The sequence below is a fragment of the Pseudomonas sp. SORT22 genome (genome assembly GCF_018417635.1).
In the GTDB taxonomy this organism is placed as follows: domain Bacteria; phylum Pseudomonadota; class Gammaproteobacteria; order Pseudomonadales; family Pseudomonadaceae; genus Aquipseudomonas.
In genome coordinates this window covers 1,390,681-1,505,046 of the sequence record NZ_CP071007.1, presented here as the reverse complement: position 1 = coordinate 1,505,046, position 114,366 = coordinate 1,390,681, and the positions used below count along the sequence as shown (strand labels likewise).

104 protein-coding genes and 1 pseudogene (2 of these 105 cut by a window edge) are annotated in these 114,366 nt (G+C 62.4%); 62 read left to right on the top strand and 43 right to left on the bottom strand.

What is annotated here, in order from left to right; all coding sequences use genetic code 11:
- Positions 1-659, bottom strand: the 5' portion of a protein-coding gene (locus JYG36_RS07060) for an MBL fold metallo-hydrolase (protein WP_093380238.1). Its footprint begins 442 nt before the window's first position; only the first 659 of its 1,101 coding nucleotides appear in the window; its start codon is at positions 657-659; its stop codon lies off the left edge, out of view.
- 129 nt (positions 660-788) lie between these two features.
- On the opposite strand from JYG36_RS07060, the gene JYG36_RS07055 reads away from it, so the two are divergent.
- Both JYG36_RS07055 and JYG36_RS07050 read left to right on the top strand, forming a co-directional pair.
- Positions 789-1,862, top strand: coding sequence for a diguanylate cyclase (locus JYG36_RS07055; protein ID WP_213604362.1), 1,074 nt, complete (start codon positions 789-791; stop codon positions 1,860-1,862).
- Between the two features lie 58 nt (positions 1,863-1,920).
- Complete coding sequence (locus JYG36_RS07050; protein ID WP_045197863.1) at positions 1,921-4,503, top strand: bifunctional diguanylate cyclase/phosphodiesterase; 2,583 nt, start codon at positions 1,921-1,923, stop codon at positions 4,501-4,503.
- On the opposite strand, the gene JYG36_RS07045 is transcribed toward JYG36_RS07050, so the two are convergent.
- Entirely contained in the window at positions 4,500-5,081 is a 582-nt protein-coding gene (locus JYG36_RS07045; RefSeq protein ID WP_213603465.1) for a TetR/AcrR family transcriptional regulator, read from the bottom strand. The two genes, JYG36_RS07050 and JYG36_RS07045, sit on opposite strands and share 4 nt — an antisense overlap.
- Before the next feature lie 105 nt (positions 5,082-5,186).
- Here JYG36_RS07045 and JYG36_RS07040 point away from each other — a divergent pair, with 105 nt between their 5' ends.
- On the top strand, positions 5,187-6,629 hold the full coding sequence (locus JYG36_RS07040) for an amidase (protein WP_213603463.1): 1,443 nt from the start codon (positions 5,187-5,189) through the stop codon (positions 6,627-6,629).
- Between the two features lie 34 nt (positions 6,630-6,663).
- Here the strand turns inward: JYG36_RS07040 and JYG36_RS07035 are convergent, their stop codons facing one another.
- On the bottom strand, positions 6,664-6,987 hold the full coding sequence (locus JYG36_RS07035; RefSeq protein WP_213603461.1) for a DUF2025 family protein: 324 nt from the start codon (positions 6,985-6,987) through the stop codon (positions 6,664-6,666).
- A 189-nt stretch (positions 6,988-7,176) separates the two neighbouring features.
- On the opposite strand from JYG36_RS07035, the gene JYG36_RS07030 reads away from it, so the two are divergent.
- Positions 7,177-8,391, top strand: coding sequence for a GAF domain-containing sensor histidine kinase (locus JYG36_RS07030; RefSeq protein WP_045197854.1), 1,215 nt, complete (start codon positions 7,177-7,179; stop codon positions 8,389-8,391).
- Here JYG36_RS07030 and JYG36_RS07025 read toward each other — a convergent pair.
- Positions 8,330-9,247: a LysR family transcriptional regulator gene (locus JYG36_RS07025; RefSeq protein WP_093380227.1), complete on the bottom strand. Its 918-nt coding sequence runs from the start codon at positions 9,245-9,247 to the stop codon at positions 8,330-8,332. The two genes, JYG36_RS07030 and JYG36_RS07025, sit on opposite strands and share 62 nt — an antisense overlap.
- A 125-nt stretch (positions 9,248-9,372) precedes the next feature.
- Between JYG36_RS07025 and JYG36_RS07020 the strand changes: the two genes are divergently transcribed.
- On the top strand, positions 9,373-10,131 hold the full coding sequence (locus JYG36_RS07020) for an SDR family NAD(P)-dependent oxidoreductase (RefSeq protein WP_213603459.1): 759 nt from the start codon (positions 9,373-9,375) through the stop codon (positions 10,129-10,131).
- A gap of 4 nt (positions 10,132-10,135) precedes the next feature.
- On the opposite strand, the gene JYG36_RS07015 is transcribed toward JYG36_RS07020, so the two are convergent.
- The 7 genes from JYG36_RS07015 to JYG36_RS06990 form a co-directional block, all read right to left on the bottom strand.
- Positions 10,136-11,005 carry an efflux RND transporter periplasmic adaptor subunit gene (locus JYG36_RS07015; protein ID WP_045197850.1) on the bottom strand — a complete coding sequence of 290 codons (870 nt, stop codon included), beginning with the start codon at positions 11,003-11,005 and terminating at the stop codon, positions 10,136-10,138.
- Positions 11,006-11,016: 11 nt separating this feature from the next.
- Entirely contained in the window at positions 11,017-11,223 is a 207-nt protein-coding gene (locus tag JYG36_RS07010; RefSeq protein WP_045197848.1) for a DUF1656 domain-containing protein, read from the bottom strand.
- Positions 11,210-13,198, bottom strand: a complete 1,989-nt coding sequence (locus JYG36_RS07005) for an FUSC family protein (RefSeq protein WP_093380218.1) — start codon at positions 13,196-13,198, stop codon at positions 11,210-11,212. The genes JYG36_RS07010 and JYG36_RS07005 overlap by 14 nt, the downstream gene beginning before the upstream one ends.
- A gap of 180 nt (positions 13,199-13,378) precedes the next feature.
- Positions 13,379-13,495 (bottom strand): cytochrome c oxidase subunit CcoM, encoded by a 117-nt coding sequence (gene ccoM / locus JYG36_RS26670; protein WP_010221102.1) that lies wholly within the window; start codon positions 13,493-13,495, stop codon positions 13,379-13,381.
- Positions 13,496-13,629: 134 nt separating this feature from the next.
- Complete coding sequence (locus JYG36_RS07000; RefSeq protein ID WP_213603457.1) at positions 13,630-13,794, bottom strand: hypothetical protein; 165 nt, start codon at positions 13,792-13,794, stop codon at positions 13,630-13,632.
- Positions 13,795-13,870: 76 nt separating this feature from the next.
- Positions 13,871-14,200, bottom strand: a complete 330-nt coding sequence (locus JYG36_RS06995) for a hypothetical protein (protein ID WP_045197844.1) — start codon at positions 14,198-14,200, stop codon at positions 13,871-13,873.
- A gap of 91 nt (positions 14,201-14,291) precedes the next feature.
- Positions 14,292-14,978 carry a M949_RS01915 family surface polysaccharide biosynthesis protein gene (locus JYG36_RS06990; protein WP_195884853.1) on the bottom strand — a complete coding sequence of 229 codons (687 nt, stop codon included), beginning with the start codon at positions 14,976-14,978 and terminating at the stop codon, positions 14,292-14,294.
- A 119-nt stretch (positions 14,979-15,097) separates the two neighbouring features.
- Here JYG36_RS06990 and rapA point away from each other — a divergent pair, with 119 nt between their 5' ends.
- The gene (gene rapA / locus JYG36_RS06985; RefSeq protein ID WP_213603455.1) at positions 15,098-17,944 is read left to right on the top strand and encodes an RNA polymerase-associated protein RapA; all 2,847 of its coding nucleotides are present in this window, start codon (positions 15,098-15,100) and stop codon (positions 17,942-17,944) included.
- A gap of 97 nt (positions 17,945-18,041) precedes the next feature.
- Here rapA and JYG36_RS06980 read toward each other — a convergent pair whose 3' ends face one another.
- Positions 18,042-19,394 carry a spinster family MFS transporter gene (locus tag JYG36_RS06980; RefSeq protein ID WP_045197838.1) on the bottom strand — a complete coding sequence of 451 codons (1,353 nt, stop codon included), beginning with the start codon at positions 19,392-19,394 and terminating at the stop codon, positions 18,042-18,044.
- Between the two features lie 278 nt (positions 19,395-19,672).
- Here JYG36_RS06980 and JYG36_RS06975 point away from each other — a divergent pair, with 278 nt between their 5' ends.
- On the top strand, positions 19,673-21,949 hold the full coding sequence (locus tag JYG36_RS06975; RefSeq protein ID WP_045197836.1) for a putative bifunctional diguanylate cyclase/phosphodiesterase: 2,277 nt from the start codon (positions 19,673-19,675) through the stop codon (positions 21,947-21,949).
- On the opposite strand, the gene JYG36_RS06970 is transcribed toward JYG36_RS06975, so the two are convergent.
- On the bottom strand, positions 21,849-22,736 hold the full coding sequence (locus JYG36_RS06970; RefSeq protein ID WP_045197833.1) for an NAD(P)-dependent oxidoreductase: 888 nt from the start codon (positions 22,734-22,736) through the stop codon (positions 21,849-21,851). The genes JYG36_RS06975 and JYG36_RS06970 overlap by 101 nt on opposite strands.
- A gap of 201 nt (positions 22,737-22,937) precedes the next feature.
- On the opposite strand from JYG36_RS06970, the gene JYG36_RS06965 reads away from it, so the two are divergent.
- Entirely contained in the window at positions 22,938-25,118 is a 2,181-nt protein-coding gene (locus JYG36_RS06965) for a hypothetical protein (protein ID WP_045197831.1), read from the top strand.
- A gap of 179 nt (positions 25,119-25,297) precedes the next feature.
- Here the strand turns inward: JYG36_RS06965 and JYG36_RS06960 are convergent, their stop codons facing one another.
- Positions 25,298-25,603 (bottom strand): DUF2288 domain-containing protein, encoded by a 306-nt coding sequence (locus tag JYG36_RS06960; protein WP_045197829.1) that lies wholly within the window; start codon positions 25,601-25,603, stop codon positions 25,298-25,300.
- 362 nt (positions 25,604-25,965) lie between these two features.
- Here JYG36_RS06960 and JYG36_RS06955 point away from each other — a divergent pair, with 362 nt between their 5' ends.
- The 6 genes from JYG36_RS06955 (at position 25,966) to JYG36_RS06930 (ending at position 31,345) form a co-directional block, all read left to right on the top strand.
- Positions 25,966-27,093, top strand: a complete 1,128-nt coding sequence (locus JYG36_RS06955; protein ID WP_045197827.1) for a branched-chain amino acid ABC transporter substrate-binding protein — start codon at positions 25,966-25,968, stop codon at positions 27,091-27,093.
- A gap of 227 nt (positions 27,094-27,320) precedes the next feature.
- On the top strand, positions 27,321-28,244 hold the full coding sequence (gene livH / locus JYG36_RS06950; protein ID WP_028943524.1) for a high-affinity branched-chain amino acid ABC transporter permease LivH: 924 nt from the start codon (positions 27,321-27,323) through the stop codon (positions 28,242-28,244).
- Complete coding sequence (locus tag JYG36_RS06945; protein ID WP_045197825.1) at positions 28,241-29,497, top strand: high-affinity branched-chain amino acid ABC transporter permease LivM; 1,257 nt, start codon at positions 28,241-28,243, stop codon at positions 29,495-29,497. Before livH ends, JYG36_RS06945 begins: the two co-directional genes overlap by 4 nt.
- The gene (gene livG / locus JYG36_RS06940) at positions 29,494-30,261 is read left to right on the top strand and encodes a high-affinity branched-chain amino acid ABC transporter ATP-binding protein LivG (protein WP_045197823.1); all 768 of its coding nucleotides are present in this window, start codon (positions 29,494-29,496) and stop codon (positions 30,259-30,261) included. Before JYG36_RS06945 ends, livG begins: the two co-directional genes overlap by 4 nt.
- The gene (locus JYG36_RS06935) at positions 30,262-30,963 is read left to right on the top strand and encodes an ABC transporter ATP-binding protein (RefSeq protein ID WP_045197821.1); all 702 of its coding nucleotides are present in this window, start codon (positions 30,262-30,264) and stop codon (positions 30,961-30,963) included.
- 145 nt (positions 30,964-31,108) lie between these two features.
- A complete protein-coding gene (locus JYG36_RS06930) occupies positions 31,109-31,345 on the top strand; it encodes a hypothetical protein (RefSeq protein ID WP_213603453.1) in 237 nt (78 codons plus the stop codon).
- 3 nt (positions 31,346-31,348) lie between these two features.
- On the opposite strand, the gene JYG36_RS06925 is transcribed toward JYG36_RS06930, so the two are convergent.
- Complete coding sequence (locus JYG36_RS06925) at positions 31,349-32,257, bottom strand: LysR family transcriptional regulator (RefSeq protein WP_093380195.1); 909 nt, start codon at positions 32,255-32,257, stop codon at positions 31,349-31,351.
- A 107-nt stretch (positions 32,258-32,364) separates the two neighbouring features.
- Here JYG36_RS06925 and JYG36_RS06920 point away from each other — a divergent pair, with 107 nt between their 5' ends.
- The 3 genes from JYG36_RS06920 (at position 32,365) to JYG36_RS06910 (ending at position 35,429) form a co-directional block, all read left to right on the top strand.
- Complete coding sequence (locus JYG36_RS06920) at positions 32,365-32,964, top strand: short chain dehydrogenase (protein ID WP_045197815.1); 600 nt, start codon at positions 32,365-32,367, stop codon at positions 32,962-32,964.
- A 70-nt stretch (positions 32,965-33,034) separates the two neighbouring features.
- A complete protein-coding gene (locus JYG36_RS06915; protein WP_045197813.1) occupies positions 33,035-33,709 on the top strand; it encodes a COG3650 family protein in 675 nt (224 codons plus the stop codon).
- A gap of 106 nt (positions 33,710-33,815) precedes the next feature.
- A complete protein-coding gene (locus tag JYG36_RS06910) occupies positions 33,816-35,429 on the top strand; it encodes an NAD(P)/FAD-dependent oxidoreductase (protein ID WP_045197811.1) in 1,614 nt (537 codons plus the stop codon).
- Positions 35,430-35,491: 62 nt separating this feature from the next.
- On the opposite strand, the gene JYG36_RS06905 is transcribed toward JYG36_RS06910, so the two are convergent.
- Positions 35,492-36,586 (bottom strand): PLP-dependent cysteine synthase family protein, encoded by a 1,095-nt coding sequence (locus JYG36_RS06905; RefSeq protein WP_045197810.1) that lies wholly within the window; start codon positions 36,584-36,586, stop codon positions 35,492-35,494.
- A gap of 223 nt (positions 36,587-36,809) precedes the next feature.
- Between JYG36_RS06905 and nhaA the strand changes: the two genes are divergently transcribed.
- A complete protein-coding gene (gene nhaA / locus JYG36_RS06900; RefSeq protein WP_093380192.1) occupies positions 36,810-37,991 on the top strand; it encodes a Na+/H+ antiporter NhaA in 1,182 nt (393 codons plus the stop codon).
- 67 nt (positions 37,992-38,058) lie between these two features.
- Here nhaA and JYG36_RS06895 read toward each other — a convergent pair whose 3' ends face one another.
- Positions 38,059-38,523, bottom strand: coding sequence for an outer membrane lipoprotein (locus JYG36_RS06895; RefSeq protein WP_010221079.1), 465 nt, complete (start codon positions 38,521-38,523; stop codon positions 38,059-38,061).
- Positions 38,524-38,671: 148 nt separating this feature from the next.
- Between JYG36_RS06895 and JYG36_RS06890 the strand changes: the two genes are divergently transcribed.
- Positions 38,672-38,908, top strand: a complete 237-nt coding sequence (locus tag JYG36_RS06890) for a hypothetical protein (RefSeq protein WP_038999159.1) — start codon at positions 38,672-38,674, stop codon at positions 38,906-38,908.
- Here the strand turns inward: JYG36_RS06890 and pdxH are convergent.
- The 5 genes from pdxH to dinG form a co-directional block, all read right to left on the bottom strand.
- Entirely contained in the window at positions 38,905-39,552 is a 648-nt protein-coding gene (gene pdxH / locus JYG36_RS06885) for a pyridoxamine 5'-phosphate oxidase (protein ID WP_045197804.1), read from the bottom strand. The two genes, JYG36_RS06890 and pdxH, sit on opposite strands and share 4 nt — an antisense overlap.
- Positions 39,553-39,570: 18 nt before the next feature.
- Complete coding sequence (locus JYG36_RS06880) at positions 39,571-40,551, bottom strand: OmpA family protein (RefSeq protein WP_045197802.1); 981 nt, start codon at positions 40,549-40,551, stop codon at positions 39,571-39,573.
- 99 nt (positions 40,552-40,650) lie between these two features.
- The gene (locus tag JYG36_RS06875) at positions 40,651-41,796 is read right to left on the bottom strand and encodes a serine hydrolase domain-containing protein (protein ID WP_213603451.1); all 1,146 of its coding nucleotides are present in this window, start codon (positions 41,794-41,796) and stop codon (positions 40,651-40,653) included.
- 107 nt (positions 41,797-41,903) lie between these two features.
- On the bottom strand, positions 41,904-44,162 hold the full coding sequence (locus JYG36_RS06870) for a beta-galactosidase (protein ID WP_093380183.1): 2,259 nt from the start codon (positions 44,160-44,162) through the stop codon (positions 41,904-41,906).
- Between the two features lie 80 nt (positions 44,163-44,242).
- On the bottom strand, positions 44,243-46,387 hold the full coding sequence (gene dinG / locus JYG36_RS06865; protein ID WP_045197794.1) for an ATP-dependent DNA helicase DinG: 2,145 nt from the start codon (positions 46,385-46,387) through the stop codon (positions 44,243-44,245).
- A gap of 96 nt (positions 46,388-46,483) precedes the next feature.
- Between dinG and JYG36_RS06860 the strand changes: the two genes are divergently transcribed.
- Positions 46,484-46,942, top strand: coding sequence for a CopD family protein (locus JYG36_RS06860; protein WP_213603449.1), 459 nt, complete (start codon positions 46,484-46,486; stop codon positions 46,940-46,942).
- 70 nt (positions 46,943-47,012) lie between these two features.
- Here JYG36_RS06860 and JYG36_RS06855 read toward each other — a convergent pair whose 3' ends face one another.
- The 4 genes from JYG36_RS06855 to JYG36_RS06840 form a co-directional block, all read right to left on the bottom strand.
- Entirely contained in the window at positions 47,013-47,771 is a 759-nt protein-coding gene (locus JYG36_RS06855) for a collagen-like protein (RefSeq protein ID WP_213603447.1), read from the bottom strand.
- Positions 47,764-48,039, bottom strand: coding sequence for a DUF1145 domain-containing protein (locus JYG36_RS06850; protein ID WP_045197789.1), 276 nt, complete (start codon positions 48,037-48,039; stop codon positions 47,764-47,766). Before JYG36_RS06850 ends, JYG36_RS06855 begins: the two co-directional genes overlap by 8 nt.
- A gap of 109 nt (positions 48,040-48,148) precedes the next feature.
- Positions 48,149-48,868, bottom strand: a complete 720-nt coding sequence (locus JYG36_RS06845; RefSeq protein WP_093380174.1) for a PA1041 family peptidoglycan-binding anchor lipoprotein — start codon at positions 48,866-48,868, stop codon at positions 48,149-48,151.
- A gap of 90 nt (positions 48,869-48,958) precedes the next feature.
- Positions 48,959-49,651, bottom strand: a complete 693-nt coding sequence (locus tag JYG36_RS06840; RefSeq protein ID WP_045197785.1) for a PA1041 family peptidoglycan-binding anchor lipoprotein — start codon at positions 49,649-49,651, stop codon at positions 48,959-48,961.
- A gap of 160 nt (positions 49,652-49,811) precedes the next feature.
- On the opposite strand from JYG36_RS06840, the gene JYG36_RS06835 reads away from it, so the two are divergent.
- The 11 genes from JYG36_RS06835 to JYG36_RS06785 all read left to right on the top strand — a co-directional run bounded on the left by JYG36_RS06835 (position 49,812) and on the right by JYG36_RS06785 (position 60,679).
- Positions 49,812-50,306, top strand: a complete 495-nt coding sequence (locus JYG36_RS06835) for a DUF6231 family protein (protein WP_093380171.1) — start codon at positions 49,812-49,814, stop codon at positions 50,304-50,306.
- A gap of 4 nt (positions 50,307-50,310) precedes the next feature.
- Positions 50,311-50,787, top strand: coding sequence for a YchJ family protein (locus JYG36_RS06830; protein ID WP_093380168.1), 477 nt, complete (start codon positions 50,311-50,313; stop codon positions 50,785-50,787).
- Between the two features lie 4 nt (positions 50,788-50,791).
- The gene (locus tag JYG36_RS06825) at positions 50,792-51,262 is read left to right on the top strand and encodes an LEA/WHy family protein (protein WP_093380165.1); all 471 of its coding nucleotides are present in this window, start codon (positions 50,792-50,794) and stop codon (positions 51,260-51,262) included.
- 6 nt (positions 51,263-51,268) lie between these two features.
- Positions 51,269-51,469 carry an SEC-C metal-binding domain-containing protein gene (locus tag JYG36_RS06820; RefSeq protein WP_010221064.1) on the top strand — a complete coding sequence of 67 codons (201 nt, stop codon included), beginning with the start codon at positions 51,269-51,271 and terminating at the stop codon, positions 51,467-51,469.
- 176 nt (positions 51,470-51,645) lie between these two features.
- Positions 51,646-54,087 carry a penicillin acylase family protein gene (locus tag JYG36_RS06815; protein WP_213603446.1) on the top strand — a complete coding sequence of 814 codons (2,442 nt, stop codon included), beginning with the start codon at positions 51,646-51,648 and terminating at the stop codon, positions 54,085-54,087.
- Between the two features lie 194 nt (positions 54,088-54,281).
- Positions 54,282-56,321, top strand: a complete 2,040-nt coding sequence (locus JYG36_RS06810; RefSeq protein ID WP_213603445.1) for a c-type cytochrome — start codon at positions 54,282-54,284, stop codon at positions 56,319-56,321.
- Positions 56,322-56,485: 164 nt separating this feature from the next.
- A complete protein-coding gene (locus tag JYG36_RS06805) occupies positions 56,486-57,268 on the top strand; it encodes a transporter substrate-binding domain-containing protein (RefSeq protein ID WP_093380157.1) in 783 nt (260 codons plus the stop codon).
- A gap of 64 nt (positions 57,269-57,332) precedes the next feature.
- Positions 57,333-58,061 (top strand): ABC transporter permease, encoded by a 729-nt coding sequence (locus JYG36_RS06800; RefSeq protein ID WP_093380154.1) that lies wholly within the window; start codon positions 57,333-57,335, stop codon positions 58,059-58,061.
- Positions 58,058-58,768 (top strand): ABC transporter permease, encoded by a 711-nt coding sequence (locus JYG36_RS06795; RefSeq protein WP_038999132.1) that lies wholly within the window; start codon positions 58,058-58,060, stop codon positions 58,766-58,768. The genes JYG36_RS06800 and JYG36_RS06795 overlap by 4 nt, the downstream gene beginning before the upstream one ends.
- 7 nt (positions 58,769-58,775) lie before the next feature.
- Entirely contained in the window at positions 58,776-59,891 is a 1,116-nt protein-coding gene (locus JYG36_RS06790) for a succinylglutamate desuccinylase/aspartoacylase family protein (protein WP_093380152.1), read from the top strand.
- Between the two features lie 23 nt (positions 59,892-59,914).
- Positions 59,915-60,679 (top strand): ABC transporter ATP-binding protein, encoded by a 765-nt coding sequence (locus tag JYG36_RS06785; RefSeq protein WP_045197766.1) that lies wholly within the window; start codon positions 59,915-59,917, stop codon positions 60,677-60,679.
- A gap of 3 nt (positions 60,680-60,682) precedes the next feature.
- On the opposite strand, the gene JYG36_RS06780 is transcribed toward JYG36_RS06785, so the two are convergent.
- Together JYG36_RS06780 and dcd are read right to left on the bottom strand one after the other, a co-directional pair.
- Positions 60,683-60,916 carry a hypothetical protein gene (locus JYG36_RS06780; RefSeq protein ID WP_213604360.1) on the bottom strand — a complete coding sequence of 78 codons (234 nt, stop codon included), beginning with the start codon at positions 60,914-60,916 and terminating at the stop codon, positions 60,683-60,685.
- Between the two features lie 99 nt (positions 60,917-61,015).
- Positions 61,016-61,582 (bottom strand): dCTP deaminase, encoded by a 567-nt coding sequence (gene dcd / locus JYG36_RS06775; protein WP_028943496.1) that lies wholly within the window; start codon positions 61,580-61,582, stop codon positions 61,016-61,018.
- 351 nt (positions 61,583-61,933) lie between these two features.
- On the opposite strand from dcd, the gene JYG36_RS06770 reads away from it, so the two are divergent.
- Positions 61,934-62,143 (top strand): cold-shock protein, encoded by a 210-nt coding sequence (locus JYG36_RS06770; RefSeq protein ID WP_010221054.1) that lies wholly within the window; start codon positions 61,934-61,936, stop codon positions 62,141-62,143.
- A 130-nt stretch (positions 62,144-62,273) separates the two neighbouring features.
- On the opposite strand, the gene apbC is transcribed toward JYG36_RS06770, so the two are convergent.
- Positions 62,274-63,368 carry an iron-sulfur cluster carrier protein ApbC gene (gene apbC, locus JYG36_RS06765; protein ID WP_045197762.1) on the bottom strand — a complete coding sequence of 365 codons (1,095 nt, stop codon included), beginning with the start codon at positions 63,366-63,368 and terminating at the stop codon, positions 62,274-62,276.
- 156 nt (positions 63,369-63,524) lie between these two features.
- Here apbC and metG point away from each other — a divergent pair, with 156 nt between their 5' ends.
- From metG to JYG36_RS06725, 8 genes and pseudogenes are all read left to right on the top strand, one after another.
- Positions 63,525-65,564, top strand: coding sequence for a methionine--tRNA ligase (gene metG, locus JYG36_RS06760; protein WP_045197760.1), 2,040 nt, complete (start codon positions 63,525-63,527; stop codon positions 65,562-65,564).
- Positions 65,565-65,654: 90 nt separating this feature from the next.
- The gene (locus tag JYG36_RS06755; protein ID WP_045197758.1) at positions 65,655-66,236 is read left to right on the top strand and encodes an Rnf-Nqr domain containing protein; all 582 of its coding nucleotides are present in this window, start codon (positions 65,655-65,657) and stop codon (positions 66,234-66,236) included.
- A pseudogene (rsxB, locus tag JYG36_RS06750) lies at positions 66,233-67,069 on the top strand (electron transport complex subunit RsxB); the annotation flags it as partial. The gene JYG36_RS06755 and the pseudogene rsxB, both read left to right, overlap by 4 nt.
- 4 nt (positions 67,070-67,073) lie before the next feature.
- Complete coding sequence (locus JYG36_RS06745) at positions 67,074-68,054, top strand: RnfABCDGE type electron transport complex subunit D (RefSeq protein WP_093380146.1); 981 nt, start codon at positions 67,074-67,076, stop codon at positions 68,052-68,054.
- A complete protein-coding gene (locus JYG36_RS06740) occupies positions 68,051-68,668 on the top strand; it encodes an RnfABCDGE type electron transport complex subunit G (RefSeq protein ID WP_093380143.1) in 618 nt (205 codons plus the stop codon). The genes JYG36_RS06745 and JYG36_RS06740 overlap by 4 nt, the downstream gene beginning before the upstream one ends.
- A complete protein-coding gene (locus JYG36_RS06735; RefSeq protein WP_213603443.1) occupies positions 68,661-69,185 on the top strand; it encodes an Rnf-Nqr domain containing protein in 525 nt (174 codons plus the stop codon). The genes JYG36_RS06740 and JYG36_RS06735 overlap by 8 nt, the downstream gene beginning before the upstream one ends.
- Positions 69,186-69,189: 4 nt before the next feature.
- Positions 69,190-69,828 (top strand): endonuclease III, encoded by a 639-nt coding sequence (nth, locus tag JYG36_RS06730; RefSeq protein ID WP_093380141.1) that lies wholly within the window; start codon positions 69,190-69,192, stop codon positions 69,826-69,828.
- Between the two features lie 105 nt (positions 69,829-69,933).
- Positions 69,934-70,110, top strand: a complete 177-nt coding sequence (locus JYG36_RS06725) for a PA3496 family putative envelope integrity protein (RefSeq protein WP_045197746.1) — start codon at positions 69,934-69,936, stop codon at positions 70,108-70,110.
- Between the two features lie 62 nt (positions 70,111-70,172).
- Here JYG36_RS06725 and JYG36_RS06720 read toward each other — a convergent pair whose 3' ends face one another.
- Positions 70,173-70,799, bottom strand: a complete 627-nt coding sequence (locus JYG36_RS06720) for a response regulator transcription factor (RefSeq protein WP_045197743.1) — start codon at positions 70,797-70,799, stop codon at positions 70,173-70,175.
- A 455-nt stretch (positions 70,800-71,254) separates the two neighbouring features.
- Here JYG36_RS06720 and JYG36_RS26585 point away from each other — a divergent pair, with 455 nt between their 5' ends.
- The gene (locus JYG36_RS26585) at positions 71,255-71,815 is read left to right on the top strand and encodes a hypothetical protein (protein ID WP_249744404.1); all 561 of its coding nucleotides are present in this window, start codon (positions 71,255-71,257) and stop codon (positions 71,813-71,815) included.
- A gap of 54 nt (positions 71,816-71,869) precedes the next feature.
- Here the strand turns inward: JYG36_RS26585 and JYG36_RS06710 are convergent, their stop codons facing one another.
- Both JYG36_RS06710 and JYG36_RS06705 read right to left on the bottom strand, forming a co-directional pair.
- On the bottom strand, positions 71,870-73,087 hold the full coding sequence (locus tag JYG36_RS06710; protein ID WP_038999115.1) for an argininosuccinate synthase: 1,218 nt from the start codon (positions 73,085-73,087) through the stop codon (positions 71,870-71,872).
- 129 nt (positions 73,088-73,216) lie between these two features.
- Positions 73,217-74,170: a flagellar protein MotY gene (locus tag JYG36_RS06705; protein ID WP_045197739.1), complete on the bottom strand. Its 954-nt coding sequence runs from the start codon at positions 74,168-74,170 to the stop codon at positions 73,217-73,219.
- A gap of 130 nt (positions 74,171-74,300) precedes the next feature.
- On the opposite strand from JYG36_RS06705, the gene pyrC reads away from it, so the two are divergent.
- Both pyrC and rnt read left to right on the top strand, forming a co-directional pair.
- On the top strand, positions 74,301-75,347 hold the full coding sequence (gene pyrC / locus JYG36_RS06700; RefSeq protein WP_093380133.1) for a dihydroorotase: 1,047 nt from the start codon (positions 74,301-74,303) through the stop codon (positions 75,345-75,347).
- Positions 75,348-75,403: 56 nt separating this feature from the next.
- The gene (rnt, locus tag JYG36_RS06695; RefSeq protein ID WP_267954172.1) at positions 75,404-76,015 is read left to right on the top strand and encodes a ribonuclease T; all 612 of its coding nucleotides are present in this window, start codon (positions 75,404-75,406) and stop codon (positions 76,013-76,015) included.
- 61 nt (positions 76,016-76,076) lie between these two features.
- Here the strand turns inward: rnt and JYG36_RS06690 are convergent, their stop codons facing one another.
- On the bottom strand, positions 76,077-76,679 hold the full coding sequence (locus tag JYG36_RS06690) for a peroxiredoxin (RefSeq protein WP_010221038.1): 603 nt from the start codon (positions 76,677-76,679) through the stop codon (positions 76,077-76,079).
- A gap of 234 nt (positions 76,680-76,913) precedes the next feature.
- On the opposite strand from JYG36_RS06690, the gene JYG36_RS06685 reads away from it, so the two are divergent.
- Positions 76,914-77,132 (top strand): bacterioferritin-associated ferredoxin, encoded by a 219-nt coding sequence (locus JYG36_RS06685; RefSeq protein ID WP_010221037.1) that lies wholly within the window; start codon positions 76,914-76,916, stop codon positions 77,130-77,132.
- Between the two features lie 198 nt (positions 77,133-77,330).
- Positions 77,331-77,801 (top strand): bacterioferritin, encoded by a 471-nt coding sequence (gene bfr / locus JYG36_RS06680; protein WP_045197734.1) that lies wholly within the window; start codon positions 77,331-77,333, stop codon positions 77,799-77,801.
- A 69-nt stretch (positions 77,802-77,870) separates the two neighbouring features.
- On the opposite strand, the gene grxD is transcribed toward bfr, so the two are convergent.
- Positions 77,871-78,206 carry a Grx4 family monothiol glutaredoxin gene (grxD, locus tag JYG36_RS06675; protein ID WP_045197731.1) on the bottom strand — a complete coding sequence of 112 codons (336 nt, stop codon included), beginning with the start codon at positions 78,204-78,206 and terminating at the stop codon, positions 77,871-77,873.
- A 92-nt stretch (positions 78,207-78,298) separates the two neighbouring features.
- Complete coding sequence (locus JYG36_RS06670) at positions 78,299-80,407, bottom strand: molybdopterin oxidoreductase family protein (protein WP_213603441.1); 2,109 nt, start codon at positions 80,405-80,407, stop codon at positions 78,299-78,301.
- Positions 80,408-80,784: 377 nt separating this feature from the next.
- Here JYG36_RS06670 and argF point away from each other — a divergent pair, with 377 nt between their 5' ends.
- The gene (gene argF / locus JYG36_RS06665; protein WP_045197728.1) at positions 80,785-81,705 is read left to right on the top strand and encodes an ornithine carbamoyltransferase; all 921 of its coding nucleotides are present in this window, start codon (positions 80,785-80,787) and stop codon (positions 81,703-81,705) included.
- Positions 81,702-82,811, top strand: coding sequence for an ABC transporter ATP-binding protein (locus tag JYG36_RS06660; protein WP_213603439.1), 1,110 nt, complete (start codon positions 81,702-81,704; stop codon positions 82,809-82,811). Before argF ends, JYG36_RS06660 begins: the two co-directional genes overlap by 4 nt.
- Positions 82,812-82,892: 81 nt before the next feature.
- On the opposite strand, the gene JYG36_RS06655 is transcribed toward JYG36_RS06660, so the two are convergent.
- Entirely contained in the window at positions 82,893-83,675 is a 783-nt protein-coding gene (locus JYG36_RS06655; RefSeq protein WP_195884872.1) for a PhzF family phenazine biosynthesis protein, read from the bottom strand.
- 93 nt (positions 83,676-83,768) lie between these two features.
- Entirely contained in the window at positions 83,769-84,239 is a 471-nt protein-coding gene (gene ybaK / locus JYG36_RS06650; protein WP_093380125.1) for a Cys-tRNA(Pro) deacylase, read from the bottom strand.
- A 283-nt stretch (positions 84,240-84,522) separates the two neighbouring features.
- Between ybaK and JYG36_RS06645 the strand changes: the two genes are divergently transcribed.
- The 11 genes from JYG36_RS06645 to JYG36_RS06595 all read left to right on the top strand — a co-directional run bounded on the left by JYG36_RS06645 (position 84,523) and on the right by JYG36_RS06595 (position 96,663).
- A complete protein-coding gene (locus JYG36_RS06645; protein ID WP_045197720.1) occupies positions 84,523-85,374 on the top strand; it encodes an MIP/aquaporin family protein in 852 nt (283 codons plus the stop codon).
- Positions 85,375-85,441: 67 nt separating this feature from the next.
- The gene (glpK, locus tag JYG36_RS06640; protein ID WP_093380122.1) at positions 85,442-86,941 is read left to right on the top strand and encodes a glycerol kinase GlpK; all 1,500 of its coding nucleotides are present in this window, start codon (positions 85,442-85,444) and stop codon (positions 86,939-86,941) included.
- A 126-nt stretch (positions 86,942-87,067) separates the two neighbouring features.
- Complete coding sequence (locus tag JYG36_RS06635) at positions 87,068-87,823, top strand: DeoR/GlpR family transcriptional regulator (protein ID WP_045197716.1); 756 nt, start codon at positions 87,068-87,070, stop codon at positions 87,821-87,823.
- A gap of 183 nt (positions 87,824-88,006) precedes the next feature.
- Positions 88,007-89,545 carry a glycerol-3-phosphate dehydrogenase gene (gene glpD / locus JYG36_RS06630; RefSeq protein ID WP_093380119.1) on the top strand — a complete coding sequence of 513 codons (1,539 nt, stop codon included), beginning with the start codon at positions 88,007-88,009 and terminating at the stop codon, positions 89,543-89,545.
- Between the two features lie 287 nt (positions 89,546-89,832).
- The gene (locus tag JYG36_RS06625; RefSeq protein WP_045197712.1) at positions 89,833-90,765 is read left to right on the top strand and encodes a glutamate/aspartate ABC transporter substrate-binding protein; all 933 of its coding nucleotides are present in this window, start codon (positions 89,833-89,835) and stop codon (positions 90,763-90,765) included.
- A 100-nt stretch (positions 90,766-90,865) separates the two neighbouring features.
- Positions 90,866-91,612, top strand: coding sequence for an amino acid ABC transporter permease (locus tag JYG36_RS06620; RefSeq protein WP_045197710.1), 747 nt, complete (start codon positions 90,866-90,868; stop codon positions 91,610-91,612).
- Positions 91,609-92,277 carry an amino acid ABC transporter permease gene (locus tag JYG36_RS06615; protein ID WP_176794325.1) on the top strand — a complete coding sequence of 223 codons (669 nt, stop codon included), beginning with the start codon at positions 91,609-91,611 and terminating at the stop codon, positions 92,275-92,277. The genes JYG36_RS06620 and JYG36_RS06615 overlap by 4 nt, the downstream gene beginning before the upstream one ends.
- The gene (locus JYG36_RS06610) at positions 92,274-93,008 is read left to right on the top strand and encodes an amino acid ABC transporter ATP-binding protein (RefSeq protein WP_213603437.1); all 735 of its coding nucleotides are present in this window, start codon (positions 92,274-92,276) and stop codon (positions 93,006-93,008) included. The genes JYG36_RS06615 and JYG36_RS06610 overlap by 4 nt, the downstream gene beginning before the upstream one ends.
- A gap of 65 nt (positions 93,009-93,073) precedes the next feature.
- Positions 93,074-94,981 (top strand): two-component sensor histidine kinase AauS, encoded by a 1,908-nt coding sequence (gene aauS / locus JYG36_RS06605; RefSeq protein ID WP_093380110.1) that lies wholly within the window; start codon positions 93,074-93,076, stop codon positions 94,979-94,981.
- A 47-nt stretch (positions 94,982-95,028) separates the two neighbouring features.
- Positions 95,029-96,303: a two-component response regulator AauR gene (gene aauR, locus JYG36_RS06600; RefSeq protein WP_230090931.1), complete on the top strand. Its 1,275-nt coding sequence runs from the start codon at positions 95,029-95,031 to the stop codon at positions 96,301-96,303.
- Between the two features lie 33 nt (positions 96,304-96,336).
- Entirely contained in the window at positions 96,337-96,663 is a 327-nt protein-coding gene (locus JYG36_RS06595; RefSeq protein ID WP_176794324.1) for a GlpM family protein, read from the top strand.
- Between the two features lie 22 nt (positions 96,664-96,685).
- Here the strand turns inward: JYG36_RS06595 and JYG36_RS06590 are convergent, their stop codons facing one another.
- On the bottom strand, positions 96,686-97,678 hold the full coding sequence (locus tag JYG36_RS06590; protein ID WP_093380104.1) for an alpha/beta fold hydrolase: 993 nt from the start codon (positions 97,676-97,678) through the stop codon (positions 96,686-96,688).
- A 201-nt stretch (positions 97,679-97,879) separates the two neighbouring features.
- On the opposite strand from JYG36_RS06590, the gene JYG36_RS06585 reads away from it, so the two are divergent.
- On the top strand, positions 97,880-103,291 hold the full coding sequence (locus JYG36_RS06585; protein ID WP_213603435.1) for a dermonecrotic toxin domain-containing protein: 5,412 nt from the start codon (positions 97,880-97,882) through the stop codon (positions 103,289-103,291).
- A gap of 42 nt (positions 103,292-103,333) precedes the next feature.
- Here the strand turns inward: JYG36_RS06585 and metE are convergent, their stop codons facing one another.
- Positions 103,334-105,643, bottom strand: coding sequence for a 5-methyltetrahydropteroyltriglutamate--homocysteine S-methyltransferase (gene metE / locus JYG36_RS06580; protein WP_213603433.1), 2,310 nt, complete (start codon positions 105,641-105,643; stop codon positions 103,334-103,336).
- 110 nt (positions 105,644-105,753) lie between these two features.
- On the opposite strand from metE, the gene metR reads away from it, so the two are divergent.
- Entirely contained in the window at positions 105,754-106,671 is a 918-nt protein-coding gene (metR, locus tag JYG36_RS06575; RefSeq protein WP_213603431.1) for a transcriptional regulator MetR, read from the top strand.
- A gap of 3 nt (positions 106,672-106,674) precedes the next feature.
- Here metR and JYG36_RS06570 read toward each other — a convergent pair whose 3' ends face one another.
- On the bottom strand, positions 106,675-107,313 hold the full coding sequence (locus tag JYG36_RS06570; protein WP_045197690.1) for a LysE family translocator: 639 nt from the start codon (positions 107,311-107,313) through the stop codon (positions 106,675-106,677).
- Positions 107,314-107,335: 22 nt separating this feature from the next.
- Complete coding sequence (locus JYG36_RS06565; protein WP_045197688.1) at positions 107,336-107,749, bottom strand: NUDIX hydrolase; 414 nt, start codon at positions 107,747-107,749, stop codon at positions 107,336-107,338.
- 118 nt (positions 107,750-107,867) lie between these two features.
- Between JYG36_RS06565 and JYG36_RS06560 the strand changes: the two genes are divergently transcribed.
- The gene (locus tag JYG36_RS06560) at positions 107,868-112,196 is read left to right on the top strand and encodes a DEAD/DEAH box helicase (RefSeq protein WP_213603429.1); all 4,329 of its coding nucleotides are present in this window, start codon (positions 107,868-107,870) and stop codon (positions 112,194-112,196) included.
- On the opposite strand, the gene JYG36_RS06555 is transcribed toward JYG36_RS06560, so the two are convergent.
- Positions 112,189-112,452, bottom strand: coding sequence for a type B 50S ribosomal protein L31 (locus JYG36_RS06555; protein WP_045197685.1), 264 nt, complete (start codon positions 112,450-112,452; stop codon positions 112,189-112,191). The two genes, JYG36_RS06560 and JYG36_RS06555, sit on opposite strands and share 8 nt — an antisense overlap.
- A 201-nt stretch (positions 112,453-112,653) precedes the next feature.
- On the opposite strand from JYG36_RS06555, the gene JYG36_RS06550 reads away from it, so the two are divergent.
- On the top strand, positions 112,654-114,273 hold the full coding sequence (locus tag JYG36_RS06550) for an FMN-binding glutamate synthase family protein (RefSeq protein ID WP_093380093.1): 1,620 nt from the start codon (positions 112,654-112,656) through the stop codon (positions 114,271-114,273).
- Positions 114,274-114,285: 12 nt separating this feature from the next.
- On the opposite strand, the gene JYG36_RS06545 is transcribed toward JYG36_RS06550, so the two are convergent.
- On the bottom strand, positions 114,286-114,366 hold the 3' portion of the coding sequence (locus JYG36_RS06545) for a glucosyltransferase domain-containing protein (protein WP_249744403.1). 1,446 nt of this gene lie beyond the right edge of the window; the window shows 81 of its 1,527 coding nt (coding positions 1,447-1,527); its start codon lies off the right edge, out of view — the gene reads right to left on this strand; its stop codon occupies positions 114,286-114,288.

The window sequence follows — 114,366 nt, the reverse complement described above, 5'->3', positions numbered from 1 at the left end:
AGGGTGCTGTTGCTGTCGAACAGGCCGCGGCCAGAAAAATGCTGCGCCGGGGTGGCGACAAATCGCACACCTTCGACGCTGGTTTCCTGCCACCAATCCAGCTGCCTGACCTTGGCCGCCGGTACGCCCCAGCCGATCAGAATATCGCCCACCCCCAAAGGCGCAATAAAGTGCTCGGCGCTAACGGCCAGTTGGCGTATGGCCTGCTCGTCGAGGTGGTCAAAGTGGTCATGGGAGAGGATCACCGCGGTCAACGGCGGCAACTCCTCGAGTTTCAGCGGTGGCGGGTGAAAGCGCAGGGGCCCGGCCCATTGCACCGGCGAGGCGCGCTCGGCGAACACCGGGTCGGTAATGAAGAAGCGCTCGCGCAGTTTCAGCAATACCGTGGAATGCCCCAGGCGCCAGACGCTGTGGTCCGGGGCCTCGAGCAACTGCTGGCGGCTCAGTGGCTGCACGGCGATGCTGACACTGGGGCGGGTATCGGCGGGCTTTTTCAGGAACAGGTACTTGAGGCCGATACGCAGTTTTTTCATCACCCCGTCCTGGGGCAACTGCGCCTGGTTGCGATAACGCCCATCCTGGCGTTGCGCCGGTTCACCGGCCTGGGGAGTCAGCGGGGCCATGAGCAGAAACACTCCAAGGATGAAGGTAAGTTTCATGGTACCCCACAGTGATTGCATCAACCGTGAAATGGCTTGTAAGGCCATTTTTCAACAGCCTGCGATTGTTCAACAATATTGACAGCATTTATGCGATAAACGGCGCCCCGGAACAGACCAGCATCCATGATGGAAAAGAAAAACGGCAAGGGACTTTCATTTGTAAAGCGGATCTACCTGCCGCGCATCATCGGCCTGGGGATCGGCATGCTCAGCGTTATGGCCGGGATTTCCAGCCTGCCGGTGCCCGCCTGGGTATGGGGCCTGCTGCTGTTCAACGGCCTGGTGTGGCCGCACCTGGCTTATCAGATTGCCTTGCGCGCCAAGGTTCCGTATCACGCCGAGTACCGCAACCTGCAACTGGACTCGCTGATGGGCGGGTTCTGGACCGCCACCCTGCAGTTCAATCCCCTGCCCAGCGTGACCATCCTGGCGATGATGGCCATGAACAACTTCGCTGCCGGCGGCCAGCGCCTGTTCATCAAGGGCCTGCTGATCCAGGGCCTGGGCATGCTGCTGTCGATGGCCCTGTTCGGCCCCGGGCTGCAATTGCATGCCAGCACCCTGCAGGTCTATGCCTGCCTGCCGATGCTGACCCTGTATCCCATGGCCGTTGGCTGGGTCTGCTACCGCCTGGCGATGAAGCTGTCTGAGCACAAGCGCCGGCTAAGCGCCCTGAGCCGCACCGACAGCCTCACCGGCCTGCTCAATCACGGCTCATGGAAGGACCTGCTGCAGCTCAAGTTCCAGATCTGCCAGCAGCAAGGCCGCGAGGCGGTGATCGCGATCATCGATATTGACCATTTCAAGGCCATCAACGACACCTACGGCCATGTGGTCGGCGATTGCGTCCTGCACCAGTTGAGCAACGAGCTCAAACGCACCCTACGCGAAGATGACCTGGCCGGACGCTACGGCGGTGACGAGTTCTGCGTGATTCTGCCAGATACCCGCATGGAACACGCCAGTCAGGCCATGGAACGCCTGCGCGAGCGGGTTGGCAGCTACCGCAACCCGCAACTGCCGGAGCTGCGCATCAGCCTCAGTATCGGCCTGGCCAGTTGCAGCGCGGCCCTGCCCGACCCGGAAGCCTGGCTCAACGAGGCCGACAAGGCCCTGTACTGCGCGAAGAAAGCCGGGCGTAACCAGGTCAATTTCGCCCATTCGGACCTCAGCGCGCTGAAGCTGGCCTATCCTGACTGAACGTTCGTCCTTGCGGTACGGCCGCAGGGATGCTGCTTCATTAAGGAACAGCTCGCGTATGGACAGGATTGCCGATGTTCCGCCAGCCAGCCAGCGCCCCAGCCTGCAGACGCGCAAGCTTATTGCCGCGATTGCCGCGTTGTTCGCCCTGGCCTGCCTGATCGCCCTGGGGGCATTGTTCAACATCGCCACCACGCTCAATGCCAACGAGCGGGAGAAAAGCAGTTTCTACGCCCATAAAGCCCTGGACCAGCGCCTGGAGTCGTCGCGCCAGTTTCTCTCCAGCTATGCGGTATGGAACGCCGCTTACGAGCACCTCAATGCCAGCCCCGACCTGCATTGGGCCTATGACGAGAAGAACGTCGGCGATTCGCTGTACACCGCCAGCGGCTACGAAGGGGTGTTCGTCGTCGATGACCAAACCACCAAATACGCCCTGTTCAAAGGCCAGTTGAGCAAGGCGCCAGCGAGCACCTATATAGAGAACCCGCTGGGCCCGATTATCGCCAAGGCGCGCAAAGTTGCAGCCGAGCGCCAGCAGATCACCGAGCATGTGTTGTTCAACGGCTGGCCCGCCGTGCTGGTTGCCGCCGCCATTCGCCCGGACGACGAGGTGCTGAGCATCGACCCGCAAACCACCTCGGTCATGCTCTTCGTCGATCAGCTGACCCCGGAAAAACTCACCCGCCTGGGCACCGGTGTCGGCCTTGCCGGCATGCACATCGAAAAAGCCGACGCGCCGCTGGCGGACCAGCCCAGCCTGATGCTCGGCGACACCGGCTACCGGCTCGACTGGATCACCCCGCGCCCTGGCGACCAACTGCTCTGGGCCGTGTTGCCGCCGCTGCTTGGCGCCATGCTGGTGCTGGGCCTGCTGATGGTGTACTTCTTCCGCTATGCCCTGCGCACTTCACGGCAAATCGATGCCAACCTGCGCCGCCTGCAAGCCAGCAACCTGGCGTTGGAAGCCAGCGAGCAACGCTTTCGCGCCGTGGCCGAGGCGGCCTCGGACTGGATCTGGGAAACCGACCGCCATCACCGCCTCAGCTACCTGTCCCAGCGCTTCGTCGCCGTGACCGGTTTTCAGAGTGAAGACTGGCTGGGCCAGCCGCTCAATCAATTGCTCAGTTGCGAGACCACGCCGCTGATCCAGTGGCTCGACAACCAGGCCGATTCCGACTCGCAGCAGGTCGCCAACCTGCGCTGCGCCTACCGCGACCATACCGGCCAGGTGCGCTTCTGCCGGGTCTCGGCGCGCTCGATCGTGTTCGATGGCAAGCTGGTCGGCTATCGCGGCACCGCCAGCGACATTACCGATGAGGTGGCGGCCCATGCGCGCATCCAGCACCTGTCGATGCACGACGCGCTGACGGGCCTGGCCAACCGCAACAAGCTCTCACGCTTTCTTGATCAGGCATTGCTCAAGGGCCAGGACGCCACTCCATTGACCTTGCTGTTGCTTGACCTGGACAGCTTCAAGCCGATCAACGATTCCCTCGGCCACGCTGCCGGCGACGCCGTGTTGCTTGAGGTAGCCGCGCGCCTGCGCGAATCGACCCGTGACGGCGACCTGGTGGCGCGGCTGGGTGGCGACGAGTTCGTGCTGGTGATGAACGGCATGGACAGCCGCAACGAAATCGACCGCTTTTGCGCGCGCTTGATCGACAGCCTGCACCAGCCGATCTACTTCGAAGAACAGGCCCTGCACATCGGCGCCAGCCTCGGTGTGGCGCAAACGCGCCTGCAGGGCTTCGATGCCGGCGAGCTGATCCGCTGCGCCGACATCGCCCTGTACCAGGCCAAGGCCGAGGGCAAGAACACCTGGCGTTACTTCTCGCCAGAGATGAACGAGCAGATCCAGTACCGCCGTCAATTGGAAAACGACTTGCGCAAGGCGCTGAAAAACAACGAGTTCATCCTTCACTACCAGCCCCGCTACCGCCTCGAGACCCTCGAGATCGTCTCGGTCGAGGCCTTGGTGCGCTGGCAGCATCCAGTCGAGGGTCTATTAGGCCCGGACACCTTCATCCCCTTGGCCGAGCAGACCGACCTGATCGTGCCTCTGGGCCGCTGGGTGCTACGCGAAGCCTGTGAAACCGCGCGCAACTGGCCGGCCGGCCTGCTGGTTTCGGTCAACCTTTCGCCTGCGCAGTTCTCGCGCAGCGACGTGGTCAGGGATGTTCACCAGATTCTGGTCGAGACCGGCTTCCCAGCCCAGCGCCTGGAACTGGAGATCACCGAGAACGTGATGCTCAACGATATCGAAGGTGCGCTGGGCACCATGAACGCGCTCAAGGAACTGGGCGTGCGCCTGAACATGGATGACTTCGGCACCGGTTACTCGTCGCTGGGCTACCTGCGTACCTACCCGTTCGACAGCATCAAGATCGACAAGCGCTTCATCGCCGGGCTCAGCAGCGATGGCAACGACCGCGCCGTGGTGCAGGCGATCATCAACCTGGGCAAGGCCATGGGCCTGACCGTGACCGCCGAAGGGGTGGAGACCGAGCAGCAACTCAAGGCCCTGGGCAAGGAGCAATGCCACGAGGTGCAGGGCTACTACCTGAGCAAACCGATCGACAAACTGGCTTTCGAGGCGCTGCTGCAATCTGCCGACAACAACCGCGCCAGCGTCTCCTAGGCCGCAGGTAACCCCAACCGCGCCCGCACCAGCTTGAGCAGGTTCGGCCCGACCTGGTCGAAGCCCTTGTTCTGCGCAACGATCTGTACCCCCTCAAGCAGCAGCGTCAGTTCGAACGCTGCCTGCTGCGGTTCTACCATCCCTGCCTCTTTGCACAAGCGCACCAGGCGCGCCGCCTGACGACGCTTGTGCGCCTCGATCAACTCGCGTGCCGGGCTGCCACACACCGGCAACTCCGCCAGGGTGTTGGTATAGGCGCAGCCACGGTGCGAAGACAGCAGCGGTTCCTGGACCAGGAATTCGGCAAATCCGAGGATCTGTCGCGTCGGCTGGCCGTTGAACTGTTCGGCCAGGCGCGCCCATAGCTCATCGTATTCGGCCATCAACAGACGCAACCACTCCACTACCAGCACGTCCTTGGATTCGAAATGCCGGTACACGGTCATCTTGGTGGTTTCTGCCTTGGCAGCAATGGCATCGACGGTGACGCGGCTGATGCCCTCGTTGAAAAACAGCTCGTGGGCGGCATCCAGGACCCGCTCGCGCGGGGGCAAGCGGGCGATTCGTTGCGAACGCATGGGCAGACTCCGGTTGACGACGATACTAATCAGTATCACTCTATACTCTTGAGTATCGCTCGATACCCATCGGTATTTTATCGTCAATTGCCCCGGGAGTGCGCAATGAAGGTGAGTGAATATGTGCAATTCGATGCCATCGGCCTGGCCGAGCTGATTGCTCGAAGGCAAGTCAGTGCCGTTGAAGTGCAGGCTGCGGCGCAGCAAGCCATCGCCAACGTCGAACCCCGGCTCAATGCGCTGGCTGAACATTGGCACGACGAACCTCTGCCAAGCGCTGCTGAAGGTCCGTTGTATGGCGTGCCGTTTCTGATCAAGGACCTGGCGATCAGCATGCAGGGCCGTGCTCATGAGTTCGGCAGCCGCCTGGCCCAGGGCACCGGAAGCAGTGCCGACTCGTTCCTGATGCAGCGGTTTCGCCGCGCAGGATTGCTCACCCTGGGGCGCACTACCGTCCCGGAACTGGCGATCAGCACCACCACCGAATCGCGCCTGTGCGGCCCGACCCGCAACCCCTGGGACCTGAACCGCAGCGCCGGTGGCTCCAGCGGCGGTTCGGCAGCAGCGGTAGCCAGCGCCATGGTGCCGGTGGCCCATGCCACCGATGGCGGCGGTTCGATCCGGGTGCCGGCTGCAGCCTGCGGCTTGTTTGGCTTGAAGCCCAGCCGCGGGTTGATTTCCATGGGGCCGTTCCTGGACGAGGCCTGGAACGGCCTGGCGGTACAGGGGGTGCTCAGCCGTTCGGTGCGTGACAGCGCCCTGCTGCTCGATTGCATGGCCGGGGCAGAACCCGGTGACCCGTTCCAGGTGGCGCCAGCACAGGGCAGTTACCTGAGTGCGCTCAAGCAAGCGCCTGGGCCGTTGAAAATTGCCGTGCAGTTGCATCCGCTCAATGGCCAGCGCAGCGATCCGCTGATGCTCGAGGCGCTACAGGGCCTGGTCCGCACCCTTGAAGGTCTTGGCCACCAGTGCGATCAGGTAGACCTGGACATCGGCCTGTCGTGGGATGCTTTTGTCGAGATGAACGCGCGCTTCTGGGCCAGCAATACCGCAGCCTGGCTCGACGCATTGAGTGCCCAGACGGGTCGCCCGCTCGATGCTGACTGGCTTGAACCGGCAACCTTGGCGCTTCACAGTTACGGCCAGGCGCTGCCGGCTACCGACCTGCTGGCGGCGATGGACCAGCGCAATCAGGTCACCCGGCAACTGGGCGGGTTCTTCAAGCGTTTTGACCTGTTGCTGAGCCCGACCCTGAGCCAGTTGCCGCCGGTGATCGGCGCCTACAACGCCGGCCAGGAACAGCTCGACGGGTTGGGCTGGATGCACCGGGTGTTCAACCACTCGCCTTTCACCGCCCTGGCCAACATCGGCGGTACGCCGTCGATGTCGCTGCCGCTGTATCAGGATGCAGCCAGCGGCTTGCCGGTGGGTATGCAGTTTACCGCCGGGGCTGCGGGGGAGCGCCTGCTGCTGAGCCTGGCCGGGCAACTGGAGCAGGCGTTGCCCTGGCGCGGGCGCACCCCGCCGGTCTGGGCGGCGCATAGTTGAAAAGCACCGCCGGCAACGCCGGCGATGTGGCCGCTCAGGCCCGCAGCCGTCGCTGCGCGGCGATCTCTGGCAAATCCTTGCGGCGCAGGTAAACCCGCAACGGCTCGGTCACATTCAACCGTTCATCGACGTTCTGCGCCAGAAGAATCTCGATCAAGGTTCGGCTCAAGGTCATGACCTCGGCCTCGGCGGCCTGCCAGACGAATTCGTTGCTCGGGGTGATGCTGTCGTCAGCCACGTCCATGCCGAACGAGTCTTCGCTGAAACGCACGATGTGCTTGCCAAGCTTGCGATGAAAGCCGACAAAGCCCTTGAGCTGGTCAGCAGCGGCGCAGATATCCTGGGATGTGATGTGCATGTCAAACCTCACTTGAAAAAGGGGATTGGCACGCTGGGCGATAGGGGTTGCGCTCTGGCGGGCAACTCGGGGATCAAGGTTAATGGAAATTCATCGCATTCGGTAAAGGATTTTTTTACCCAAGCGGCAGTTGCTCGCTAGACTTATCTTTCTCAACGCCTTCCAGTAGTCAGCGAACGTGGATGATTCATGAGCACCGCCGTCACTTCCGATATCGCCACGATCAGCCGAATCAACGCAGTACCGGCCATCCTGCAGGTGATCTGCGAGACCACCGGCTTGCGTTTCGCCGCCGTCGCCCGGGTCACCGACAGCAGCTGGACGGCCTGCGCGGTGCTCGACTCGCTGGGCTTTGGCCTGGAGGTCGGCGGCGAACTCGACCTGATCACCACCCTGTGTCACGAGATCCGCGCCAGCCACCAGACCATCGTGATCGACAAGGCCAGCGAAGACGAGCTGTACTGCAACCACCACACCCCGCGTATCTACAAGTTCGAAAGCTATATTTCGGTGCCGGTGTTTCGCACCGACGGCAGCTTCTTCGGCACCATCTGCGCCCTCGACCCATTGCCGGCCAATCTCAAGGGCAGCGCCATCCAGCCGATGATGGAGTCCTTCGCCCGCCTGCTGTCGATCCAGATCGAAAGCGAAGAGAACGCCCAGCAAACCGAACAGGCCCTGGAAGAAGAACGCGCCATCGCCGACTTGCGTGAACAGTTCATCGCCGTGCTCGGCCACGACCTGCGCAATCCGCTGTTCGCCATCACCGCCGGTGCCGAACTGCTCAGCCAGCGCCTGCAAGACGAAAAAAGCCGCGCCATCGCCCAGCACATCCTGACCTGTGGCCGGCGCGCCAACCAGCTGGTCCGCGATGTCCTGGATTTTGCCCGTGGCCGCCTGGGCAACGGCATCATGATCAACGTCCAACCCTGCCCGGATCTGGCCGACGCCCTCAGCCACGTGGCTTCGGAGCTGCAACGGGTGCATCCGCAGCGCTTGATTCGGCTGAACATCGGCGATCTCGGCGACATCCAATGCGACCGTGAACGGGTCACCCAACTGCTGTCCAACCTGATTGCCAACGCCCTCACCCACGGCGCCGCCGACAGCCCGGTAAATGTCATGGCCGATATCCGCGAGCGGGTGTTCGTCCTCGGTGTGCACAACCTCGGTGAACCGATTGCACCCCAGGTGATGGCGCAGTTGTTCCAGCCCTTTTCACGGCCACGCGATGATGCGCCGCAACCCGGTCTGGGCCTGGGCCTGTATATCGCCAACCAGATTGCCCTGGCCCACGGCGGGCGCATGGAGGTGGTGTCGAGCGCCGAAGCCGGTACGCTGTTTACCTTTCGCTTGCCGCTTGATCGAGTGGTGCCTGAAGCAACTGCGCCAGCCAGTCCATGAATGCCCGCACCCGTTGCGGCAGGTGCAGTTGCCCGGCGTAAAGCAATGACACCGGCATCGGCGGCGCATTGAAGGCCTGCAGCACCGGTACCAGCTCGCCGCGCTCGATGTACTCGCGCAAACCTGCGGCCGGTGCCTGAATCAGCCCCAGCCCGGCCAGGCAGGCGCTTTCGTAGGCTTCGCTGCTGTTGACGGTGATGACCCCGGGCATGGCCTGGTAACGCGTGGCGCCATCCTGTTGATATTCGAAGCCCGGGCTGCGGGCGCCCAGTTGCCTCACATAGTGAATCAACTGGTGGTTGGCCAAGTCCGACAGGCGGGTGGGTGTACCAAAGCGCTGCAGGTAGGCGGGGCTCGCGCAATTGATCATGGGCAAGCTACCCAGGGGCCGGGCGACCAGGTTCAGGTCGCTCAACATGCCGATGCGCAGCACGCAGTCAAAACCCTCACGCAGCAGGTCGACCTGGCGATCAGTGCAACTGATTTCCAGGGTCAGGCCCGGGTGGCGGTCAACGAACTGCGGCAAGTTCGGCAAGATGATGCGCCGTGCCACCAAGGTCGGCAGATCGATGCGCAAGCGTCCGCTGAGGGCGGCGGCATCCGTGCGAAACAGCCCCTCCAGCTCATCCATGCGCCCCAGCAGGTCTTTGCTACGCTCGTACAGTTGCAGGCCATCCTGGGTCGCCTGCACCCGCCGCGTGGTGCGATTGAACAGGCGCGCGCCAAGCAGCGTTTCCAGGGCCTGAACCTGTTCGGAGACACTCGAGCGCGGCAACCCCAGGCTCTCGGCGGCCAAGGTAAAACTTGCCAGCTCGCTGACCCGGACAAAGGTGCGCAGCAGTTCCAGCTTGTTCATGAAGGGGCATCCAACTGTTCGGATTATCCGACCAGTATTTCCGATTTCGGTGGATTTATCAGCCCATGTGCGACCAATAAACTCCTCCCGACTTCAGCCACCGGTTCGACCACGAGGACCACACCATGACCCGCAAAATCGCATTGATCACCGGCGCCAGCCGCGGCCTGGGCAAGAACACCGCCCAGCACCTGGCTGCCCAGGGCATCGATATCATCGGCACCTACCACAGCAAGGCCGACGAAGCCCAGGCGCTGGTCAAAACCCTTGAGGCCAGCGGCGTTCGAGCGGCCATGCTGCAACTGGACGTGAGCAATAGCGCCAGCTTCGAGGCCTTTGCCCACCGGCTGAGCGCCACCCTGCAACAGGTGTTTGGCCGTCAGCAGCTGGACTTTCTGGTCAACAATGCCGGCATCGGTATCAATGCACCGTTCAGCGAAACCAGCGAAGCGCAGTTCGAGCAGCTGTTCAATATCCAGCTCAAAGGCCCGTTCTTCCTGACCCAACGCTTGCTGCCGCTGATTGCCGAGCAGGGCCGGATCGTCAATATTTCTACCGGCCTGACCCGCTTTGCCCTGCCCGGCTATGCCGCCTATGCGGCCATGAAAGGCGCCATGGAGGTGCTGACCCGCTATCAGGCCAAAGAGCTAGGGGCGCGTGGCATTCGCGTCAACATCCTCGCCCCGGGGGCGATCGAAACCGATTTCGGCGGCGGCGTGGTGCGTGACAACACCGAGGTCAATGACTTTATCGCCGGCAACACCGCCCTGGGCCGGGTCGGCCTGCCAGACGACATCGGCGCCGCGGTTGCCCTGTTGCTTGGCGATGGCGGCGGCTGGATTACCGGCCAGCGTCTGGAAGTCTCCGGCGGCATGTTTCTTTAAGCGCTCAGCGCTGCACTTGGTCCTCGCGCACCTGCACACTGGCGGTCATGCCGGCGCTGAGGTTGACCCCTTCAGGTACCTGATCAAGCTTGATCCGCACCGGAATGCGCTGGGCCAGGCGCACCCAGTTGAAGGTCGGTTCTACTTCGGCGAGCAACTGGCTGTCGGGGTTGGCGTTGCGGTCGGTGATGCCGCGGCTGATGCTCTCGACATGCCCCTGCATAGGCTCGCCAGCGCTCATCAGCCAGACCTTGACCGGGTCACCGACGCGGATGCGTGGCAGCTTGGTCTCTTCGAAGTAGGCCTGGACGTAGAAGGTCGAGTCGTCCACCAGGGCCATCACCGCCTGCCCGGCATTGACGTAGTTGCCTTCGGCCAGGCGCAGGTTGGTGATATGCCCGCTGCGCGGCGCCTTGACCTGGCTGCGCGCCAGGTTGATGGCCGCGACCTTGACCTCAGCCAACGCTTCGCGCAATTCGCCACGGGCAACGGCGGCGTTGATCTGGGCATTTTCGCGCAGTTCCGCGCTGATCGCCTGAGGGCCGAGGGCGGCACGGCGCGAGGCTTCGTGTTCGCGCAGGCGCAGTTGTTGCTGGCGGGTTTCGGCCACGGCGTTGGCTTTGTCCAGGGCGGCCTCGAAGCGGTCACGGTCGATCGACATGAGCAACTCGCCGGCCTTGACCTGCTGGTTGTCACGCACCTTCAGCTCACGTACCCAGCCAGATACGTCCGGGGCAATGATCACCACGTCGGCGCGAATCTTCGCATCACGGGTCCAGGGCGTGAGCATGTAGTACTGCCAGAGCTTCCAGCCGGCAAAAATCGCCACCGCCACCAGGCACAGGGTTACTGCGATACGTACAGCAGCACGCATGGTCACACTCCTTATAACGGCCCCAGCACGTGGGTCACCAGGGTCAGAATACAAACGAACAGCGCGCAGTCGAACAACGCCTCATGCCAGACCCAGCGCCCCAACGGCGTGTAGCGCAACAACAGGCGCAACACCCCGGTCAGCAGCAAGGCCAACAACACATACAGCAGAAACGGACTGAGCAACACACCGCCCAGCGCCCATTCACGCAAGCCCATGGATTTCCTCCTGTCGACGGCACCACTTGCCCCAGCTCTTCTGCAATTGCAGCACAGCACCGATGGCCAGGCGCAGCGGGTCACTCGAAGGCACGCTCTGCAGTGCGTCGATAAACTGCTCGCTGGCCGCATCCAGGCGCTGGCCACGCCCCGGGGCCGGGCCGCTGGCCAATACTGATTCAAGTTGTTGCAGGTACTGGCGCTCGGCGGCGGCCACCGGCGCCTGGGCGACTGCCAGGCACATGCGCAGGTGCAGTAGCTCGTCGCCGATATCCAGGCCGTGCAGGCCATCGTCCCAACGCCCGCGCTCCTGTTCGGGCAAGGCGCCGTAGTGCCGGGCCAGTTGCAACAGGCGATCGGCCATGCGTCCACCAAACCAGCTGTCGGCGCCGCGCAGGTCGCGGCGGGTCAGGCGCACCAGATCGCTTTGGGTGGCAGCGCGCAGGCGCTTGCCATGCCAGGCCGGGTTGCGCAGCACCAGCAACTTGAACGCCAGCACTGCGGCGCCGACCCCCATGAGCATGGCCTGGGCGCTGTTGAAGAAGTTGGCGACATCGAAACTCATGACATTGAGCGGCGCCACCAGCACGATAAAGTGCAGGCAATAAGAAGTAGCGGTGGCGCCAATACGCGGATTGGCCATGCCCAGGGCGCCAAAGAACAGCGGCACGCCCATGGCCAGGCAGAGCATGGCAAAACCGCTGAGCTCCGGCAGGAGGATCTGCCCGACCACGAATGCCACCGGTATCGCCAACAGTATCCCGCGCAAAAAACTCATGCCGATCTGCGCGCCATTCTCGCGGCTGGCGAACAAGCTGCAGACCACGCAGGTCAGCACCAGGCCACCGGGGGCAGCCTGCCAGGCAGTGGCCAACCAGAAGCTGGCCATGGCCAGGAACGCCAGGGCGCTGCGCGAGCCGAACAGCAGCGCCAGCGATACATCGCGGTGAACCGCCAGGCTGTCGGGTACATCGACGGCCGGCTTGCCCTCCTCTACCCCACGCAGGGCTAGGGTCGCAGCCATGGCGTTGTCCAGCAGCAAGGTCAGGCGCGCCAGGCAGTAATGCTCGGCGGAGCTGATTTGCTCATCGTGGGCTGCATCCCAGACACGCTGGCGCAACAGCAACAGGCTGGCCTGGTCGGGGCTGGCCAGCAGCGCCTGAACCTCTTCCAGCCACGGCGCCAGGTGCTGCGCCTGCTGTTCATCCAGTTGCCGCCATTGCCGGCGCACCGAACGGGAAATGCGCAGCAGCACCAGCAGTTTCTGGCTCAGCCCGCGAATCGCCCGGGCGCGCTGACGGCCGAGGCTGCCTTCGAACCAGGCATGTTCACGCTGGGAATCCACCGCCACGATGCGCCCGAGAATCTCCAGCAGGCCCTTGCGCCCCTGTTCTTCACCACTCAAGGCAGCGCTGGCGGCCTGCAGCCCGCTTTGCCAGGCCTGGCGCGCCTGCCCGCTCAGCTGTTGCTCGACGCGCATCGGCCAGAGCAAGGCGCTGGTGGCCGTGGCGCAGACAATCCCCAGGCAGATTTCGGTACAGCGCGCCACCGCCTGGTCGAACACCAGCAGCGGATGGTTGATGGCCGGCAAAGCGATGATTGCCACGGTGTAACCGGCCAGCACGAACGAATAAGCCCAGGCACTGCGCAGCAAGGTCGAGCAGGCGGTGCACAGCGCCAGCCACAAGGCCAGGGCGAACAGGAACAGCCACGGGGTCTGGGCGAAGGCGCCAATGAACAGCACCGACATGACCGTGCCGACCAGGGTGCCGAGCAGACGCGCCAGGCCCTTCTGCACCACCATCCCCGACAGCGGCTGGGCAACGATAAACGCGGTCATCAGCGCCCAGGCCGGCTGCTCAAGCCCCCAGCGCAGCGCCAGCCACAGGGCCAGGCCGCCACCAAGCAGGGTTTTGAGGGCAAATTGCACAGCGGTTTTGTTTGGCGCCAGCAGGGCCTGCAACGTGATGGGCACGGGACGCACCTTGAACGACGGTGTAGTAAAGATAGTCAGGATGAAGCGAGAAGTTCATGGCTTAATTATTAGCTAGCTAACTATTAATAGTCCAGAGGAGCTGAAAGGTTTTTTCACCAGACAAAAAAATGGGCGACCGAAGTCGCCCTAAATGCCTTGCGTGCTCGTGACTGGAAAGGATCAGCGCTCTTTGCGCTTGTTCGAGTCTTTCCAGATGAATATTCCGAATCCGACGAAGAACATCAGCATCAGACCGACCGTAATCACTCCAGCGATAACCACATTATCGAAGAACATGTCGGCCTCCATTCGCCTGAACCTGTCCGATGGGCTTAAGGTAGCGAATGGCTCGGGGGAGGAAATTGACCGAGGTCAATAGCGCCCGGAACCGGGCGCGCAAGGCGGGTGCAGGCTTGACCTGCATCAAGTTTTCAACGCTTCTTGGGTTTGCCCTTGGGCTTTTTCTTCTTGGCCTTGGCCAGCGGCATGGCCTGCTCGAACGCCTGACGAACTTCGTTCAGACGCTTTTCATTGAGGTCGTGGACCCGGCGTGCACGTTCGGCACCGAGGTCGATCAGGTTGTTTTCTTGGCTCATGGCGGGCTCGGAAAGCTGACTGCAGTGCTGCAATCATGAAGGCTGCAGCCGGCGCTGACCAGTGGCGCTTGTATCTTCAGACTTCGATGTCCACCAGCAGCCCCTGGCGCGGCTGCTCACCCATCAAGGGTGCCACCGGCACGGTGTTGTCGGCGTTGACTTCATCGCCGGGCAACGCCTGGTACAGCTCTTCGTCCTGGCTCGACGGGCGTCGGCGCTGCTGGCGGCGCTGCTCTTCGCGCAAGAGGATCGCGGCCTGCTCCGGGTCACGCTGCTTGAGGTCAATGGTACTGTCGCTGGAGCTCGGTTGCGCCGGGACCACGGGCTTGATGTCTGGCGTCGGCTTTACCGGGTCCAGTTGTTGTGTCACGGGTGCAGCACTGAGCGGGATGAGGGGCGGCAGCATGGGATGATCTCCTGTCGCCAGTGTGTCGGCTGATGGCCACGGGCCTTGAGCCAGTGCCGGCAAAATGTGCGGGGCGCTTCACAGTTGCCGGCTACTGTTCTTCGTCCTCGTCCGTCGGGGCGGGCTGGGCTTCGCTCCACGGCCGTTTGAGCACTTTGTTCCAGACGTCGTTCACGTGATCGCGCAACACTTGTGGTGCATCCTTGAGCGACGGGCTGTCTTCGCGCTCACCGCCATATGGCTGCTCGCCCTCGATAGCGATCAGCGACTGGCCATTGATAGCATAGCTGGCCTGGCCCTCACGCAACTCGACACGCAGTTCATGGGGGTCGACGCCGCCGCCACAAAAGGCGTGGCTGGCGACCGTCAGCTCGGCCAGGCCGTTGTTGTCGAGGTCACTGACGCCGCTGACGTCGGTATAAAAGCCGACATCCAGGTCGAGCCCGGAGCAGGTGGTCTCGTTCTCGATCTTCCAGCGCGGCTTGAAGCTGTCATCGCCCTGGCGCTCATACAGCGTTGCCGTGAGCACCACGCGATCGACGTCCTGATCGGTCTCTTCATCGCTGACCTGGTCGTCATTGCGGCTGAGCACCAGCAAACCTTCGCCCTCGCGGTCGTGGTAATGCACGCTCTGCAGCGGCGATTGCACGCCCAGGGCCTCGAGTTGCGCAGCGGGAATCGGCGCCAGAATTTCGAAACCTTTGTTGTCACAGGCAGCCAGCAGAAGCACGCCCGCCACGGCCAGCGTTCGGATGAACCACGGGTTGGAGATCGGCATGGCTGTATCGGGCCCTCAATGGCGACAGCGGTTTTCGTCGATGAAGTTGCTAGACTCTTTGGTCTGCACAGAGCTATCCGTTAAGATAGTCGGCTTTTTCATGGCGGGAGTCAGGCAGTATGGCGCAGCAGTATCAACCGGGGCAACGCTGGATCAGCGACAGCGAAGCCGAGCTAGGTCTGGGGACCGTTCTGGCACAGGACGGCCGCTTGTTGACCGTGCTCTACCCGGCCACTGGCGACACCCGCCAGTACTCCCTGCGCAATGCGCCCCTGACCCGGGTGCGCTTCTCGCCTGGCGACCAGATCACCCATTTCGAAGGGTGGAAGCTGACCGTGCGCGAGGTCGAGGATGTCGACGGCCTGCTGGTCTATCACGGCCTCGACGCGCAGAACCAGGCGCGTACCCTGCCGGAAACCCAGCTGTCGAACTTCATCCAGTTCCGCCTGGCCAGTGACCGCCTGTTCGCCGGGCAGATCGACCCGCTGCCGTGGTTCTCGTTGCGCTACAACACCCTCGAGCACACCAGCCGTCAGTTGCAGTCGTCGCTCTGGGGCCTGGGCGGCACCCGCGCGCAACCGATTGCCCACCAGTTGCATATCGCCCGTGAAGTGGCCGACCGTATCGCCCCGCGGGTTCTGCTGGCCGACGAAGTAGGCCTGGGCAAGACCATCGAAGCCGGCCTGGTGATCCATCGCCAGTTGCTCTCGGGCCGCGCCAGCCGTGTGCTGATCCTGGTCCCGGAGAACCTGCAGCACCAGTGGCTGGTGGAAATGCGCCGGCGCTTCAACCTGCAGGTCGCGCTGTTCGATGCCGAGCGCTTTATCGAAAGCGACGCCAGCAACCCCTTCGAGGATGCCCAACTGGCGCTGGTTGCCCTGGAATGGCTGACTGAAGACGAAAAGGCCCAGGACGCGCTGTTTGCCGCCGGCTGGGACCTGCTGGTGGTCGACGAGGCGCACCACCTGGTCTGGCATGAAGACCAGGTCAGCCCCGAGTACGCCCTGGTCGAGCAACTGGCCGAGGTCATCCCCGGCGTGCTGCTGCTCACCGCGACCCCGGAGCAACTGGGCCAGGACAGCCACTTCGCGCGCCTGCGCCTGCTCGACCCGAACCGATTCCACGACCTGGCCGCGTTCCGCGCCGAAAGCGAGCACTATCGCCCGGTAGCCGAAGCGGTCCAGGAGCTGCTCGACGAAGGCCGCCTGTCGCCCAAGGCCCACGCCACCATCGAGGGTTTCCTCGGTGCCGAAGGCGAAGCCCTGCTGGCTGCGGTCAACGATGGCGATACCCAGGCCAGCGCCCGCCTGATTCGCGAGTTGCTCGACCGCCACGGCACCGGCCGCGTGCTGTTCCGTAACACCCGCGCGGCGGTCCAGGGTTTCCCTGAGCGCAACCTGCACCCCTACCCGCTGCCCAACCCCGACCAGTACATGGAGCTGCCGCTGGGCGAGCACGCCGAGCTGTACCCTGAGGTTGCTTTCCAGTCCCAGAGCGAAGGCAGCGAAGAAGAGCGCTGGTGGCGCTTCGACCCTCGGGTCGACTGGCTGATCGACACCCTGAAGATGCTCAAGCGGGTCAAGGTCCTGGTGATCTGCGCCCACGCCGAAACCGCCATGGACCTGGAAGACGCCCTGCGCGTGCGTTCCGGTATCCCCGCGACGGTGTTCCATGAAGGCATGAGCATTCTTGAGCGCGACCGCGCTGCGGCCTACTTCGCCGACGAAGAATTCGGCGCCCAGGTGCTGATCTGCTCGGAAATCGGCAGTGAAGGCCGCAACTTCCAGTTCGCCCACCACCTGGTGCTGTTCGACCTGCCAGCCCACCCGGACTTGCTCGAGCAGCGTATCGGCCGCCTGGACCGCATCGGCCAGAAGCACACCATCGAGCTGCACGTGCCGCACCTGCAGAACAGCCCGCAAGAGCGCCTGTTCCAGTGGTACAACCAGGCCCTGAACGCCTTCCTCAACACCTGCCCGACCGGCAACGCCCTGCAGCACCAGTTTGGCCCGCGCCTGCTGCCGCTGCTCGAAAGCGGCGATGACGATGAGTGGCAAGCGCTGGTCGACGAGGCCCATGCCGAACGCGAGCGCCTCGAAGCCGAGCTGCATAGCGGTCGCGACCGTTTGCTGGAGCTCAACTCCGGTGGCGCCGGTGAAGGCCAGGAGCTGGTCGAGGCGATCCTTGAGCAGGATGACCAGTTCGCCCTGCCGATCTACATGGAAACCCTGTTCGACGCGTTTGGCATCGACAGTGAAGACCACTCGGAAAACGCCCTGATCCTCAAGCCGAGCGAAAAAATGCTCGACGCCAGCTTCCCGCTGGGCGACGACGAAGGCGTGACCATCACCTACGACCGCAACCAGGCGCTGTCGCGTGAAGACATGCAGTTCATCACCTGGGAGCACCCGATGGTCCAGGGCGGCATGGACCTGGTGCTGTCCGGTTCGATGGGCAACACTTCGGTGGCGCTGATCAAGAACAAGGCGCTCAAGCCCGGCACCGTGCTGCTGGAGCTGCTGTACGTCAGTGAAGTGGTGGCTCCGCGCGCCCTGCAGCTGGGCCGGTACTTGCCGCCGGCCGCGCTGCGCTGCCTGCTCGACACCAACGGCAACGACCTGGCTTCGCGGGTGTCCTTCGAGACCCTCAACGACCAGCTCGAGAGCGTGCCCAAGGCCAGCGCCAACAAGTTCATCCAGGCCCAGCGCGACGTGCTGGCGCCGCGGATCAACGACGGCGAAGCCAAGATCATGCCGCGCCATGCCGAACGTGTCGCCGAAGCCCAACGCCGGCTGGCGGCGCAAACCGATGAAGAGCTGGCGCGCCTGATCGCCCTGCAAGCGGTCAACCCGACCGTTCGCGACAGCGAAATCGACGCCCTGCGCAAGCAGCGCGAACAAGGCCTGGCGATGCTTGATAAAGCGGCGCTGCGCCTGGAAGCGATTCGGGTGCTGGTGGCCGGATAAACCGCGTCGTATTCATCGCTGGCAAAGCCAGCTCCCACAGGATCTGTTGGCAAAGATCGAACCCTGTGGGAGCCAGCCTTGCTGGCGATGAGGTCCCTCAGGCTTGTGCAAGCTTGCCCGCTGCCTCCTCACTATCAGCCACCATCCCCTCGCGCATCCTCTGCGCATCCCGGCTGAAGCACCGCGAGGCCAGCAGCAGGAACACCAGCGTCAACATCAACGCCACCGGTATCAGGTACATCGCCCCGTGCAGGCCTTCAGCCTTGAATGCCTCGCTCATCTGCACCGCCCCCGCTGCCTGCATGGCCGCCACGGCAAAATGGTCCGAAAGCGCCCCCACCACCACCGGCCCCAGGCCGCCACCGAGCAGATAAAGCCCGGCAAAGAACAGCGCCATGGCCGTGGCCCGCAGACGCGGCTGCACCACATCCTGAATCGCGGTGTAGACACAGGTATAGAAGTTGTAGGCAAACAACCAGCCGACACCGAACACCGCCACGAACACGCCGATCTCGATCCGCCCGGCATGCAGTGCCCAGGCGGTGGCCAGGGTGGCGATCAGCATGCTCAGGGCACCGAACAACAAGCGCCCGTTGGCAAAGCGCTGGTGTACCTTGTCGGCAATCCAGCCGCCAAGGGTCAGGCCAACCAGCCCGGTCAGGCCGACAATGACCCCGGTGGCCACCGCGGCCTGCTGCAGCGAGAGCAAAAAGTAACGCTGCAGCATCGGCACCATGAACGAGTTGCAGGCGTAGGTGGCGAAGTTGAAGGTAAGGCCCGCAAGCACCAGCCAGCAGAAGGTCGGCACACTCAGAACCCGGCGCAACGGCCGGTCCACGGGCGCCTGGGAGATCGCCACCGACTCCGCCGCGCCGCGCGCCGGCTCGCGGATCATGAACATGAACAGCGCCAGCAACAACCCGGGCACTGCGGCGATAAAGAACGGCGCCCGCCAGCTGTCAAAGGCCTGCACCATCGCGCCGATGGTGAAGAACGCCAGCAACAGGCCCAACGGCAGGCCGAGCATGAAGATGCCCATGGCCCGCGCGCGCTTCTCGGCGGGGAACAGGTCGCCGATCAGTGAGTTGGCGGCTGGCGCATAGCTGGCCTCACCGATGCCTACGCCCATGCGCACCAGCAAAAAGCTCCAGAAGCTGCCGACCATGCCATTGACCGCTGTCAACCCGCTCCAGGCCATCAGCCCCCACCCCATCAGTTTGCTGCGTGAACCGTTATCGGCCAGGCGCCCCAGCGGCAGGCCGGCAATGGCATAGACCAGGGTGAAGGCGGTACCGATCAAGCCGATCTGAAAGTCGCTCAGGTGCCATTCCAGGCGGATCGGCTCGATGATGATGGCGGGAATGGTGCGGTCGAAGAAGTTGAACAGGTTGGCCAGAAACAGCAGGAACAGGATTCGCCAGGCGTTGGCCGCTTGAGTGGAGCTCTGCATCGATCAGTCCCTCGTTATTATTGTTCGGGGCTTTCCAGCACGCCGAACTGAATCTAGAGGGCACTTGCCGATCTGTCTGCCACCATTGACCGGACTGATACCGGGTAATTGTAACCATTTGCAGTTTTAGAACCTGGCGCTATTGGTTCAATGACCAAATCGTAGGAATCAATATGCCATTATTCAGGATGGACTAATGCTGAGTTCCTATACTCCTGCACAACGGTCTCCAAGCGGGCTATAGGGGGACGAGTGCCAACTCGAAAAAGAGGCATGCTATGGAGTGGCTGGGGCTGCAAATGCTCGCCGAACTTCCGGCAACCGGACAGATCCTTCTCGATTGCAGGCACAACCCCTACCTGGTGCTGCTTGCCTTTCTGATCGCCTGTGCCGGTAGCTTCGCCACCCTCGACATGGCCGAGCGCCTGAGCCACGTCGAGCAACCCGCGGCCCAGCGGCAATGGCGCTTGCTCGGCGCCTGCTGTCTGGCTGGCGGCATCTGGGCCATGCACTTCATCAGCATGCTGGCCCTGCAAACGCCGCTGGAGGTTCACTACGACGTGGCCCTGACCGGGGTCTCGCTGCTGATCATGCTGCTGGCCGGCTGGATGGCCATGAATACCCTGAGCCGCCAGCAACTGCTGCCGCGCCACTACCTGCAAGCGGCGGTGTGCTTCGGCCTGGGGATCATTGCCATGCACTACACCGGCATGGCCGCCATGCGCTCCAGCGCCCAGCAGTTCTATCGCCCCGACCTGTTCGCCGCCTCGGTCGCTGCCGCCATCGCCACCAGCCTCGCGGCGCTGCTGTTCGCCCGTTATTTGCGCAATGGCAGCGGCACCCTCTTTCAACTGATGAAATACGGCGCCAGCCTGCTGATGGCCGGCGGCATTGTCGCGACCCATCTGCTGGGCATGGCCGCCTTGACCCTGGTACTACCCGCGGACACCGCGCTGTCGCTGCCGGTCAGCGACAACAGCCTGCAACTGAGCCTGACCATCGCCTTCATTACCCTGTTGATCAGCGCCAGCAGCATCAGCGCCGCGCTCTCGGACAAGAAGCTGCAAAGCAAGGAGCACGACCTGCGCCGGGTCAACGTGCTGCTCAGCCAGCTCGACCAGGCCCGGGTGTCCTTGCAGCAGGCCGCCCACTACGACGCCCTGACCAACCTGGTCAACCGCCGCGGCTTCAACCAGGTGTTCGCCGAGCGCCTGGCCGAGCAAACCGCCAATGACGGCATGCTGGCGGTGATGTTCCTCGACATCGATCACTTCAAGCGCATCAACGACAGCCTCGGCCATGATGCAGGCGACGAGTTGCTCAAGGTGATTGCCGCGCACATCAAGACCGCCACCCGCAGCCAGGACGTGGTCGCCCGTTTCGGTGGCGACGAGTTCTGCATCCTCACCGCCCTGCACAGCCGCGATGAGGCCCGGCACCTGGCCCAGCGCATCATGCAGAAGATGAAGGAGCCGATCGACCTGGCCGGTCGGCGCATGGTCATGACCACCAGCATTGGTATCAGCGTGTTCCCCGATGATGGCCGCAGTTGTGACGAGCTGTTGAAAAACGCCGACCTGGCCCTGTATCAATCCAAGGGTTGCGGGCGCAACAACCTGAACTTCTTCAACAGCAACCTGAAAACCCGCGCCACCCTCGAGCTGCAACTGGAAGAAGAACTGCGCATCGCCCTGCTCGAAGAACGTGGCCTGCGCATCCACTACCAACCGATTTTCGACCTTCACAGCGGCCAGGTGGCCAAGCTCGAGGCCCTGGTGCGCTGGCAACATCCACAGCACGGGCTGCTCAGCCCGGACCGCTTCATCGGCATTGCCGAAGCCAACGGCCTGATCGCCGAACTCGACCTATGGGTGTTGCGCCATGCCTGCGAAGACCTGGCCCAGCTCAACCGCCACGGTTACGACGGGCTCAAGGTGACCGTCAACTGCTCGGCGTTGACCCTGGCCCGCGAAGAACTGGCCCAGGAAGTCGAAGATGCCCTGCGTCAGGCCGGCATTCCGGCGCGCCAGCTGGAGCTGGAAGTCACCGAAAACGCGCTGATGGGCAACATTCACAACACCATCGCCCTGCTCAAGCGCATCCGCGCCCAGGGCGTGTCGCTGTCGATCGATGACTTTGGCACCGGCTACTCGTCACTGGCCTACCTCAAGCGCTTGCCGCTGGACACCCTGAAGATCGATCGCTCGTTCATTCAGGATGTACCGCGTTGCCGCCAGGACATGGAAATCGTCCAGGCCATCATCGTCATGGCCCACACCCTGCACCTGCAGGTGATCACCGAAGGCGTTGAAACCACCGAACAGTACCAGTTCCTCGCCCAGCAAGGCTGCGATTACCTCCAGGGCTACCTGCTCAGCCGGCCCGTGCCACTGGGTGAACTGCGGCCGATCCTGGGCGAACTCAACCAGCGCCATGAACAGGCGCTGAGCAGCATCAATCCTTACGCCGGTACAGATCAATCAGTGTCGCCGGATCTTTTTGCAGATAGCCCTGGCTACCATGCAAGCGCATCAGTTGGGCGGCCAGGCCGCTGATCGGGGTCGACGAACCCTGTTCGCGGGAAAATTTCACCGCGCTATCCAGATCCTTGAGCAAGGTGCGCACGTGCCACTTCACCGGCTCGAAGCGACTGGCGGCCATTTGCGGGGCCAGGATCTGCAGCGGCCTTGAATCGGCGAAACCACCCGCCAGGGCCTCGGCGATCAGGCTGGCGTCGACGCCTGATTGCTCGGCCAGCGCCACCACCTCGGCAATCACCAGCGCATTGCAGGCAACGATCATCTGGTTGCAGGCCTTGGTTACCTGCCCTGCCCCGACCGGCCCCATGTGGGTCACGCGTTGACCAAGGGTCAACAACAGCGGGCGCACGCGCTCAAGGTCGGCCGCCTCACCACCGGCCATGATCGCCAAAGTGCCGGCTTCGGCGCCTGGCGTGCCGCCGGAGACCGGGGTGTCGAGCCAGTGCATGCCGGTTTTCGCCGCCAGTTCGCTGGCCATCTCACGGGTAGCGGTCGGCTCGAGGCTGGAAAAATCCACCAGCAACTGGCCGGCCTTGCCTGCGCCAGCAATGCCCTGCTCACCAAACACCACCTCGCGCACCACCGCCGTGTCGGCCAGGCACAGCATCAGCACCTCGGCGTGCTGGCACAGCTCGGCCGGAGTCGCCACCTGGCGGGCACCGGCCTTGACCAATTCGGCGCATTTGTCCGCCGAGCGGTTCCACACCGTCAGCGGATAACCTGCGGCCAGCAACCGCCGACACATGGGCAAGCCCATCAGCCCGATACCGGCAAACCCCAACGAAGGACGTGCAGTGCTCATGTACAGCTCCAGACAGATTAAAGAAGTTGACTGATCGGACGATTCAGTTTGCAGGCGTGGCAAGGAAAACTCCTACACAGGCATCGGGTTAACCCCTATCGCCCACGCCAAATGCGCACTGATACAGTCGCGAACCTCATCCAGTGATGGCTCTATGCTACCTACTAGAACAGCCACCCACCCCCAGGCAAATGGCGCAAAATGACCTCCAAGACTACTTCTGCCAACGCGGTTTCCGAGCTGACATCCCCCACTCCCGCGTACAGCGCTCCCGGCTCGAGCTACTACAGCCCGCGGGCGCTCAACCCGCAGCAGTACCTGTACTTCACCGAAACCGATATCCAGCGCATCCTCGACAACCTCGATGGCCTGCGTGACCTGGTGTTCCCGCCCAGCGTGCATGTCGAAGACGACACCCAGCTGCGCCTGGACCAGCAGTTCCCCTCGGTGTGCCTGATTGGCCTGGGCCGTTGTGGCTCGAACATCGCCCTGGATGTCGCAGAACTTGTATACAACGCCAGGACCTTCTACCTCAACGAATTCAACAACGAAGACCGCGCCGGCAGCGAACCGAACTACAGCCCGGCGCGCTGGATTCGCAACAACCTGCGCCTGGTGCAGAACAAGGGCACCAAGCCGGTGTTCCTGGTAGAGCCGCTGGTGATGCTCGGCGACCTCGACAAGGACATCGCCGGACGCATCCGTTTTTCGCGCAAGGGTGAGAAGAGCGGTTTTATCCGCGACTACAGCAAGATGAAAATCATGGACCTGTCGGAAGTCCATGCCGGTGGCGCCGGTAACGCGCCGATCCTCGGCCAGTACCTGGCCAAGATCATCCTCAACAAGGAAACCCACCGCTTCTCCAGCGCCGACTGGAAGCTGATCCACTCGTACCTGATCGACTCCTGCGGGATCAAGGCCAACCAGTCACGCCTGTATTTCTACATCTTCAGCGCCGGTGGCGGTACCGGCTCGGGCATGGCTTCGGAGTTCGGCCTGGCCCAGCAATATTCGTACATGAACAAGACTTTCGACACCAAGCCGGCCGACGAAAACGATGGCAAGAGCGGTCATTCGTTCGTCTTCGAGCCGATCTTCACCAGCGGTATCTGCGTGCTGCCGAACATCTCCGATCATCGCAGCGAAATGTCCGAAGCCCTGCACATCAACGCCGGCCGGTTGTTGTGCAAGTACCTGTCCGAGGAATGGGATTTCTCGTACAACTTCGACAATGAAGACAGCAGCGAGGCCAGCGTCATGGGCCGCATCCGCCCCTGGAACGCCATGATGCTGATCTCCAACGACATCATGCGCTACGCCGAAGAGAACGATGACGGCAACATCCAGAACATCGACGTCAACGCCATGGAGAAGCACGCCAACCAGTACATCTCCCAGCAGATCTTCAACATCCTCACCGCCCAGGCAGTGACCACCGACTACGACCAGAACTACTTCCGTCGTGCCGGCATCGACATCGGCGAAACCATCCGCCTGGATGCCAACGACCTGTTCATGAGCCTGGCAGGCCCCGTGGCCATCGCCTACGCCGAATCGGTAGTGCCGGAACAGCCCTCGCCCAGCTCGGACAAATTCAAGGTGTTCGAGAAAGAGCAGCCGCGGCTGAACATCGACGACCTGTTCTTCCGCTCCATCGACCTGCCGCACTTCAACAAGGTGACCCAGGCGATCGAAGGCATCAGCCTGCTGCCGATTGAATCCCGCCGCTACCGCGCCGCCCTTGAGCAATACCAGGCCTCCGGCTACGACGCGGCGGCGCTGCACGACCTGCATTTTTTCAAGAACTGCTCGTCGGTGGTGTCGATCGTGTCGCTGCCCAAGGACTACAAGCTGTCGTACATGGACCTGAACCGGCTCAAGACTCACCTCAACAGCCTGTTCCCCAACACCACGCTCAAGCGCTATGCGCTGGTGATCGGTGCCTCGGCGAACCTGTCGCTGACCACCCTGATCGCCAAGAGCCCGTGCCTGTCGGACGACTTCCTGACCCTGATCGTGGCCTTTATCAAGCGCTGTTTTGCGCGTAACCCGTACCGCTTCGACGATACCCTGGACAATGCCATCCTTGAGTTCATCACCAGCGATGCCTTCGATGAAGACCGCATCGATGACCTGCTCAACGAGTTCGAGAACCCGGCGAAGATCCTCGATACCAACTGGTACGCGATCAAACCGATGTACGAAAAGAAATACCGCGAGCTGATCAACGACAAGAGCAAGTTCGTCTCGATCAATGACATCCGGCTGTCACGCGAATGCGTGAAGAAAGCGGTGAAATACCTGCGTGAAATCTACCGTCACCGCATCGGCAAGACCCGGGTGATCTCGTTGAACAGCCATACCGGCAAAGTGGATTACTGATTGAAAGCATCGCGGGGCAAGCCCGCTCCTACATCGGTAGGAGCAGGCTTGCCCCGCGATCAGACTGTTACCGCACTGCCTTGGCACACCCAACTGTTACCAACAGCCACCCCGGCTGAACAGTCCCGCGCACCAAAACCATCCCGCTGTGCATTTTCACGCACCATTTTGGCGCGTGATCAGCCGTTGGTCTTTTCCTGAATCACAATAAACGGCGAGACCACCACGGCCCAGATCTCTGGATCGCGGCTCTGAAGGTCTAGTGCCTGCTCTGCAGTGACCGCTCCGACAGTGCCAGCATTACGCCATGCAGCGACGCTTTCGCTACGGTTTTCGGCCATTGCCTGTGCAACATCGATCAGGTCCAGGGTCGGCTCGACCCAAATCAGGTCACCCTTGGCCCAAAAACGCTCCAGCGCTTTCCACTCGATTATTGCTGTCTCGCCGAGCAATTTGGCATAGAGGGTGCTTGGTTGATCTGTCATGGGTTCCTACCAGAAATAATTCGACCGCGATAAAGGTCGGTATTTTTGCAGAAAAACCCAGTTTCAAAATAAGTAATTGATCGACAAGGTGGTAAATGCCCGGGTTTGACCAGAGAAACTGGCAAAACAACGGCGTTTTTCTATAACTTTCTGTCGATTAGGCGACACCCCTGGTTTTTGCCCCGGCGGGCCTGCTTTTCAAGCGACAAAGCAGCGCTCTACACTGTACCGGTACAGTTGCCAGGGCCGTTCCGGGGGTTATCCGGGTCCGTGACGAGGCGTGGCCTCTCATGGAACCTGATCCGGTCCTCAAGCTCTGGCCGCCAGGACTATAAAAATTACAACAGAATGAGTGGAGCACTATGAGTAAGGCTACTAAGCAGATTTCCAAACTGTTTGCCGCAATGGTTCTGGCCGGGGTTGCCAGCCATTCGTTTGCAGCCGATACCATCAAGATCGGCATCGCCGGCCCGAAAACCGGCCCGGTCACTCAGTACGGCGACATGCAGTTCATCGGTGCAAAACAGGCCATCAAGGACATCAACGCCAAGGGCGGCGTCGACGGCAAGATGCTTGAAGCCAAGGAATACGATGACGCCTGCGACCCTAAACAGGCCGTGGCAGTCGCCAACAAAGTGGTCAACGACGGCGTCAAGTACGTAGTCGGCCACCTGTGCTCCAGCTCCACCCAGCCTGCGTCCGACATCTACGAAGACGAAGGCGTGATCATGATCACCCCGGCTGCCACCAGCCCGGAAATCACCTCCCGCGGCTACAAGCTGATCTTCCGCACCATCGGCCTGGACAGCGCCCAGGGCCCTGCGGCTGGCAACTACATTGCCGACCATGTGAAACCGAAAGTGGTTGCGGTACTGCACGACAAACAGCAGTACGGTGAAGGCATCGCCAGCGCGGTCAAAACCACCCTCGAAGGTAAAGGTGTCAAGGTTGCCGTGTTCGAAGGCCTGAACGCCGGCGACAAGGACTTCTCCTCGATCATCCAGAAGCTCAAGCAAGCCAATGTCGACTTCGTCTACTACGGCGGCTACCACCCGGAGCTGGGCCTGATCCTGCGCCAAGCCAAGGAGAAAGGCCTGAACGCCAAGTTCATGGGCCCTGAAGGTGTCGGTAACGACTCCATCTCGCAGATCGCCCAAGGCGCTTCCGAAGGCCTGCTGGTGACCCTGCCGAAATCCTTCGACGCCGACCCTGCGAACAAGGCCATCGCCGATGCCATCAAGGCTGACGGCAAAGACCCAAGCGGCCCGTTCGTGTTCCCGGCCTACTCGGCTGTCGAGCTGATCGCCGAAGGCATCAAGGCGGCCAAGTCCGAAGACACCGATAAAGTGGCTGCAGCCATCCATGCCGGCACCTTCAAGACCCCGACCGGCGACCTGTCGTACGACGCCAAAGGCGACCTGAAAGACTTCAAATTCGTGGTCTACGAATGGCATTTCGGCAAACCTAAAACCGAAGTTTCCCCTCAGTAATCCCGTCTGACTATATGACTACAAGCCCACTGTGCGAGCAGTGGGCTTTGTTTTACGAGGTTCATGGGCCTGATTCCCGCGATCCGGGAGCAGGTTCACCTGAAAATCTTAAAACCGTCACCAGCGGTTCGCTGGCAGTTGCCTGTGCCGAAGTGGCCAAGACCACAAGACCAGGCCGGGGGCATCCCCACCAGTGAAATGCGTATCAGGTTTTTAGGAGCGCTGTAATGCCTGAGATCTATCACTTCTTCCAACAGCTGGTTAATGGCCTGACCATTGGCAGCACCTATGCCTTGATAGCCATTGGCTACACAATGGTTTACGGCATCATTGGAATGATCAACTTCGCCCATGGCGAGGTGTACATGATCGGTTCCTACGTGGCCTTCATCGCCCTTGCGGGCCTGGCCATGATGGGGATCGATTCACTGCCGATATTGATGACCGTCGCCTTCGTCGCCACGATCTTCGTTACCAGTGCCTATGGCTACAGTATCGAACGGGTCGCCTACCGTCCGTTGCGTAACAGCAACCGGTTGATCCCGCTGATTTCTGCCATCGGTATGTCGATTTTCCTGCAAAACACCGTATTGCTATCCCAGGACTCCAAGGACAAGTCCATCCCCAACCTGATCCCTGGGAGTATCTCCTTCGGCCCGGGCGGCGCAGAGGAAGTGCTGATCTCCTACATGCAGATCCTGGTTTTCGTAGTCACCCTGGTGGCCATGACCGGTTTGACCCTGTTCATCTCCCGCTCGCGTCTGGGCCGGGCCTGCCGGGCCTGCGCCGAAGACATCAAGATGGCCAACCTGCTTGGCATCAACACCAACAACATCATCGCCCTGACCTTCGTCATCGGTGCCGCCCTGGCGGCCGTGGCGGCCGTGCTGCTGAGCATGCAGTACGGGGTGATCAACCCCAACGCCGGTTTCCTGGTGGGCCTGAAGGCCTTTACCGCGGCTGTGCTGGGCGGCATCGGCAGCATTCCGGGCGCCATGCTCGGCGGGCTGGTGCTGGGGGTGGCTGAAGCCTTTGGCGCCGATATCTTCGGTGACCAGTACAAGGACGTCGTGGCATTCGGCCTGTTGGTTCTGGTGCTGTTGTTCCGTCCGACCGGCATCCTCGGCCGTCCGGAGGTTGAAAAAGTATGAACAAAAATCTTAAACAGGCGTTCTTCAGCGCCTTGCTGGTCTGGGCTGTCGCCTTCCCGGTGCTGGGCCTGAAACTCAGCATCGACGGCATCAACCTGATCGTTCACAGCCAAGGGCCTTTCACCCTCACGGTCATCGCCGTGTGTTCGGTGCTGATGTTCTTGCGCGTGCTGTTCGACAAGCAATGGAGCGCGGCAACCAGCCGCCGTTCGGGCCGTAAGTTGATCTCGCCGGCCATGAGCAACTTCCTGACCCTGCCCAAGACCCAGCGCTGGATCATCATCGGCCTGATCATGGTTGCACTGGTGTGGCCGTTCTTCGGCTCACGCGGCGCGGTCGACATCGCCACCCTGATCCTGATCTACGTGTTGCTGGGCCTTGGCCTGAACATCGTGGTCGGCCTGGCTGGCCTGCTCGACCTGGGTTACGTCGGCTTCTATGCCGTCGGCGCCTACAGCTACGCCCTGCTGTCGCACTACTACGGCCTGAGCTTCTGGATCTGCCTGCCGATTGCCGGCCTGATGGCGGCGACCTTCGGCTTCCTGCTCGGCTTCCCGGTATTGCGTCTGCGCGGTGACTACCTGGCCATCGTGACCCTGGGTTTCGGTGAAATCATCCGCCTGTTCCTGCGAAACCTCACCGGTCTTACCGGCGGCCCCAACGGGATCAGCAACATCGAGAAACCAACCTTCTTCGGCCTGACCTTCGAACGCAAGGCCGCCGAGGGCATGCAGACCTTCCACGAGTTCTTCGGCCTGCAGTACAACTCGATCAACAAGGTGATCTTCCTCTACCTGGTGGCGCTGCTGCTGGCGTTGCTGGCGCTGTTCGTGATCAACCGCCTGCTGCGCATGCCGATCGGTCGCGCCTGGGAAGCCCTGCGTGAAGATGAAATCGCCTGTCGCGCACTGGGCCTGAACCCGACCATCATCAAGCTCTCGGCGTTCACCCTGGGTGCCTGCTTCGCCGGTTTCGCCGGCAGCTTCTTCGCCGCACGCCAGGGTCTGGTGACACCGGAGTCGTTCACCTTCATCGAATCGGCCATCATCCTCGCCATCGTCGTGCTCGGCGGCATGGGCTCGCAACTGGGCGTGATCCTTGCGGCCATCGTGATGATCCTGCTGCCTGAGCTGATGCGTGAATTCAGCGAATACCGCATGTTGATGTTCGGTGCGCTGATGGTGTTGATGATGATCTGGCGTCCGCAAGGCCTGCTGCCTATGCAACGTCCACATATGGAGCTGCGTCGATGAGCCGCGAAATTCTGCAAGTCAGCGGCCTGAGCATGCGCTTCGGCGGCTTGTTGGCGGTCAACGGCGTGGCCCTGACCGTCAAGGAAAAACAGGTAGTTGCGTTGATCGGCCCGAACGGCGCCGGCAAGACCACGGTGTTCAATTGCCTGACCGGTTTCTACAAGCCGAGCGCCGGCAGCATCCTGCTCGACGGCCAGCCGATCCAGGGCCTGGCCGGCCATCAGATCGCCCGCAAGGGTGTGGTGCGGACCTTCCAGAACGTGCGTCTGTTCAAAGAGATGACCGCCCTGGAAAACCTGCTGATCGCCCAGCACCGGCACCTGAACACCAACTTCTTTGCCGGCCTGCTCAAGACCCCGTCCTTCCGCCGCAGCGAGCTCGAAGCAAAAGAGTACGCACGGTACTGGCTGGAGAAGGTCGACCTGCTCGAGTTCGCCAACCGCCCCGCCGGTACGCTTGCCTACGGCCAGCAACGGCGCCTGGAAATCGCCCGCTGCATGATGACCCGTCCACGGATCATCATGCTCGACGAACCGGCGGCCGGCCTCAACCCGAAAGAGACCGAAGACCTCAAGGCGCTGATCAGCGTGCTGCGTGAAGAGCACAACGTCACCGTGCTGCTGATCGAGCACGACATGAAACTGGTCATGAGCATCTCCGACCACATCGTGGTGATCAACCAGGGCACGCCCCTGGCCGACGGTACGCCGGAACAGATCCGCGACAACCCTGAAGTGATCAAAGCCTACCTGGGGGAAGCGTAAATGCTGCAGTTCGAAAACGTTTCCACCTTCTACGGCAAGATCCAGGCACTGCACAGCGTCAACGTCGAGATCCGCCAGGGCGAGATCGTCACCCTGATCGGTGCCAACGGTGCCGGCAAATCGACCCTGCTGATGACCCTCTGCGGCTCGCCGCAAGCGAGCAGCGGCAGCATCCGCTACCTGGGTGAAGAGCTGGTCGGCCAGCCGTCCTCGCACATCATGCGCAAGAGCATCGCTGTGGTCCCTGAAGGCCGCCGCGTGTTCGCCCGCCTGACCGTGGAAGAAAACCTGGCCATGGGCGGTTTCTTCACCGACAAGGGCGATTACCAGGAGCAGATGGACAAGGTCCTGCAACTGTTCCCGCGCCTGAAGGAGCGCTTCAGCCAGCGTGGCGGCACCATGTCCGGCGGCGAGCAGCAGATGCTCGCCATCGGCCGGGCGCTGATGAGCAAACCCAAGCTGCTGCTGCTCGACGAGCCATCGCTGGGCCTGGCACCGATCATCATCCAGCAGATCTTCGACATCATCGAACAACTGCGCCGTGATGGCGTGACGGTGTTCCTGGTCGAACAGAACGCCAACCAGGCGCTGAAAGTCGCCGACCGTGCCTATGTGCTGGAAAACGGCCGGGTGGTGATGGAAGGCACCGGTGAAGCGCTGCTGACCGACCCGAAAGTCCGCGACGCCTACCTGGGCGGTTGATGCCAGACGCTTTATGCCACAAATGAAAAAAGGCCTTCGGGCCTTTTTTCTTGCCTGCTGTAACGCCTCCAGGGCACCGGACTCTAGTGCTGCAGGTGGGCCAGAAGCGCTGGCTCTAACCTCCCCTTACTACTGGAGCCTCATCATGACCAAGTCCCTCAGCGCCGCCGCACTTATCCTCTCCCTGGGCTCGAGCCTGGCCTTCCTGCCTGTTGTCCACGCCGCCGACGACATGAAAATGAGCAAGGAAGCAAGCATGGAGAAAGACATGAAAATGGACAAGAAAATGGCCGACGACAAGAAGATGGACATGAGCAACGACATGAAGATGGACAAGAACGACAAGATGATGAAAAACGAAATGCACGACGACAAGATGTAACCCCTACAGGGTCCGCAAGGCCTGGCTGCTGCGCCTGAACCAGGCCAGCAGGTAATCGGCCAGCACCTGGACCCGCTGCGGCATCCCGCCTTGATAGGGGTGCACCAGGAACAACGGCACGCTGCGCGTCTGATAGTCGCGCAGCAACCACTGCAAGCGGCCGTCAGCCAGTTCTGCATGGAGCATGTACGACGGCAGACGGGCGACCCCGGCGCCCAGCAGCGCCGCCTTCTTCAGCAAACTGTAATGATTGCTGGCAAAGCTGCCCGCCACCTGCACCCGCAACAGTTCGTGCTGCTGGTGATACAACCACTCTTCACGGCCGCTGTAATGGCTGTTGAGCAGGCAGCGATGGCTGCTCAGTTCGCCCGGCACCATCGGTTCGCCATAGCGCTGCAAGTAGGCCGGGCTGGCGCAGGTCAGCTCCTGCATGGCCAGCACCGGGCGGGCAACCAGTCGCGCGTCATCCTGGACATCGGTGCGAATCGCCAGGTCAAAGCCGTCGCCCAGCAAGTCGCGATAGCCGTTATTGAGCTCAAGCTCCACTTGCAGGTCCGGGTAGCGAGCGGCGAACTCCAGCAGCAATCCTTCAAAAAACGTCTCGCCCAACGACACCGGCACGGTGATACGCACCGGTCCCGCCAATTCGTCCTTGAGCATGGCCAGGGTTTGCCGCGCCCCTTCCATTTGCCGCACCAGTGCCTGCGCCTGGGGCAGCAACATGGCGCCGGCAGCGGTCAGGCTCAGCCGCCGGGTAGTGCGGTGCAGCAACTTCACCGAATGGCTGGCTTCAAGGGCGCTGATGCGCTTGGACAGTTGCCCCTTGCTCCAGCCCAGTTGTTGTGCGGCCAAGGTAAAGCTGCCGGCATCCATCAGCACGGCAAAGGCCGCCAGATCATCGAGGTCGCTCATGGATTGTTTCCATATGAAAACCAAAGGTTGCCTATTAGCACGCTTATCTACAGAAAAATCCACCCTAGACTTGAGCCTTGTCTACACACCCTACGAGGAATGGCTCAATGAAAATCCTGTTGATCGGCGCCAGCGGTACCATCGGTTCGGCGGTTGCCAAAGAGCTGGAGCAACGTCATGAAGTGCTGCGCATCGGCCGCAGCAGCGGCGACTATCAGGTGGACATCAGCGACAGCGCCTCGATCCGGCGCCTGTTCGAGCAAACCGGCCGCTTCGATGCCCTGGTCTGCGCCGCCGGCAATGTCACCTTCGCCGCCCTCGATGAAATGAACGCGGAGCACTTCGCCCTGGGCCTGAACGACAAGCTCATGGGCCAGGTCAACCTGCTGCTGATCGGCCGCGAGTTCATCAATGATGGCGGCTCGTTCACCTTTACCAGCGGCATCCTCAACCGCGACCCGATTCGCACCGGGGCCTCGGCCGCGCTGGTTAACGGCGCCCTCGATGCGTTCGTCAAGGCTGCCGCCATCGAATTGCCCCGTGGCCTGCGGGTCAACACCATCAGCCCCACTGTACTGGTCGAAGCCATGCCGGCCTATGCGCCATATTTTCGCGGTTTCAAACCCGTTCCGGCCGCCGACGTGGCACTGGCCTATGCCAAGAGCGTCGAAGGTTTGCAAACCGGCCAGACCTACCAGGTGGGCTAAGGCCTTGTGATCGGCGACCAGCCTGCGTAACGTGGCGGCACCTTTTGCTCGAGATGCTGGAGTTTGCTTGATGCGTGCCGCCCCTTCGCTGTTGCTTGTCGCCTTGTTGCCGCTGTTCGCCGGCTGCCAGATGCTGGCTGAAAAGCCGCAAGCCGCCTCTACCGCCGGCCAGACCCGCATGCAGGGCGAACTGACGGCCCAGGGCGGACAGCTGCTGTTCAAGCCCTGTGAAGAGACCCGCCGCTTTGCCGTGACCGACAGCGGCAACACCGGCCTGCTGCAGGAAGCCAGCGCGCTGGCGGCCACCCCCGGCACCCTGTTCGCCGACGTGCGCGGTACCTTGTCGGCCAGCGCAAAGGCCGGCAACGACGGCCAGTTGAACGTACAACGCCTGTACCGCATCGAACACTCCAGCAGCGCCTGCAGCGACCCCAACTTCAAGCGCCTGACCCTGCGCGCCAGTGGCCACGAGCCGGACTGGAACCTCAAGGCCGGCGGCAAGGGCATGGTCCTCGAACGCCTCGGCCAGCCAACACTGGCGGTCCCTTTCCTGGAAGAACAGCTGCCCGACGGGCGCTTCAGCCTCAACACCGAGGCCAACGGCCAGAAAGTCGAGCTCTGGGTCGCTCCGCAACGCTGCGTCGACAGCGCCACCGGCAGTGTCCAGCATCTGATCGCCGAGCTACGGGTGGACGGCCAGACCCTGCGCGGCTGCGCCTACTACGGTGGCTCACGCAACGACTGATCATCGGCGCCTGCGTTTAACCTGCCTGCAAAGGCGGCGAACAGCTTATACTTGGCGGTTTGTGTAAAGCCGCCGGCCGTCCATGGCCGGGATACTGGACCCTGCCATGTTACGAATCACCGAACTGAAGCTGCCGCTGGATCATCCTGATGAAGCCCTGCGCGAGGCCATCGTGCAACGCCTTGGGATCAGCGACGAGCAACTGCTGGACTTCACCCTGTTCAAGCGCAGCTACGATGCGCGCAAGAAGAACAGCGAGCTGCTGTTCATCTACACCATCGACCTGCAGGCGAGCAACGAAGCCGAACTGCTGCAAAAGTTCGCCGACGATCACAACGTCAACGTCGCCCCCGATGTCAGCTACAAAGTGGTTGGCCAGGCACCTGCCGACCTGCAGGAGCGGCCCATTGTGGTCGGCTTCGGCCCGTGCGGGATCTTCGCCGGCCTGCTGCTGGCGCAGATGGGCTTCAAGCCGATCATCCTCGAGCGCGGCAAGGAAGTTCGCCAGCGCACCAAGGACACCTGGGGCCTGTGGCGCAAAAGCGTGCTCAATCCCGAGTCGAACGTGCAGTTCGGCGAAGGCGGCGCCGGGACCTTCTCCGACGGCAAGCTGTACAGCCAGATCAAGGACCCGCAGCACCACGGCCGCAAGGTATTGCACGAGTTCGTCAGAGCCGGTGCACCGGACGAGATCCTCTACGTCAGCAAGCCGCACATCGGTACCTTCCGCCTGACCGGCATGGTCGAAAACATGCGTCAGGAAATTCAGGCGCTGGGCGGCGAAGTACGCTTCGAACAGAAGGTCACCGACCTGTTGATGGACGACGGCCAGCTCAATGGCGTAGTCCTGGAAAGTGGCGAACAGCTGCACTCGCGCCACGTCGTCCTGGCCCTGGGCCACAGTGCCCGTGACACCTTCCGCATGCTGCACGCCCGTGGCGTGTTCATGGAAGCCAAGCCGTTCTCCATCGGTTTTCGGATCGAGCACCCGCAATCGCTGATCGACCAGGCGCGCCTGGGCAAGTATGCCGGCCACCCGAAACTCGGTGCAGCCGATTACAAGCTGGTGTACCACGCCAAGAACGGCCGTTCGGTCTACAGCTTCTGCATGTGCCCGGGCGGCACCGTGGTTGCCGCTACCAGCGAGCCGGGCCGGGTAGTCACCAACGGCATGAGCCAGTACTCGCGTAACGAGCGCAATGCCAACTCCGGTATTGTTGTCGGCATTACCCCCGAGCAGGACTACCCGGGTGGCCCGCTGGCCGGTATCGAGCTGCAGGAAAAACTCGAAGCCCACGCTTACGTGCTGGGCGGCAGCAACTACCAGGCACCTGCGCAGCTGGTCGGTGACTTCGTTGCCGGGCGGCCGTCCACCGCCATCGGCAGTGTCGAGCCGTCCTACAAACCGGGGGTGAACCTCGGCGACCTGGCGCCAAGCCTGCCGGATTTTGCCATCGAAGCCATTCGCGAAGCATTGCCAGCCTTCGATCGGCAGATCAAGGGCTACAACCTGCCAGACGCGGTGTTGACCGGGATCGAAACCCGCACCTCATCGCCGCTGCGCATCACCCGTGATGCCAGCATGCAGAGCCTGAACCTCAAGGGCCTGTTCCCGGCGGGTGAAGGTGCTGGTTATGCCGGCGGGATCCTTTCGGCAGGTGTCGACGGGATTCGCATTGCGGAAGCGGTGGCGCGCAGCATGCTCGGTCTGCAGGCCTGATTCATATCGCAACAAAGCCATCGCCGGCGTTGCCGGCGATGGGCTGCAAAGCAGCCCCGCCTTCAAACGCCCTCGCGCAACACCGACTCCGGCAACGCCTCACCGCGCTCGACACACGCCGTCACCGCCGCGATCATCCCCTCCAGCTGATACCCCTGCCCGCTCAACCAGTCCTGGTCATAGTAGGTAGTGGCGTAGCGATCGCCGCCGTCGCAGAGGATCGCCACGATCGAGCCGGCCTCCCCCGCCGCGCGCATGTGTTGCGCCGCCGCCAGGGCGCCGATCAGGTTGGTGCCGCTGGAGCCGCCGACCCGCCGACCCAGGCGCTGGGCCAGGTAATGCATGGCCGCCAGTGACAGGGCGTCCGGCACCTTGACCATGGCGTCAATCACCTGCGCCAGGAATGACGCCTCGACCCGCGGCCGGCCGATGCCTTCGATGCGCGAACCGCAGTCCAGGCGCAGCGAGCGGTCACCGGTCTTGTAGCAGTCGAAAAATACCGAGCGCTCGGCATCGGCGCACAACACTCGGGTGGCGTGCTGGCGATAACGCACGTAACGGCCCAGGGTCGCGGTAGTGCCACCGGTACCGGGGCTGGAAATCAGCCAGCTCGGTTCGGGGAATTGCTCGAAGCGCATCTGGGCAAAGATCGACTCGGCGATGTTGTTGTTCGCCCGCCAGTCGGTAGCGCGCTCGGCATAGGTGAACTGGTCCATGAAGTGTCCGCCGCTTTCCCGGGCCAGACGCTCGGACTCGGCGTAGATCTGCGTCGGATCCTGCACCAGGTGGCTCTGGCCACCATAGAAGGCGATCTGGGCGATCTTTTCCTGCGAGGTACTGGCCGGTACCACGGCAATGAAGGGCAGCCCAAGCAAGCGCGCAAAGTAGGCTTCGGAAATCGCCGTCGAGCCGCTCGACGCCTCGATCACCGGCGCGCCCGGACGCAACCAGCCGTTACACAGGGCATAAAGAAACAACGAACGCGCGAGCCGGTGCTTGAGGCTGCCGGTGGGGTGGCTCGACTCATCCTTGAAATACAGCTCGACCTCAGGAAACCCAGGCAGCGGCAGCGGGATCAGGTGGGTATCGGCGCTGCGCTGGAAGTCCGCTTCGATGATGCGGATGGCTTCACGGGCCCACTGGCGGTGATCGGTCATAGTCGATTCTCGGGCAAAAAGTTCGAAGTTCAGCAGAACATGTTAGGAAAATTCTGATAATTGCTACAGATACAGCCACGGTGAATTATCGACTGCAACTGCTAGGCTGCATGGCGTGAGTTGGTTACAGCTTATAACAAAAAAGAATATAGTTTTTGTTTTAAAGAATATCACCACAGGGTAGGGTGTGCCCCTATCAGAACCTTCAGGATGGAGAGCGCCCTTGCCCCTGCGTAGCACTTTCACTCGTTTCTTTCAGTTGGAAGCTGCCAGCGGTCTATTACTGATTGCTGCAGCTGCCCTGGCCTTGATCATCAACAACTCGCCCTTGTCGTACCTGTACAACGGCTTGCTGGATGTTCCCGTAGTCGCCCAGATTGGCGCGCTGAAAATCGCCAAGCCCCTGTTGTTATGGATCAACGACGGGCTGATGGCCCTGTTCTTTCTGCTGATTGGCCTGGAGGTCAAGCGCGAGGTGGTCGACGGGCATCTGTCCAAGCCTTCGCAGATCGTCTTGCCCGGCGCAGCCGCTATCGGCGGCATGGTGGTACCGGCGCTGATCTACTGGTTCCTCAACAAGGACAACCCGGCTGCCGTGGCTGGCTGGGCAATCCCCATGGCCACCGACATCGCCTTCGCTCTTGGCGTGCTGGCCTTGCTCGGCAAGCGCGTACCGGTTTCACTCAAGCTGTTCCTGATGACCCTGGCGATCATCGACGACCTGGGGGCGATCATCGTTATCGCCCTGTTCTACTCGGGTACCCTGTCGAGCCTGTCGCTGGGCCTGGCGGCAGCTTGCCTGCTGGTACTGATCGCGATGAACCGCATGGGCGTGGTCAAGCTTGGCCCGTACATGGTGGTCGGCCTGATCCTCTGGGTCTGCGTGCTCAAGAGCGGTGTGCACGCCACCCTGGCCGGTGTCACCCTGGCGCTGTGCATTCCGCTGCGCACCAAGAACGCCGAGCCTTCGCCGCTGCTGAGCCTGGAGCATGCCCTGCACCCCTGGGTTGCCTATGGCATCCTGCCGCTGTTCGCCTTCGCCAACGCCGGTGTGTCACTGGCCGGGGTCAGCCTCGAAAGCTTCACCCATCACGTGCCGATGGGCATTGCCGTAGGTTTGCTGGTGGGCAAGACCCTCGGCGTGTTCGGCTTCGCCTGGGTGATGATCAAGGCAGGCATGGCCGCCTTGCCGGCGGGTGCCAACTGGGGCCAGGTGCTGGGTGTGGCGATTCTCTGCGGCATCGGCTTCACCATGAGCCTGTTTGTCGGCTCCCTGGCCTTCGTGCCGGGTAGCAGCGAATACGCCGGCATGGACCGCATGGGCATTCTCACCGGCTCCATTCTGGCCGCGCTGATCGGCTATGGCATCACCGCGCTGTCGAGTCGCAAGCCCGTCACGGCCTGAGTCTCAAGGCAATAAAAAACCCCGACCGGCTTTGCCGAGTCGGGGTTTTTAATGGGTGGTGCAAAACTCAGTGAGTGACGCGACTGGTGCCGTCGACGGTCATGATCCGCACACGCTCGCCGACGCGGAAGATCTCGTTCTGCTGCACGGCCTGCACGTAGGCACGCATGCTGCCGTCATCTTCACGCACGGTGATTTCCACGCCTTGGGTGCGGGTCAGGCCTTCTTCGGCGGCGGAGCCTGCCAGGCCACCGGCCACGGCGCCGATCACGGCGGCAACGATACTGCCGCGGCCACCACCTACCGCACTGCCGGCGACGCCGCCGACGATGGCACCGGCGCCGCCGCCGATCGGGGTCTTGGTCCCTTCGATTTTTACCGGCCGCAGGGACTCGATGGTGCCCATGCGCACGGTCTGCACACGGCGCGCTTCATCACGGGAGTACGAATCGCCGGTCAGGCTCGAGGCACAACCACCAAGCAGCAGCGACATTGTGGTGAAGCTTGCCACCAGCAGAACAGATTTACGCATTGGATGATCTCCGTAAGACAGATGCTCATTAGACTCCGCGCATTGACGACTGTCACGACACATGCGGGGTAAAATTGCTTCCATTCAGCTTCCGTACAGCCTGTTGCTATCGGGGCAGCCTGTAGAAACTTCTAGCGCAAGGATAGACATGGATTACTTCATCGTCGTCATAACCACCGTGGCAGGCTTGTACTTCCACTGGTGGATCTACGTTCGCATCAAGCGCTGGATGGACCGTGACCTGGCCTTGTCGCTGGCAGGCCAGGACGAAGGCAAGAAAGCCTTCATGCTACAACGTCTGGACAGCGCCAAGGCGCAAAAGGTCAAACGCAGTGAACTGGCGGCCTGGCTGGAACGCGAGGCCGCCGGTTACCAGGCCGATTAAGGCGCGAGGCGCTCACGCAGCCAGTTACCTTGCTGCAAGCGATAGTTGAGGCGGTCGTGCAGGCGGCTGGCGCGGCCCTGCCAGAACTCGATGCGCTCGGGTAGCAGGCGGTAGCCACCCCAGTGCTCCGGGCAGTGTGGCTGGTTGTCGCTAAAGCGCTGTTCGGTGGCCTTGACCAGGCCCTCGAGCTCGGCGCGGTTGGCGATCACCCGGCTCTGCGGTGAGGCCCAGGCGCCCAGGCGGCTGCCCAGCGGGCGCACCTGGTAATACTCGTCCGATTCTTGCGGGCTGACCTTGACCACCCGGCCCTCAATACGCACCTGACGCTCCAGCGCCGGCCAGAAGAAGGTCATGGCCGCGAACGGGTTGGCCAGCAGCTGCTGGCCCTTGGCGCTGTCGTAGTTGGTGAAGAAGGTAAAACCCTCCTCGTCCAGGCCCTTGAGCAGGACGATCCGGCAATGCGGGCGGCCTTCGCTATCCACCGTCGCCAGGGTCATGGCGTTGGCTTCCACCGGTGGCTGCTCGGTGTTCAGGGCATCATCGAACCATTGACGAAACAACGCGAACGGCTGCGCCGGAGCCTGGGCTTCGGTCAGGCCATCGCGGGTGTAATCGCGGCGCATATCGGCCAGGGACTGGGTCATTACTGCGTTCCTTGACGATCAGTTGGTCTTCGCAGGGCTGGTGTTGGCGGCGACTTTTTTCGCCGCCGGTGCCGCCGCCTTCTTCGCCGCAGGCTTGGCGGCAGGCTTCTTGGCAGCGGCCTTGGCCGGCGCGGCTTTCTTGGCCACAGTGGCCTTTTTCGCTGGGGCCTTGGCTGCAGGCTTGGCAGCCGGTTTCGCAGCAGCCTTGGCCGGAGCCTTGGCATCCTGTACGGCAACCAGTTCGGCCGGGCTCGGGGTTGGCTGCTTGTACTTGGCCAGCAGGGCAACCATAGTGTTCTGCGGGGTGAGTACCAGTTCAACGCGACGGTTCAAGGCACGGCCTTCAACGCTGTCGTTGGCTGCACGCGGCATTTGCGAGCCCATGCCGCGCAGCATCAGGCGATCTCGCTCCAGGCCGCTGAGGCGGAAGATCGCCGCCACGGAACCGGCGCGCTCCTGGCTGAGTTTGGTGTTGGCGGCGGCAACACCGCTGGTGTCGGCATGCCCCAGGACCAGCACGGCAGTCTGCTTGTCGGCCTCGACGGCTTTGGCTACGCGAGTGATCGGGCCGAGGGTGACCGGCAGCAGCATCGCTGGGCGATCCGGGTTGTAGGAGCTGTCGACCGGCACGGTCACGACCAATACGTCTTCACGGCGCTCGACTTCGAACTTGCTGTCCTTGATCGCTTCGCGCAGCTTTGGCTCGTAGCTGTCGAGCCAGGCCTGGGTGGCCTTGTGGTCGATTTTCGGTACGGCAGCGGTCTTGCCCTTGGCGTCGTCACCAAACGGCCACCACCAGCGGCTGGCGCTTTCCGACTTGGCGTCGGCCTTGGCGACTTTTTCGGTGACCACTTCCTTAACTTCCTTGTCGACGACCTGGTCCGAGCCAAACGGCCACCAGTTGAAGCCGGCATCTGCGGCGCCATCTTTCTGAGGATGCTGCGCGCAGCCGGTCACGGCCAGGCACAGGGCGAGAGCTAAGGATTTATGCGAAGACATCAGCGATACACCATGAAAATGAAAGAAATTTGGCCCAGCAATGCAGGGCTTTGGAATTCAGAATAGCCAAAGGGTTCAGGCCCCATGGGGGTTAACCGATCAAAGGCAGCTGGCCAATACCCGCACCAGCTTCTGCGCCCGAGGGTCCATGAGCACGTAAGGGCCCAGGGTATTGGTAACAAAACCAAAGGAAACATCGTGTTCCGGATCGGCAAAGCCCACCGAACCGCCCGCCCCCGGGTGACCGAAGGCGCGCGCGCCCAGACCAAAGGTCGCGTTGGCGACGCTCGGCTGGTCAAGCATGCAGCCAAGACCGAAACGGGTCGAGGTCAGCAAAGTCCGATCCTGGCCAAGGCTGTGCTCGCGGGTCAGCTCATCGAGCAGCTCCGACTCCAGCAAACCGCCATCGAGCAGGCCTGCGTAGAAACCGGCGAGGCTGCGGGCGTTGCCGTGGCCGTTGGCCGCCGGTTGCTGCATGCGCCGCCACTCGGGTTTGTTGACGCTGGTAAGCATCCCCGGCGGGTTGGTAAAGGCCCGGGTCGACAGGGCTTGCGGCTCGCGCAGGGTGACCTGGAGCAGGCGCTGGGCCGCCTCGTCGCCCATGTTGCCTTTGCTGCGGGCGATATGCGCAACGCGGGGGAAGTCTTCTTCGCCAAGGCCGATATGAAAGTCCAGGCCCAGCGGCCTGGCCGTGCGGGCAACGATCGATTCGCCTGGCTCGCGGCCATCGGCACGGCGAATCAGTTCGCCGATCAACCAGCCAAAGGTAATGGCCGCATAGCCGTGGGCCGTACCCGGGGTCCACCACGGTGATTCGCCAGCCAGTGCCTGGACCATGGCGTGCCAGTCGTAGAGGGCTTCGGCCGGCATCAGCTCACGCAGGGCCGGCACACCGGCGCGATGGCTGAGCAGTTGCCGCAAGGTGATCGATTGCTTGTCGGCCTGGGCGAACTCCGGCCAGTACCGCGCCACCGGCGCATCCAGGGCCAGCTTGCCTTCGCCGACCAGCTGCAGGGCGGTTACGGCGGTGAACATCTTGGTGCAGGAGAACAGGTTGGCAATGGTATCGCTGTGCCAGGCCTCGGCGCCGTCTTTATCGGCGCTGCCGGCCCAGAGGTCGATGACGGTTTCGCCGCCAACCTGGATGCACAGCGCCGCGCCACGCTCCTGAGGATCGTCGAACAGCGCCGCAAAGGCTTCACGTACCGCTTCAAACTTAAGCTCGTAATGACCCTGAATCTGCACCCAGCAACTCCCGCGAAACCGGCTTATCAAATGGCTGTGCATTGTTTCAGCCTGCGCACGATTTGGGAACAGACAGAAGCCGGGCGGTGCATGCCCGGCAGCAGGTGTCAGGGAGTCTTCGGCGCTTTTTCCGGGGTCACCAGGGTTTTACCGAACTGTTCCTGGGTTTGCAGATTGCTCCTGCGCACGCCGTCGACAAAGCCCTGGAACGGTACATCGGTAATGCCGACCAGGCCGAAATGGCCGTTCTCGCCATCGAGCAGGCGCCCGCTGGCAGGTTGGTCGAGGTACTGGAACCAGTGCACACCGACGATTGACGGTTCATCCAGCGCGGCCTTGATGAAGCTGGCATAGGCCGGCGCCCTGCCCTCTTCCTTGGCCACCTCCATCGGCCCCGGCCAGAACGGGCCACGGTCGCGGGAACCGAACTGGAACTCGGAGACCAGCACCGGCTTGTCCAGCGCCTTGAGCTGGTTGAAGTCGTAGCCGTCCTGCGGTTTGGGCGTGTAGAAATTGAAGCTGATGACGTCGCAGTACTCGGCACAGGCGCCGACTGCTTCCGGGGTGCTCACGGCATAACGGCCGCCAAGCAACAGATGATTGGGCGCATGCCACTTCAGCGAGTCGGAAATGGTCTTGAAATAGGTTTCGGCGAAGACTTTCTGGAAGTATTTGAAGTCGGCCTCGATTTCCGGGTGCTCAGGGCTTGGCAGCGGCGGTTCGAACCCTGGGTCTTCCATCAGCTCCCAAGCGGGCAGATCGATGCCCCAGGCCTTGGACAGGCCGGCCTGGTTGCGGTACTTGTCGCGCAACTGCTTGAGGAAGGCACGCTTGGCCGGTACATCGGTGGTCAGGCGCAAGGTGCCGTAGGCCAGGGCGTAGCGGGCCTTGGGATCGTCACCGGGGGCGGCCCAGGCCAGCTCGTTGTCGGCAAAGTAGCCGATCAGCCAGGGGTCGTCGCGGTGATCGCGGGCGGCAATCGCCACCGCACGCTCGGTGGCCATGGCAAAGCGCGGGTCGAACGGGTCAGGCATGCCGCCCCACCAGTCCATGCCGGTGCTGATGCTGGTGTAGTCACCAACGATCGACAGCGGCAAGGTGTACGGCATGCGATTGGCCTGGCCAAGCGTCGGCTCGCTCCAGTTGCCCAGGGTATTGAAGCCCCAGGCTTGCAGGCGGTCGAGGGTGTGGCCCTGCCAGCGCTGCTTGTCGAAGCTGGCGGGTGGACAGTCCACCGCCGCGCCTTTGTCACTGGCCGCCACCGGCGTGCATGGGGTGGAGTGGCTGCGCTCGATGTTGGCGGCATAGAAGTCGAACCAGCGCCCCTGGTTGAAGTTGCGACCACGGGCCGAGCCATTGCCGTCGTTGTTGTTGCCTTCACCGTAGAACTGCGCCAGCGCCTCACCTGCTTGCGGCAGTGCGCTGAACATGCTCTCGCGCCCTGCCACATAGGTGCGGCCACCGTCGGCTGCCACGGTGTTGACGCCCAGGGAATAGAACGGATGGCCTTCGGGGGTCACCAGGTACCAGCGACCTTCGCGTTTCTCGGTGCGAAAGAAGCCCTTGGCCTCGAACGCCGGGCCTTCGCTGATGCCACCGAACTTGTCGAGCTTGAGCTTGCTGCGTTCGCTCAGCCAGCCTTTGAGCTGCAGCTGTTCGCGGCCGGCGGCGGCCTTGAGCTGGTCATCGCTGACGATCTTTTCCGGCCAGCGACCGCGGGTCGACTGGCCATAGCCGTCGATCAGGCCGGTGTACACGGCCTTTTGCAGTTGCTCGTCATCCTGGGTGCCGACGCGCTCGATGAGGATGCTCTGGGCGACGTTGGGCTTGTTCATCGACAAGGTCACCGACACCACCTGCTTGAGATCGACCTCGCCAGCGCTGCTGGTCAGCAGTACCCGCTGGCCCTCGTGCACCCAAGGCATCGGCGGCCCGGCGCGCATGCCCTGGCTCAGCGGCGAACTGGCCTTGAGCGGTACATAGACGGTTTGCGCCGGGCCCGCCGGCAGGTCGATGCGGCTGGTGAGGGTCTTGCCGTCGCTGCTTAGCACCGTGACATCGACGGTCAGCGCCCAGTCCATGGCACTTTGCAGACGCAAGGTCAGGGCCGTGGCGCTGGACCAGTCCCAGGCCCCGGCCTGCGGAGTCAGGCGCAGCTTGGGCTGCGCCACCGGGTTGAACACCACGCGGCGCAGCACCTCGCCCTCGGCCGTCTGCTCTGCATTGTACTGCGGCAGGCTGGCATCTTCGGTCAGCACATTGACCACGGCGGCCGGGCGAACGAAGCTGAACAGCGTCTGTTGCCCAGCCAGCAGCGGCGTGCTGAACAACAGTGCGAATACGGCAGGCAAGGTACGGCGAATCATAGGGCTGGAGCTCTCCTTGAGGGCCCATGGGGCCTTGAACTGAGTGATAGACAACGCCCGGAGCATTGCGCTCCGGGTTTTCAGGAAATTTCCCGGCGAAACGGTGGCAACGCATTGAGAATAGCCTTGCCGTAGCGCTGGGTGACCACCCGCCGGTCAAGCAGGGTGATGGTGCCGCGGTCCTCTTCGGTGCGCAGCAGCCGCCCGCAGGCCTGGATCAGCCGCAACGAGGCGTCCGGCACGGCGATCTCCATGAACGGGTTGCCGCCACGGGCCTCGATCCATTCGGCCAGGGCGGCTTCGACCGGGTCATCCGGCACGGCGAAAGGAATCTTGGCGATCACCACGTGCTCGCAATATGCGCCCGGCAGGTCGACGCCTTCGGCGAAGCTGGCGAGGCCGAACAGCACGCTGGAATCACCGCCATCGACCCGCGCCTTGTGCTTGTTGAGAGTTTCCTGCTTGGACAGGTTGCCCTGGATGAACACCTGCTTGCGCCAGTCGCGGTCCAGGCCATCGAACACGTCCTGCATCTGCTTGCGCGAGGAAAACAGCACCAGCGAACCGCGCGAGCCTTCCACCAGCTCCGGCAGGTCGCGGATGATCGCCGCGGTGTGGGCGGCGGCATCGCGCGGGTCGGCACGCAGGTCTGGCACCCGCAGCACGCCGGCGTCAACGTGGTGGAAGGGGCTCGGCACAACACTGGTAACGGCGGTCTTGGGCAGCCCGGCACGCATGCGAAAACGATCGAACTTGCCCAGTGCCGTCAGAGTCGCCGAGGTCACCAGGGCGCCGTGGGCGACGTTCCACAGGTTGCGCCGAAGCATTTCGGCGGCAAGGATCGGGCTGGCATTGACCTCGATATCGAACAACGCGCCGCTTTCGGCCAGGGTCAGCCAGCGGGCCATGGGCGGGCTGTCTTCCGGGTCTTCGGCGGTGAAGGCGGTCCACAACTCCCAGTTGCCCTGGGCGCGCATCAGCAGGCTGCCGAACAGCGGGTACCACTCCTCGGCCTGATGGCTGGCGATGCCGATATTGACCTCGCCATCCATGCCTTCCTTGAGCAGCTCGGTCAGGCGGGTGAACAGGTCGCTGAGGCGCGAAAAGCCCTTTTTCAGCTCGATGCCCATCTCGCGCATGTGCTCAGGCACCACGCCGCCTTCGAAACGATGACGAGGCCGCTCACGGCCTTCCATGTCTTCGCCCGGGCGGAAATCGGCAACCTGCTCGCAGGCGCTGAACATGAACTGCTGCTGGGCCTTGATCTCACGGGCCAGCTCCGGCACCTGCTCGATAAATTTGCCCAGGTCGCCCGGCAGCGGATGCTGGGCCAGCAGCTTGGTCAGGTTCTTGGCGGTTTGCTCGAGCCAGTCGGCAGTCGAGCGCAAACGGGTGTAATGGGCGAAATGGCCGATGGCCTTGTCGGGCAGGTGGTGGCCTTCGTCGAATACATAGATGGTGTCGCGCGGGTCCGGCAGCACGGCGCCGCCGCCCAGGGCCAGGTCGGCGAGAACCATGTCGTGGTTGGTGACGATTACATCGACCTTGCCCATGCCTTCGCGGGCCTTGTAGAAGGTGCACTGGCCGAAGTTCGGGCAATGGCGCCCGGTGCACTGGCTGTGGTCGGTGGTCAGGCGCGCCCAGTCCTGGTCTTCCAGAGCCTGGGGCCAGCTGTCACGATCGCCATCCCAGCGGTTGCCGGCGAGCTTTTCGATCATGCTGGTAAAGAGCTTCTGGCTGGCCTCGTCGACCTCGATCCGGAAGCCTTCTTCCTCGAACAGCTGGGCAGTGGCCGATTGCGCCTGGCCTTCCTGCAGCAGCACGTCGAGTTTCGACAGGCACAAGTAGCGGCCACGGCCCTTGGCCAGGGCGAAGCTGAAATTGAGGCCGCTGTTGCGCATCAGGTCGGGCAGGTCCTTGAAGACGATCTGCTCCTGCAGGGCAACCGTGGCGGTGGCGATCACCAGGCGCTTGCCGGCCGCCTTGGCCGCCGGAATCGAGGCCAGGCTGTAGGCCACTGTCTTGCCAGTACCGGTGCCGGCCTCGACCGCGACCACCGCTGGTTCACCGACGCGCCGGCCTTCGTCGTCACAGTCGATATCGCCGAGCACCTTGGCCACTTCGGCAATCATCAGACGCTGGCCGTAGCGCGGCTTGAGGCTCTTGGCTTCGAGAAAACGCGAATAGGCGCCCTGAATCGTGGTTTTGAGTTCGTTGCTGATCATGGTGTCGGGCGCCCGAAGGGCTGGATAAATTTTCAGTGTTTCGATTGGGTCGCTATCATACCCCGCTATTGCCCTTTGCGCCGAATGGAGATCCCCATGCCCGTCTTTGCCCTGTCTTACAGCCTGCATGTTCTGGCCGCCCTGGTGTGGGTCGGGGGGATGTTCTTTGCCTGGCTGATCCTGCGCCCGGCGGCGGTTGCAGCCCTGGAAGGCCCCGCTCGCCTACGCCTGTGGGTAGAAGTGTTTCAGCGTTTTTTTGGCTGGGTATGGATCGCAATCGCGGTGCTGGCGATCAGCGGCATGTTAATGGTCAACACCCGTTTTGCCAGCTTCGAGACCACGCCACGGCATGTCCAGGTGATGATCGGCGGTGCAATTGCGATGTTTGCCGTGTTCTTTCGTGTCCAGTCGTTGCTGTACCCGGAACTGCGCCAGGCGGTGCAGGCTGAGGACTGGCCGGCGGGTGCGGCGGTGATGGCGAGGATTCGGCGGATGGTCGGGCTTAACCTGGTGCTGGGGATTGCGGTGGTGTTGTCGGGTGGGGTGCTGTGGTGAACCAGGTCAAGGGGCTGCTTTGCAGCCCGTCGCCGGCAAAGCCGGCTCCAACAGGGGCCGGCGCGTGCTTTTACAGGCGCTGCAAGATCAACTCTCCAACTGCACCCGCCGCTCCCGGCTGACCCGCAGCCCCAGGTTTGCCTGCCGCACCACCCGCAGTGCTGTACACCAGGCAGCCCTTGCTTGCGCCACCGGCCCCCGGCTTGCCGGCTGCACCCGCCACGCCTGGCGCACCGCCATCAAGCTGGACCACGATGCGCTCAGCAGGAAAACCTGCCGGCAACGCCAGCCGCACCCGGCCACCCGGCGCGCCGTCATGGCCATTGCCACCGTTGTCGCCATTGGCGCCGCGGCTGGCCTGGCCCCAGGTGCAGCCCCCCGGCTTGCCATTGGCGCCATCAAGGCCGACATAACCCGGCGCACCGGCGCCGCCACGGGCATCAATGGCCAGGGTCGAGGCTTTGAGCTCATGCAGTTGCAATTCCAGGTTGCGCCCGGCCTTTGCCGCTTTTTCGTAAGTGCCCGGGGCACCATGGGCAACGATCTGGCTGCCCTCGCCGAAGCTGGCCCGTTGCACTTCAAGCTGCAGGGTGGTTTCGGCCGGCACGATGGCAATTCGCGCCTCCTGGCCCAGGTGCAACTCATCGATCCTGAGATCGACCAGGCTGGCGGGCAGCACCAGGGTGGCGGAATCAGCAACCTCCAGGCGCTGCAAATGCACGACGCTGGCCTTGTTTGGCAGGCGCAGCACCGAATGGGCCGCCACGCTGATGGCGTCGGCCAGGGCCAGAGGGCTGAACAATGCAGCCAGAATGATCAATTTACGCATTAGCAGCTTCCTTGCGGGGTGCCGGAATTGAAAGAACATGAAAAATACCGACCAGCAGGATCTGCAAGCGATCGAACCAACGATGGCTGCGCTCACGCAGGCAACCATTGAACATCAATACTTCCAGCAAGTGCAGGCCAAGCAGGGCGGCACCGGCGGCATTGATCAGCAGGTGGAAGGGGTGCTCCAGCGGTATCAGCAAATTGACCAGTACCACCCACCAGAACACCACGGTCAGGGCCTTGGCCAGCCCCAGTAACCCTTGCATAGGCGCCCCCCGTTGTTATTTTTCGGTGGCGATGCCAGGGGTGCTGGCATCGCCTGCAACAGTAACGGCTGACACGCTCCTTGTGCCAGTCCTTGTGTCAGTGGCCCGATCAATTAAGGTGCAGTTCCACCCTGCGGTTCTGCGCCCGCCCGGCATCAGTGTCGTTATCGGCAACCGGCTGGCTTTCACCCTGGCCCTGGCTGGTGACCTTGGCGGGCGACAGGCCCTGGCTGATCAGGTACTCGGCAACACTGCTGGCTCGCCGTTCGGACAGCGCCTGGTTGTAGGCGTCCGAGCCCTGGCTGTCGGTATGGCCGACGACTTTGACGCTGGTTACATTGGCGCCATTGAGCTTGCTGGTCAGCGCCTGCAACTGCTGTTGGGCCGCGCTGGTCAACTGCGCCGAGTCAAAGGCGAACATCACCGCGCCCTGGTCGCTGAGGGTAATCACTTCCGAGGTCGGTGCAGGCTCCGGCGCTTTCTGGCTCGCTGGGTATTGCGGCAGCGGGCAACCGGTATGGCTGACCGGGGTGTTGGCCGGCGTGTCGGGGCAGAGGTCGCGACGGTCGAACACGCCGTCTTCATCCTCGTCACCGTCCTGGGCATAACAGATCAGGCCGCCGGCAATCGCGCCGGCAGCACCGGCACCGGCTGCCCAGGCGGAACTTTCGATGGCACCCAGACCGCCACCGACCAGACCGCCAAGCAGGCTGCAGATAGGCCAGGTCCTTTGATTGAGTGGGGCGCTGCCATCGCTGTGGGTCGCACAACCGGAGAGCAGGCTTGCGGCCAGAAGGACCGGCAGTGTGGCCTTGAAGAGAACACTCATGAGAATTGCTCCTGTGTCACCGGCCTCTACCGGTCACACAGGAGTAAAGACCGGCCTGCGGTACTTCTCAAGCCGCAGGCCGCTGGCGCTTCAGCGCTCGATGCGAATTTCCGTACGACGGTTCTGCGCCCGGCCATCGGCAGTGGCGTTGTCGGCAACCGGCTGGGTCTCACCGGCACCGCGCACCGAGACGAAGCTGGCACGTGGCACGCCGCTCTCGATCAGGTATTCGGTGACCGAATGCGCGCGGCGCTCCGAGAGTTTCTGGTTATAGGCATCGGAGCCTTTGCTGTCGGTGTGGCCAGTGACACTCAAGCGCGCGCTCGCCGCTTCGTTTTTCAGGCGCGTGGCAATGGTATTGAGGCGCTCCTTGTCGGTTGCGGTCAGCTTGGCCGAATCGAACTCGAAGTGAACATCGCGAATGACAATGACCTCTTCCTTGACCACGGCGACTTCTTCGACCACGGCGACAGGCTCCGGCGGGCATCCGTTTGCATCGACCTGCACGCCACGTGGCGTGCCCGGGCACTTGTCGCGGCTGTCCGGCACGCCATCGCCGTCTTCGTCGCCATCGCCGTGGGCCCAGCAGTAACCGGCGGCCATGCCCGCGCCAAGCAGCGCGCCCCAGCCTGCCCAGCTGGAGCTCTCGATAGCGCCCAGGGCTGCGCCGCCTACGCCCCCGACGGCAGCACACTTCGGCCAGTCGGTTTTTTGCAAACCTGCACAACCAGTCAACACGCTGGTTAGCAGAACCAGAGGTAATGCTGTGCGTACTATGCTCATTTTGTTGCATCTCCTAGGGGGAATCGGTGCAAAACCGATGCTCTGGGAGTAAAGACCGCCTCATTGATATCCGCCAGCAATAGGCCATGATGCGGCGCCGCGGCACTATGCCAAGTGGCGCCAGACCGTTAGTCTTGCCCCATCTGACCGAGGATTCCCGATGATGGACGGTTTTTCCCAGCGCACCCCGCAACAGGCCCTGGCCGCCCTGCTTGATCGCTATGCGCCACAACGCCTGCTATTGATAGGTGAGCGCTTTCCGGCTCTGGAGGCTTTCGCCCAGGCGCACCCGCAGGCGCAAATCGCCGTGGCCAACCCCGGCGCTCTGCCGGCCGAGCTTGCGGCGCAACGCTTCGACCTGGCGCTGCTGGTCGATTGCCTCGAGCACCTGAGCAAACGCGATGGCCTGCAATTGCTCGGCGGCATCCGCAACCTCAATGCCAGCCGCGTGGCGGTGCTGGCCGACCTGAGCGCCTGCGATTGGCAAGAAACCGACTTCTTCGCCCTGGCCCTGCAAGCCAGTGAAAAATTCCAACGCGATGCGCAGGTTTTGAACCTGTTCACCTATGATCTACGTGAATACAAACAGGTCCCGGACTGGCTCAATGCCAAGTTCTGGGCCAACCCGGAAAATTTTGGCAAGTACTGGTGGTGAAGCAATGAGTGTCTCGGTTTGTCCTTGCGGTAGCGGCGATCTGCTCGATACCTGCTGCGGGCATTATCACGCTGGGCTCCCCGCCCCCGACGCGCAGACCCTGATGCGTTCGCGCTACAGCGCCTACGTGCTGGGGCTGGTCGACTATCTGGTGACCACCACCCTGCCAGCGCAGCAAGCCGGGCTCGACCGCGAGGCGATCCGCAACTGGAGCCAGCAGAGCACCTGGCTGGGCCTTGAAGTCGAAGGCGCCGAGGTGTTCGGCGGCAAGCCCGAACATGCCTTTGTCACCTTTACCGCTCGCTGGCACGACAGCGATGGCGAGCATTGCCATCGCGAACGCTCGGCCTTCGTGCAGAACCACGGCCGCTGGTACTTCATTGACCCGACCGTCGGCCTCAAGGTCACGCGCAACGATCCCTGCCCATGCGAAAGCGGGCAGAAGTTCAAGAAGTGCTGCTCCAGTTACCTGGGTAGCTGAGCTGATGGCCCGCCTGCTGCTGATCAGCGTTCTGCTCCTGCAACTGGCGGGCTGCGCCAGCTGGCTGGACAGCGACTACCAGGACCCACAGGTGCATCTGCTCAAGGTTGAACCGCTGAAGATGCGCCTGCTGCAGCAGGAATTCGTACTGCATGTCCAGGTCGACAACCCCAACGACAGCCGCCTGTTCATCCGTTACCTGGGCTACAAGGTGCTGATCAACGACCTGCCGTTGACCGAAGGCGAGGCCAGCCTGTGGCGCAGTGTCGGCCCGCACGCGCGGCGCATCTTCAAGATCCCGGTGCGCACCAACCTCTGGCAGCAGGTCAAACCCCTGGCCAAACTGCTCAAAGGCAGCGAAGGCCCACTGCGCTATCGCCTGGAAGGTGAGATGAGCAGCGGATTATTCTTCGCCCGCGACCTGCACTTGTCGCGCAGTGGTGAGATAATTCCCGGCGATCTTATTCCGGAGTAACCCAAGATGACCCAGCAACCCCATGTCCATGGCCCTGACTGCAACCACGATCATGATCATCACGACCATGACCATGGCCATGTACACGGCCCGCACTGCAACCACGGCCACCAGGAGCCGGTGCGCAACGCCCTGAAGGACGTCGGCCGCAACGATCCGTGCCCATGCGGCAGCAGCAAGAAGTTCAAGAAGTGCCACGGCGCCTGATCGCGGCCTTTTGCTAGTGGTCGGCGCTTGCGCAGTACGCCGGCGCGACCGCTAGCTCCCCTGCCGGCCCGACGCCTCGTCAGCTGGTGAAAATAAAGGCTGCGCCCCGCTTGCATGGTGTGATCGCGCTCACTAACGTAGCGCCTTTTACCGCCACGCCCTGCAGGAGCCTGATCATGGCCGCGCCAGCCCTTCCCCCTTTTACCCCCCGGTTCGGCGTAGCCGCTGCGATGCTCGGGCTGCTCAGCCTGGGTGGCTGCCAGATGGCCGGCCAGCGCGACAGCGTGCTGCCTGCCACGGGCGTGCAACCGCTCAAAGGCCTGGCACAAAATGTGTCGGTGCGCCGCAACGCCCTGGGCATGCCGCTGATCGAATCGAACAACTTCCACGACGCGCTGTTCGCCCTGGGCTATATCCACGCCGGTGACCGCATCGGGCAGATGGTTGGCATGCGCCTGCTGGCTCAAGGCCGGCTGGCGGAAATGGCCGGTGCCGACGTGCTGGAAGTCGACCGCCTGATGCGCGCGGCCAACCTCAAGGCCAGCGCCAACCAGCTGTATGCCGATGCCTCGCCACGCCTCAAGCGTTTCTTCGAGGTGTATGCCCGTGGCGTCAACGCTTATATGTTCCGCTACCGCGACAAGCTGCCGGCACCATTGGCGCAAAGCGGCTACCGTCCGGAATACTGGAAGCCCGAGGACTCGGCGCTGATCTTCTGCCTGTACAACTTCAGCCAGTCGGTCAACCTGCAGGAAGAACTCGCAGCCCTGGGCCTGGCGCAAAAAGTCGGTACCGACAAACTGGCCTGGCTGCTGCCAAGCTACCCTGACGAACCGCTGGCGCTGAGCGAAACCGACAAGCTCAAAGGCCTGAACCTGAACAGCCAGCTCGCGGGCCTGGCACCGTTGACCGCAGTCAGCGAGCAACTGGCCGCACTCAACCTGCTCGGCAGCGCCGGCTCGAGCAACTGGGCGATTGCCCCGCAGCGCAGCCGCAGCGGCAAGAGCCTGATGGCCAGCGATACCCTTGGTGCCTGGGCGATGAGCCCGGTGCAGATCCGTTCGCCCAAGTACCAGGCCGCTGGCGTATCCATCGCCGGCCTGCCGCTGGTGCTTTCAGGCTACAACGGCAAGCTGGCCTGGAGCGCCAGCGCGGTGATGGCCGACAACCAGGACCTGTTCCTGGAAAAACTGCGCAAGGAAGGCAGCCGCCTGATGTACCAGGCCGACGGTAAATGGCTGCCAGCCCAGGCCCGCAACGAAACCTTCTTCATCAAGGGCCAGCGCCCGCTGCGTGAAACCCTGTACGACACCCGCCACGGCACCCTGCTCGGCCAGCCGCAGAACGCCAGCCTGGGCCTGGCCCTGCGCATGCCCGAGCTCAAGGGCGACCAGAGCCTGGATGCGTTCTTCAACCTGTCGCGGGCGCAGAATGTCGAGCGCGCCTTCGACAACACCCGCGAGATTGGCGCTGCGGCGCTGAACTTCGTATTTGCCGACGCCAGCAATATCGGCTGGCAGGTCAGCGGGCGCTTCCCCAACCGCCGCGAGGGCCAGGGCCTGCTGCCGTCGCCGGGCTGGGACGGTCGCTACGACTGGGACGGCTACGCCGACCCGATGCTCCACCCCTACGACCAGGACCCGCCCCAAGGCTGGATCGGCAATGCCAACCAGCGCAGCGTGCCCAAAGGCTATGGCATGCAGCTGTCCAACAGCTGGTACTACCCCGAGCGTGCCGAGCGCCTGGCGCAACTGGCCGGCAACGGCAAGCACGACAGCCGCAGCCTGATGCTGATGCAAAGCGACCAGACCACGCTGTTTGCCGACAAGCTGAAGAAAATGTTCCAAGCCCCCGGCATGGCCCAACCGCTGAAGCAGGCAATCGACGCCCTGCCTGCCGAGCAACGGACCAAGGCACGCGAAGCCTACACCCGGTTGATGGCCTTCGACGGCCGACTGAGCACCACCTCGGCAGATGCCGCCCTGTACCAACTGTTCCTGCAGGAAAGCGCCAAGCTGACCTTCCTCGACGAGCTCGGCCCTGAATCCAGCCCGAGCTGGCAGGCTTTTGTCGGTAACGCCCGGCTGTCGTACTCGGCCCAGGCCGACCACTTGCTCGGCCGCGAAGACAGCCCGTTCTGGGACGATCAGAACACCGCGCAAAAAGAAGACAAGCCGGCCATTCTCGCCCGCAGCCTGGCAGCAGCAATCACTGCCGGCGAAGCGCAACTGGGCAATAATCAGCGCGCCTGGCAATGGGGCAAACTGCACCAGTACCGCTGGCCGGCGCCGACTTTTCATGGCCTGGGTGACGCGGTCAGTCGCGGCCCGCTGGCCACGGGCGGCGACCACAGCACCCTGAACCTTGCGCCCTACGCCTGGGGCAAGGACTTCAACGCACAACTGGCACCGTCGCTGCGCATGGTGGTGGACTTCGGCCAGATTGAACCGCTGCAACTGCAAAGCAGTAGCGGCCAGTCCGGCAACCCGGCCAGCCCGCACTTTGCCGATGGCCTGGATGCCTGGTTCAAGGGCCGCTACATGAGCCTGCCGCTGCAACCACAAAACTTCGACCGCGCCTACGGCAACAAGCGCCTGACCCTGGTACCGGACAGGTAAAACCGCGCAATCCGCACGCGCAGCCGGTGCAATGCCGGCTGCGCTGATCCATATCAACAGCCCCCGCCGACAAATCCCTTACAACGAAACTGAGGCAGGTTTCGTTACCTGCCTCTGCCTGATGAACCATAAAAACGATTGCAGCCCTGCGCCCAGGGGACCACCCCAGGCCAGGTGACTAAAGGAATAATGCAATGGCATCTGCCTTCTCCCGTCTGGCCCTGGTGGCCACGACCGTGTTCTCGTTCTCCGTATTCGCCAGCGAACCGCCCCCGGCAGCGGCGGCCGACAGCGAACTGCTTGCCCGAGGCAAATACATCGCCCAGCTCGGCGACTGCATTGCTTGCCACACCGCACCGCAAGCACCGGAAATGGCCGGTGGCCTGCAGCTGAAAACGCCGATGGGCACCATCTACTCAAGCAACATCACCCCCGACCCGGACACTGGCATCGGCCGCTACAGCTTCGAGCAGTTCGACAAGGCCATGCGCGAAGGCGTGACCCCGGACGGCACCAACCTGTACCCGGCAATGCCCTACCCGTCCTACGCGAAAATGAGCGAAGCGGACATGCGCGCCCTGTACGCCTACCTGATGCAGGGCGTGACGCCGATCAGCCAGTCCAACCAGGAAGCGGACATGAGCTGGCCGTTCAACATGCGCTGGGGCCTGTCGCTGTGGAACTTCGCCTTCGTCGACAGCGAGCCCTTCGAGCCCGATCCCGCCAAGGACGAAGTGCTCAATCGGGGCGCCTACCTGGTGCAGGGCCTGGGCCATTGTGGTGCCTGCCATACCCCACGCGGCATCGCCTTCCAGGAAAAGGCCATGAGCGACGCCGGCCGCAGCGGCAAGCACTTCCTCGCCGGTGAAACCGTAGAGCACTGGCAGGCCCTGAGCCTGCGCAACCTGTGGACCGTGCAAGACACCGTGCAATTGCTCAAGACCGGGCAGAACCGCTTCGCCACGGTGTCGGGCAACATGGCCGACGTCATTCATCACAGTACCCAGCACTTCAGCGACGGCGACCTGGTGGCCATCGCCAGCTACCTGAAATCGCTGCCGCCGGGCAAGGATGACCTGCCGATGCCGGATATCCCGCTGGCCGCAGCCGTCGCCCCGGATGACCTGTTCAGCAGCCGCGGCGGCCTGGGCTACACCCAGTTCTGCAGCGATTGCCACCGCCCGGACGGGCGTGGGGTCCCGGGCCTGTTCCCGCCACTGGCCGGCAACCCAAGCATCGCCTCGACCAACCCGACCTCGCTGCTGCACATCACCCTCACCGGCTGGGAAACCGCGCAAACCGCCACCCATTCGCGGGTCTACACCATGCCCGGCTTCGCCCGCCTGGCCGATCAAGAGATCGCCGAGATCCTCACCTTCGTGCGCGGTCGCTGGGGCAACAACAGCTCGCCGATCACTGCCAAGCAGGTGAAAACCCTGCGTGACCAGCTCAACCCGCAGACCACCGACTCCAGCGCCTTTGAAACCCCGCGCCTGGCCAACCTGCTCGCCGCAGCCAACGCCGAGCAGGTGATCCGCGGCATGCGCTTGCACCTGCAAACCCGCGAGCTGTTGCCGGACAACGTCGGCAACGCGCTGAACTGCACCAGTTGCCACCTCAACGCCGGTACCGTGGCCGACGGCTCGCCGTTTGTCGGCGTCTCGGCGTTCTTCCCCAGCTACGCTCCGCGGGCGGGCAAGGAAGTCACCCTTGAAGAGCGCATCAACGGCTGCTTCCGGCGTTCGATGAACGGCAAGCCGATACCGCCGCAATCGGCGGACATGCAGGCGATGGTGGCCTATTTCGACTGGATGAAGATGAACACCCAGCCGGGCGACAAGGTGGCCGGGCGCGGGGTCGGCAAGATCGACACAGCGATCAAGCCAGACCTGGACAACGGCAAGCAGGTGTATGCCGAGCAGTGCGCGGTGTGCCATGGCAGCAATGGCGAGGGCCTGGCCCGAGAAGACGGCAGCCTGGTGTACCCGCCGCTGTGGGGCGATCAGTCGTTCAACATCGGCGCCGGCATGGCCCGCACCTATACCGCCGCAGCGTTCGTCAAACGCAACATGCCGATCGGCTTTCACGAGAAATTCCCCCTGGGCCAGGGCGGCTTGAGTGACCAGGAGGCAGTGGACGTCGCGGCCTGGTTCTCGCAACAGCCACGGCCGGACTTCCCGGACAAGGTCAAGGACTGGCCCAACGGCGGCAAGCCGGTGGATGCGCGATACTGAGGCTGTTCGGGGCCGCGCTGCGGCCCCTCGCAGGCAAGGCCAGTTCCCACTGAATGTGGGGCTGGCCTGGAATATGGTGTGAAACTTGCTATCACTGTGTTGTCTGGCATCGACCGGTAACGGCCCTTTGCCACCCCAACACTTTGCGAATCCAAGGACACACAATGAAAAAAGCATGGCTGACGCTTTCCGCACTCGCGTTGTGTCTGGCTGCGGGGAACACCCTGGCCAAGGAATACAAGGAGCTGCGCTTCGGCGTCGATCCGTCTTATGCACCGTTCGAATCGAAAGCCGCCAACGGTTCCCTGGTGGGCTTCGACATCGACCTGGGCAATGCCATCTGTGCTGAGCTCAAGGTCAAGTGCAAGTGGGTGGAAAGTGACTTTGACGGCATGATTCCGGGGCTCAAGGCCAACAAGTTCGACGGTGTGATCTCGTCGATGACCGTTACCCCGGCCCGGGAAAAAGTCATCGATTTCTCCAGCGAGCTGTTTTCCGGCCCTACCGCCCTGGTGTTCAAAAAAGGTGCAGGCCTGACCGCCGACCCGGCCTCGCTCAAGGGCAAGACTGTCGGCTACGAGCAAGGCACCATCCAGGAAGCCTACGCCAAGGCCGTGCTGGACAAGGCCGGGGTCAAGACCCAGGCCTACCAGAACCAGGACCAGGTCTATTCCGACCTGACCTCCGGACGCCTGGATGCCTCGATCCAGGACATGCTCCAGGCCGAACTGGGCTTTCTCAAGTCGCCACAAGGCGCCGACTATGAAGTCAGTGAGCCGGTCGACAGCGAATTGCTGCCGTCCAAGACCGCAGTCGGTATCAAAAAAGGTAACACTGAGCTCAAGGCACTCCTGGACAAAGGTATCAAAGCGTTACACGACGACGGCACCTACGCCACGATCCAGAAAAAGCACTTCGGTGACCTGAACCTCTACAGCGGCAAATAACCACTGCGGGAACCGGCAAACGCCGGTTCCCGCATGATCGCGTCCACTGGCATAGGTTCGCTTCATGTTCGAAGACCTGCTGCAGTTCCTGGGGCTCTCGGCATTCAGCTTGAAGGGCTTCGGCCCCTTGCTGCTGCAGGGCACCTGGATGACCCTCAAACTGTCCTTCATGTCGCTGCTGGTCAGCGTTGGCCTGGGCCTGCTCGGCGCCAGTGCCAAGCTCTCGCCGCTGCGCCCGCTACGCCTGATCGCCCAGGCCTACACCACGCTGATTCGCGGCGTGCCTGACCTGGTGCTGATGCTGCTGATTTTCTACAGCCTGCAAACCTGGCTGACCAGCCTCACCGACGCCATGGAGTGGGAATACATCGAGATCGACCCATTCGCCGCCGGGGTCATCACCCTGGGCTTCATCTACGGCGCCTATTTCACCGAAACCTTTCGCGGCGCAATTCTCGCCGTGCCGCGCGGCCAGGTCGAAGCGGCCACTGCTTACGGCCTCAAGCGCCTGCAACGCTTTCGCTTCGTGGTCTTTCCGCAAATGATGCGCTTCGCCCTGCCCGGCATCGGCAACAACTGGATGGTGATGCTCAAGGCCACTGCTCTGGTGTCGATCATCGGCCTGGCCGACCTGGTCAAGGCCGCCCAGGACGCCGGCAAGAGCAGCTACCAGTTGTTCTACTTCCTGGTGGTCGCGGCGTTCATCTACCTGTTGATCACCAGCGCCTCCAACGTCGCCCTGCGCTGGCTGGAACGGCGCTATAACGTCGGAACCCGGGAGGCCATCCGATGATCGAGCTCTTGCAGGAATACTGGCGCGCCTTCCTCTACACCGACGGCACCCACATCACCGGCCTGGCCATGACCCTGTGGTTGCTCACCGCAGCCCTGGCGATTGGCTTCGTGGTTTCGATCCCGTTGTCGATTGCGCGGGTTTCGCCGCGCTTCTGGGTTCGCTGGCCCGTGCAGTTCTATACCTACCTGTTCCGCGGCACGCCGCTGTATATCCAGTTGCTGATCTGCTACACCGGGATCTACAGCCTGGAAGCGGTGCGCGCGCAGCCGCTGCTCGACAGCTTTTTTCGCGATGCGATGAACTGCACCATCCTCGCCTTTGCCCTCAACACCTGCGCCTACACCACGGAGATTTTCGCCGGGGCGATCCGCAGCATGAACCATGGTGAAGTCGAGGCCGCCAAGGCCTATGGCCTGCGCGGCTGGAAACTTTATGCTTATATCATCATGCCGTCGGCGCTGCGCCGCTCGCTGCCCTACTACAGCAACGAAGTGATCCTGATGCTGCACTCCACCACGGTGGCCTTCACCGCCACCGTGCCGGACATCCTCAAGGTCGCCCGCGACGCCAACTCGGCCACATTTCTGACCTTTCAGTCGTTCGGCATCGCCGCGCTGATCTACCTGTGCGTGACCTTCGCCCTGGTAGGGCTGTTTCGCATCGCCGAACGTCGCTGGCTGGCTTTTCTAGGACCGACACACTAGGACTGATATGCATCACTCGACTCATGACATTCTGGCACCGGTTCCCGGCATTGCCCGCCAGATCCACAGCTTTCACTTCGGCCCCCGCGGCGCCGGCAAAATCTACATCCAGGCCTCGCTGCATGCCGATGAACTGCCCGGCATGCTGGTGGCCTGGCACCTCAAGCAACGCCTGACCGAACTTGAGGCCCAGGGCCTGCTGCGCCGCGAAATCGTGCTGGTGCCGATCGCCAACCCGGTAGGCCTGGAACAGGTACTGATGGATGTGCCGCTGGGCCGTTACGAGCTGCAAAGCGGCGAGAACTTCAACCGCCATTTCGTTGACTTGAGCGACCAGATCGGCGACCAGATTGCCGATCACCTGACCCAGGACCCGCAGCACAACATTGCCCTGATCCGCGAAAGCCTGCGCCGCGCCCTGGATGCCCATGCTGCCCACACCCCGCTGCAATCCCAGCGCCTGACCCTGCAGCGCCTGGCCTGCGACGCCGAGATGGTGCTCGACCTGCATTGCGACTTCGAAGCCGTGGCGCACCTGTACACCACGCCCGAAGCCTGGCCGCAGGTCGAACCGCTGTCGCGCTACCTGGGCGCCCAGGCCAGCCTGCTGGCCACCGACTCGGGCGGGCAGTCCTTCGATGAATGTTTCACCCTGGTCTGGTGGCAATTGCAGCAGCGCTTCGCCAAGCAGTTCCCGATCCCCCAGGGCAGCTTTTCGGTGACCGTCGAATTGCGTGGCCAGGGCGATGTCAGCCATCCGTTGGCGGAACAGGACTGCACGGCGATTCTCGAGTACCTGACCCGTTACGGCGCCATTGAAGGCGAACCTGCCACCTTGCCCGCCCTCAGCTACCCGGCAACGCCGCTGGCCGGGGTGGAACCGGTGGCAACGCCGCTGGGCGGCCTGTTGGTGTTCCACGCCAAGCCGGGCCAGTACCTGCAGGCCGACCAACTGATCGCCGAAGTTATCGACCCGCTCAGCGACCGGGTCACCCCGGTGCGCAACAGCCAGCCCGGCCTGCTCTATGCTCGCTCGCTGCGGCGCATGGCCACCGCCGGCATGGTCATCGCCCATGTGGCCGGCAACCAGGCCTACCGCAGCGGCTACCTGCTGTCGCCTTGACCCCTTACCTTTAGAGCCTGCGCATGTACAAACTGACCATCGAAGACCTGCACAAACGCTACGGCGAGCACCATGTGCTCAAAGGCGTATCGCTCAAGGCCAGGACCGGCGACGTGATCTGCCTGATCGGCGCCAGCGGCTCGGGCAAGAGTACCTTCCTGCGCTGCATCAACTTCCTCGAGCAACCCAACGAAGGCAGCATGACCCTCGATGGCAAGCCGGTGCACATGACCCAGGACCATCATGGCCTGCACGTCACCGATCCGGACGAGCTGCAGCGCCTGCGCACGCGCCTGGCCATGGTGTTCCAGCACTTCAACCTGTGGAGCCACCTGAGCGTGCTGGACAACATCGCCATGGCACCGCGACGGGTGCTGGGCGTGAGCAAGCACGAGGCCGAGGAGCGCGCCCGGCGCTACCTGGACAAAGTCGGCCTGGCACCGCGGGTGGCCGATCAATACCCGGCATTTCTCTCCGGCGGCCAGCAGCAACGGGTGGCTATCGCCCGGGCACTGGCCATGGAGCCGGAAGTCATGCTGTTCGACGAGCCGACCTCGGCGCTGGACCCGGAGCTGGTCGGCGAAGTGTTGCGGGTGATTCAGGGCCTGGCCGAAGAGGGCCGGACCATGATCATGGTGACCCACGAAATGGCCTTCGCACGCAAGGTGGCGAGCCAGGTGATGTTCCTCCACCAGGGGTTGGTGGAGGAGCAAGGGCCGCCGGACGAGGTACTGGGCAATCCAAAAAGCGAACGCCTGCGTCAGTTTCTCAGCGGCAACCTCAAGTAGCGGTCAGGCGACGGGGGCCGGTGGCGGCTCGTCAGGCAGAGTGGGCTCACCCGGCTCCATCGGCGGATTTTCCCCCGGTTGCGGTGAATCAGGGGTGTCTGGATCAGGCTGACCGGGCACGCCGCCCGCGTGGAGGATGTGCGGGTGCGGATGGGCCAGCAGCGACCAGGCCAACATCCCAACGCTGTTGGGCTGCAGCACGGCCAGCTTGGCACTGATGGTCGGGTCGAGTTTCATGGGCGGCTCCTGGTTGACGTCCGCCTGGCGTGTTGCCGGGCGGAACAATTCAACTCATTGGAGTACGCCGCAGGCAAGGAATTCCCTCGCCTTGTCGCCTCAGGTGCGTGGCAGGGTAACGCCGCGCTGGCCCTGGTATTTACCGCCACGATCCTTATAGGACACTTCGCATTCTTCGTCGGATTCGAGGAAGAGCATCTGCGCCACGCCTTCGTTGGCGTAGATTTTCGCCGGCAGCGTGGTGGTGTTGGAGAACTCCAGGGTCACGTGACCTTCCCACTCGGGCTCAAGCGGGGTGACGTTGACGATGATGCCGCAGCGGGCGTAGGTGCTCTTGCCCAGGCAGATGGTCAGCACGTTGCGCGGGATACGGAAGTATTCGACGGTGCGGGCCAGCGCGAAGGAGTTCGGCGGGATGATGCAGACGTCGCTCTTGACGTCGACAAAGCTGCCGGCGTCGAAGTTTTTCGGATCGACGGTCGCCGAGTTGATGTTGGTGAACACCTTGAATTCGTCGGCGCAGCGCACGTCGTAGCCGTAGCTGGAGACGCCGAAGGAGATCAGCCGGTTGTCGCTCTCACCGCGCACCTGGCGCTCGACGAACGGCTCGATCATGCCGTGTTCCTGCGCCATGCGGCGAATCCACTTGTCCGATTTGATGCTCATGGCGGGGTGTCCTGAAATTGCGTGGTGAAAAAATTCTGTGGCGCATCTTACCGGGCCCGGCGCCGGGTTCAAAGTTCCATGCAGCATCAACCGTCGGATCCCCGTACCACGGGGCCTGCACGGGAGCGCGAGGCACCGTCAGTCATGAATTATGAGAAAGCGTCACAAGACCATTGGCACGTTCTGGAAAAAGGGTTAAGGTGACGCCACTGTGCTGCACGTGTCACTGAGAATATCTACCTGATGCAAGATTTCGATCAACCCATCTTCATGAATTTTCTGCCTCTTTGCACTCAGTCTCGGCCAGGGCGTTTCCTGAGTCGTAGTTAACTTTGTCCAAGGAGACAGACCATGTCCAATCGCCAAACCGGTACCGTTAAGTGGTTCAACGATGAAAAAGGCTTCGGCTTCATCACCCCACAATCCGGTGACGACCTGTTCGTACACTTCAAAGCCATCAAAGCTGACGGCTTCAAAAGCCTGAAAGAAGGCCAAGCGGTCTCTTTCATCGCTACCCGCGGTCAGAAAGGCATGCAGGCTGAAGAAGTAGAAGTTATCTAACTTCCGCTTTACAGCTTGAAGAAAGCCCCGCCCTTAACAGGTGGGGCTTTTTTTATGCCCTGGATTTTGACCTCATCGCGGGGCAAGCCCGCTCCTACGGTAGGAGCGGGCTTGCCCCGCGAAAATCACCTCAGTCCTCGCTGATAGTGATATTCGGCATCGCCGGCGCCGCCGCTTCCTGCAACACGATCCGTGCACCGACCTGACGGGCCAGCTCCTGGTAGACCATGGCGATCTGGCTTTCCGGCTCGGCAATCGCCGTCGGCTTGCCGCTGTCGGCCTGTTCGCGGATCAGCATCGACAGCGGCAACGAGGCCAGCAGTTCGACACCGTACTGCGCCGCCAGCTTCTCGCCACCGCCCTCACCGAACAGATGCTCGGCATGGCCGCAGTTCGAACAAATGTGCACGGCCATGTTCTCGACCACGCCCAGCACCGGGATATTGACCTTGCGGAACATCTCCACGCCCTTCTTGGCGTCGAGCAGCGCCAGGTCTTGCGGGGTGGTAACGATCACCGAGCCGGCCACCGGGACTTTCTGCGCCAGGGTCAGCTGGATGTCGCCGGTGCCAGGCGGCATGTCGATCACCAGATAGTCGAGATCGTCCCAGGCGGTCTGGGTCACCAGTTGCAGCAAGGCCCCGGAGACCATCGGACCGCGCCAGACCATCGGCGTGTTGTCGTCGGTCAGGAAAGCCATGGACATGACCTCGACACCGTGGGCCTTGAGCGGCACGAACCACTTTTGCTCGCGAATCTGCGGGCGGGTGCCTTCGGCGATACCGAACATCACGCCCTGGCTCGGGCCATAGATGTCGGCATCGAGAATGCCTACCCGCGCGCCTTCGCGAGCCAGGGCCAGGGCCAGGTTGGCGGCGGTGGTCGATTTGCCGACACCGCCCTTGCCGGAGGCCACGGCGATGATGTTCTTGACGTTGGCCAGGCCCGGGATCTGCGCCTGGGCCTTGTGTGCGGCGATCACGCAGTTGATTTCGACCCGCGCCGAGGTAACCCCGTCGAGACCTTCGACAGCCGTTTGCAGCACCTGCGCCCAGCCATTTTTGAACAGGCCGGCGGCATAGCCCAGTTGCAGCTGCACGCTGACGCGATCGCCCTGGATATCAATGGCCTGGACACAGCCGGCGCTGACCGGGTCCTGGTTCAGGTATGGGTCGGTGTACTGGCGAAGAACGGCTTCGACGGCTGCGCGAGTGACGGCACTCATGGAGACTCCCGTGATAAAGACTGAGCAAAACAGACCACTATGCTAACCCGTCATCCCTCTTCAGATACGTCCATGGGGTGAAATATATTTCCCGGCGTTTTATAGTGGCCGATCACCGTTTCATCTCAAGTAGCCGAAAAAAGTAGCCGAGCCCCCATGTCCGAGCCACGTCAGATTCTCGTCACCAGCGCCCTGCCCTATGCCAATGGTTCCATTCACCTTGGCCATATGCTCGAGTACATCCAGACAGACATGTGGGTGCGCTTCCAGAAGCTTCGCGGCAACCAGTGCATTTATGTCTGCGCTGACGACGCCCACGGCTCGGCCATCATGCTGCGCGCCGAGAAAGAAGGCATCACCCCCGAGCAACTGATTGCCGCCGTCCAGGCCGAGCACAGCGGGGATTTCGCCGACTTTCTGGTCGACTTCGACAACTTCCACTCGACCCACGCCGAAGAAAACCGCGAACTGTCGAGCCAGATCTACCTCAAGCTGCGTGACGCCGGGCACATCGCTACCCGCTCGATCACCCAGTATTTCGACCCGGACAAAAAAATGTTCCTGGCCGACCGCTTCATCAAGGGCACCTGCCCCAAGTGCGCGGCTGAAGACCAGTACGGCGACAACTGCGAAAAATGCGGCGCCACCTACGCACCAACCGAGCTGAAGAACCCCAAGTCGGCGATTTCCGGCGCCACCCCGGTGCTCAAGGATTCGCAACACTTCTTCTTCAAGCTGCCGGACTTCCAGGCCATGCTCCAGCAGTGGACCCGCAGCGGTACCCTGCAGGACGCGGTGGCCAACAAGATCGCCGAATGGCTGGATGCCGGCCTGCAGGAATGGGACATCTCCCGTGATGCGCCGTACTTCGGCTTCGAGATTCCCGACGAGCCGGGCAAGTATTTCTACGTCTGGCTGGACGCCCCGATCGGCTACATGGCCAGCTTCAAGAACCTGTGCGCCCGCCGCCCGGAGCTGGACTTCGACGCGTTCTGGAACAAGGATTCGAAAGCCGAGCTGTACCACTTCATCGGCAAGGACATCGTCAACTTCCACGCCCTGTTCTGGCCAGCCATGCTCGAAGGCGCCGGCTACCGCAAGCCGACCGGCATCAACGTGCACGGCTACCTGACCGTCAACGGTTCGAAGATGTCCAAGTCGCGCGGCACCTTCATCAAGGCCCGCACCTACCTTGATCACCTGGCGCCGGAATACCTGCGTTACTACTACGCCTCCAAACTGGGCCGCGGCGTCGACGACCTCGACCTGAACCTTGAAGACTTCATCCAGAAGGTCAACTCCGACCTGGTTGGCAAGGTAGTCAACATCGCCAGCCGCTGTGCAGGCTTCATCCACAAGGGTAACGACGGCGTCATGGTGGCCGGCGACGCCGCACCGGAACTGACCGAGGCCTTCCTCGCTGCCGCCCCGGGTATTGCCGAAGCCTACGAAGGCCGCGACTTTGCCCGTGCCATGCGCGAAATCATGGCCCTGGCCGACCGCGCCAACGCCTGGATCGCCGACAAGGCGCCGTGGTCGCTGGCCAAGCAGGAAGGCAAGCAGGACGAAGTCCAGGCGATCTGCGCCCAGGGCATTAACCTGTTCCGCCAGCTGGTAATCTTCCTCAAGCCGGTGCTGCCGGTGCTGGCCGCCGACGCCGAGGCGTTCCTCAATGTCGCGCCACTGACCTGGGCCGATCACCAGACCCGCCTGAGCAACCATCAGCTCAACCCGTTCAAGGCGCTGATGAGCCGCATCGACCCGGCCAAGGTCGAAGCCATGACCGCCGCTTCCAAGGAAGACCTGGCCGCCAGCCAGACCAGCGTTGTCACCGGCAATGGCGAACTGGCCAAGGATCCGCTGTCGGCCGAGATCGACTTCGACACCTTCGCCGCGGTCGACCTTCGGGTGGCCCTGATCCTCAAGGCCGAAGCCGTCGAGGGCGCCGACAAGCTGCTGCGCCTGACCCTGGACATCGGTGACGAGCAACGCAACGTGTTCTCCGGCATCAAGTCGGCGTACCCGGACCCGGCCAAGCTCGAAGGTCGCCTGACCATGATGATCGCCAACCTCAAGCCGCGCAAAATGCGTTTCGGCATCTCCGAAGGCATGGTCATGGCCGCAGGCCCCGGCGGTGAAGAAATCTACCTGCTGAGCCCTGACAGCGGCGCCAAGCCGGGCCAGCGCATCAAGTAAGGCTCACGCCCCGGCCGATTGCGGCCGGGGCGTTCTCATCTTCGCGTCATTGCCGGATAATGGCGGACAGCCTCAGCATTCGGCCCCCTCATGAGCGAATTCTTCCTGGCCCTGGTCAGCGCCGCGCTGATCAATAACCTGGTCCTGCACCAGGGGCTGGCCATCGACCCCTTGCTGCGCAGCGACACCGATCCGGATCGGCGCCAGGTGCATGCGTTGGGCCTGGCGACCCTGGTGTCGCTGGTAGTGGCGGTCGGGCTTGGGCAACTGATTTATCACCTGGCGTTGCTGCCCCTGCAGCTTGAATACCTGCGCCTGTTCGTGTTCCTGGCGCTGTGCGTGTTACCGATCAAGCCGCTGCTCGCAGTGCTGACACGCCTGCTGCCAACCCTGCCCTTCGACGGTTTGTTGCCCCTGATGGTGGGTAACCTGGCGCTGCTAGGCTTGAGCCTGCAAGCCAGTGAAGGCAGCTATGGGATTTTGCAAACCCTGGGCTGGAGCCTGGGCGGTGGCCTGGGGTTCTGGCTGGCCCTGGGCCTGTTCAGCGACCTGCGCCAGCGCAGCGACCACGATGACATCCCCCTGGCCTTTCGCGGCCTGCCGATCGAGCTGATCGGCGCCGGGATCATGGCCATGGCGTTTCTCGGATTCAACGGACTATTCAACCCATGAGCTTGATTCAACGCATCGACGCCCTGTTGCCGCAGACCCAATGCGGCAAATGTGGCCATCCTGGTTGCCGGCCTTACGCCGAAGGCCTGGCGGCGGGCGAAGCGATCAACAAATGCCCACCCGGAGGCGGCGAAACCATCGCAGCCTTGGCCAAGCTGTTGCACGTGCCGGTGATCGAACTCGACCACGAGCGCGGCCGTGCACCGGCGCAAGTCGCCTATATCCGTGAAGCCGAATGTATCGGCTGCACCAAATGCATCCAGGCCTGCCCGGTGGACGCCATCATCGGTGCGGCCAAGCTGATGCACACCGTGATCAGCGCCGAATGCACCGGCTGCGACCTGTGCGTGGCACCGTGCCCGGTGGACTGCATCGACCTGCTGCCATTGACCGCCAACAGCAACATCGTGCCGATTGTCGGTGGCCTGGCCGAAGACACCCAGACCCTCGAGGCCCGCAGCCACAAACGTAACCAGGCGCGGCGGCGCTTCGAGCAGCGCAACAACCGCCTGCAGCGCGAAGAAGCCCGCAAGCAGGCCGACCGCCTGGCCCGCAGCCAGCGTGCGGCCACTGCCACAATCACCACGCCGGGCGCCACTGTCGACGACCCGATCAAGGCCGCCATCGAACGGGTCAAGGCGCAGAAAGCCGCGGCCGCCGATGCAGCGCTGAAGCAGGCAAAAATCGCCGCCGCCATGAGCCGGGCGCAACTGAGCAAGGCCCGAAGCGCCTTTGGCGAGGCGCCGAACCAGGCCCAGCAAGCACAATTGGCTGAACTTGAGCACGAAGCGCAACAGGCCCAGGCTCGCCTGCAAGCACTGCAACCGGCGGCCGCCAATGGCCACGGCTGATAGCAGCGAGCGCCTGCGCAGCACCATGGCCATGGTGCTGCTGGCCAGCGCACCCGGGTTGCTGACCCTGCTGTGGCTGCATGGCTGGGGGCTGCTGCTGAACCTGCTGCTGTGCGCCGTTGCGGCGCTGGCGACTGAAGCGGCGCTGCTGCGACTGCAACAACGGCCAGGCCTGCCGGCGCTGAACGACGGCAGCGCCCTGGTGACGGCGGTGCTGCTGACAGCGGCACTGCCCGCCTACGCGCCCTGGTGGCTGCCAGCAATTGCCGCCAGCAGTGCCATTGCCCTGGGCAAGCAACTGTACGGCGGCGTCGGCAAGAACCTGTTCAACCCGGCGATGCTCGGCTATGCGCTGGTGTTGCTGTCGTTCCCGCAGCACATGACCCAGTGGCCGGTCACCCAGGTGCTGGGCCTGACCGACACGCTGCAGCAAGTGTTCGGCCTTGATTTGGGCAACCAGCCCGACGCCTGGGCGCAAGCCACGGTACTCGACGGCCTGCGCAACAACCGCAGCCTGACCATCGATGAATTGTTCGCCAGTCATCCAGGCTTCGGCCACCTTGGCGGTCGCGGCAGCGAATTCGTCAACCTGGCCTTTTTGCTCGGCGGCTTGCTTCTGGTGCAACGCAAGGTCATCAGTTGGCATGCGCCGCTCGGCCTGCTGGCCAGCCTGTTCGTGGCCAGCCTGCTGTGCTGGAACGGCTCGGGCTCGGACTCAAACGGCTCGCCGTTGCTGCACCTGCTGTCCGGTTCAACCATGCTGGTGGCGTTCTTCATTGTCACCGAGCCGGTTTCAGGAGCGAAAAGCCCGAAGGCCAAGCTGCTGTTTGGCGTCGGCGCGGGCTTGCTCATCTACCTGATCAGAACCTGGGGCAGCTACCCCGACGGCGCCGCCTTCGCGGTCCTGCTGATGAATCTTTGTGTTCCGTCCCTGGAGCGCTGGGCAGAACGCGGGCAAACATCATGAGCACCTCGTCGATTCGCACCACCGCCCTGCTACTGAGCCTTGCCGTGCTGGCCGTGGGTGGTACGGTGCTTTGGCAACAGTTCACCACCGCGCGCATCACTGCCGCCGAGCAGCAACTCAAGGCCCAACGCTGGCTGAGCGTGCTGGCGCAGCAGGCCTACGACAACCAACCGCTGCAACAGCCCCTGACTCTGGGCGCCACCAACCTGGACCACAGCCGGCTGCTCGCAGGCTATCTGGCAACCTTGAAAGGCCAGCCGAGCGCCGTTGTGCTGCACAGCCAGAGCCAGGGTTACGGCGGCCCGCTGGACCTGCTGATTGCCATTGATGAGGGGGGTCGCCTGATCGGCGTCAAGGTGCTGCAACAACAGGAGACGCCAGGCCTGGGCGGCAAGCTGATGGAACCCGGCAACACCTGGCTGCAAGGCTTTGTCGGCAACAGCCGGCAAAACACGCCTGATTCAGCCTGGGCGCTCAAGCGTGACAACGGCCAGTTCGATCAGTTGGCCGGTGCCACCGTCACCTCCCGCGCCGTCATTCAAGCCACCCACGATGCCCTGCGCTATTTCGACGAGCATCGCCAACAGTTGCTAAGCGCAGGTGCGGATGAATAGACAATGGCTCGCTGCAATAAGCCTGGCGCCCGCGCTGGGCGCCACCCAGACATTGCTGCAGGCCAGCACCATGGCGCTGCTAAGCCTGCTGGCCGTTGGCCTGCACCGTCTGTGCATGACACCCCTGCGCAAACAGCTGGACGCTGACGCCCGCCTGTTCGCAAGCGTGCTGATGGCCGCCCTGCTGGTCACCTGCCTTGAGCTAGGCTTGCGCGCCTGGGCCCTGCCGCTGGCACTGGAGCTGGGCCGCTATCCGGCATTGATCGCCGTACAATGCCTGCTGTTCGAGCTGGCCCTGGGTAACAGTGCCCGCTGGCGTACCGCAGCTACCACACTGGCAGCATTTGCTGCGCTGTGCATGGCCGCGGGGTTCACGCGCCAGCTGCTCAGTGAGTTTGCCAACCTGCGCCTGGCCGGCATGTTGCCCGGCGCCTTGATCCTTCTGGGCCTGATACTCGCCCTGTATAACCGGGTTTGCCAACGGCGAGCCCTTTCCCGTCGTCAAGGAACACTTTGACCCCATGAATGCCGCCAAACGCCTGGAAATTTTTCGCAGGTTGCATGAAGACAACCCCGAGCCGAAAACCGAGCTGGCCTACACCAGTCCTTTCGAACTGCTGATTGCGGTCATCCTCTCGGCACAGGCTACCGACGTCAGCGTGAACAAGGCCACGGCCAAACTGTACCCGGTCGCCAATACCCCGCAAGCCATCCATGCCCTGGGTGTTGACGGCCTGTCGGAGTACATCAAGACCATCGGCCTGTACAACAGCAAGGCGAAAAACGTCATCGAAACCTGTCGCCTGCTGATGGAGCAACATGGCAGCCAGGTACCAGAAACCCGAGAAGCGCTTGAAGCACTACCCGGGGTTGGCCGCAAGACCGCCAACGTGGTGCTCAACACCGCCTTTCGGCAACTGGCCATGGCCGTTGATACGCATATTTTCCGGGTCAGCAACCGCACCGGCATTGCCCCGGGCAAGACCGTTCTGGAAGTTGAAAAGGCCTTGATGAAGTTCGTGCCCAAGCCGTACCTGCTTGACGCCCACCATTGGTTGATCCTGCACGGGCGCTATGTGTGCCAGGCGCGCAAACCCCGTTGCGGTAGTTGCCGGATCGAAGATTTGTGCGAGTACAAGCAGAAAACTTCGGACGATTGAGCCGATAGTGAAAAGACAGCTTGGTCGATTGAAAAAATCTTTTTTACCCGGTCAAAATTTCTCGCTATAAGGTGCGCCAATGGCCCTCTTGGCTTGGAGTGACTTATGAGCACCGATAAAGAAGACCTGGTTGTAGATGATGACATCGTCACTGAAGACGCAGACGACGAGGTCCCGGTTGAAGTGGCAAAAACCAACCTGAGCAAACGCCGCACCATCGACAACCTGCTGGAAGAGCGTCGCTTGCAAAAACAGCTGGCCGATTACGACTTCGACCTCTGAAGGATCGATACCGACAGATCACAAAAGCCTCCTTGATGGAGGCTTTGTTGTTTCCGGGCATTTCAAACAAGCCCGTTGCGCTGGGCCAGTTCGATCAGGTCAACCAACGAGCGAGCATTGAGTTTGAGCAATAATCGCGTTTTGTAGGTACTCACCGTCTTGTTGCTGAGGAACATGCCATCGGCAATCTCCTTGTTGGTTTTTCCGCGGGCCAGTTGCTGCAGCACCATCATCTCCCGGCCTGACAAACGCTCGACCATGTCCGCCTCGCTGGCGCCGCCCAGGTTCGAGCGAACCGAATGCAGCGCCTGGTTGGGGAAGTAGCTATACCCGGAAAGCACTGCCTTGATAGCGCTAAGCAACTCGGTCAGGTCCTGTTGCTTGCAGACATAGCCCGCAGCCCCTGCCTGCATGCAGCGCATGGAAAAATGCCCGGGCGCCTGCGAGGTCAATACCAGCACTTTGATGCTGGCATTGTTGGCGGTCAGCCGGGCGATCACCTCAAGGCCGTCAAGTTTGGGGATGCCGATGTCCAGGATAACGATATCCGGACCATGCTCGCGTGCCAGCTGCAATGCGTCCACGCCGTTATCCGTCTCGGCAATGACTTCATAACCATGCCGCTCCATCAACATGCGTACAGCCAGGCGAATGACCGGATGATCATCCACGATCAGGACTTTATTCATGGGCAAAATCCAATTGTTCGCTGTTCTATTTTTTGAGCCAGCACAATAGCCTAGTTACACGACATATTGTATTGCGCCATTAACAAGCAAATGCACACAAGGACACAACCTACAACCATTAAAGAATTATCCTACAAGCGGGAAATACCAATAACTCTTTAAGGAATCAACACCTCGCTGGTAATTGCAGACCGTGTAAAGGCCGTACAAAACTTTCTCTATCACGGTAGCACCAGAGAATAAAATAACCTATAAAACCCAGCCTTATTACCTGAAGGAAATGTCCTATAGACTTGTTTGATAAAACCAATATTGCAATCTGTGTATAATCGTTACATATCCGTATTGGACACATTACCCAACCGAGAAACACAGCATGCTGCCTGGCATGGCGCAGCCCATGTAAACCTCGCAGCCACTGCGAACTTGCCCCGGTGGGCACATGGGAATCCTGGATGAGCAAAATCGAGCCGAAAAGCCCTTTGACGATCATTGCGATTTTCGCCGGCATCATCGAAGCCTCGGCGCTAGCCTCGCTGCCATTTCTGGGTGAAGACAGCCAGGGTATTTATACCTGGTTCCTGGTGGGCTTTCCGTTCTTCCTCACGGTATTGTTTTTCCTGACCCTTAACTTCAACTACAAATCCCTTTACTCACCTGAGTTGAACAAGCCGATACCTGGCGTTACTCCAACACCTGACACTGCCGACTCAAAAACTACTCTTGAGCCTCCAGTACCCGCCCTTGTTACTTCCAGTCCGGTTGATACTCCAGCCGACCGCCCCATAGAAACTCCGAAAGCAATCGAAACAGCGAATGCACCCGCCATTAATAGCGGATGCACTACCGTCACGATTGCGCTGCGCGGCCCCGCAGCGGCCGACTTGATAAGCTACTTCGCCTTGCACGCACTCAAATCCCCGCCCGCACCGGACAGCAAATGGATTTTGTGCAACCTCGATAGCGGCAGGCAAACCGTGTTGCTGACGCGGCCGTTGAATGGTCCGGCACACTAATGTTCAGGCAAAAAAAACCCCGGCACAGGCCGGGGTTCTTCTGCACAACAAGCCTCAGACCAGCTTGCGGCCCTTGTTCGCAGCAATACGCATGCGCAGGGCATTGAGCTTGATGAAGCCCGCTGCGTCGGCCTGGTTGTAGGCGCCGCCATCTTCTTCGAAGGTGGCGATGTTGGCGTCGAACAGCGAATCGTCGGACTTGCGGCCGGTGACGATGACGTTGCCTTTGTACAGCTTCAGGCGCACGACGCCGTTCACGTTGACCTGCGAAGCGTCGATCATCTGTTGCAGCATCAGACGCTCAGGGCTCCACCAGTAGCCGGTATAGATCAGGCTGGCGTACTTGACCATCAGCTCATCTTTGAGGTGAGCGACTTCGCGGTCCAGGGTGATCGACTCGATCGCCCGGTGGGCGCGCAGCATGATGGTGCCGCCTGGAGTTTCGTAGCAGCCGCGGGACTTCATGCCGACGTAACGGTTTTCGACGATGTCCAGACGACCGATACCGTTCTCGCCGCCGATGCGGTTGAGGGTGGCCAGCACCGTGGCCGGCGACATTTCAACGCCGTCCAGGGCAACGATGTCGCCGTTGCGGTAGGTCAGTTCCAGGTAGGTCGGAACGTCCGGAGCGGTTTCTGGCGACTTGGTCCAGCGCCACATGTCTTCTTCGTGCTCGGTCCAGGTATCTTCCAGCACGCCGCCTTCATACGAGATGTGCAGCAGGTTGGCGTCCATCGAGTACGGCGACTTCTTCTTGCCGTGACGTTCGATCGGGATGCCGTGCTTCTCGGCGTAGTCCATCAGTTTTTCACGGGACAGCAGGTCCCATTCACGCCATGGCGCGATGACCTTGACGCCTGGCTTGAGGGCGTAGGCACCCAGTTCGAAACGGACCTGGTCGTTGCCTTTGCCGGTGGCACCATGGGAAATGGCATCGGCGCCGGTTTCGTTGGCGATTTCGATCAGGCGCTTGGCGATCAGCGGACGAGCGATGGAAGTACCCAGCAGGTACTCGCCCTCGTAGACGGTGTTGGCGCGGAACATCGGGAACACGAAGTCGCGTACGAACTCTTCGCGCAGGTCATCGATGTAGATTTCCTTGACGCCCATGGCCTGGGCCTTGGCGCGGGCCGGTTCGACCTCTTCGCCTTGTCCAAGGTCAGCGGTGAAGGTCACCACTTCACAGTTGTAGGTATCCTGCAGCCACTTGAGAATCACCGAAGTATCAAGGCCGCCGGAATACGCCAGTACGACCTTTTTTACGTCCGCCATGCCATCACTCCACGGGGTTGTACGGAAAGCCGTCGATTCTACCGGCCTTGCGACAAAATTTACAGTGGGGCGACAGCTTGTGACGACAAAGCGACAGGAACTGTCGAGAGCGCGACGGACGGTCGCACCTCAGGACGTGGCGACGGGCTTCGCGGTACTGGCTGCGGCAGCAGGTGCGGCCGGTGGTTTGGCTGCAGGTTCAACGGGCTTTTCCAGGGGTTTTTCGACAGGCGTAACCCGATCAAGCTGAATATTCACCCGTCGGTTGCGCGCGCGGTTGGCTGCGCTGTTGTTGCGCGCCAGCGGATAACGCTCGCCATGGAAGCGCACGGTGATCTGCTCTTCGGGAATACCGTGGGCCTTGAGGTACTCCATCACCGCCAGTGCCCGGCGCCGCGACAGGTCGCGGTTGGTCAGGCGGTTGCCGCTGTTGTCGGAGTGGCCGTCGAGTTCGATATGGTTAACAGTGGGGTCGGCCTTGAGGAAGTCGAGGATCACGTCCAGGCGTGCCCGGGCATCGGCATCCAGGTCAATGCCGCCGCCCGGAAAGCCGACCCGCGCCTGACGCACCTGGTCATAATTCATCGGCAAAAGTTTTGCCGCGCAGGCCTGATAGTCGCCGTAGGCCTTGCTGAACTTGACCGGCAACACCCGCACTTCCATGGTTCGCCCGGCTTCACCGGCGTAGTTGCGCACCACGGTGCTACGGCCATCGAGCAGGCCGTTGATCAAGCGGCTGGCCTGGCCCTGGGAACTGGTAAAAAGCACGCCGCTGCGGGCCATGCGCACCGCGCCCAGGTTGATATCGCCACGTCCGGGCTGCCACGGCGCGGCCGCCGCCAGCAGGGTGGCGGAACCGGCACCAAGGACGTTACTGCTTGAGCGCAGCTGGAAAGTTGGCTGCTCGCCGGCCCGGCGAACGAACTCGCCGCTGCCGAAATCGGCAATGGGTTGAACCAGCCGACATTCGAACTGATCGCCTTCGACCTTCCACTCGACGTTCTCCAGACGGGTCTGGAAAGTGAGTGCCATGGCGGGCATGCTGGCAAACACACTGAGCAGGGCTAGATAACGCTGGCGCACGGGCGGCTCCACAGATTTTCACGGTATACCTGCACGCTATCGGTCGGTCGCGGCAAAACTTGATAGCGAGTGCTCGTAACCGGCTTTTCCGGTAGCATTCACCTTGAGTTCGACCCGCCTGGAATCCCCAATGTCCGACCGCCTGACCCTCCTGCGTCCCGACGACTGGCACATCCATCTTCGTGATGGCGCTGTATTGCCGCATACCGTCGGCGACGTTGCGCGCACCTTTGCCCGCGCAATCATCATGCCCAACCTGGTACCACCGGTGCGCAACGCCGCCCAAGCCGGTGCCTACCGTGAGCGCATCCTTGCCGCACGCCCTGCCGGCAGCCGTTTCGAGCCGCTGATGGTGCTGTACCTCACCGACCGCACCCAGCCCGAGGAAATCCGCGCGGCCAAGGCCACCGGTTTTGTCCATGCCGCCAAGATGTATCCAGCCGGCGCGACGACCAACTCCGATTCCGGCGTCACCAGTGTCGACAAGATCTTCCCGGTGCTCGAAGCCATGGCCGAGGTCGGCATGCCACTGCTGGTGCACGGTGAAGTAACGCGCCCCGAGATCGACGTGTTCGACCGCGAGAAGCTGTTCATCGACGAGCACCTGCGCCGTGTGGTCGAGCGCTTCCCGACCCTCAAGGTGGTGTTCGAACACATCACCACCAGCGAAGCCGTGCAGTTCGTCAACGAGGCCCCGGCCAACGTCGGCGCGACCATCACTGCCCAGCACCTGCTGTACAACCGCAACCACATGCTGGTGGGCGGCATTCGTCCGCACTTCTATTGCCTGCCGATCCTCAAGCGCAACACCCACCAGGTGGCTTTGCTGGACGCCGCCACCAGCGGCAGCAGCAAGTTCTTCCTCGGTACCGACTCGGCGCCCCATGCCCAGCACGCCAAGGAAGCCGCCTGTGGCTGTGCCGGCTGCTACACCGCCTATGCCGCGATCGAGCTGTACGCCGAGGCATTCGAGCAGCGTAACGCGCTGGACAAGCTCGAAGGCTTCGCCAGCCTGCACGGCCCAAGCTTCTATGGCCTACCGGCCAACACCGATACGATTACCCTGGTCCGCGACAGCTGGACCGCCCCAAGCAGCTTGCCGTTCGGCGAGCAGACCGTTATCCCGCTGCGCGCCGGTGAGCAACTGCGCTGGCGCCTGCTGGAGGAAACTGCGTGAGCGAAGATCAGTACGAAGACGACCAGGAAGGTCATGGCGGCGGTCCGCGCCACCCGATGGCTGAACGCTTTCGCGGTTACCTGCCGGTAGTGGTCGACGTCGAGACCGGCGGTTTCAACAGCGCCACCGACGCCCTGCTGGAAATCGCCGCAGTCACCATCGGCATGGACGAAAAGGGCTTCCTGTTCCCGGAACACACCTATTTCTTCCGCGTCGAGCCGTTCGAAGGCGCCAACATCGAGCAAGCGGCTCTGGAGTTCACCGGGATCAAGCTCGATCACCCGCTGCGCATGGCCGTCAGCGAAGAGTCGGCACTGACCGACATCTTCCGTGGCGTGCGCAAGGCGCTCAAGGCCAATGGCTGCAAACGGGCGATCCTGGTCGGCCACAACAGCAGCTTCGACCTGGGCTTCCTCAATGCCGCCGTGGCCCGCCACGACATGAAGCGCAACCCGTTTCATCCGTTCTCAAGCTTCGACACCGCCACCCTGGCCGGCCTTGCCTATGGCCAGACCGTGCTGGCGCGGGCCTGCCAGAGCGCCGACATCGACTTCGATGGCCGTGAGGCGCACTCGGCGCGTTACGACACCGAGAAGACTGCCGAGCTGTTCTGCGGCATCGTCAACCGCTGGAAGGAAATGGGCGGCTGGCAGGACTTCAACGACTGAAGCCTGTGCACCGCGCATAAAAAAACCGGCCATCAAGGCCGGTTTTTTTATGCCTGGCAAATTACAGCTTGCCAGCGTTCTCGCTCAGGTAAGCAGCAACGCCTTCTGGCGAAGCGGTCATGCCCTTGTCGCCTTTTTTCCAGTTGGCAGGGCAGACTTCGCCGTGCTCTTCGTGGAATTGCAGGGCGTCGACCAGACGCAGCAGTTCGTCCATGTTACGGCCCAGTGGCAGGTCGTTGACGATCTGCGAGCGGACAACGCCCTTGTCGTCGATCAGGAAGGCGCCACGGAAAGCTACGCCGCCTTCGGACTCTACGTCGTAGGCCTTGGCGATGTCGTGCTTCATGTCGGCAGCCATGATGTACTGGACCTGACCGATGCCGCCGGCATTGATCGGGGTGTTGCGCCAGGCGTTGTGGGTGAAGTGCGAGTCGATCGACACGGCGATCACTTCAACGTTACGCGCCTTGAATTCGGCCATGCGGTGGTCCAGGGCGATCAGCTCGGACGGGCAGACGAAGGTGAAGTCCAGCGGGTAGAAGAACACCAGGCCGTACTTGCCCTTGATGGCCGAAGCCAGGTTGAAGCTGTCGACGATTTCGCCGTTGCCCAGAACAGCTGGAACGGTGAAGTCCGGGGCATTTTTGCCAACGAGTACGCTCATGCGATATCTCCTGATGGGGTGGAATCATCTTGCACAGGCCAGCATGCACTGGCCTGGCAGCGAAATGGCCGACCATCATACACCGCCCGGCGCCGCTCGCCGAATTTCAGTCCGAACGCTCGACAATCTGCCGTCGGTCGCTCTAGTTCGCCTATTACAGAAAGAGTTTTGACAAGCATTCTCATTAACATTAAGCTTCTTCGCATTGAGCCTTAACCAGCGATGGTCAGCCCTATGTATGTGTGTCTTTGTGTTGGTGTGACCGACGGACAGATCCGCGATGCGATCTATGAAGGATGCTGCAGCTACAAGGAAGTCAGAAGCGCCACCAACGTGGCCAGCCAGTGTGGCAAATGTGCCTGCCTGGCCAAGCAGGTGGTGCGCGAAACCCTCACCGAGCTTCAGGTCAGCCAGGCTGCCCTGCCCTATCCTGTAGAATTTACTGCAGCATAATTCAACGAATTCCAAGAACCGGACCCAGTGTCCGGTTTTTTTATGCCTGTAATTCAAGTAGTTAGGGGTTTAACGCGGAACACAAACATTCTTATTCCGATTAATTTTCATTTATTATTCAATAACTTAGGTTTGACAGTAGAAGTTGCGGGGCTCAGACTTGCCTTTATAGACACACTTACAGGGCAGGACCCCATCATGAAAGGCGACGTTAGCGTCATCCAGCATCTCAACAAGATCCTCGGAAACGAGCTGGTCGCAATCAACCAATACTTCCTGCATGCGCGCATGTACGAAGACTGGGGTCTGGAGAAACTCGGCAAGCACGAGTACAAAGAATCCATCGAAGAGATGAAACACGCTGACAAACTGATCAAGCGTATTCTGTTCCTCGAAGGCATCCCCAACGTCCAGGACCTGGGCAAGTTGCTGATTGGTGAACACACCAAGGAAATGCTCGAGTGCGACCTGAAGATCGAGCAAAAAGGCCTGGTCGACCTCAAGGCCGCCATCGCCCACTGTGAGACCGTCGGCGACTTCGGCAGCCGTGAGCTGCTCGAAGACATCCTCGAAGCCGAGGAAGAGCACATCGACTGGCTGGAAACCCAGCTGAGCCTGATCGACAAGGTCTCCCTGGAGAACTACCTGCAGTCGCAGATGGGCGAGTAAGTTCGCTGCCCTGCCCTACAGGCACAAAAAAGCCCCGCACTGCGGGGCTTTTTTTGACCAAACCTGGGGTCAGGCCTTGGCCGCCTCAGCCTTGGCTGCAGCGTCCTTGATCAGGGTCTGCAGTTCGCCGTTGGCAAACATCTCAGCCATGATGTCGGAACCGCCAACCAGCTCGCCGGCAACCCACAGCTGTGGGAAGGTAGGCCAGTTGGCGTATTTTGGCAGGTTGGCGCGGATTTCCGGATTCTGCAGGATATCCACGTAAGCGAATTTCTCGCCGCAACCCATCACGGCTTGCGCCGCCTTGGCCGAAAAACCGCACTGCGGGGCATTCGGCGAGCCTTTCATGTAAAGCAGAATGGTGTTGTTGGCAATCTGCTCTTTGATTGTTTCGATGATATCCATGAAGCACCTCGCGGCTGAACTTTCCGACCTGGTTGTCGGCACGGTGACGCATTGTATCGGAAAGCCGAGCAGGACGCTCGGCCTTGCCGATATCAGGCCGCAACCACCTGCACTGGCACGCCGTTAAGCGCCGCATTACCCGACACCGCATCGAGCTGGCGCTCATCGGTGAGGTCGTTGGCACTGGCACCGGGCTGGCCCTGGGCGATTTCCATGCGTACCCCGGCACGGGCATGGCCAAAGCCATGCGGCAGGCTGACCACCCCCGGCATCATGTCGCTGCTGGCCTGCACTTCGACCTCGATTTCGCCGACCCGCGAGCTGACACGCACACGCTGGCCATCCTGCAACTGGCGACCCGCCAGGTCGTCCGGGTGCATCAACAACTGATGACGGGGTTTGCCTTTCACCAGGCGATGATAGTTGTGCATCCATGAATTATTGCTGCGCACATGGCGGCGCCCGATCAGCAGCAGTTGACCCGCCGCCAGCGGCTGCTGCCCGGCAAAGCGCTGCAGGTCGCCGAGGATCTCCTGGGGTGCGGCCTGAATCCGTTGGTTAGCCGTCTTCAGGCGTGCAGCAAGGTTGGGCTGCAGCGGGCCCAGGTCGATACCATGGGGGTGCTGGTCGAGGGTCTCAAGCGACAGCTTGAACGCCGAGGCCTCGCCATAGCGGCCCTGGCGCAGGCCGATATCGATCATTTGTGCCGGCGGCAGGGTCGGTTTCAAAGGCTTGTCGCTAAGGGCGGCAAAGGCCTTGGCCAGGCCGACGAAGATTTCCCAGTCATGCAAGGCACCTTCGGGCTTGGGCAGGATGGCCCGATTGAAGCGGCTGACATTGCGCACCGCAAACAGGTTGAAGGTGGTGTCGTAGTGATCGTTCTCCAATGCCGAGGTGGACGGCAGGATCAGGTCGGCGTAACGGGTGGTCTCGTTGATGTACAGGTCGATGCTGAGCATGAACTCAAGACCGTCCAGGGCGCGTTCAAGCTGGCGGCCATTGGGCGTGGACAACACCGGGTTGCCCGCCACCGTCACCAGCGCGCGAACCTGCCCCTGGCCTTCAACCAGCATCTCTTCGGCCAGGGCCGCCACCGGTAATTCGCCGCCATACTCGGGCAGCCCCGAGACCCGGCTCTGCCAGGCATTGAAATGCCCGCCTGAAGTACTCGCCACCAGATCCACCGCAGGCTCGGTACACAGCGCGCCACCGACACGGTCGAGGTTGCCGCTGACCAGGTTGAGCAACTGCACCAGCCAGTGGCACAAGGTGCCGAAGGCCTGGGTCGAGACGCCCATGCGCCCGTAGCAGACGGCCTTGTCGGCGCTGGCGAAATCCCGCGCCAACTGGCGTATCACCGTGGCGTCGACACCGCATAGAGCGCTCATGGCCTCTGCGGTGAACGGCGCAATGGCCGCTTGTACCCTGTCCAGGCCATCCACCGGCAAGGCCGAGGGGCGAGTCAGGCCTTCGGCAAACAGGGTGTTGAGCAGGCCACAGAGCAGCGCCGCGTCAGTGCCGGGGCGAATGAACACATGCTGGTCGGCCATCGCCGCAGTCTCGCTGCGGCGCGGGTCGACCACCACCAACTTGCCGCCACGGGCCTGGATCGCCTTAAGGCGTTTCTCGACGTCCGGCACGGTCATGATGCTGCCGTTGGAGGCCAGCGGGTTGCCGCCCAGGATCAGCATGAACTCGGTGTGGTCGATGTCAGGGATCGGCAACAACAGCCCATGGCCGTACATCAGGTAGCTGGTCAGGTGGTGCGGCAGCTGGTCCACCGAGGTGGCGGAGAAACGATTGCGGGTCTTGAGCAGGCCGAGGAAGTAGTTGCTGTGGGTCATCAACCCGTAGTTGTGCACGCTGGGGTTGCCCTGGTAGACCGCCACGGCGTTCTGCCCATGGGCCTGCTGGATGGCCCAGAGCTTTTGCGCAGCCAGTGCAAAGGCCTCCTCCCAGCTGATGGCTTGCCAGCTGTCACCGACACGCTTGTGCGGCGCGCGCAGTCGGTCAGGATCGTTCTGGATATCCTGCAGGGCCACCGCCTTGGGGCAGATGTGGCCGCGACTGAAGCTGTCTTCGGGGTCGCCCTTGATCGAGCTGATACGCCGTGGGGCGTCGGGCTCGTGGGTGATTTCCAGGGTCAAGCCGCAGATGGCTTCGCACAGATGACAGGCACGGTGATGCTGGGTCTTGTTCATGGCCACCTCTTGCTCGGGTGTCTGGGATCAACCGACTATGAGCCTGACCCGAGCTTGCGGCCAGTGAGGTTCGTCGCGTGAATCTTCGTCCATCAGGCAAGGCGATTCAGCGCAGGCCCGCTACCGGGTTTGCCAAGGCGCTGGCAGGCAGTGTAAAACCCTTGTGCAGCGTATAAAAAAAGCTTCAGCCCAATGGGTTACGACACTGCCTGAAACATCGGCGACGAAACCCCCTCTTGGTATGACGCGACATTTAATTATAGTATTGCGTCTTCCCCTAATTCGTCGCCCCGTGCGGCTTTCGCCGCAGGTCACTTCCGTTGTTAAAAAAAACCGGTATGGCTGATCTGCGGTCTGTTGCAAAAAGGTAGTCAAACATGAGCGCTAGGCACTTTCTCTCCCTGATGGATTTCACACCCGAAGAACTGCTCAGTGTGATCCGTCGAGGTATCGAGCTGAAGGACCTGCGTAACCGCGGCGTACTGTTCGAACCGCTGAAAAATCGCGTGCTGGGGATGATCTTCGAGAAGTCCTCGACCCGCACCCGCCTGTCGTTCGAAGCCGGCATGATCCAGCTCGGCGGCCAGGCCATCTTCCTCTCGCCACGGGACACCCAGCTGGGCCGCGGTGAGCCGATCGGCGATTGCGCCATCGTCATGTCGCGCATGCTCGATGCGGTTATGATCCGCACCTTTGCCCACAGCACCCTGACCGAATTCGCCGCCAATTCGCGCGTACCGGTGATCAACGGCCTGTCCGACGATCTGCACCCGTGCCAGCTGCTGGCCGACATGCAGACCTTCCTCGAGCACCGCGGCGCCATCCAGGGCAAGACAGTGGCCTGGATCGGCGACGGCAACAACATGTGCAACAGCTATATAGAAGCGGCCATCCAGTTCGACTTCCAGCTGCGCATCGCCTGCCCGGCCGAATTCGAGCCCAATCCGCAGTTCCTGGCCCAGGCCGGTGACCGCGTGCAAATCTTCCGTGAACCCAAAGAAGCCCTGCAGGGCGCCCACCTGGTGAGCACCGATGTCTGGACTTCCATGGGTCAGGAAGAGGAAACTGCACGGCGCCTGGCCTTGTTCGCGCCTTACCAGGTAACCCGCGAACTGCTCGACCTGGCAGCACCTGATGCCCTGTTCATGCACTGCCTGCCCGCCCATCGCGGCGAGGAAATCAGCCTGGACCTGCTCGACGACCCCCGTTCGGTCGCCTGGGACCAGGCCGAAAACCGCTTGCATGCACAGAAGGCGCTTCTCGAATTTCTTGTTGAACCGGCCTATCACCACGCATGAGTCAACCTTTACTGCTTAACCTGCGCGAGCTCGCCTGTGGCTATGGCGAGCAGCGCATCGTCCAGAACCTCAACCTGCACCTGAACGCCGGCGACATCGGTTGTCTGCTGGGCTCCTCCGGCTGCGGCAAGACCACCACCCTGCGCGCCATCGCCGGTTTCGAGCCGGTGCACGAGGGCGAAATCCAGCTGGGCGGCGAAGTCATCTCCAAAGCCGGGTTCACCCTGGCACCGGAGAAACGCCGGATTGGCATGGTGTTCCAGGACTACGCGCTGTTCCCGCACCTGACTGTGGCCGAGAACATCGCCTTCGGCATCGGCAAGCACCCGCAGCAGCGCCAGGTGGTCGACGAGATGCTCGAGCTGGTCAAGCTCGGCGGCCTGGGCAAACGCTACCCGCACGAGCTTTCCGGTGGCCAGCAGCAACGCGTGGCCCTGGCCCGCGCACTGGCGCCCGAGCCACAACTGCTGCTGCTCGACGAGCCGTTTTCCAACCTCGATGTCGAGCTGCGCCGACGCCTGAGCCACGAGGTGCGCGACATCCTCAAAAGCCGCGGCACCAGCGCAATCCTGGTCACCCACGACCAGGAAGAAGCCTTTGCCGTCAGCGACCACGTCGGGGTGTTCAAGGAAGGTCGCCTGGAGCAGTGGGATACACCCTACAACCTCTACCACGAACCACTGACACCGTTCGTAGCCAGCTTCATCGGCCAGGGCTATTTCATTCGTGGCCAGCTGACCAGCCCGGAGTCGGTACGCACCGAGCTCGGCGAGCTGCACGGCAACCGCGCCTATACCCTGACGCCCGGCAGCGCCGTGGATGTGCTGCTGCGTCCGGACGACATCATTCATGCACCGGACAGCGAGCTCAAAGCGCTGATCGTCGGCAAGAGTTTCCTCGGCGCCTCGACCCTCTACCGCCTGCAACTGCCGACCGGCAGCCAGCTGGAAGCGATTTTCCCGAGCCACAATGACCATCAGGTCGGCAGCGAAGTGGGGATCGAAGTAGCGGCGGATCACCTGGTGGTGTTTGCCGTGCCTGGCAGTGTCGCAGCGCAGTTGCCGGTGCCGGAGAACGGCGTTCGTCGGTATAGCTCGGCGGTCTGACAGCGGGGCTGCGTTGCAGCCCATCGCCGGCAAAGCCGGCCCCCACAAGGTCTGCGTTCTACCCTGCGGGCGTAGGCCTTGTCAGTCCAGCGTCAAAACCCCGCTGGCCACACGTCTGGCGTACCCGCCAATCTTCACCCGTTCCCCCTCCAGCCGGCAGAACAATTCGCCGCCGCGACTCGAACACTGGAACGCCCGCAGCTGATTCTTGCCCAGGCGTTGCGCCCAGTACGGGATCAGGCTGCAATGGGTAGAGCCGGTCACCGGATCTTCAGGAATGCCGATACCCGGCGCAAAGTAGCGCGAAACAAAATCGTGTTCGATACCCGGCGCGGTAACGATCACCCCCAGCCCCGGCAATTGCGCCAGTGCCGTCATGTCCGGGGTACAGGCACGCAACACCTGCTCGGATTCGACCCGAACCAGCAGCTCACTGGTTTTCCACACTTCCAGCACCGGGCAGCCCAGTGCTTCGGCCACCGCTACCGCTTCATTCAACGGCTGTGGCTCGACCCGGGGGAAATCCAGTTGCAGGCGCGGACCGTCACGGCTGACGCTCAGCGGACCGGACTTGCTCTGGAACAACAAGCGCTCACCCGGCTCTTTATAGACCTCCCACAGCACATGAGCGCTGGCCAGGGTTGCATGGCCACACAGCGGCACTTCGGTGCTCGGGGTAAACCAGCGGATCTGCCAGCCTTCGGCATGGGGGACGACGAACGCGGTCTCGGCCAGATTGTGTTCGGCGGCAATCTGCTGCATCAGCTCATCGGCGAGCCAGCTGTCGAGGCGATAGACCATGGCCGGGTTGCCAGCGAAAGGACGGTCGCTGAAGGCATCGACCTGATGGAATTCAAGCGGCATGAGGTGAATCTCAGAGTGGCGGGCCGCAGAGCATGCCCGCCAGACAGCCTCGGCCGACAGAGACAGAATCAAGCGATTTTGAGCATACAGATGTCAGTCGCGGCCAATGGCGGCGAATTTACCCTGGGTATGCTCGGCCAGCACTGCCGCAGCTAGCTCGACTTCCAGGCCGCGGCGGCCAGCGCTGACGAAAATTGTTTCAAAGGTTTGAGCGGTTTCATCAATAAAAGTGCGCAGGCGCTTTTTCTGTCCCAAGGGGCTGATCCCGCCCAACAGGTAACCGGTCGAACGCTGCGCCGCCGCCGGATCGGCCATCTCGCACTTCTTCACCCCGGCCGCATGGGCCAGGCCTTTCAGATCCAGACTACCGACTACCGGCACTACCGCTACCAGCAACTCACCCTTTTCGCTGCAGGCGAGCAAGGTCTTGAACACCCGTGCGGGCTCTAGGTTGAGCTTTTCCGCCGCCTCCAGGCCGTAGGACGCAGCCTTGGGGTCATGTTCGTAACTGTGGATGTGGTGTTCGGCGCGAACCTTTTTCAGCAGATCCAGGGCGGGGGTCATGCAGGACTCCAAGCAGAAGGGTGAATGCCATTTCGCCGGTTACTTTAGGGCAAAAGCCCAGGCGCAACCAACGCCCATCAGCGCCACCAATAGTCAGATTGTGAACGGTGGTTCACTTTCGACCTTTGACATAAGCGTTTCTTGTCTATATTTTTTCGATTCTGAATATAGCTATGCCCCGATAAGGTGCATTTCCTGCCGCCGCCCGACCGAAATGGGGATTTCTGTCGGGTTTTTGTCGAGCGCTCACTGCGCCTCACAACAACAAGAACCGAGGTAACGAATGACGACTGCTCTGCGACAACCAACACTTTCAAGCCAGTGCATGGCCGAATTTCTCGGCACCGCGCTGCTGATCTTTTTCGGCACCGGCTGCGTTGCTGCGCTCAAGGTTGCGGGTGCCAGCTTCGGCCTGTGGGAAATCAGCATCATCTGGGGCGTCGGCGTGAGCATGGCGATTTACCTCACCGCCGGGGTGTCCGGCGCGCACCTGAACCCGGCCGTGAGCATCGCCCTGTGCCTGTTCGCCGGTTTCGAGAAGCACAAACTACCGTTCTACATCGTTGCCCAGATCGCCGGCGCCTTCTGTGGCGCGGCGTTGGTTTACACGCTGTACAGCAACCTGTTCTTCGATTTCGAACAGGCCCACGCAATGATCCGCGGCAGCCAGGCAAGCCTTGAGCTGGCCTCGGTGTTTTCCACCTACCCGCACCCGGCGCTGTCCACCAGCCAGGCCTTCCTGGTCGAAGTGATCATCACCGCCGTACTGATGGCGGTGATCATGGCCCTGACCGACGACAACAACGGCTTGCCGCGTGGCGCCATGGCACCCCTGCTGATTGGCCTGCTGATTGCCGTGATCGGCAGCGCCATGGGCCCGCTGACCGGCTTTGCGATGAACCCGGCGCGGGACTTCGGGCCCAAGCTGATGACTTTCCTCGCCGGCTGGGGCGAAGTCGCCTTTACTGGCGGTCGTGATATTCCCTATTTCCTGATTCCGATTTTTGCGCCGATCATAGGAGCGAGCCTTGGGGCCGCCCTGTACCGCGGCGTGATCGCCCGCAACCTGCCGGTTGCCGAGAGCGAAAACGCCCAGACCGACGCCAACCCTCAGGGCAAGACCCAGGCATCCTGATGCCTGCGGTGGCGAGCCAGGCTCGCCGCGCCCTGATCTCTACCCCATTTAGTGCAAGGCCAACGACATGACAGACACCCAGAACAAGAACTACATCATTGCCCTGGACCAGGGCACGACCAGTTCGCGGGCCATCATTTTCGACCGTGACGCCAACGTGGTTGGCACCTCGCAGCGCGAATTCGCACAGCATTACCCTCAAGCCGGCTGGGTCGAGCACGACCCGATGGAAATCTTCGCCACCCAGAGCGCGACCATGGTCGAAGCCCTGGCCCAGGCTGGCCTGAGCCATGACCAGGTCGCCGCCATCGGTATCACCAACCAGCGTGAAACCACCGTGGTCTGGGACAAGGAGACCGGCCGCCCGGTGTACAACGCCATCGTCTGGCAATGCCGGCGCAGCACCGAGATCTGCGAGCAGCTCAAGCGTGACGGCCTGCAGGACTACATCCGCGAAACCACCGGCCTGGTCACCGACCCCTACTTCTCCGGCACCAAGCTCAAGTGGATTCTCGACAACGTTGAAGGCGCCCGCGAGCGCGCCGAGCGTGGCGACCTGCTGTTCGGCACCGTCGACAGCTGGCTGATCTGGAAATTCTCCGGCGGCAAAGTGCACGTCACTGACTACACCAACGCCTCGCGCACCATGCTCTTCAACATCCACACCCTGGAGTGGGACGAGAAGATGCTCGAGGTGCTGAACATCCCTCGGCAGATGCTGCCCGAGGTGCGCAGCTCCTCGGAAGTCTACGGCCGCACCAAGAGCGGTATCGCCATTGCCGGTATCGCTGGCGACCAGCAGGCCGCGCTGTTCGGCCAGATGTGCGTGGAGCCCGGCCAGGCCAAGAACACCTACGGCACCGGCTGTTTCCTGCTGATGAACACCGGCGACAAGGCAGTGACCTCCTCCCACGGCCTGCTCACCACCATCGCCTGCGGCCCGCGCGGCGAAGTGGCCTACGCCCTGGAAGGCGCGGTGTTCAACGGCGGCTCCACCGTGCAGTGGTTGCGTGACGAACTGAAGATCGTCAACGATGCCCACGACACCGAGTACTTCGCCAGCAAGGTCAAGGACAGCAACGGCGTATACCTGGTGCCGGCCTTCACCGGCCTCGGCGCACCGTACTGGGACCCGTACGCCCGCGGCGCGCTGTTCGGCCTGACCCGCGGGGTCAAGGTCGATCACATCATCCGCGCGGCGCTGGAGTCGATCGCCTACCAGACCCGCGACGTGCTCGACGCCATGCAGCAGGATTGCGGCCAGCGCCTGAGCGAACTGCGGGTTGACGGCGGCGCTGTCGCCAACAATTTCCTCATGCAGTTCCAGGCCGACATCCTCGGCACTTGTGTCGAGCGCCCGCAAATGCGCGAAACCACCGCCCTCGGCGCCGCCTACCTGGCGGGCCTGGCCTGCGGTTTCTGGAGCGGCCTGGATGAACTGCGCGGCAAGGCGATCATCGAGCGCGAGTTCACTCCGCAACTGGACGAAGTGGCCAAAGAGAAGCTGTATGCCGGCTGGCTGAAGGCCGTGGATCGCACCCGCGACTGGGAACCGCACGAAGAGTAGGCAGTAGACGCAAGCTGTAAGCTACAAGCTGCAAGTGCGTAAGACGCGAATCATCTTGTGGCTTGCAGCTTGTAGCTTGAGCTGTTTTCATGGCGCAATTTGCCCGGCTGCCCCAAAGGACCGCCCATGAATCTGCCCCCTCGCCAACAACAAATCCTCGAACTGGTCCGCGAACGCGGTTATGTCAGTATCGAAGAAATGGCGCAGCTGTTCGTCGTCACCCCGCAAACCATCCGCCGTGATATCAACCAGCTGGCGGAGGTCAACCTGCTGCGCCGCTACCACGGGGGCGCGGCCTACGATTCCAGCATCGAAAATACCGCCTATGCCATGCGCGCCGATCAGATGCGCGATGAAAAGCAGCGCATCGCCGAAGCGATTGCCGCGCAGATTCCCGACCACGCTTCGCTGTTCATCAACATCGGTACCACCACCGAATCCATCGCCCGCGCCCTGCTCAACCACAACCACCTGAAAATCATCACCAACAACCTGCACGTGGCGTCGATCCTCAGTGCCAAGGACGATTTCGAAGTGTTGCTGGCCGGCGGCAACGTGCGCCGTGACGGCGGCGTGGTCGGCCAGGCCAGTGTCGACTTCATCAACCAGTTCAAGGTCGATTTCGCCCTGGTCGGTATCAGCGGCATCGACGAGGACGGCAGCCTGCTGGATTTCGACTACCAGGAAGTGCGTGTCTCCCAGGCGATCATCGCCAATGCCCGCCAGGTGATCCTGGCCGCCGACTCGAGCAAGTTCGGCCGTAATGCCATGGTGCGCCTGGGCTCGATCAGCCTGATCGACTGCCTGGTGACCGACCAGGCGCCGGTCCCCGCCCTCAGCCAATTGCTCAACCAGTACAAGATCCGCCTCGAAGTGGTCTGAGCCGGCGCACGCTGCCACCGCAACGGTGGCAGCTCGAATGTTCGTTATTTTTCATTTATTTGTCATCTGATCAGTATTTTCTATGGGAAGTGACTGGCGAGCCGCATTCTGTTGCGCTAGTATTTTCGAAAGTGAACATTAATGTTCAGATTCGATGTCGGAAAGACCTTCAGGAGGCCACCCGTGTCCCAATCCAGCTTGCCATCGCCCGCCCTTGCCGAAATCTATGACCTCGCTGTAATCGGCGGTGGCATCAACGGTGTGGGGATTGCCGCCGATGCAGCCGGACGCGGTCTTTCGGTGTTCCTTTGCGAAAAGGACGACCTGGCCAGCCATACCTCCTCGGCCAGCAGCAAGCTGATCCACGGCGGCCTGCGCTACCTCGAGCATTACGAATTCCGCCTGGTGCGTGAGGCTCTGGCCGAGCGCGAAGTGCTATTGGCCAAGGCGCCGCACATCGTCAAGCCGATGCGCTTCGTGCTGCCGCACCGCCCACACCTGCGCCCGGCCTGGATGATCCGCGCCGGCCTGTTCCTCTACGACAACCTGGGCAAGCGCAAGCAGCTCGGTGCGTCGCGCAGCCTGCGTTTTGGCCCGGGCAACCCGCTCAAACCGGCGATTACCCGTGGCTTCGAATATGCCGACTGCGCCGTCGATGACGCCCGCCTGGTGGTGCTCAACGCCATGGCCGCCCGCGAAAAAGGCGCCGACATCCGGACCCGCACGCGCTGCATCAGCGCCCGCCGGGTCGATGGGGTGTGGAACGTGCAACTGGAAAACGCCGACGGCAGCCAGCAGTCGATCAAGGCCCGCGCGCTGGTCAATGCCGCGGGCCCGTGGGTGGCCAAGTTCATCGAGGACGACCTCAAGCTCGATGCACCGTACGGCATCCGCCTGATTCAGGGCAGCCACCTGATCGTGCCAAAACTGTACGACGGCGAACATGCCTACATTCTGCAGAACGAAGACCAGCGCATCGTCTTCGCCATTCCGTACCTCGAACGCTTCACCCTGATCGGCACCACCGACCGCGAGTACACCGGCGACCCGGCCAAGGTAGCTATCACCGAGGGCGAGACCGATTACCTGCTGAAAGTGGTCAACGAGCACTTCAACCACCAGCTCAGCCGCGCCGATATCCTCCACACTTATGCCGGTGTTCGCCCACTGTGCAACGACGAATCCGACAACCCGTCGGCCGTCACCCGCGACTACACCCTGGCGCTGTCGGCCAGCACCGGCGAAGCACCGCTGCTGTCGGTGTTCGGCGGCAAGCTGACCACCTACCGCAAACTGGCCGAGTCGGCCATGAGCGAACTGGCGCCGTTCTTCACCCAGATGCGCGGCAGCTGGACCGCCACCGCTCCCCTGCCGGGCGGTGAAGACATGAGCACCCCGCAGGCGCTGGTGGATGCCATCCTGGCCCGCTGTGGCTGGTTGCCGGTGGAGATTGCCAAGCGCTGGGCACGCACCTACGGTAGCCGCGTCTGGCGCCTGCTCGAAGGCGTACAGGGCCCGCAAGACCTGGGTGAGGCGATTGGCGGCGGCTTGTTCACCCGCGAGGTGGATTACCTGTGCAGCGAGGAATGGGCGGTGAATGCCGACGACATCCTCTGGCGCCGGAGCAAGCTGGGGCTGTTCACTACCGCCGCCGAACAACAGGCGTTGCAGGATTACCTGCAGCGCCTGGAACTGAACCGCGCGCGGGTTCAGGCGGCCTGATCGCTGAACATCATCGCGGGGCAAAGCCTCGCGATGAACTCATCCATTCGGATTTCCGAACACTAAACACCACCTCATTCGGCCATCCGGACGAATCCTACCTTCCGCAAACCGTCAAAAAAGATTAATCCCCCGATTTTTCATGGCGTTATGATCGAAATCAGGGCTTGGCACGAGTCATGCTCTACACTCAGTACCCGAATGCGCAAAACGCTTCACTGCAGTGTTCGCTGAACGAAAGAGCCGGCCAACGGCTCCATAAAAAAAACAACGTCGAGGAAATTTTGATGCGTATCGTTCCCCATCTGTTGGGCGCCGCTGTTGCGGCCGCTTTGATCAGCGCGCCAGCCTTCGCTGCCGAACTGACCGGCACCCTGAAAAAGATCAACGAGTCGGGCACCATTACCCTGGGGCACCGCGACGCTTCCATTCCGTTCTCCTACATCGCCGACGCTTCGGGCAAACCCGTCGGTTACTCCCATGACATCCAGCTGGCAATCGTCGAGGCCCTGAAAAAGGACCTGAACAAGCCGGACCTGAAGGTCAAATACAACCTCGTCACCTCCCAGACCCGTATCCCGCTGGTCCAGAACGGCACCGTTGACGTCGAGTGCGGCTCGACCACCAACAACGTCGAGCGCCAGCAGCAGGTCGACTTCTCGGTCGGTATCTTCGAGGTGGGCACCCGCCTGCTGACCAAAGCAGAAGACGGCAAGCCGGAAAACGCCAAGTACAAAGACTTCGCGGACCTGGCCGGCAAGAACGTGGTTACCACCGCCGGTACCACTTCCGAGCGCATCCTCAAGGCCATGAACGCCGACAAGCAGATGAAGATGAACGTCATCTCGGCCAAAGACCATGGCGAGTCGTTCCAGATGCTTGAATCCGGCCGTGCCGTGGCTTTCATGATGGACGACGCACTGCTCGCCGGTGAAATGGCCAAGGCCAAGAACCCGAAGGGCTGGGCAATTGTCGGCACCCCGCAGTCCTATGAAATCTACGGCTGCATGGTCCGCAAGGACGATCCTGCGTTCAAGAAAGCCGTCGACGATGCCATCGTCGCCCTCTACAAGTCGGGCGAGATCAACAAGATCTACGACAAGTGGTTCAACCAGCCAGTGCCACCTAAAGGCCTGAACCTGCAGTTCCCGATGAGCGACGAACTCAAGAAGCTGATCGCCGAACCAACCGACAAAGCTGCAGACGAAAAGAAGTCCTGATCCCCAGCTAGTTAGTGTCTAACCTTTCATCCGAGGGTGCCTCGCGCACCCCCGGATGCTCGAAGGTGCCCGTGAAAAACTGATCTGAGGGGAGATCCCGATGAATTACAACTGGGACTGGGGCGTATTCTTCAAGTCCACTGGCGTGGGCAGCGAAACCTATCTGGACTGGTACATCACCGGCCTGGGCTGGACCATCGCCATTGCCATTGCCGCCTGGATCATTGCCTTGCTGCTGGGTTCGATACTCGGCGTCATGCGTACCGTGCCAAACCGTCTGGTGTCGGGCATTGCCACCGCCTACGTGGAACTCTTTCGTAACGTACCGCTGCTGGTGCAGCTGTTCATCTGGTACTTCCTGGTGCCCGACCTGCTGCCAGAGAACCTGCAGGAGTGGTACAAGCAGGACCTCAACCCGACCACCTCGGCGTTGATCAGCGTGATCGTCTGCCTGGGCCTGTTCACTGCCGCGCGTGTTTGCGAGCAGGTGCGTACCGGCATTCAGGCGCTGCCCCGCGGCCAGGAAGCCGCCGCCCGCGCCATGGGCTTCAGCCTGCCGCAGGTGTACTGGAACGTGCTGCTGCCGCAAGCCTACCGGATCATCATTCCGCCGCTGACCTCGGAATTTCTGAACGTGTTCAAGAACTCCTCGGTGGCCTCGCTGATCGGCCTGATGGAGCTGCTGGCGCAAACCAAACAGACCGCCGAGTTCTCGGCCAACCTGTTTGAAGCCTTCACCCTGGCGACCCTGATCTACTTCACCCTGAACATGGGCCTGATGTTGCTGATGCGCCTGGTCGAGAAGAAAGTCGCCGTGCCCGGCCTGATCTCCGTGGGGGGTAAATAATGGACTTCAGTGGAATCATTCCTGCCCTGCCGGGCCTGTGGAACGGCATGCTCATGACCCTGCAGCTGATGGTCATGGGCGTTGTCGGCGGTATCGTACTCGGCACCATCCTGGCCCTGATGCGCCTGTCGTCGAACAAGCTGCTGTCGAACGTGGCCGGCGCCTACGTCAACTACTTTCGCTCCATCCCGCTGCTGCTGGTGATCACCTGGTTCTACCTGGCGGTACCGTTCGTGCTGCGCTGGATCACTGGCGAAGACACCCCGATCGGGGCGTTCACCTCCTGCGTCGTGGCGTTCATGATGTTCGAGGCGGCGTATTTCTGTGAAATCGTCCGCGCCGGCGTGCAGTCGATCGCCAAGGGCCAGATGGGCGCCGCCCAGGCCCTGGGTATGACCTACGGCCAGACCATGCGCTTGATCATCCTGCCCCAGGCGTTTCGCAAGATGACCCCGCTGCTGCTGCAGCAGAGCATCATCCTGTTCCAGGACACCTCGCTGGTGTATACCGTCGGCCTGGTCGACTTCCTCAACTCGGCACGGGCCAGTGGCGACATCATCGGGCGCTCCAACGAGTTCCTGGTGTTTGCCGGCGCCGTGTACTTCGTCATCAGCTTCTCCGCTTCCTTCCTGGTCAAGCGTCTGCAGAAAAGGATAACCGTATGATCTCCATCAAGAACGTCAACAAGTGGTACGGGGACTTCCAGGTTCTGACCGACTGCAACACCGAGGTCAGGAAAGGCGAGGTGGTTGTCGTCTGCGGTCCGTCGGGCTCGGGCAAATCGACCCTGATCAAGTGCGTCAACGCCCTGGAACCCTTCCAGAAGGGTGACATCGTGGTCGACGGCACCTCGATCGCCGACCCCAAGACCAACCTGCCCAAGCTGCGTTCGCGGGTCGGCATGGTGTTCCAGCACTTCGAGCTGTTCCCGCACCTGACCATCACCGAAAACCTGACCATCGCGCAGATCAAGGTGCTCGGCCGCAGCAAGGAAGAAGCCACCAAGAAGGGCCTGCAACTGCTTGAGCGGGTCGGCCTCTCGGCGCATGCCCACAAGCACCCGGGCCAGCTCTCCGGTGGTCAGCAACAGCGCGTGGCGATTGCCCGCGCCCTGGCCATGGACCCGATCGTCATGCTGTTCGACGAACCGACCTCGGCACTGGACCCGGAAATGGTCAGCGAAGTACTCGACGTCATGGTCCAGCTGGCCAACGAAGGCATGACCATGATGTGCGTGACCCATGAAATGGGCTTTGCCCGCAAGGTCGCCAACCGGGTGATCTTCATGGACAAGGGCAACATCATCGAAGACTGCACCAAGGAAGAGTTCTTTGGTGACCAGAGCGTGCGCGACGAGCGTACCCAGCACTTCCTCAGCAAGATCCTGCAACACTGAGGTGATCATCACGCTCTGTCCGGTGTACGCCGGCAGAGCGTGCTGGCCGTACCAAGGCTACTGTGATGAAATGCGACCCTACGCTCTTTCGCCCTGCCAAGCCTGCCCTTGCCGTGAAACCCCGTCTGATTCGCCAGCTGCTGTTACCGCCACTGATCATCCTGCTGATGATCGGCCTCGGCGTGGCCGGCTTCATGATCAGCGAACACAACGGCATCCGCACCTTGAGCGAAAACGGCGAGCGACAGCTCGAGCTGCACGCGCGCGCGGTCGAGAGCGAGATCAGCAAGTACACCTACCTGCCAAGCCTGCTGGAGCTTGAAAACAGCGTTTCCAGCCTGCTCACCGAAGCCGATGGCGAACACCGCCAGGCGGTCAACGAATACCTTGAAGGCCTGAACCGCCGCAGTCGCAGCCGGGCGATCTTCGTCCTCGACACCAGCGGCCGGGTCCAGGCCACCAGCAACTGGCGCGATGTCGATAGCTTCCTCGGCGAAGACCTGTCGTTCCGCGCCTATTTCCAGGACGCCGTGCGCGGCCAGCCGGGGCGCTTTTATGGCATCGGCAGCACCACCGGGGAGCCGGGTTATTTCCTCGCCCACGGCCTGGAAGAACACGGCAAGATCATCGGCGTGGCGGTGATCAAGGTGCGCCTTGAGGCCATGGAAGAGCGCTGGCAACGGGCTCGCCTGGAGGCGTTCGTCAGCGACGAGAACGGCATCATCATCCTTTCCAGCGACCCGGCACGGCGGCTCAAGTCGGTGCGCCCGCTGACCCCGGAAATCAAGGAACGCCTGGCGCGCAGCCTGCAGTACTACTGGTGGCCGCTGAATGAACTGGAGCCGCTGTCGCGGGAGAAAATCGCCGACGGCGTCGAGAAGCTGAGCTTCCCGGCCAATGCCGAACTCGGCGATGGCCGCCGCGAAGTGGCGTACCTGGCGCAAACCCGGCGCCTGAGCGACACCCCCTGGCACTTCACCCTGCTCACGCCGCTGCAGGATCTGCGCCGCGAATCCATGGTCCAGGGCATCCTGGTCGGCGTCGCCTTTGCCCTGCTGGCGATCCTGCTGATTGCCTGGAACGAACGGCGCAAGGTGATCGCCACGCGCCTGGCCGCCCGTGAAGCGCTGGAAGAAGCCAACAGCCAGCTGGAGCGCAAGATCGCCGAACGCACCGCCGACCTGCGCGCCAGCAATGAACGCCTCAAGGGCCAGATCCGCGAACGCCGGCATGCCGAGCAGACCCTGCGCCACGCCCAGGACGAGTTGGTCCAGGCCGGCAAGCTGGCCGCCATCGGCCAGATGTCGACCAGCATCGCCCACGAACTGAACCAGCCGCTGGCGGCCCTGCGCACTTTGTCGGGCAACAGCGTGCGCTTCCTCGAACGCGGCGCGCTGGAAACCGTCAGCACCAACCTGCGCACCATGAACGACCTGATTGACCGCATGGGCCGCATCACCGCCAGCCTGCGCTCCTTCGCCCGCCGTGGCGAAGACAGCGGCAAGGCCTCGCTGGGCAAGGCCGTCGAGGCCAGCCTGCAAGTGCTGGGCAACCGCATCGCCGGCTGTCACCTGCAGTTGCACAGCAACTACGAAGACCAGAAGCTGGCCATTGACCAGACCCGCCTGGAGCAGATTCTGGTCAACCTGATCGGCAACGCCCTCGATGCCATGGCCGCGCAACCGATGCCGCAGCTGTGGCTGGAAGGCGAGCTGCAGGGCGACAAGTACCGCCTGCGCGTACGCGACAACGGTCACGGTATCGATGACGAAGCACGCAAGCACCTGTTCGAACCGTTTTTCACCACCAAACCGGGAGAGCACGGCCTGGGCCTGGGCCTGACCCTGTCTGCCAGCCTCGCCGCCGCCGCCAAGGGCAGCCTCAGCGTCGAACACCCCGCCAGCGGCGGTACTGCGTTCGTGCTCGGCCTGCCGCTGGTCAATGCCCCCACAGAATCAGCCGAGTCCCTATGAACCAAGCGCCCCTAACTGTCCTGATCGTCGAAGACGACCCGCATGTGCTGCTCGGCTGCCAGCAGGCGCTGGCCCTGGAAGACATTGCCTGCGAAGGCGTTGGCAGCGCCGAAGAGGCCCTGCAGCGCATCGGCGATGACTTTGCCGGCATCGTTGTCAGCGACATCCGCCTGCCCGGCATCGATGGCCTGGAGCTGCTCAGCCGCCTCAAGGCCCGCGACCGCAGCCTGCCGGTGGTGCTGATCACCGGCCACGGCGATATCGACATGGCGGTCGGCGCCATGCGCAACGGCGCCTACGACTTCATGGAAAAACCCTTCGCCCCGGAGCGCCTGGTCGAAGTGGTGCGCCGTGCCCTGGAGCAGCGCGGGCTGTCCCGCGAAGTGTTTGCCCTGCGCCGGCAACTGGCCGGGCAGAGTACCCTTGAAGGGCGAATCATCGGCCGCTCGCCGGCCATGCAGAACCTGCGTGAACTGATCGCCAACGTCGCCGATACCTCGGCCAACGTGTTGATCGAGGGCGAGACCGGCACCGGCAAGGAACTGGTCGCCCGTTGCCTGCATGATTTCAGCCGCCGCCAGGGCGCGCCGTTCGTGGCCCTGAACTGCGGCGGCCTGCCGGAGAACCTGTTCGAAAGCGAGATTTTCGGCCACGAAGCCAACGCCTTTACCGGCGCCGGCAAGCGCCGGATCGGCAAGATCGAGCACGCCAACGGTGGCACGCTGTTCCTCGACGAAGTCGAAAGCATGCCGCTGAACCTGCAGATCAAGCTGCTGCGCGTGCTGCAGGAGCGCACCCTGGAACGCCTGGGCTCGAACCAGAGCATCGCCGTCGATTGCCGGGTGATCGCCGCGACCAAGTCCGACCTCGACGCCCTGGGCCAGAGCGGGCAGTTTCGCAGCGACCTGTATTACCGCCTGAACGTGGTGACCCTGGAACTGCCGCCGCTGCGCGAACGCCGCGAAGACATCCTGCAGTTGTTCGAACACTTCCTGCAGCAGTCGTCATTGCGCTTCGACCGGGAAGTCCCGCAACTGGACAGCCAGACCCTGTCGCGGCTGATGGCCCACGACTGGCCAGGCAACGTGCGCGAACTGCGCAACGTCGCCGAGCGCTATGCCCTGGGTTTGCCGGCATTCAAAAAGGCCGGTGCCAGCGCCAACCAGGGCCTGGGCTTTGCCGAAGCGGTCGAGGCCTTCGAGCGCAACCTGCTCGGCGATGCCCTGCAACGTACCGGCGGCAACCTCAGCCAGGCCAGCCAGGAGCTGGGCATGGCCAAGACCACGCTGTTCGACAAAGTGAAAAAGTATGGCCTGGGCTGACCGGCCGCAGAAACGGAACAAAACGTGGACCTGATCCTCAAAGCCTGCCTGGGTGCGGCCGTGGTGGTGATCCTTGCCGCCCTGGCCAAGACCCGCAACTACTACATAGCCGGCCTGGTGCCGTTGTTCCCGACCTTCGCCCTGATCGCCCACTACATCGTCGGCAAGGGGCGTTCACTGGAGGACCTGAAGACCACCATCCTGTTCAGTGCGTGGTCGATCATCCCCTACTTCGTTTACCTGGCGACGCTGTACCTGCTGGTCGAGCGCCTGCGCCTGGAAACTTCGCTGGCCCTGGCGACCCTGGCCTGGCTGGTGGCGGCGACGGTGCTGGTGAGTGTCTGGGTCAGGTTGCATTGACCTGTTCAGGGCAGCAGCAGTATCAATACACCGCCACATGGGTATCGGCCAGGCGCTGCGTGTTCAGATACGGCAACACCGCACCCAGCAACGGCCCTTTGAACTGCTCCTGAAAGCGATGGGCCAACCCTGGAATCAGGCGTAGCTGGCTGCCCTTGATGTGCGCGGCCAGGTGTACGCCATGCATCACCGGCAGCAGCGGGTCGGCGGTGCCATGCACCACCAGGGTCGGCAGGCGCAGGTTGTTGAGCAGCTCAACCCGGCTCTGTTCGGCGAGGATCGCCATGATCTGGCGCTTGACCCCTTCGGGGTTGAAGGCGCGGTCGTAGGCTATCGCGGCCTGCTCAAGCAGCGCCTGACGATCATCCTTGACCTCGGGGCTGCCTAAGGCGGCCAGCAAGTCGGCCTGCTGTTCAAGCGCCACCTCGCGATTCGGCGCACCGCGCCTGGCCAGCAACTGCACCAGCGCCGGGCTTGGTGCCGGCAGGCCCTGGGCACCGGAACTGGACATGATCAGGGTCAGGCTCTCGACCCGCTGCGGTGCCAGCGCCGCCAGATGCTGGGCGATCATGCCGCCCATGCTCACGCCCAGGACATGAAAGCGCTCAACCTGCAGGGCATCCATCAACCCCAGGCCGTCTTCGGCCATGTCGCTCAGGGTGTAAGGCGCGGCCACCGGCAAACCCAGCTTGTAGCGCAGTACTTCGAAGGTCAGGTTGGCGTCGTCTGGCGCCTGGTTCCAGCTGGACAGGCCGACATCGCGGTTATCGTAGCGGATCACCCGAAAGCCCTGCTGACACAGGGCCACCACCACTTCATCGGGCCAGTGGATCAGTTGCCCGCCCAGGCCCATGACCAGCAGCAAGACCGGGTCCGAATCACGCCCGATGCTCTGGTAAGCCAGGCTGACCTGCGCCAGCTCGACCCGTTCAGTGGGCACGTTGACGTCGCAACGCGCCGCTGCAAAAGAAGGAATGGCGCACATCAGCGCCAGAAAAAAAACCAAAGCCCGCATGAGCGAAACACCAGAATGCAAATCCCCAGTAGAGCGCGAGTCTGATGAAATTCGTTCAAGCGCGCTGCCACAGTTGCGTGACAGTTTGATGAATGTCGCCCGACGGTTATCCGCAGTACCTATGTACCGCATCTAGCGGCAACGCCTCGCGCCCAATGTGAACGCCATTTCCGGCCATAACTTCACGTTTGGGATACCGCCATGAGCGATTTGCCAGAAGTCCCCGCCCCTCACTCTCCTGTGGATTTCATTTCAGTCATAAACCACGACACTGCGTTGCTGGCAGATGCCAGCAAACGCTGGAAAGACCACCGCGATACTTTCACCACCTTGCTTGCACAAGCACCCGGCGTTTACCAGACACTACAGGACGTAGTACGCGAACAGCTGGGTATCGATCCACTGAGCACTGCCCTGCGATTCCGTATCTCCGATGCACACGACAGCGATGTCAGCCTGGTCGCCCTGGCGCTACACACGCGCCAGTATCCCCAGCCGCCCGCCGATCTTGACCAGCACGCCCGGGTGACCGCTCAGGGCCCGGATCATCCGACCTTGCGCCTGACACCCACACAACTGCTCGCCAGGCTTGCGCAACTGGACCTTCCCGCAGCGGTCCGACGCCAGTGGGATCGCTACTGGCAAGCGCGGGCCTCGGATACCGCCGTCAGCCGCCGTACCCATGCCCAGAACCAGTACCTGGATATTTTCAAGGCCTGCTGGGATGTGGCTCTGGCCACCGATGAATTCGATAGGCAACAGCAACGCGCGGTCAAAGAGGTGCTCGACAACCCTGAATGGCATAGCCAGCAAGGTATCGAGATCCAGACCGTCGCGATAGACGGACAGGCAATGCCAGGAGCGCTGCTGTTCAAAACCGAAGACGAACCACAGCTGATGCTGTATCGCCCCGGCAGCGGCTTCAGTTCCCACGCGTCCCAGGCGGACCTGGAGGCGGCCATTGGTGCCACGGCCTCCAGCGTCAGCTATGAAAGCCACGGCAGCCTTTCAGGCGGTTTCAGCCCGCTGTTCAACAGCCTGCTCAATGAGCGTTTGAGCGCGCTGGACTTCAAGCCCGGCGAAGATATTCGCCAGTTTGGCGAACTTGCGCTGTCGATGGTCCACTGGGTCGATACTCAGCAGCGCAGTTCAAGCATCTTCAGCCTGCCGCCTGCCCTTGAATCAACCGACAGCGAAGACGCCTCGCAGCGTTCGCTCTACGACTTTGGCAGCTTGAACCTCGACATCCCTTATTCCATCCGCCTGCAACAGATCAACACCCAGCGGGCACTGATGGCCAGCATTGCCGAAACCGATCTGCAAGCGCTCAAGGATCATCAGCAAACTCTTGGCGATGCCTGCCAACAAGCGGAACAGGCCATTGAGCAGCAACTGAAGGCCGACACCTGGCACCAGGAGCAATCCCCCGCCGCCAATGCTGCGCTGCTCCAGGCGCATTACCACGGCTTGCGCGCCCACGCGCGCTTTCAGAACCTGCTGGGGCAAATCGATAACGAAGAATTGAGGTGGCTCGAAAGCCTTCTCGATCAACCCGACACCTTCCCGCGCCTGGGCTCCAGTATTGTCGCGGCGCATCCAGTGCTCAACACAACGTCGATGGACAATGGCGTCCAAATCTCTACCAGCACCACCCTCAATGATTGCCTGGTCGTGACCCTGCAGGACGGTGACAACCCGCAGAGCCTGCTGCTGTACTGGCCGGGTGAAGCCGGCGGGCTGCTGCGCTGCGCCAACCAAGCGGAACTGACCCGCTGCTTCGCCATCAACGATCAGAGCGAGCAGTCACTGAGCCTGAGCCCGGTGACCGGCGATGTCCTGGCCGTGGTTCTGGCCCACCATTTAAGCCAGGCCAAGACTGCGCTGACCACCGAGGAGGCGCCCGCGGCGGTGAAAGAAGCACTGACCCGGCGCCTGCAGGTCCCCCGCCACGCCGCGCGCGAGTACGCGTTCAACCTGATCCAGGAACAGGAAACCAGTGCCACGTTGACGGGCGCTCCCCTGAACTGGCTGGACAAGTTGTCGGCCAGCGATCGCGCGATGCTCAAGGCCGGCACCCTCGGCTTCATCGCGGCCATGCACCGGGCCCAGGCCCTGGTCGCCCGCGACCTGCCCCACCGCGAACTGTTCTGCCGCCAGCTCATCAGCCAACGCCTGAAGCAGGACTTCCCTGGCTACGACGACAGCCCCATCACCCTCTACCTGCCAGAGAGCACCTCGTGGGTGCCCATTGTGGTTGACAGCACCAGCCCCCAGGGCATTGCCACCAAGCCGACGCTCAAGGCCAGCAACAAATGGGTCGACCTGACGCTGGATGCCTTGTTGCTGGACAACATCGACGAGGCCATGAAAGAGCGTCTGAGTTTTCTCAAGCTGAAGCTCAACACATCGAATCAGGCGCTTGTTCAACAGCTCAAGGACAGCATCGACAAAACCTACCTGAGCGGCTTGGCCACCGACCTTGACCTGGCCCAGCAATACGAAAACAAGATCACCGAGGCGTATCGGGGCACTCACGAAGGCGCTTTTTCCCGGGCCTATCGGCGTCAATGCCTGGGTGAACCTTTCCGCCAGATGCTCATCATGCATAGCGCCCAGGCCAGGGCCAAGGGCGAGCTGGACGACAGGGGCCAGACGATCTTCAATATCGCCATCGACGCCGACAGCAAAGCGGCCTACCAAGCCGACGGCCATGATATTGAACTGATTTCTGCCCGGCTGACCGCAGGCGGCGAAGACACCGACAGCTACGGCACTACGCTGTCCGGGGTCACCTTCATCAGCGATCAGAACAGCGGCATCACCGTACTCTACCGACCCGAGCATCCCACCCGCCTGGTACGCCAGTACAGCAGCCTGGAAGCGGCCCGTTCCGGGCTGTATGACCTGAGCAAGCAGAGCGGCGAAATCGACTACCTGGCCGGGCGCGCCTTGCTGGGCAACCCGGACGCACACCGATCGCGGATGCGCCAGGCCATCAAACATCGCTTCGACGGCATTATTGGCCTGGGCACGACATGGCCCTCGACCACCTCACTGGCCCAGCACCTACTCGACGCCCAGGGTGGCCGCATTCTCGAAGCCCATCGCGCCACCTCGCGCTCGAACCGCGACCTGTGGCTGGAAAACTTCGCCTACCAGAGCGGCATGATCTTTAACTACATCAAGATGGCGCTGGGCTTCATTCCGGTAATCGGGACCGTCGTCGCCGTCTACGACTTCTTTGAAGCCAGTGCCCGACTGGTCAGCGCATTGCGCCAGGATGAGGTGTACAAGGCGCTGGAGGCGCTGCAACAAGTGCTGCTGGCTTTCGTCGATGCTGCCATCGACCTCGCGCCCGGCCTGCCCCTCAAGGCCCTGAGCGCCCGTCAGCTGACCCGCCAGCGTCAGTTGCAACTGTTGCAAGCAGGCCCGGCGGCGGGCTTTGCGCCCGGCAGCGCCCAACGCCTGTCGCGCTTTGAAGGTTACGAATACCAGACGCCGTTGTCGCTGGCCGGGATCGAGCCGGGGCGCCACGGCAAGTACAAAGGCATCTACCAGCACGCCAAAGGCGACTTCATCCTGGTGGGCGACCGCCCCTGCCAGGTGCAATGGCTGGAGACGGAACACACCTGGCGTCTGCGTGGCACACAGTTCAAGACCTGGCGGAAAAATATCGCGCTGAATGAAAACGGCCAGTGGGACACCCATTTCGCGCTGTATGGCGTGCACCTGCGCGGCGGCGGTGCAGGCGGCGGCCAGGTACTGGGGCATCTGGCGGATGTATTGGCACCGTACTGGCCGGCGGCGATTCGCGAGCGGCTACCGATATCATGGACGGATGTACGTCAGCGCCAATACCAAAGGCTTTTAAACAAGTTAAGGTCAGACGGTGAAGCCTTTCAACTGCAAACACGCAGAGTCAATGACAAACACCGCCAAGGGCTCGCTGTCACAGAACAAGAGCTCGAAAAGGACATCAAGGACGCAATTGCGCTGTACACAACCTACGAAGACTTCCTGGCACTGGCAACCCGCTCCAATGCCCAGGCAACAAAAGATCAAATGAGCGTCACAGCGAAAATGCTGACCAGCCGTTACCACCTCAGATTGAACAACGCCATCACACGCATCGAGTCTATTAATACCGAAATAGCGAACATCGGCCTGGAGGTCAACAGACTGGTCCAGAGAATCCCGCAAACCCTGGCGGCGGACGGAACCGCAGGAGAGGCTTTTTACACCCTTGCCCGTCAAATGGCGCAGAAGAGAAATCAGGCTCTGCCCCTTCGCCGCAACATTCTTGAAGCGCTTGAACTGATGGCACGCCATCTCGACAACATGAGGATCTGGAAACTCAAAATCACCCAGGGCATTGACCGAAGGGACTTTATCAGCGACATCGATCGCGTGACCGATACCCTCACACCCGTGGTGCTCAACGGCCTGCGAATCGACCAGCTCAAAGAGTTGATCAGTAAACCGCTAAGCGGTTTCGACCTAGGCTGGGCCAATCTTCAGATAAAATTGTCAGCACCGCGCAATCGCCTTGACCGGATGCTCTATGCCCTGAGCCAGCTTGCTTCGGTCAGCCATAGCAGAGCGCAACGCAGTGCAATACTCAAACAAGGGGTCGATGAACTTCAAGCCTTCAAGAACAATCTGCGCTACTGGAGCATCAGCGATGATGAGTACTTCGACGCCGCTGTTGTAAAGGTACTAGAGAGTCGCCTCGACGACAGCATCAATTACTACAGCCGCTACTTGAATACACCCACCGAAAATCTTCCAACCGTGCCGAAAAACCAGCCCACAAGCGCTCGGGTGTTTCAGACCACTGACGACCTTTACCTTATTGGTACTCCCACACAACAGCGCAACACCTACACGCTCACGGGTATCAATGGCCGTGACGAAATCTACATTCAAGGCGCCGACGGTAAGTTCATCCTGCAAAACCCCGACACGTCCGCAGGTTCAGCCAGTCAACCGTCGCTTTCACAAAGCCGTTCCGAGGCACGCAAGTTTCTCGACGGATCCTCTGCGTTTCGCAACAAAGTAGATGGTTATGCCACTCAAAATCTGGAACCCGCCAGCCTTGAGGACTTGATGCTCAAACGGGCCGACGACCTGAATGCTGCCGCCAACACAATCGAACGCCTAAGCCCCACCGACGACTTGATCAACGAACTGCGCGAAGCCGCAAGACAGCTGGTGAACGATGGACGTCAACTGCGCGTCCAGCAAATTCTGCAAACCAAACAGCCTAACGGCGGCCACCTTGAGTACTTAGAGAATCAACGGGGTGTGGTGGAGATCGAAAAGGTTGGCGGCCTTGTGGAACTAAGAAAACGCCCCGATGGACGTCCGGACTTTCTGCAGGAGTACGTCATCTATGATCGCACCCAACAACCGCGACGTACCCTCTGGTATGCGCACTTCCATTACAACAAGCAGAAGCCGCGCTTTGCCGAGTTCGACAAAGCCCATTTGAAAATACCGGCCCAGCGCAAACTGGGCACAGAATGGCAAAGCAGCCAGATCGAAGAAGTGCAAATCTGGCGAGGTGACCTGGGCCGGCCATTGGCCGAACGTGTCTTCGCCAACCTCTTCTGAAACCACACCGGGCATCCTTGAACAGGATGCCCGGTTCGCGCTCTACGCCAGTTCGCTGCGCAATTGCCGCGCCGCCGCGACCATGTTGATAAGTGCCGCTTCAGTCTCCGGCCAGGCACGGGTCTTCAGGCCGCAGTCCGGATTGACCCACAGGCGTTCAGCCGGGATGCGCTTGACCGCCTTGCTCATCAACTTGACCATCTCGGCCGTGTCCGGCACCCGCGGTGAGTGGATGTCGTAGACGCCCGGGCCGATGTCGTTGGGGTAGTCGAAAGCTTCGAAGGCCTCCAGCAACTCCATGTCCGAACGTGAAGTCTCGATGGTGATGACGTCGGCGTCCATGGCCGCGATCGCTTCGATCACATCGTTGAACTCGCTGTAGCACATGTGGGTGTGGATCTGGGTTTCATCGCGCACGCCGCTTGAGCACAGGCGGAAGGCTTCCACCGCCCAACCCAGGTATTGCTGCCATTGCGCCCGGCGCAGCGGCAGACCTTCACGGAACGCGGCTTCGTCGATCTGCACGATCTTGATGCCGGCGGCTTCCAGGTCCTGCACTTCGTCACGAATGGCCAGCGCCAGTTGCTCGGCCTGGACCTTGCGCGACACGTCTTCGCGCGGGAACGACCACATCAGCATGGTCACCGGGCCCGTCAGCATGCCCTTCATGACCTTGCTGGTCAGGCGCTGGGCGTATTCGATCCAGGCCACGGTCATGGCCTGCGGACGGCTGAGGTCGCCGTAGATGATCGCAGGCTTTACGCAACGCGAACCGTAGCTCTGCACCCAGCCAAAGCGGGTGAAGGCATAGCCGTCCAGTTGCTCGGCAAAGTACTCGACCATGTCATTGCGCTCGGCTTCACCGTGCACCAGCACGTCCAGGCCCAGGCGCTCCTGGACCTGCACGGCATGGCGAATCTCGCTGTGCATGGCATCGGTGTAATCGTTGGCCGAGAGCTTGCCCTGCTTAAAGGCCTGACGCGCCAGGCGGATCGCCGAGGTCTGCGGGAAAGAACCGATGGTGGTGGTCGGGAACGCCGGCAATTGCAGGCGCTGACGCTGGGCTTCGATACGCTGGGCGAAGGCCGACTGACGCCGGCTATCGGCAGCGGTGACGGCGGCCAGGCGCGCCTGGACCTGCGGCTTGTGAATGCGTGGCGACTCGGCACGGCTTTTCTGTACCGCGCGGCTGTGGCTCAGGGCGTTTTGTACTGCTGGCAAGTGCGGGGTATCCAGGGCCTTGGCCAGCACGGCGATCTCTTCACACTTTTGCACGGCGAAGGCCAGCCAGCTTTTCAGCTCGGCATCGAGCTTGTCTTCACGGGACAGGTCCACGGGACTGTGCAGCAACGAGCAGGAACCGGCGACCCAGAGGTTGGCACCGAAGCGCTGCTGGGCCTGTTGCAGCTGCTCCAGGGCCTTGTCCAAGTCGCAGCGCCAGACGTTGCGGCCGTTGACCACACCCAGCGACAGTACCTTGTAGGTTGGCAGGCGATCGAGCACGGCCGGCAGTTGTTCCGGGGCGCGCACCAGGTCGATGTGCAGGCCATCCACCGGCAGGCCGACGGCCAGGCCGAGGTTGTCTTCCAGGCCACTGAAGTAGGTGGCGACCAGTTTCTTCAGGGGCGAGTACTGGAGGATGTGGTAGGCACGTTCGAAGGCGTTCTTCCACTCCTGCGGCAGGTCCAGGCCAAGGATCGGCTCGTCGATCTGCACCCACTCCACACCCTGGCGCGACAGGCGGCTGAGGATTTCACCGTACACCGGCAGCAGGCGCTCAAGCAGGTCGAGCTTGTCGAACTCGCCGCCTTTGGCCTTGCCCAGCCACAGGTAGGTCAGCGGGCCGATCAGCACCGGTTTCACCGCGTGGCCGAGGGCCTGGGCTTCGGCGACTTCTTCGAACAGTTGCTCCCAACTGAGCAGAAAGCGCTGGTCAGCACTGAATTCCGGGACCAGGTAGTGGTAGTTGGTGTCGAACCACTTGGTCAGCTCTTGCGCATATTGCGTCTGGCCGTGGCTGGCACCGCAGCAGGTGCTGGCGCCACGGGCCATGGCGAACAGGGTATCGAGGGTCGGCAGGCCGTTATCACCGGTAACCTGGGCGAAGCGCTCGGGAATTGCACCGAAGGTCAGCGAGTGAGTCAGCACCTGGTCGTACCAGGCAAAGTCGCCAACCGGCAGCAGCTCGATCCCGGCGTCTTTCTGCACCTGCCAGTGACGGGCACGCAGTTCGCGGCCAACGGCTTCAAGGCCGGCCTGATCGAGATCGCCTTTCCAGTAGGCTTCTTGTGCTTTTTTCAGTTCGCGGTCAGCGCCGATGCGCGGGAAACCAAGGTTGTGGGCCAGTGCCATGAGAAAACGTCCTCCCTGTAAAAGATGACGCTATTGTCGACAGTCAGACCAACATGAGACAAACTCAATAAATTCGTGTTCATCTCAAAGTTTACTCATGGAGCCCCTCGGTGCTGGAAATTCGCCACCTGAAAACCCTGCACGCCTTGCGCGAAGCCGACAGCCTGGTCGAGGCCGCTGAACGCCTGCACCTGACCCAGTCGGCACTGTCCCATCAGTTCAAGGAGCTCGAGGAGCGCCTGGGCATGCCGCTGTTCATGCGCAAGACCAAGCCGCTGCGTTTTACCAGCGCCGGCCTGCGCCTGCTGCAGCTGGCCGATGCAACCCTGCCATTGTTGCGCGGCGCCGAGCGTGACATCGCCCGCCTGGCCGGCGGCACTGCCGGGCGCCTGCACATGGCCATCGAATGCCATAGTTGCTTCCAGTGGCTGATGCCGACCATCGACCAGTTCCGCGATGCCTGGCCGGAGGTCGAACTGGACCTGGCCTCGGGCTTTGCCTTCGCCCCGCTGCCGGCGCTGGCCCGCGGCGACCTCGACCTGGTGGTGACCTCCGACCCGCTGGAGCTCAGCGGCATCACCTACGTGCCGCTGTTTACCTACGAAGCCATGCTTGCCGTGGCCAACCAGCACCCGTTGGCGCACAAGCCGTACATGGTGCCGGAAGACCTGGCCATGGAGACCCTGATCACCTACCCGGTAGAACGTGACCGCCTGGATATCTTCACCCGCTTCCTGGAGCCGGCCGACGTCGAGCCCGCGCAGGTGCGCACGGCCGAATTGACGGTGATGATGATGCAACTGGTGGCCAGCGGCCGCGGGGTCTGCGGCATGCCGCACTGGGCCTTGCACGAGTACAGTTCGCGCGGCTACGTGAAGGCCAAGCGCCTGGGCGAGAAAGGCCTGTTCGCCACACTCTACGCGGCGGTGCGCAGCGACATGCTCGATGCGCCGTACATGCGCGATTTTCTGCTGACCGCCAAGGACACCTCGTTCTCGACCCTCGATGGCGTCAGCGCGGTACGCTGAGCCTTACACGGCCCGGCGTTGCTCCTGCACCAGGCGCAACGCCAGGCCGGCCAGGACGAAACCCATCACGTAGCGCTGCAGCATCAGCCACAGCGGGTAGCGCACAAACCAACCGGCGATGCCGGCGGCGAACAATGCGATCAGCAGGTTGACCGAAAAGCTCACGGCGATCTGGGTCAGGCCCAGGGCCAGGCTCTGGAGCAGCACCGAGCCGTTTTCCGGCGAGACGAACTGCGGCAGCACCGAGAGGTAGAACACCGCCACCTTGGGGTTGAGCACGCTGGTCAGAAAACCCATCAACACCAGTTTGCGCGGTGAGTCCGGCGCCAGCTCGCGAGGCTCGAACGGCGAACGGGCACCCGGCTTGACCGCCTGCCAGGCCAGCCACAGCAGGTAGCCGGCACCGGCCCACTTGAGCAGGTCGTAGGCCAGCGGCACGGCCATGAACAAAGCAGTCAGGCCAATGGCTGCGGCCGTCATGTGCACCAGAAAGCCGCCGACCACCCCCAGCAGCGACGTCACCCCGGCCATGCGGCCCTGGCAGATCGAACGGGAAATCAGGTAGATCATGTTCGGCCCGGGGGTGAGCACCATCAGCAGCGCGGCGCCGATAAACAGCAGCCATTCATGGGTGGGGATCATCGGCATTCCTTTGCAAGTGAGATCAGGCAGGTGCTGTAGTTAACTGCCGGTACAGCGGCAGAATCAAGTCCCGGGTCAACGGCGCCAGCTCAAGGGTCAGTTGTTTGCGCGCCGAGACCCAGACCACCTCTTCGATTTCCGCGGCAGGCTCGACCGGCATGGCGGTGTGCACCTTGAAAATCTCGGCCTGGACGACAAAACCCGGCTCGTTGGCGGCCGGGGCACTGAACTGCCCCAGGTACTCGGCGTCCTGCGCCTCGATCGCCAGGCCCAGCTCCTCGAACAGCTCGCGGGCCAGGGCGCTGACCGGCTGCTCGTCGGCCTCGATCTTGCCGCCCGGCTGCATGAACGCCTGGGTACCGCGCTTGCGCACCAGCAGGGTACGGCCTTGCGGGTCAAGCAGGAGGGCGGCGGCGATGCGGATGGTTTTGCTCATGGGACGCTCGTGAACAGGAAAGCGCGCAAGGATCACATGTTGGCAGGTGCCTTTCAATCCTGGGCCGGTCTGACGAACGCCCCTTGCAAGCCCGCGCCATTGGCCGCATAAACAGGCCATGAGTCTTCCCGCCTGCAAGCACCCGGAACTGGACGCCTTCCACCGCGCGGTCCGCACCTGGTTCGAGCGCCAGTTCCCGACGGTCACCGCCGCCCAGGCCCGGGCCTGGCCGTTGATCGGCAGCGGGCAATCGTTGTTGGTGGCAGCGCCTACCGGCTCGGGCAAAACCCTCACTGCCTTCCTGGCCATCCTCGACGAGCTGTTCGTGCAGGGCCTGGCCGCCGGCCAGTTGCCGGACCAGACCCAGGTGGTCTACGTCTCGCCACTCAAGGCGCTGTCCAACGATATCCAGATCAACCTGCAGGCGCCGCTGGCCGGGATCAACGCGGTACTGGCCGAGCAAGGCCTGGCGCCGCTGGAAATCCGCACGGCGGTGCGCAGCGGCGATACCCCGCAAAAAGAACGCACAGCCATGCGCCGCCAGGCGCCGCATATTCTGGTGACCACCCCCGAATCGCTGTATGTGTTGCTCGGCTCGGCCTCCGGGCGCCAGGGCCTGGCCAGCGTGCACACGGTGATCGTCGACGAAATCCACGCCCTGGCCGGCAACAAGCGCGGCAGCCATCTGGCCCTGAGCCTGGAACGCCTTGAAGCGCTGTGCGGGCGGCCACTGCGGCGCATCGGCCTGTCGGCCACGCAACGCCCGGTCGAGCGCGTGGCGCAGTTTCTGGTGGGCCAGGGGCGCGAGTGCGCGATTGTCGATATCGGCCATGCCCGCCCCCGCGACCTGGGCCTGGAAGTGCCGCCGGTGCCGCTTGGCGCGGTGATGGCCACGGATGTCTGGGGCCTGGTCTACGATCGCCTGGCGGCCTTGGCCCGCGAGCACCGCACCACCCTGGTGTTCGTCAACACCCGGCGCCTGGCTGAGCGCCTGACCCGCCATTTGAGTGAACGCCTGGGCCGCGACGCCGTGGCCGCGCACCACGGCAGCATGGCCAAGGAGTACCGCCTGGACGCCGAGCAACGGCTCAAGCGTGGTGAGCTGCAGGTCCTGGTAGCCACCGCCTCGCTGGAGCTGGGCATCGATATCGGTGAGGTCGAGCTGGTCTGCCAGATTGGCTCGCCCGGCTCGATTGCCGCGTTTTTGCAAAGAGTCGGGCGCTCCGGGCACCAGGTCGAAGGCACGCCCAAGGGCCGGCTGTTCCCGCTGTCGCGCGATGACCTGATCGAATGCGCAGCGTTGCTCGATTGCGTACGGCGCGGCGAGCTCGATCGCCTGCAGGTGCCGCAGGCACCGCTGGACGTATTGGCGCAACAGATCGTCGCCGAAGTCAGCAGCCAGGAATGGCATGAACAGGCGCTGTTCGACTGCCTGCGCCGGGCCATGCCCTACGCCGAGCTGGATCAAGGCCACTACCAGGCGCTGCTGCGCATGCTCGGCGAAGGCTTCAATGGTCGCCAGGGTATCCGCAGCGCCTATCTGCACCGCGATGCGGTCAACGGTACCCTGCGCGGGCGCCGTGGCGCGCAACTGACGGCGCTGACCAGCGGCGGCACCATCCCCGATAACGCCGACTACAGCGTGGTGCTCGAACCGCAGAGCCTGAACATCGGCACGGTCAACGAAGACTTCGCGGTGGAAAGCATCGCTGGCGATATCTTCCAGCTGGGCAACGCCTCTTACCGCATCCTGCGCGTGGAAAGCGGCCGGGTGCGGGTCGAGGACGCCAAGGGCCTGCCGCCGAGCATCCCGTTCTGGCTCGGTGAAGCGCCGGGGCGCAGTGACGAGTTGTCGGCAGGCGTGGCACGCTTGCAAGGCGAGATCGACCAGCGCCTGGGCGCTGCCGACGGCCAGTTGCAACCGCTGCTCGACTGGCTGACGACCGAGCTGAGCCTGGGCCTGGACAGCGCCGAGCAATTGCTTGAATACCTGGCCCATACTCGCCAGGTGCTCGGCGCCCTGCCCTCGCAGCAGACCCTGGTGATGGAGCGTTTTTTCGACGAGTCCGGCGGCACCCAGCTGATCATCCACTCACCGTTCGGCAGCCGCATCAATCGCGCCTGGGGCCTGGCCCTGCGCAAGCGCTTCTGCCGTACCTTCAACTTCGAGCTGCAGGCGGCGGCCAGCGAAGATGCGATTGTCCTGTCGCTGTCGGCCAGCCACAGCTTTGCCCTCGAAGAAGTCTGGCGTTACCTGCACAGCAACAGCGCCGAGGCGGTGCTGATCCAGGCCCTGCTCGATGCGCCGCTGTTCGGCGTGCGCTGGCGCTGGAATGCCGGCACCGCGCTGGCCCTGCCGCGCTTTGTCGGCGGGCGCAAGGTGGCGCCGCAAATCCAGCGGATGAAAAGCGAAGACCTGATAGCCGCAGTGTTCCCCGACCAGATCGCCTGCCTGGAAAACCTCGCCGGCGAGCGGCAGATTCCCGATCACCCACTGGTCGAGCAGACCCTCGACGACTGCCTGCACGAAGCCATGGACAGCGAAGGCTGGCTGGCGCTGCTGCGGCGTATCGAGCACGGCCAGATCACGCTGATTGCCCGTGACCTTCCCGCGCCTTCGCCGCTGGCCTCGGCCATTCTCAACGCCCGGCCCTATACCTTCCTGGATGATGCGCCGCTAGAAGAACGACGCACCCAGGCCGTACTCAATCGCCGCTGGAACGAGGCGCAAAGCAGCGATGACCTCGGCGCGCTCGACCCGCAGGCCATCGCCGCCGTACAAAGCGAGGCGTGGCCGACGCCCACCCGCAGCGATGAAATGCATGAGGCTCTGATGAGCCTGGCCTGCATCAGCCAGGCCGAAGCCGAGGCCAATGACGGCTGGCAAGAGTGGCTGGCGGCGCTGGGCAATGAAGGCCGCGCCTGCCGCCTGCAACTGAGCGGTGGCCAAGCATTGTGGCTGGCCCGCGAACGCCTGATGCTGCTGCGCGCCCTGTACCCAAACGCACCCCTGACACCCGACGTCAGCGTCCTGCCCGGCTTTGATCAGGCCATGGACGCCGAAGCCGCATTGGTCGAGCTGCTGCGCGCACGCCTGAGCGGCTTCGGCCCGCTGACGACCGAGCAGATTGCCGCGCCGCTGCAACTGCCGGTCAGCGCCATCGAGCAGGCCCTGGCCCGCCTGGAAGGCGAAGGCTACGTGATGCGCGGGTACTACTTTCAACCAAATCAGCAACCGAACCAGCAACCGGGCCAGCAACCGGGCCAGCAGGCGCTGCAATGGTGCGAACGGCACCTGCTGGCGCGGATTCATCGCTACACCATCAAGCGCCTGCGCCGGGAAATCGAACCGGTCAGCCTGCAGGACTTCACCCGCTTTCTGTTCGACTGGCAGCACCTGGCACCCGGCTCGCGCCTGCAAGGCCAGGCCGCGCTGAGCGCCGTGCTCGATCAGTTCGAAGGTTACCCCGCAGCGGCGGCGGCCTGGGAAAGCGACCTGCTGCCCACCCGGCTCAAGGACTACAGCCCGCGCTGGCTCGACGAAGCCTGCCGCGCCGGCAAATATGCCTGGGCGCGCCTGGCCCCGAGCGCCGCGGCGAGCACCCTGCGCAGCACGCCGCTGGTGCTGTTGCCACGCCCCCGCCTGGGCTTGTGGCGGGCCCTGAGCCCGGCGCTGGACAGCAGCGAACTGGGCCTGCGTGCCCAACGCGTACACACGGTGTTGAGCGAACACGGCGCATTGTTCTTCGATGAGCTGGTGCACGACGCCCACCTGCTGCCCAGCGAACTGGAAAACGCCTTGCAAGAGCTGGTGGCCGCCGGTTTGATCAGCGCCGACAGCTTTGCCGGCCTGCGTGCACTGATTACCCCGGCGAGCAAACGCCAGGGCCGTAGCCATCGCCGCGGTCGCGGGCCGTTGTTCGGCGGTATGGAAGACGCCGGGCGCTGGGCGCTGTTGCGCAAACCCACTGCCAAGCGTGACGAGGACCTTGAACACATCGCCCGCACCTTGCTGCGCCGCTATGGCGTGATGTGCTGGCGCTTGCTGGATCGCGAGGCCGACTGGCTGCCCAGCTGGCGCGAGCTGCTGCGCTGCTACCACCGCCTGGAAGCCCGCGGCGAAATCCGTGGCGGGCGCTTTATCAGCGGCCTGGCCGGCGAGCAGTTCGCCCTGCCCGAGGCCGTGGCACTGCTACGCGAAGTGCGCCGGCGCCCGCTCGATGGCAGCCTGGTGGCGATCAGCGCCAGCGACCCGCTGAACCTGGTCGGCACCCTGCTGCCGGGCAGCAAGGTGCCTGCAGTCAGCGGCAATCGCCTGCTTTATCGCGATGGTGTGCCGGTGGCGACGCTGATTGCCGGCAAGCTCCAGTTCAATGCAGAAGATGAACTGGCGGCGCATGGCGAATGGCGCGAGCGCCTGATCCGCGATGCTGCTCTGGTCACTTGACCTGCGGCGCGGCGAACCCGGCAAAGCGCTTGTTGAATCCGGCCACCCGACCTTCGACCGTGGTCTTGCGTTGCTGGCCGGTATAGATCGGATGCGAAGCGCTGGAAACATCCAGGGCCACGTAGGGGTAGGTTTTGCCGTCGCTATGGGTGTGGCTGCGGTCAGTGTCGACGGTCGAGCCGATCAGGAAGTACACATCGGCGGCAGTGTCGTGGAACAGCACGGGGCGATAGTCGGGGTGAATGCCGGGTTTCATGGCCAAGCCTCTTGGGAAAATGAACGAACAAGAGCTGATACTATATAACATATCAATTGCTCGCAAATACAAATGATTTTCGATTCCAAGATGAAGCTTGCAGCCCTTGCGCGCTGCGGGCTGGCGCTGGAAACCCCAACCGGGCTAAGGTCGGGGTTTGTCCAGGCCCTGAGCCTGACCGTGCCATCGCAAGGAAACCGTATGAGCCTGTCACTTCTCAGCCGCTACGCCTTCTTCGCTGCCTGTGTGTTGTTCACCCTGGTCAGCCTGCCCTTCCTCCACCACGAATGGCTGTGGCCGTTCACCCTGGTGACCGCCGTGCTCAGCCTGATCGGCCTTGGCGACCTGCTGCAAAGCCGTCACGCGGTGCGCCGCAACTACCCGATCCTGGGCAATATCCGCTACCTGGTCGAAGGCATTCGCCCGGAAATCCGCCAGTACTTGCTTGAAGCCGACAGCGATGCCCTGCCGTTTTCCCGGGCGCAGCGCTCGCTGGTGTATGCGCGGGCCAAGAACGAAGCTTCGGACAAGCCTTTCGGCACCCTGATCGACGTGTACCAGTCCGGTTTCGAGTTCATCGGCCACTCCATGCGCCCGGCGCCGCTCAGCGACCCGTCGAGCTTTCGGGTAATCGTCGGCGGCCCGCAGTGCACGCAGCCGTACTCGGCGTCGGTGTTCAATATCTCGGCGATGAGCTTCGGCTCACTCAGCGCCAACGCCATCCGTGCCCTGAACCAGGGCGCCAAGCTGGGCAACTTCGCCCACGACACTGGTGAAGGCAGCATCAGCCCCTACCACCGCGAACACGGTGGCGACCTGACCTGGGAACTGGGCAGCGGCTACTTTGGCTGCCGCACCTCGGACGGGCGCTTTGACCCCGAGCGCTTTGCCGAGCAGGCGCGTAACCCGCAAGTGCGGATGATCGAAATCAAGATGAGCCAGGGCGCCAAACCCGGCCACGGCGGCATCCTGCCCAAGCACAAGGTCACCCGCGAAATCGCCGAAACCCGCGGGGTGATGATGGGTGAAGACTGCATCTCGCCGTCACGCCACAGCGCGTTCTCTACCCCGATCGAGATGATGCAGTTCATCGCCCAATTGCGTGAACTGTCGGGTGGCAAACCGGTGGGCTTCAAGTTCTGCCTCGGCCACCCCTGGGAGTTCATGGGCATCGCCAAGGCCATGCTGGAAACCGGCATCCTGCCTGACTTCATCGTCGTCGACGGCAAGGAAGGCGGCACCGGCGCGGCGCCAGTGGAGTTTACCGACCATATCGGCGTGCCACTGCGCGAAGGCCTGCTGTTCGTCCACAACACCCTGGTGGGCCTGAACCTGCGCGACAAGATCAAGCTCGGCGCCAGCGGCAAGATCGTCAGCGCCTTCGACATCGCCAGCGTCCTGGCCATCGGCGCCGACTGGGCCAACTCGGCGCGCGGCTTCATGTTCGCCATCGGCTGCATCCAGTCGCAAAGCTGCCACACCAACAAGTGCCCAACTGGCGTTGCCACCCAGGACCCGCTGCGCCAGCGCGCCCTGGTGGTGCCCGACAAGGCCCAGCGGGTGCACAACTTTCACCACAACACCCTCAAGGCCCTGGCTGAAATGCTCGCCGCCGCCGGCCTCGATCACCCCTCGCAACTGCAAGCCAAGCACCTGGTGCGGCGCATCTCGGCCACCGAGATCAAGCTGTTCTCGCAAATGCATGTGTTCCTCAAGCCGGGTGAATTGCTCAACGGCGAGGTCAACGGCGAGTTCTATTCGCGGATGTGGCAGATGGCGCGGGCGGACAGCTTCGAGCCGCAAGAGGTGGCGGCGGCCTGAAAATCGGTAACGCTAGGGGACGCGGGGCCAGTTGTGATTGTAGTTTTCATCTTCCAGGATGGGCTTCATGACAATGAAGCCCTGCTCACCGGT

Bases quoted from the DNA above. Each gene is read 5' to 3' on its own strand.
- JYG36_RS06690 (WP_010221038.1), bottom strand. From the start codon at position 76,679: ATGAGCGTACTCGTTGGCAAAAATGCCCCGGACTTCACCGTTCCAGCT.
- JYG36_RS06965 (WP_045197831.1), top strand. From the start codon at position 22,938: ATGACCTCCAAGACTACTTCTGCCAACGCGGTTTCCGAGCTGACATCC.
- JYG36_RS06945 (WP_045197825.1), top strand. From the start codon at position 28,241: ATGAACAAAAATCTTAAACAGGCGTTCTTCAGCGCCTTGCTGGTCTGG.
- JYG36_RS06655 (WP_195884872.1), bottom strand. From the start codon at position 83,675: ATGCCGCTTGAATTCCATCAGGTCGATGCCTTCAGCGACCGTCCTTTC.
- JYG36_RS06980 (WP_045197838.1), bottom strand. From the start codon at position 19,394: ATGCAGAGCTCCACTCAAGCGGCCAACGCCTGGCGAATCCTGTTCCTG.
- nth (WP_093380141.1), top strand. From the start codon at position 69,190: ATGAATGCCGCCAAACGCCTGGAAATTTTTCGCAGGTTGCATGAAGAC.
- JYG36_RS06910 (WP_045197811.1), top strand. From the start codon at position 33,816: ATGTTACGAATCACCGAACTGAAGCTGCCGCTGGATCATCCTGATGAA.
- JYG36_RS06780 (WP_213604360.1), bottom strand. From the start codon at position 60,916: ATGAAACTCGACCCGACCATCAGTGCCAAGCTGGCCGTGCTGCAGCCC.
- JYG36_RS07030 (WP_045197854.1), top strand. From the start codon at position 7,177: ATGAGCACCGCCGTCACTTCCGATATCGCCACGATCAGCCGAATCAAC.
- JYG36_RS06975 (WP_045197836.1), top strand. From the start codon at position 19,673: ATGGAGTGGCTGGGGCTGCAAATGCTCGCCGAACTTCCGGCAACCGGA.
- JYG36_RS07000 (WP_213603457.1), bottom strand. From the start codon at position 13,794: ATGAGCCAAGAAAACAACCTGATCGACCTCGGTGCCGAACGTGCACGC.
- JYG36_RS06870 (WP_093380183.1), bottom strand. From the start codon at position 44,162: ATGATTCGCCGTACCTTGCCTGCCGTATTCGCACTGTTGTTCAGCACG.
- JYG36_RS06895 (WP_010221079.1), bottom strand. From the start codon at position 38,523: ATGCGTAAATCTGTTCTGCTGGTGGCAAGCTTCACCACAATGTCGCTG.
- JYG36_RS06725 (WP_045197746.1), top strand. From the start codon at position 69,934: ATGAGCACCGATAAAGAAGACCTGGTTGTAGATGATGACATCGTCACT.
- pyrC (WP_093380133.1), top strand. From the start codon at position 74,301: ATGTCCGACCGCCTGACCCTCCTGCGTCCCGACGACTGGCACATCCAT.
- JYG36_RS06555 (WP_045197685.1), bottom strand. From the start codon at position 112,452: ATGAAACCCGGCATTCACCCCGACTATCGCCCCGTGCTGTTCCACGAC.
- JYG36_RS06620 (WP_045197710.1), top strand. From the start codon at position 90,866: ATGAATTACAACTGGGACTGGGGCGTATTCTTCAAGTCCACTGGCGTG.
- JYG36_RS06790 (WP_093380152.1), top strand. From the start codon at position 58,776: ATGCATCACTCGACTCATGACATTCTGGCACCGGTTCCCGGCATTGCC.
- JYG36_RS06830 (WP_093380168.1), top strand. From the start codon at position 50,311: ATGAGTGTCTCGGTTTGTCCTTGCGGTAGCGGCGATCTGCTCGATACC.
- JYG36_RS06610 (WP_213603437.1), top strand. From the start codon at position 92,274: ATGATCTCCATCAAGAACGTCAACAAGTGGTACGGGGACTTCCAGGTT.
- JYG36_RS06770 (WP_010221054.1), top strand. From the start codon at position 61,934: ATGTCCAATCGCCAAACCGGTACCGTTAAGTGGTTCAACGATGAAAAA.
- JYG36_RS06825 (WP_093380165.1), top strand. From the start codon at position 50,792: ATGGCCCGCCTGCTGCTGATCAGCGTTCTGCTCCTGCAACTGGCGGGC.
- pdxH (WP_045197804.1), bottom strand. From the start codon at position 39,552: ATGACCCAGTCCCTGGCCGATATGCGCCGCGATTACACCCGCGATGGC.
- JYG36_RS06720 (WP_045197743.1), bottom strand. From the start codon at position 70,799: ATGAATAAAGTCCTGATCGTGGATGATCATCCGGTCATTCGCCTGGCT.
- JYG36_RS06740 (WP_093380143.1), top strand. From the start codon at position 68,051: ATGAGCACCTCGTCGATTCGCACCACCGCCCTGCTACTGAGCCTTGCC.
- JYG36_RS06855 (WP_213603447.1), bottom strand. From the start codon at position 47,771: ATGCGTAAATTGATCATTCTGGCTGCATTGTTCAGCCCTCTGGCCCTG.
- JYG36_RS06995 (WP_045197844.1), bottom strand. From the start codon at position 14,200: ATGCTGCCGCCCCTCATCCCGCTCAGTGCTGCACCCGTGACACAACAA.
- JYG36_RS06745 (WP_093380146.1), top strand. From the start codon at position 67,074: ATGGCCACGGCTGATAGCAGCGAGCGCCTGCGCAGCACCATGGCCATG.
- JYG36_RS06930 (WP_213603453.1), top strand. From the start codon at position 31,109: ATGACCAAGTCCCTCAGCGCCGCCGCACTTATCCTCTCCCTGGGCTCG.
- JYG36_RS06755 (WP_045197758.1), top strand. From the start codon at position 65,655: ATGAGCGAATTCTTCCTGGCCCTGGTCAGCGCCGCGCTGATCAATAAC.
- JYG36_RS06785 (WP_045197766.1), top strand. From the start codon at position 59,915: ATGTACAAACTGACCATCGAAGACCTGCACAAACGCTACGGCGAGCAC.
- apbC (WP_045197762.1), bottom strand. From the start codon at position 63,368: ATGAGTGCCGTCACTCGCGCAGCCGTCGAAGCCGTTCTTCGCCAGTAC.
- JYG36_RS07050 (WP_045197863.1), top strand. From the start codon at position 1,921: ATGGACAGGATTGCCGATGTTCCGCCAGCCAGCCAGCGCCCCAGCCTG.
- argF (WP_045197728.1), top strand. From the start codon at position 80,785: ATGAGCGCTAGGCACTTTCTCTCCCTGATGGATTTCACACCCGAAGAA.
- JYG36_RS06795 (WP_038999132.1), top strand. From the start codon at position 58,058: ATGATCGAGCTCTTGCAGGAATACTGGCGCGCCTTCCTCTACACCGAC.
- rnt (WP_267954172.1), top strand. From the start codon at position 75,404: ATGGCTGAACGCTTTCGCGGTTACCTGCCGGTAGTGGTCGACGTCGAG.
- JYG36_RS07025 (WP_093380227.1), bottom strand. From the start codon at position 9,247: ATGAACAAGCTGGAACTGCTGCGCACCTTTGTCCGGGTCAGCGAGCTG.
- JYG36_RS06590 (WP_093380104.1), bottom strand. From the start codon at position 97,678: ATGCGGGCTTTGGTTTTTTTTCTGGCGCTGATGTGCGCCATTCCTTCT.
- metG (WP_045197760.1), top strand. From the start codon at position 63,525: ATGTCCGAGCCACGTCAGATTCTCGTCACCAGCGCCCTGCCCTATGCC.
- ccoM (WP_010221102.1), bottom strand. From the start codon at position 13,495: ATGTTCTTCGATAATGTGGTTATCGCTGGAGTGATTACGGTCGGTCTG.
- grxD (WP_045197731.1), bottom strand. From the start codon at position 78,206: ATGGATATCATCGAAACAATCAAAGAGCAGATTGCCAACAACACCATT.
- JYG36_RS06565 (WP_045197688.1), bottom strand. From the start codon at position 107,749: ATGAGCAAAACCATCCGCATCGCCGCCGCCCTCCTGCTTGACCCGCAA.
- JYG36_RS06890 (WP_038999159.1), top strand. From the start codon at position 38,672: ATGGATTACTTCATCGTCGTCATAACCACCGTGGCAGGCTTGTACTTC.
- JYG36_RS06710 (WP_038999115.1), bottom strand. From the start codon at position 73,087: ATGGCGGACGTAAAAAAGGTCGTACTGGCGTATTCCGGCGGCCTTGAT.
- rapA (WP_213603455.1), top strand. From the start codon at position 15,098: ATGGCGCAGCAGTATCAACCGGGGCAACGCTGGATCAGCGACAGCGAA.
- JYG36_RS07015 (WP_045197850.1), bottom strand. From the start codon at position 11,005: ATGCGTGCTGCTGTACGTATCGCAGTAACCCTGTGCCTGGTGGCGGTG.
- JYG36_RS06560 (WP_213603429.1), top strand. From the start codon at position 107,868: ATGAGTCTTCCCGCCTGCAAGCACCCGGAACTGGACGCCTTCCACCGC.
- ybaK (WP_093380125.1), bottom strand. From the start codon at position 84,239: ATGACCCCCGCCCTGGATCTGCTGAAAAAGGTTCGCGCCGAACACCAC.
- JYG36_RS06955 (WP_045197827.1), top strand. From the start codon at position 25,966: ATGAGTAAGGCTACTAAGCAGATTTCCAAACTGTTTGCCGCAATGGTT.
- JYG36_RS06735 (WP_213603443.1), top strand. From the start codon at position 68,661: ATGAATAGACAATGGCTCGCTGCAATAAGCCTGGCGCCCGCGCTGGGC.
- dinG (WP_045197794.1), bottom strand. From the start codon at position 46,387: ATGATCAGCAACGAACTCAAAACCACGATTCAGGGCGCCTATTCGCGT.
- JYG36_RS06685 (WP_010221037.1), top strand. From the start codon at position 76,914: ATGTATGTGTGTCTTTGTGTTGGTGTGACCGACGGACAGATCCGCGAT.
- JYG36_RS06905 (WP_045197810.1), bottom strand. From the start codon at position 36,586: ATGACCGATCACCGCCAGTGGGCCCGTGAAGCCATCCGCATCATCGAA.
- JYG36_RS06815 (WP_213603446.1), top strand. From the start codon at position 51,646: ATGGCCGCGCCAGCCCTTCCCCCTTTTACCCCCCGGTTCGGCGTAGCC.
- JYG36_RS06845 (WP_093380174.1), bottom strand. From the start codon at position 48,868: ATGAGTGTTCTCTTCAAGGCCACACTGCCGGTCCTTCTGGCCGCAAGC.
- livG (WP_045197823.1), top strand. From the start codon at position 29,494: ATGAGCCGCGAAATTCTGCAAGTCAGCGGCCTGAGCATGCGCTTCGGC.
- dcd (WP_028943496.1), bottom strand. From the start codon at position 61,582: ATGAGCATCAAATCGGACAAGTGGATTCGCCGCATGGCGCAGGAACAC.
- JYG36_RS06970 (WP_045197833.1), bottom strand. From the start codon at position 22,736: ATGAGCACTGCACGTCCTTCGTTGGGGTTTGCCGGTATCGGGCTGATG.
- JYG36_RS06840 (WP_045197785.1), bottom strand. From the start codon at position 49,651: ATGAGCATAGTACGCACAGCATTACCTCTGGTTCTGCTAACCAGCGTG.
- JYG36_RS06880 (WP_045197802.1), bottom strand. From the start codon at position 40,551: ATGTCTTCGCATAAATCCTTAGCTCTCGCCCTGTGCCTGGCCGTGACC.
- JYG36_RS06645 (WP_045197720.1), top strand. From the start codon at position 84,523: ATGACGACTGCTCTGCGACAACCAACACTTTCAAGCCAGTGCATGGCC.
- JYG36_RS07035 (WP_213603461.1), bottom strand. From the start codon at position 6,987: ATGCACATCACATCCCAGGATATCTGCGCCGCTGCTGACCAGCTCAAG.
- JYG36_RS26585 (WP_249744404.1), top strand. From the start codon at position 71,255: ATGAGCAAAATCGAGCCGAAAAGCCCTTTGACGATCATTGCGATTTTC.
- JYG36_RS07040 (WP_213603463.1), top strand. From the start codon at position 5,187: ATGAAGGTGAGTGAATATGTGCAATTCGATGCCATCGGCCTGGCCGAG.
- JYG36_RS06635 (WP_045197716.1), top strand. From the start codon at position 87,068: ATGAATCTGCCCCCTCGCCAACAACAAATCCTCGAACTGGTCCGCGAA.
- JYG36_RS07020 (WP_213603459.1), top strand. From the start codon at position 9,373: ATGACCCGCAAAATCGCATTGATCACCGGCGCCAGCCGCGGCCTGGGC.
- JYG36_RS07055 (WP_213604362.1), top strand. From the start codon at position 789: ATGGAAAAGAAAAACGGCAAGGGACTTTCATTTGTAAAGCGGATCTAC.
- JYG36_RS06915 (WP_045197813.1), top strand. From the start codon at position 33,035: ATGCGTGCCGCCCCTTCGCTGTTGCTTGTCGCCTTGTTGCCGCTGTTC.
- JYG36_RS06920 (WP_045197815.1), top strand. From the start codon at position 32,365: ATGAAAATCCTGTTGATCGGCGCCAGCGGTACCATCGGTTCGGCGGTT.
- JYG36_RS06550 (WP_093380093.1), top strand. From the start codon at position 112,654: ATGAGCCTGTCACTTCTCAGCCGCTACGCCTTCTTCGCTGCCTGTGTG.
- glpK (WP_093380122.1), top strand. From the start codon at position 85,442: ATGACAGACACCCAGAACAAGAACTACATCATTGCCCTGGACCAGGGC.
- JYG36_RS06925 (WP_093380195.1), bottom strand. From the start codon at position 32,257: ATGAGCGACCTCGATGATCTGGCGGCCTTTGCCGTGCTGATGGATGCC.
- JYG36_RS06805 (WP_093380157.1), top strand. From the start codon at position 56,486: ATGAAAAAAGCATGGCTGACGCTTTCCGCACTCGCGTTGTGTCTGGCT.
- JYG36_RS06820 (WP_010221064.1), top strand. From the start codon at position 51,269: ATGACCCAGCAACCCCATGTCCATGGCCCTGACTGCAACCACGATCAT.
- JYG36_RS06810 (WP_213603445.1), top strand. From the start codon at position 54,282: ATGGCATCTGCCTTCTCCCGTCTGGCCCTGGTGGCCACGACCGTGTTC.
- aauS (WP_093380110.1), top strand. From the start codon at position 93,074: ATGAAATGCGACCCTACGCTCTTTCGCCCTGCCAAGCCTGCCCTTGCC.
- JYG36_RS06990 (WP_195884853.1), bottom strand. From the start codon at position 14,978: ATGCCGATCTCCAACCCGTGGTTCATCCGAACGCTGGCCGTGGCGGGC.
- JYG36_RS06570 (WP_045197690.1), bottom strand. From the start codon at position 107,313: ATGATCCCCACCCATGAATGGCTGCTGTTTATCGGCGCCGCGCTGCTG.
- JYG36_RS07045 (WP_213603465.1), bottom strand. From the start codon at position 5,081: ATGCGTTCGCAACGAATCGCCCGCTTGCCCCCGCGCGAGCGGGTCCTG.
- JYG36_RS06625 (WP_045197712.1), top strand. From the start codon at position 89,833: ATGCGTATCGTTCCCCATCTGTTGGGCGCCGCTGTTGCGGCCGCTTTG.
- JYG36_RS06850 (WP_045197789.1), bottom strand. From the start codon at position 48,039: ATGCAAGGGTTACTGGGGCTGGCCAAGGCCCTGACCGTGGTGTTCTGG.
- JYG36_RS06660 (WP_213603439.1), top strand. From the start codon at position 81,702: ATGAGTCAACCTTTACTGCTTAACCTGCGCGAGCTCGCCTGTGGCTAT.
- JYG36_RS06935 (WP_045197821.1), top strand. From the start codon at position 30,262: ATGCTGCAGTTCGAAAACGTTTCCACCTTCTACGGCAAGATCCAGGCA.
- bfr (WP_045197734.1), top strand. From the start codon at position 77,331: ATGAAAGGCGACGTTAGCGTCATCCAGCATCTCAACAAGATCCTCGGA.
- JYG36_RS06835 (WP_093380171.1), top strand. From the start codon at position 49,812: ATGATGGACGGTTTTTCCCAGCGCACCCCGCAACAGGCCCTGGCCGCC.
- JYG36_RS06800 (WP_093380154.1), top strand. From the start codon at position 57,333: ATGTTCGAAGACCTGCTGCAGTTCCTGGGGCTCTCGGCATTCAGCTTG.
- metE (WP_213603433.1), bottom strand. From the start codon at position 105,643: ATGGCACTGGCCCACAACCTTGGTTTCCCGCGCATCGGCGCTGACCGC.
- JYG36_RS06960 (WP_045197829.1), bottom strand. From the start codon at position 25,603: ATGACAGATCAACCAAGCACCCTCTATGCCAAATTGCTCGGCGAGACA.
- JYG36_RS06670 (WP_213603441.1), bottom strand. From the start codon at position 80,407: ATGAACAAGACCCAGCATCACCGTGCCTGTCATCTGTGCGAAGCCATC.
- JYG36_RS06585 (WP_213603435.1), top strand. From the start codon at position 97,880: ATGAGCGATTTGCCAGAAGTCCCCGCCCCTCACTCTCCTGTGGATTTC.
- JYG36_RS06860 (WP_213603449.1), top strand. From the start codon at position 46,484: ATGCCCGTCTTTGCCCTGTCTTACAGCCTGCATGTTCTGGCCGCCCTG.
- livH (WP_028943524.1), top strand. From the start codon at position 27,321: ATGCCTGAGATCTATCACTTCTTCCAACAGCTGGTTAATGGCCTGACC.
- JYG36_RS07010 (WP_045197848.1), bottom strand. From the start codon at position 11,223: ATGGGCTTGCGTGAATGGGCGCTGGGCGGTGTGTTGCTCAGTCCGTTT.